The sequence below is a fragment of the Bacillus silvicola genome, from assembly GCF_050524305.1.
In the GTDB taxonomy this organism is placed as follows: domain Bacteria; phylum Bacillota; class Bacilli; order Bacillales; family Bacillaceae_G; genus Bacillus_A; species Bacillus_A cereus_AT.
This window is the reverse complement of the sequence record NZ_JBNGVC010000013.1, coordinates 417,501-532,843: the sequence shown is the minus strand read 5'-3', so window position 1 is coordinate 532,843 and position 115,343 is coordinate 417,501. Positions and strand designations below refer to the sequence as shown.

Below are 115,343 nucleotides of genomic sequence, written 5' to 3'. Positions count from 1 at the left end.
TGTTTTAAATGAAAAAGCATTTGAAGAAGTGTTATTTTGGCTTGCCGGATCTGTGCAAGGAAGAAAGTTAGAGATTTTACAATCTGTATTCCCGTATTTATTAATAGGCTGGATTGCATCTCTCATGATGGCAGGGAAAGTAAATACATTAATGATGGGGGAAGACGTTGCAAAAGGACTTGGACAACGGACAATTTTAATGAAATCATTCGTACTACTTATTATTGTACTACTGTCTGGTGGTTCAGTTGCGGTCGCTGGTCCAATTGGATTTATTGGTATTGTTACTCCGTATTTTTCCAGATTCCTTGTTGGAGTAGATCACAGGTGGAGAGTACCGTATAGCGGCTTGTTAGGTGCAATACTATTACTCTTAGCTGATATAGCAGCTAGATATGTCATTATGCCACAAGAAGTACCAGTAGGGGTTATGACAGCATTTATCGGGGCCCCATTCTTTATTTATATTGCACGTAAGAGAGGGCTTAGCAAATGAAGAAGTATATTCCGTTTCGTATAGGAAAAGGCGGGCTCTCGTTTTTAATGTATAAACGAGCTTGTCTCGTCTTATTCAGTTTACTAGTTGTTTTAATAGGATTATTTTTTGCGAGTGCAGGTATGGGAGACATGAAAATCGCTCCTTATGATGTATGGCAAGCGATTACTGGAAATGGCGATGCGATGTCAAATATGGTTGTAAATAAGTTTCGTATGCCGCGTATTTTGATTGCTATCCTTGTAGGAATCGCACTTGCTGTAGCAGGATGTATTTTACAAGGTCTCGTTCGAAATCCACTGGCTTCTCCTGATATTATCGGGATTACAGGTGGTGCAAGTGTTGCAGTTGTATTATTTTTAGCTATATTTAGTGATAAAAATAACGCGCTAACTGTAAGCATTCATTATATGCCACTTGCAGCTTTTGCTGGTGCAACGATTGTAGCGTTATTTGTATATTTATTTGCATGGAGAAATGACGGGTTATCACCGATTAGTCTTGTTTTAATTGGTGTTGGATTTTGGGCGTTAACGAAAGCGGCAACAACTTTATTTATGTTGTTAGCACCAATTTATCAAGCGAGTCAAGCAAATGTATGGATTACAGGCACTGTTTACGGGTCTTCGTGGCAAAACGTTATGATACTTGCGCCGTGGGTTCTTATTTTAACGGTAATATCATTTATAGCGGCTAGACATTTAAATGCGCAAGAGCTAGGGGATGATATTGCGGTAGGACTTGGTGTTCCTTTAACGAAGTCACGTGTATTCATGTTATTACTTAGTACAGCTTTAATTGGCGGTGCGGTTGCCTTTGCTGGAGGAATTGGATTTGTCGGTTTAATGGCACCTCATATTTCACGAAGACTAGTTGGTTCTTTATATGGTGCATTACTCCCAGTTGCGGCTATTGTCGGTGCAATTTTAGTACTTGCTGCAGATTTAATTGGGCGTACAGTTTTCGCGCCACTCGAAATTCCAGCAGGGGTATTTACATCAGCAATTGGTGCACCTTATTTTATTTATTTACTTTATAAAAGTCGGAATTCATAAAGGGAGATGAATATGCAAAAAACATTGGAGACGAAACGTTTGACGTTGTCTTACGGTGAAACAATTATTATTGATGAGTTGAATTTAGAAATTCCAAAAGGCGAAATTACAATCTTTATCGGTTCTAACGGTTGCGGGAAATCAACTTTATTACGTTCACTAGCTAGATTATTAAAACCAACAACTGGTGACATTTTGTTAGATAATCAAGCCATTCAAAGTATGCAAACGAAGCAAATTGCTCGTCAAATGGCAATTTTACCGCAAGGACCGCAAGCACCAGAAGGGCTTACAGTATTGCAACTTGTAAAACAAGGACGTTATCCATATCAAACATGGCTGAAACAATGGTCAGAAAAAGATGAGGAAATGGTACAAAAAGCCCTTGCAGCAACAGGTATGACAGAATTTGCTGAGCGTGATGTGCATGCGCTTTCAGGTGGACAACGTCAACGTGCTTGGATTGCAATGACGCTTGCACAAGATACAGATATTATTTTACTGGATGAGCCTACTACATATTTAGATATGACTCACCAAATTGAAGTGCTAGATTTATTATTCGAATTAAATGAAACAGAACAAAGAACGATTGTTATGGTATTGCACGATTTAAATTTAGCATGTCGTTATGCAGACAACATCGTAGCTATTCAAGATAAACAAATATATGCGCAAGGTAAACCAGAAGAAGTTATTGACCAGAAGTTAGTTCGGGATGTATTCCGTATGGAGTGTCAAATAAGCGCTGATCCGTTATTTGGGACACCGCTCTGTATCCCGCATGGAAGAGGAAGACGTGTACTTAAAGAGGCTGTTCAGGCGATGAAATAACGAAAAAAGACGATGAGGATTCATCGTCTTTTTTATTTTTGGCAAGAAAATAATAGAAAAAGGGGAATACGTAAACGTCGTTCATATTCTTCTTCATCCTGAAAACAGTTTCGATTTGGTGTAGCTTCTTTTAAGTTTGTAATCGTAAATCCGGCTTGTTGTAACAATGTAAAATACTCTTCCGTTGTACGATGGTATTTAATAACTTCTTGCTCAATCCAAGGCTCAACGCGTTTTCCCATTTTAAAATAATCATCGACGAGCCAGCTTGTTCTTTTCCCGCTCGTTTGTAAGCTTTCAAATGAAGAGGTAATAATAGGATGTTGAACGCTAAAAGTAAAGGTTCCATTTGTTTTTAAAGTTTCGTATACATTTTGAAAAATGATAGGAAGATGTTCAATATAATGTAAGGCGAGTCTAGATGTTACTAAATCAAAAGTAGCAGGAGGGTATGTGTAGTCTTTGAGGTTTAAAAAATGGACGGTGCCATTTTTATTTTCTAGTTGTTTTTTAGCTTTTTCATACATAAGTTCGGAGCCTTCAATACCAGTGTAAGAGTGGCCGCCTTTTTCTAATAACTCCTCACCGAATTTAGCGTCGCCGCAGCCTAAATCAAGGATTTGTTTTCCTTGCACATCACCAATGAGTTGAAAGAAGGCTGGTTTTTCAAGTGACTCATTTGGGCTATTTTCTCGGTATCTTCGTTTCATATATTGTTTAAAAAATGCTTCGTTATTATATACATCAGATTCAGTAAATGCCATGATTGAAGCCCCCTTAAATATTTTTTTTATTCTATCAAATATGAAAAGTAAATGATAGATTTCTTTTAATGAATCATATATAATCTAGAATTGTAAGCGGTTACTTTAAACTATTTTTCTATAATAAATTCTGAAAACGTGTTAAGCTAGTAGAGGGATTATTAGAACTATTAAGACAATAATTCGCTTACATGAACGATGGGAGGCTTCACAATGTCTAGTAAAACACTTGCGAAATTTTTAGAAGAAAATTTAGAGGATTTAAAATCAAAGGGGCTTTATAACGTAATTGATCCGCTTGAGAGTTCAAATGGACCGATCATTACAATTGGCGGAAAAGAATATATTAACTTATCTTCAAACAACTATCTTGGATTAGCAACAGATAGCCGTTTGCAAGAAGCAGCAATTGGTGCTATTCATAAGTACGGCGTTGGAGCAGGGGCTGTTCGTACAATTAACGGTACTTTAGATTTGCATATTAAATTAGAAGAAACAATTGCAAAGTTTAAACATACAGAAGCAGCAATTGCTTACCAATCAGGATTTAACTGTAATATGGCAGCGATTTCAGCCGTTATGGATAAAAATGATGCGATTCTTTCAGACGAATTAAACCATGCTTCTATTATTGATGGTAGTCGTCTATCAAGAGCAAAAATCATCGTTTATAAACATTCTGATATGGAAGATTTACGCCAAAAAGCAATCGCGGCGAAAGAATCAGGTCTTTACAATAAATTAATGGTAATTACAGACGGTGTCTTCTCAATGGATGGAGATGTTGCAAAACTACCAGAAATTGTTGAGATTGCAGAAGAATTAGATTTAATGACATACGTAGATGATGCACACGGTTCAGGTGTACTTGGTAAAGGTGCAGGAACTGTAAAGCACTTCGGTCTGTCTGATAAAGTTGATTTCCAAATTGGTACATTATCAAAAGCAATTGGGGTAATTGGTGGATATGTAGCAGGGAAACAAAACTTAATTGACTGGTTAAAAGTTCGTTCACGTCCATTCTTATTCTCTACAGCATTAACACCAGCTGATGCAGCAGCTTGCATGAGATCAATTGAAATCTTAATGGAAAGCACAGAGTTGCACGATCGTTTATGGGAAAATGGTCGCTATTTAAAACAAGGGTTAAAAGAACTTGGCTTTAACATCGGAGAAAGTGAAACGCCAATTACACCTTGTATTATTGGTGACGAAGTATTAACACAAGAATTTAGTAAACGTCTAAATGAAGAAGGCGTATATGCAAAATCTATCGTGTTCCCAACTGTAGCAAAAGGAACAGGACGCGTTCGTAATATGCCTACAGCAGCTCATACGAAAGAAATGTTAGATGAAGCAATTCGTAAGTATGAAAAAGTAGGGAAAGAAATGGGCATCATTTAAGTAACGACATCTTTTGAATAGCTTGCAAATGAGGAGTGGGGAAAATGAAAAAAATTCTAGTAACCGGTTCTTTAGGGCAAATTGGTTCTGAACTAGTAATGAAACTTCGTGATGTATACGGTGCATCAAATGTTATTGCAACAGATATTCGTGAAACAGATAGTGAAGTAGTAACATCTGGTCCATTTGAAACGTTAGATGTAACAGATGGACAAAAACTACATGATATTGCAAAGCGTAATGAAGTAGATACAATTATTCATTTAGCAGCTTTACTTTCAGCAACGGCAGAAAAAAATCCGTTATTTGCTTGGAATTTAAATATGGGCGGACTTGTAAATGCATTAGAAGCAGCTCGTGAATTAAACTGTAAGTTCTTCACGCCAAGTTCTATCGGTGCATTCGGTCCATCAACGCCAAAAGATAATACGCCACAAGATACAATTCAGCGTCCTACTACGATGTATGGGGTAAACAAAGTAGCAGGAGAATTACTATGTGATTATTATCATCAAAAGTTTGGCGTTGATACGCGTGGTGTACGTTTCCCAGGCTTAATTTCTTACGTAGCTCCTCCAGGAGGCGGAACAACTGACTATGCAGTTGAAATTTATTATGAGGCGATTAAAAAAGGTACATACACCTCATACATTGCAGAAGGAACGTATATGGATATGATGTATATGCCTGATGCTCTACAAGCGATCATTTCATTAATGGAAGCTGATCCAAGTAAGCTAGTGCATAGAAATGCATTTAACATTACAGCAATGAGCTTTGAACCAGAGCAAATTGCAGCATCAATTCGTAAGCACATTCCGAACTTTACAATGGATTACGCAGTAGATCCAGCTCGTCAAACAATCGCTGATAGCTGGCCAAACTCTATTGATGCGACAGCAGCAATGAAAGAGTGGGGCTTTAAAGCAGAATATGATTTAGACAAAATGACAACGGACATGTTGGCTAAGTTAAAAAAAAAGCTTGCATCTGAGTTAGTAATGAATTAATAGGAAGAGCCGATTCTTAGGAATTGGCTCTTTTATTTGTATTTTTAAGAATATACAAATAATTAAAAGCGTGATAGAATGAGTTAATTTGTGCATGAAGGGGAGAGATACAATGGAGAAATGGGAATTAGCAAAGGAAATTTATAATACATCGCGTTTAACGGGAACATTTAAGCTTCGATCAGGACAAGTATCAAATCAATACTTTGATAAGTACTTATTTGAATCTAATCCAGTACTATTATTAGAAATTGCTAAACAATTGAAAGAGCTCATTCCTCCTGAAACGGAAGTACTCGCAGGTTTAGAGATGGGAGGACTTCCAGTAGCAACGGCATTATCTTTACAAACAGGTATACCAGTTGTATTTGTAAGAAAAGAAGCGAAGAAGTACGGTACATGTAAGTTAGCAGAAGGCGTTGATATTACTGGGAAAAATGTTTGTGTTGTTGAAGATGTTATTACGACAGGCGGTCAAATATTATTAAGCACGAAAGACTTAAGAGAACTGGGTGCGAAAGTCCATCATGTTCTAGGCGTCATTGAACGAACGAAAGCGGGAAGAGAAAACTTATTAGAAGATGGCTTACAGCTACATTCTTTATTTACTATGGATGAGTTAATTGAAGGAGAAAAGCAACATGCAAAGAGTTGACGTCGTATATGCACTAATACATGATGAAGAAACGGATAAAGTATTAATGGTACATAATGCAGAACAAAACGTTTGGTCATTGCCAGGCGGAGCTGTTGAAAAGGGTGAAACGTTAGAGGAAGCTCTAGTAAGGGAAGTAAAAGAAGAGACAGGTTTAACTGCCGTGGCAGGTGGACTTGTTGCGATTAATGAAAAATTCTTTGAAGAATCAGGGAATCATGCGATACTTTTTACATTCCGAGCAAATGTAGTAAAAGGTGAACTGATTGCGGAAGATGAAGGAGAAATTTTTGCAATAGAGTGGGTGGATCGAACGATCGCAAATGAACGATTCCCATTCTACGATGGAGGATTCGAGGCATTATTAGAAGTAGCCATTCCATACAAGTTTCAACCAGAAACAAAGTAATTGAACGAAAAAAAGGAGCCAAAAGGCTCCTTTTTTCTATTCAATCGTCTTCAGTAATAGTTTCTTCAATAATGGTTTAATCTTCAAACGTAAATCTTCAGCGTGATTTGCAACTAAGAAGTGGTGGTTATAAATGTTTTTCATTAATTGATAAGTTGCTTCTTTCGCTTCGCCTTCTTCGATGAAGATTCCGATTACTTCCATACCACTTTTACGAGCAAGTTTGACAGCTTCATGCGTATCTAAAATACCGTCTTGTTGATAGTCTAGCGCAGAAGGTTCACCGTCTGTAAAGACAAGTAAGAATTTATGCTTTTCTGGTCTTTTCGCAAGCTTTTCAGAAACGATACGAATAATATATCCGTCGCGGTTATCTTCTTCTTCGCGAAGCTGCATAATTTCGGGACCAACGTTTGGCAACGTTGAGTTTTTATACGTTACAACTTCATGGATAACGTTCGGTTTATCTTCAGGTTTAGCACTAGAAGCATCTTCCCAAAAGCCGCTAATAGCGTGCGGGATTTTTAAAGATTTCAATGCTTCATGGAATAGGACAACACTTTTCTTCGTTTCTTCCATTTTGTTATACATAGAACCAGAGCAGTCCACTAGTAATTGGAATGCAACGTCGAGCTCTTGTGATTCTTGCCCTTTTTTATAAAACATGCGTGGCTGCTTTTCAGTATAAATACGAAGGAATTTCTTGCGAAGTCTTCCGTAATATTTATCACTATTTGCATTCGTTTTATTTTCAATCGTTTTCTCGATAATTTTCTTTAATTCTTTTACATCTTTATTAACGACTGATTTGATAGCTTGGTAATCTTTTTTCTCATCAGCATTTGCTTTGCGAGCTTCTTTAAATGTATGAGAAGCACCTACATTATACTTACCGTATGCACCCTCGTTTTGGCTAGAAGCGTGTGAAGCTCTTGCTTCTTCTGTATCAGCGCCATCAAAGTTGGATTGTGTACTCTTTTGAGAAGTACCTTGTACAGAACCAAGTGCTTGGTCGCCATCTTCTGATTCACGAGCAGTATCGCCCATCATGTTTGTTTTTGTTCCGCTTTCTAATTCAAAGCGTAAAAAGTTCTCGTTTTCGTTATTTTTATTTTCACGATGCCATGTGGAGAAGCTTTCATCCATTTTGTTTTTATTGTCATCGTCATCTATGAGCTGCGTATCGTCATTTGCTAAATCTTCAACGCGGCAGTTCTTTTCGTCTGCAATGACAGATAAATAAAGCGGAGCATGTCCGAAATAATTATTAAGCATATCACTTTCAAGAAGTCCTTCTAAGCGATAGCGAATTTTCTCAACGATATACATAATATCTTCTGTATTACGTGCTTGGAATGTTTCATGCAAAATTGATTCAATTTGTTCGAAATATTCATTATTAAACATTTCATATTTATCGCTCGTTAATGAAAGATAGCAGAGACAAAATAGACGATCACCGTGATAGTTACGAACACGATTGATTTCATTTTGTGAGCCGAAGTAATTGCGATACATTTCTTTTCGGCGTCTGAAAACATGCTTTGTGCCAGGGCGTAAGTTTTTTACGATTTCCTCAACACGTAAATCTTCTAATAGAACAAATAATTGTGTTAAAAACTTTTTTAGAGGCGATTCTTGTAATTCAATCGCATAAGAACGAATTAAAGTCATGTCCGAGTAATGTTTATTACCAAGTGCTTTCAAAAACACTTCGCTTTTTAATCCGATTACTGTATCCTCTTCTTTTCGATCATCCCAAAAGTGACTAATGACAACCTTTTTTTCAATTTCGTCGTAGTATGCTTTATAGCCATACTCAAGATAGGCATCGTCTTCTTTTAGAAGAGCATACATTAAGTTTTCCATTTGTAGAAACAGCGACGCATCAATTTTTTTGTCACTAAAAATTTGTCTCATGAATTATCCCTCAAAGAAATAACTTTCTGCTAATTCACGGACAGTCATTTGTTCTGTTTCATCGTTTAATTTTGCGATAATACTACGTTCAATTGCACGCATAACAGGAATATATACACCTAAATCACATGCATCGATAATGCCACGAATACTAGCCGCTTCTTCACTTACGCGCCCGTCACGAGCTAAAGGCATAAGATCGCTTGCGAATGCAACGAACTTTTCAATTGTTGCAATATCATTTAATTTTGATTCAGATAGTAATAGTTCTTTTAATGTATCACCCTGAATGTAAGGAACTTCAATAATAACGAAACGGTTTTTTAATGCTTCGTTTAGTTCACTTGTCCCAACATAACCTTCGTTAATCGCAGCAATTACGCGATATTCGTCATCACCGTATACAACTTCTTGTGTAAATGGGTTTGTAATCATTTTACGGTAATCTAGTGCACCGTGAAGAAGTGGTAACGTTTCAGGTTTTGCCATATTGATTTCATCAATATATAGGAAATGACCGTTCTTCATTGCTTTCATAAGAGGACCGTTAACGAACGTAACTTCAGATGCTCCGTCTTTCGTTTGTAATGTGTTGTATCCTAAAATACCTTCCACATCTAAATCGACAGAACAGTTAATGCTATGCATTGGTTTTTGGAATAAAGAAGAAAGAGTTTCCGCCAGTACCGTTTTACCACTACCAGTTGGTCCTTTTAGTAGAATGTTTTTACCAAGTAAAAGTGCTGTAATGGCATCTTCAATAATGCTGTTATCAGATGCTTTATATATTTTCTTTCCAATTAAATGTGCATTTTCGCCAGCTTCTTGTTTATTTTTTTCGTGAATTGTAGAAAGTTGCTGTTTTAAATCAGCATGTATATGAAATTGTTCTAACATGTATTTCCCACCTAACATTATTTTCATAAAGTAATACATCTTATGATAACTTGTTTTAATATGGTATGCAAAGAAAAGGAAAGAGAGAAAATGTAAAAGAAAAAGCAATCAATATTATATTGATTGCTTATAGTAAAGGAGAAATGAGTCGCATGAAAGACTCTAATATTCGTTTTTTGATACTTCTTTTTTGGAACGAGTTCCATTTAATTTCAGTGGAATGCTTAAAGTCTTCTTCAAAATCATGTTTAATATCATGAACGGTTTCGGATTCATAAAGTACACTAATAATTTCATAATTTAATTCAAAGCTACGTACATCCATATTTGCTGTTCCAATTGTCGCTATTTTATCATCAACGAGTACAATTTTCGCATGCATAAAACCATCTTTATAACTGTAAATGGAAGCACCAGCTTTTAAAAGTGGAGTGAAATAGGATTGAGATGCTTGATCACTAATAATACTATCACTTTTACCTGGATATAAAATGCGTACATCTATGCCGGAAATTGCACTTAAGCGTAATAATGTTAAAGTTTCTTGATCTGGAATAAAGTATGGTGTAGCGATCCAAATAGATTTTTTAGCAGATCCCATAACAGCTAGTAATGTATTACGAATACTTTTATCATCTGAGCTTGGTCCACTTGCTACAATTTGCACCGCACCTGCTGCATCCAGAATTTCTTTTCCTGGGAAGTATTGTCTATTCATAAATTGATCCCAAGAATAAGTATTCAATCCACTAGACGCATAGAGCCAATCTTCTAGAAAGATTGCTTGTAATTTATATAATGCTTTTCCTTCTATTTTTAAATGACTGTCTCGCCAAACGGGGAATTTTTTTGAGCGGCCAAGATACTCATCACCGACGTTGAGTCCCCCGGTAAAACCAATTTCTCCATCTACAATAACGATTTTTCGATGGTTACGATAATTGACCGTTTCAAGTAACCAAGCTGAAAAAATAGGGTCAAATTCTATAATTTCAATTCCAGCTTCTTTCATAGGCTGTAAAAAGCGTCTTCTTAACGTGTTACTTCCGAGTCCATCATAAAGGAAGCGTACAATAACACCGTCTTTTGCCTTCTTTATTAAAGCATCCCGAACTTTTGTACCAATTTCATCAGATTTATAAATATAGTATTGAATATGTATATGGTGTTTTGCATGCTCAATAGCTTGCAGAATTTCTGAAAATGTTTGATCTCCGTTTGTTAAAAGCTTTGTGGTCGTTCTATCTGCGGCAGGACCGCCTCCAAACTTTTGTACGACTTCTGTTAAATGTACGGAACGTTCATGTAAAGGAACTGTGAGTGACAATTCTAGTCGTCTTCCTTCTAATATTTCACGGAATAATTTTCTTTGTTCTTCTGAGCGGTGGAGATGTTTTTTTCTTCTCCAACGGCTACGCCCAAAAATAGAGTATAAAAGCACACCGACAACAGGAAGAAGTGCTAATACTAAAAACCACGCTAGGGTGCTTTGCGGGGATCTATTTTCGATAAAAATAACGAATGAAATTCCTACGATTGTAATAGACCATAGGACACCCACAAATGTATATAGCGAAGTAACCGATGTATTTAAAAGGAAAAGAACGATAGATACAATTGTAAATATTAATAATAATTGAATGATAGGCTTCTTCATTTCTATAAAATTCCTCTAATCTTTCTTAAATATAGACTTCTTATATAAAAGGTGTAATCCGACATTCTTATTATAAAGCGTTTTGTTTTTTTTACAAAATATAGACATTTTCCCCATGCTTTCCGCATTTGTCCTACATACAGTATATTGTTACGTTTTTATCCCGCTATTTGCTGGTTAATGATCAGTGTAGGAGGGACAAAAATCTTGTCCCTTATATAGGAAAGGGAATGAGGTTTCTTTCCTGGATTTGTAGCAGGTGCATTATGAAGCCCAGGATATGGTTATCCATATTACGCGGATTCTTATTAAGGTGAGAAAATGGAAAGGAGAGGGGAATAATGAATTATATAGAAAATAACGGATTGTATTATCGTCATAATCATGGAGGACACCATCATAATGGCGGGCATAATCACCATGGTGGACACAATCATTATGATTATCATCATCATCATCACGGTGGTGGATGGGGTGGCGGCTCGTGGGGCGGAGGATTTTTCCCAGGAAGTTTTGCTGGAGGCATGTTAGGTGGGCTTACAGCTGGCGCATTAACGGGTGCAGCAGGTGGAGGCTACTATCCAGCACCGTACCCAGTAACATATCCAGCACCATATCCAATGCCATACCCGGGTTATCAGCAAATACCATATCAGTATTAAATTAAAAAAGAGGATATCCTCTTTTTTAGTTTAATACTATATTTATAAAATTCTTCCAAAATTAAGGTGAAAATATGTTAATATTTTGTTATTGTAATTCAGTATATTAAATGCAAATTTTGATTTTATCCCGCTATTTGTGGGCAATAAAACTCCCACCTCAAAATTCAGCTGGAACAAAGAAGTTAGGTGGAAGCCCAGCTTCCCGTAAACGCCTGATTGGTGAAGACTAATAATCAGTGGATGATGAACCCCCCACTGATTAAAGTTTCACTTTATATTATTATTCGTGAATAGTTGCATTTTATATTTTAATCTCTATTTCATTATGTATCGGCAGTTAGATTTACATCTTAACATCTCATAAAATAAAAGAGATTAGGTGTGAGGCCACATTAATAGGGAGTAGAGGCTAATATTGATGAAATTGTCACTTTAAAAATTAAAAGAATGTAAGAGAATACGGTATAATAAGTTTAGATAAACAGAGAGATGAGAAGCTTCTACTATCATTAAAATGGCACCATATTGCTTTTTTTATAAATAATATTATGTTATTTTAATCGGCCTATTTAGAAAGAATTTGTGATTTATGTAAAGGCATATTGTTAGAAAATGAAATATCTCTATTTCTATGAAGAGAAACGAGTTGTGTTTTAGTCAGATAGGAAGCAAGGAGAGATGCGCATGCTAGAACAAAGAGGTCATGCATTATATGACTCTTCATTGCGAGATTTAAAATTAGCATTAGATGAGTCTTCAATTGTTGCTATTACAGACCGAAATGGTCGTATTACATATGTGAATGATAAATTTTGTAAAATCTCAAAATATAAAAGAGAAGAGTTAATAGGAAAAGATCACCGTATTTTAAATTCTGGATATCATCCGAAAGCATTTTTTCAAATTTTATGGAAGCGTATTTTGAGTGGGAAAGTTTGGACGGGGGAAATTCGAAATCAAGCAAAAGATGGTACGTATTATTGGGTTAAAACAACAATTGTTCCATTTCTAAATGAAAAGGGTGAACCCTATCAATTTATTGCAATTCGAAATGATATAAGTAGTAGGAAAGAAGCAGAACAAAGATTACGATTAAGCGAAAGTCGTTATAGGGAACTTGCTTATCACGATGCGTTAACAAGTTTACCAAACCGTTTACAGTTAATTACGACTGTAAATAAGATGATTGCAGAGAAAATAGAGTTTGGCATGATTTACTTTGATTTAGATCGTTTTAAATTAGTGAATGATACGTTAGGTCATATGATAGGAGATTTACTTTTAAGCGAAGTTGCTTCACGGTTGCATTATGTGCTAGGAGAGAAAGATGTTCTGGCTAGGCTGGGTGGCGACGAATTTGTGTTGTTAACAAAAACTCATACACATGATGAGATGGGGCAGTTAGCGACATCGGTATTGTCATGCTTTCAAGCGCCATTTATGCTTGAAGGTCATGAAGTATATATTTCAGCTAGTCTAGGACTTTGTTCCTATCCGCAAGATGGAAAAGACGTTGAAACGTTATTGAAAAATTCGGATTTAGCCATGTACAGTGCAAAAGAGCAAGGAAGAAATGCGGTGTGCTTCTTTACAGATGAATTACGTGCGAAAATAAACCGTAGAATGAAAATAGAATTTGCTTTGCAAAAAGCAATTCGTGACGAAGAATTAAAAGTGGCATTACAGCCTATTATTGATTTGAAAACAAAGAAATGTACTGGTATTGAAGCTTTAGTACGTTGTAATACAGCAGAAGGACCTATTTCACCAAGTGAATTTATACCTGTAGCTGAAGAGTGTGGACTTATTATAAAACTAGGAGACTGGGTACTAGAAAAGTCATGTCGACTGTTTAAAACTTTACCAGAGTATCAAGAGGGACTGAAGTTATCTGTTAATTTATCAATGCAACAATTGATGCAAAAGCGATTTATTTTATCTGTTCGTAGTATATTGAAGCGCACAGGATTTTCACCAAATCGTTTAATATTAGAAATAACAGAAAGTATAGCTGTACGTCATTTTGATTATATTATTGCTACATTACAAGAATTAAGAAGTATGGGGATTTTAATCGCTTTAGACGATTTCGGAACAGGGTATTCCTCATTATATTATTTAAAAAAACTCCCACTTGATATTGTGAAAATTGATCGTAATTTTATTCGTGAGTTTCATTATGATCACGCACAACCTGAGCGAACGATTGTAAAATCGGTTATTGAGATTGCCCATAGTTTAAATTTATTAGTGGTTGCTGAAGGGGTAGAAACGGTAGAACAAGAAGGTTTATTACAATCAATGGGTTGTGATTTTGTGCAAGGTTTTTATTATGCAAAACCGCTAGATGTAGGTGAACTAAAAGAAAAGTTATTAACTGATTTTTAATAAAAAAAGAGAAGCGGAATGCTTCTCTTTTTTATTATTTTTTTTGTGAATCTTTCATTAAAATTGGATAAAGAATAAGGCCTAATACAAACAACCCAATTCCTAAGAAGAAAGTTTTTAAATCAGCAGTTCCTGTTTTAATAACCCAAATGGAATATAAAAATGCTAGTGCAGTAATGATACCATCTTTTATGCGAGATCCAGGCATTATGTCATACGTTTCGCCCGTAATAACTAATTTTAATTGATACAAGGTAGAAACAAGGTAGGGGATTAAATATGCTAATGTCGCTACAACAATAGCGAAATTATATGCTTCTGAAACCGTACCAGAAATCGTTGAAAATAAGAAAATTTGTGTCATTACATTTGTAATAAATAATGATTTTGAAGGACTGCCTTTTTTATTTGTTTTTCCGAAGAACTTAGGGAAAAGCCCATTTTTTGCTGCTTGGTAAGGTACTTCTGAGCTAACAACGATCCAGCCTACAGTAGAGCCGAATAAAGATACGAGTGCAAGTAAGGCCATTATATAAGCACCTTTACTACCAATTGCTAAATTTAATGCATCTACTAATGGCTTTTGAGACTCTTTTAAAACATCTTGCGGAAGAGCGCCCATTGTTAGTAGAGTAATTGCCATGTAAATAAGAAGAGCAATAATTAATCCGAAAATCGTTGCTTTTTTAACATCACGCTGAGATTTTGCACGATTAGAAAGCATAACTGCTGACTCAATACCGATAAACGCCCAAAGTGTTGCAATAGCCGCTGAATTTATTTGTCCACCTAATGAAATGGCTTGTCCAGATTCATTCATAAATGTTTGACCGTCTCCGAAATTAGAGGCATTGAAAATGAATAATGTGATTACAATAAACATTGTAAATCCGATGATTTTTGCAATGGTAGCAAGAAGATTCATATTACCAGCGCGATCAATATTTTGAGATAGAATATATTGAATACCCCATAACATAAGGCTACATACGAGGAAAGTTAACCCTTTTCCAAGTTCTAGTGAAAATCCATTTATTGAAAAGAGAATTTGCTTACTTTGTAAAATAGGAAAGAAGGTTGATAAATATCCTGCAAAGGAAATAATTACAGATGCTGTAGCAGCCCAGTTAGCAGCCCAATATCCCCAAGCCATACTATAACCTGCAACTTTACCTGCCTTTTTGGATGTAAACATTGCTTGGGCATAACTTTGTGGTCCGGCTTTTAATTCTGGTTTTCGAATTGCTAAATTTCCAAATACGAGTGCAATCATAAATACGCCAAGTCCTGTAATACTCCATGCAAGTGTAGAACCCATTGGACCTGATACGTGTGCTAAATTTGCTGGGAGCATAAATACGCCACCGCCAACCATATTCCCGATAACAAAAGCTGTTAAAACCCATAATCCCCATTTTTTCGTTTCCATTTTTGTTAACTCCTTTGTAGTAAGATTTGCTTAAACATCATTTTTTACTAGCTTTTTGGCAATAAAAAAAGAGCCATGTAGATAAAAAATACCTACATGGCTCTTTGCCAAAGCGTAGGTACAACGGGAATAACCCTTGTACCTACGCGTAATTTTTCCGCTAGGTTTCAAGGGTTAAGTATGATGATGATGTTTTTGTGCAAATGTAACTACAATTGTTGTATAAGTAAGCATAGTTCTTTGCTCCCTTTCTCCTCTGATTTTGAAGTTAGTATACTACATGTTTTTTTGAATGAAAAGAAAAATATAAATTTTTTTATAAAAATACGTATCCTTGGTTAAATATTTATCTATATTTTTCTTGAACTGGAAAATAAGTGAGAGATTGGCAGAAGAGTGTAGCGTGGTATAATACATATAGAATTAGAAGGTGACAAGGGGCTATTGTAGATGATGAGTAAGTATGAACAAATTTATACAGAAATCAGTAAGTCTATTGATAATAAACAATTAAAAGAGGGATGCAAAATCCCATCAGAAACTGAATTAATGAGGCAGTATGAAGCAAGCCGAGGAACTGTAAGAAAAGCGGTAGATTTATTGCAAGAGCGTGGATATGTACAAAAAATTCATGGAAAAGGTGTTTTTGTATTAAAGCGAAAAAATATTGAGTTTAACTTCGGTGGCATTGTAAGTTTTCAAGAAGAAAATGAGCGTCTAGGACGTCATTGTATTACAGAAGTCGTGGAAATGGAGAAAGAAGAAGCGACAAAAGAGGTTGCCAAATTATTAAACGTGAAAGAAAAAACAGAAATAGATCATATTAAACGTGTGCGAAATATTGATGGAGAAAAAGTAATTTTAGATATAAATCATTTTGTATCTGAGTTTATTCCAGGGTTAACGAGAGAAATTGCAACGGCATCAATTTATAAATACATTGAGAAAGAATTAGGGCTACATATTAGTTATTCGCAGAGGGTAATTGAAGTGCAGCCGTGTACAGATGATGACCGAAAGTATTTAGATTTAAATGGCACAGATTATGTTGTCGTTGTGAAAAACTTTACTCATTTATACGATGGGAGTCAATTCGAATATACGGAATCACGTCACCGCTTAGATATTTTTCACTTTTCGGATGTGGCGCGAAGAAAGTAAAGAGGTGAAACGAAATAACGTTTCATCTTTTTTTTATAAAAAAATCATCAACTCGTATATACGAGTGTTGACTAACTTATATATACGAGTTAATATGTAAGTGTAAACGGTATCAAAAACAGAAAAGAGGGACGGGAATATGGGGAAAGACTATCGTAAAACAGCAGAGGAAGTGTTGCAGTATATTGGTGGGAAAGACAATATTGAACAAGCTGCGCACTGTGTAACGAGGCTCCGTATCGCTTTAAAAGATGAAAGTAAAATAGATAATGATAAATTGCAGTCTGTTTCATTAGTAAAGGGAGCGTTTCATAATGCTGGGGTATTTCAAGTTGTAATTGGTCCAGGTGATGTCGATCGAGTATACGCTGAATTGATAACGCTTGCAGGTATGGAGGAATCGACAGTAGCTGACGTGAAAGATTCTGGAAATCAAAAGTTGAATCCGGCTCAAAAGTTTGTAAAAGTATTTTCAGATGTATTTATGCCGATATTACCAGCGATCGTAACAGCTGGTTTACTAATGGGGATTAACAATTTATTAGGGGCAAAGGACTTATTTTTTGATGGTAAAAATTTATTAGATGTTTATCCGAATTTAGGCGGGCTTTGGGATTTAATTAATATGATGGCCAATACAGCATTCGTATTCTTACCAGCACTTGTCGGTTGGTCAGCAACGAAGCGTTTTGGTGGTAGTCCAATACTAGGTATTGTTATGGGCTTAATGCTTGTGCATCCGGCCTTATTAAACGCCTGGGATTATGGAAAAGCAGCGACTGGTTTAGAAGGTCAAAAGATTGAGTACTTCAATATTTTAGGATTGTTCCAAATTGAAAAGGTAGGATATCAAGGTCAAATCCTGCCGGTGTTAGTAGCAGCGTTTGTATTGAGTAAAGTAGAGATTTTCCTAAAGAAACATGTACCAAATGCAATTCAATTATTAGTTGTACCAATTACAACAATCGTTGTAACAGGTGTGTTAGCATTAGGAATTATTGGTCCAGTTACACGTCATATTGGAGATTTATTAACAGCTGGATTAGTGGGCGTATATGAAACAGTACCAGTAGTTGGAGCAGTATTATTTGGAGCATTATATGCACCGCTTGTAATTACAGGTATGCACCATATGTTTATTGCTATTGATTTACAATTAATTGCACAACATGGCGGTACATTTATTTGGCCGATGATTGCTCTTTCTAACATTGCGCAAGGTAGTGCGGCACTTGCAATGTTCTGGATTTCTAAAAATCAAAATGATAAAAGTATGGCATCGACATCAGCAATTTCCGCGTACTTCGGTATTACAGAGCCAGCGATGTTTGGTGTGAATTTACGAAATAAGTTCCCGTTTTATGCAGCAATTATAGGATCTGCTGTGGCATCGATATTCATTACATTAAATGGTGTATTAGCACCTGCTATCGGAATTGGCGGATTGCCAGCATTTATTTCTATCATTCCGAAATCGATTCCAATGTTTATTGTAGGAATGATTATCGCAGTTGTAATCCCGTTTACGTTAACATGGTTATTTGCGAAAAGAGTTAAATAGAAGTAGGAGGAAGTTAAACATGAAGGATTGGCATAAAAGTGTAGTCTATCAAATTTATCCGAAGAGCTTTAATAGTTATTACAATAAAGAAACCGGTGATATAAAAGGGGTTACAGAGAAACTAGATTATTTAAAAGAACTCGGAGTGGATTATATTTGGTTAACACCGATATACCAATCACCACAAAATGATAATGGGTACGATGTAAGTGATTATTATAGCATTGATCCATCTTACGGAACGATGGAAGAGTTTGAAGAGCTTCTAGAAAAAGCGAAAGAACGTGACATTGAAATTATGCTTGATATCGTTGTAAACCATAGTTCGACGGAGCATAAGTGGTTTAAAGAAGCGAAAGAAGATAAAAATAGTCCATATCGCAATTATTACATTTGGCGTGATGAAAAAAATAATTGGCAGTCTAAGTTTGGTGGATCTGCTTGGAAATATGATGAGAAGACAGAGCAATATTTTTTGCATCTATTTGATGAGACACAAGCAGATTTAAATTGGGAAAATGAAAAGCTTCGTGAAGAAGTGTATGATATGATGCGCTTTTGGCTTGATAAAGGGGTAACTGGATTCCGCCTTGATGTTATTAACTTAATTTCAAAAGACCAACGTTTCTTAAGCGATGACGGAAGTACTGCGACAAGTGATGGACGTAAATATTATACGGATGGTCCGCGTGTTCATGAATATTTACAAGAGATGAATCGAAATGTATTTGAAGGGAAAGAGGTAATTACAGTTGGAGAAATGTCATCGACGACAATTGATAATTGTATTAAATACTCAAACCCTGAGCGCAATGAACTCAGTATGACGTTTAGTTTCCATCATTTGAAAGTAGATTATCCGAATGGTGATAAGTGGACGAAAGCTGATTTTGATTTTATGAAATTAAAAGAAATTATGTCTAACTGGCAAATTGAAATGCAAAAGGGCAGGGGATGGAATGCATTATTCTGGTGTAACCATGACCAGCCTCGCATCGTGTCACGCTTCGGTGATGATGGGAAGTACCGAAATGAATCTGCGAAAATGTTAGCGACAGCTATGCATATGCTGCAAGGAACGCCTTACATTTATCAAGGGGAAGAAATCGGTATGGCGAATCCTAAATTTGAGTCCATCGAGCAATATCGTGATGTGGAATCGTTAAATATATATGATATAAAGCTAGAAGAAGGATTATCAAAAGAAGAGATTATAGGGATTTTAAAACAAAAATCTCGTGACAATTCCCGTACTCCGATGCAGTGGAATGGAGAGGTGAACAGCGGTTTTACAACGAGTACACCTTGGATTTCCGTTGCTGATAGTTATACAGAGATTAATGTAGAAAAAGCGTTAGAAGATAAAGAATCTGTATTTTATCATTATAAAAAGTTAATTGAACTTAGAAAAACTTATGATGTAATTACAGAAGGGGAATATGCTATTTTAGATGAAAATCATTCTAAGACTTGGGCATATACTCGTACTGTAAAGAATGAAGTACTACTTGTTATAAATAACTTCTATGGAGAAGAAATAACATATTCTGTACCAGGTAATGTTCAATTAGATGGAATGAAACAAGAAGTATTATTGTCAAATTATAAAGATTCAAGCAAGGATATTACAAATCTTAATTTAAGACCATATGAATCAATTGTATATCGATATACGAAATAAAAGGTTGTATGCCCGCGCGGCATACAACCTTTTTATTTTAAGACACCACTATACAAAATATCCACTTTTACTTCAGGTTTAAACTTCACTTTTGCATAATCTTTATTCCAATTTTTTTTCTTCCATAAATCAGGATGATAAGCGATAAGATGTCTTCCGATACCGAAAGCATCACAATTTGCTTTTTGTAGCTTTTTCGTTATTTGTTTAGCTTCTTTCGTAAGTTGTTTCGATAATTCTCTATTTAGCTTTTCTCTTTCACCCATTTTATAAAGATTATCCCTTGGAGCTTCAAGCGCTATAATTTTTAGTTGAAGCTTAATGTGAGCATAAACATTTCCTTTTTTATCTGTTGTTATTTTTAAGTCTCGTTTTAATTTCTGATTGCTCACTTCCATTGTTAAATAATCAGATGTCTTCTCTGATTCATCACTAGTAAGTTTTTGGGTTATACGGGCACTTGTTCCCATTTTTCCGGTTAATAACACGAATAAAACAGCTTGTTTCAGGGGTAAATGTCCAGTTAATTTGTCTTTATTAAATAAAGCTAACCCGTCTGTAATAACTTCTTTTCCTTTTATTTTTATTGAAGGGAGAGTGAAATCTTTACCCGGATCTAACATTTTTGTAGCAGCTGTTTCTAAAGTTTCTTTTGGAAACACACTCATATCTTCTAAGCTTTTCACTTTTTTCTTTAGAAAATCTCCAATCAGTAAATTCCCTACTTTCTTCTTTTCGAGTATCTCGGATGTGTCACCATCTACTGAAATAAGCTTCACTAAAGCAGTTGGGTTTGTTGGGTCTCGAAAGCTGACATCTAAATAGGGTAGTATACCTTTTTGTTGGATTTTTGTTCCTAATAATTGAACACCGTATTTAAAGTAACGGATATTCCCAGTTACATTTTTTTTCAGTGCATCGCTTGTATCTCTTATGTTATGTCCGGTTGCTGAATGTACTTCATTCTCGAATGAAGACTGTTCGCCACTTGAACTTTTTACGAGCTCAATCGTTTGCTGAAGTTTATTTTCTTCTGTAATATCATATCCAATACTATAAGCTAATCTTGCCTCTCTTAATGGTTCTTGATCCCAACAGGCAGAAAGGAATGAACTAGCACATAATACAAAAAGTAATTTAATTCTTTTTTTGAACATACTGCTCTCCTTTCTTATTTCTTATTACTGAATAAAGTAGAAATAAAAGAGGGAGGACAACTATGAAAATATAGGTGAACTTATCAGTGAAAGTTGCAATTACTTTTAATTCTTCAGGTGTAACTATAAATAAGGCTACACTAAAAGCAATAATACCAACGATTGGAACAGCTTTTTTATGATTAGCAAGATTGAATATATGTCCAATTCCGATTGAAGCAGCACAATAATAACTAGCAATAGAAGCCACAACTGTTATCATCCATATTGGTATGAATAGTAAATCAGTCCGGTCTATAATCCCGATATGCAAGGAGCGTAGTAAGTAAGCAACTGGCTCTGGAATAAGCTCAACTTGTTTTGGACTAAATACGATAAAGCAAATCCAAACTGTAAAGGCATAAAAAAGAGTTACAAATCCATTAGCTATAGAAATTGCCTTCAGTTTTGCCACAGAACTCCCGTTTACTTTTGGGAAAGCGATAAGAATAATTTCAAAACCATACATGGCTGTAATTGTTTCTTTGGATGCTTGAATAATATTCCACCATCCAGCCTCTGTAATGGGGAAAATATAAGAAAAATCAGCTCGCGAGAGCCCAAGGGCAATTAAAAAAGCCATTGGTAAAATGAGGATAGAAGCCATGACGTAAAACCGTACGATAACTTTAAACGTATTATAAGCTACATAACAACAAGCAATTGTAAATAGTATGAGAATGGCATACCAAGGAGTTGCTTGTAATATCCATACTTTAATGACATTACAAGCATTTAACATAACCGTCATACCGATAAGGGTAAAATAAAAAACATAAGCAAAACCTAATAGTTTTCCAAGTTTATTACCAAATAGCATACAAACACTTTCATACATATCTGCATCAGGAAATCGTTTTAAGAGAAGCCACATAAGTAAAATAATAAGTTGAATTGCAAAACCAGCGATGAGAACAGCAATCCATCCACCACCTTTCGCTATTGGGTGAAGACGGTTTGGTAGAGAAAGTATACCAACACCGATTTGGCATTGAATAACGAAAAAGGTAAATTGAACTAGTGAAATTTTACTTTGCGTGTTTGTCACCGTTCTCATCCTCTCTCGTTACATGTTGTCGTTGCATTGTTTTAGGTTTTGGATCATGTGGTCGTTCCCAAAACGACCAAATTGGTAGTCTTACAAAAGAATCTTTCATATCTTTTATCCGCATTGGTGCAAGAGGAGAAAGATATGGTGTATGAAATGAATGTAGCTGGCATAAATGAACGAAAGTTATAATTAGACCGAATGATATTCCTACGTACCCGAATATAGCAGCAAGGATCATTAACGGAAAACGAAGGATCCGAACTGCTGAGCTCATATCGTTTGATGGAACAAGAAAAGATGCAATTGCAGTTAAAGCTACAACGATAATCATTGTGTAAGAAACGAGTCCAGCTTTTACAATTGCATCCCCAATTACTAAACCGCCTACAATACCGATTGTTTGTCCAACGCGGCTCGGCAGACGAATACCAGCTTCGCGCAATAATTCGAAGATCAATTCCATTAAGAGAGCTTCAAAAATAGGAGGAAGTGGCACTTTTTCTAATGAAGCTTTAATTGTATAAACGAGTTCGAGTGGCAACACATCAGGATGAAAAGCGACAGTTGCGATATATATAGCTGGTAAGAGAAAGGCAATTAAAAAACTTACTAAGCGAATCATTCGCACGAAAGAACCGACAATCCAGCGATTATTATAGTCATCAGGTGATTGATAAAAAGCGAATAATGTAACAGGAACGATAAGAGCTGTTGGATCTCCGTCAGATAAAATAGCAACTCGCCCCTCCATTAAATTGGCAGCCACTCTATCTGGGCGCTCTGTATTTAATTGCTGCGGGAATGGTGAGAAAGATGTATCTTCTATAAATTCCTGTATGTAGCCTGGTGGCATGAGTGCGTCTGTCTTAATCATTTCTAATCTTCTTTTTACTTCTGCAACGAGATCGTCATTAGCTATATTTTGAATATAAGTAATTGCCACTTTCGTGTGCATTTCTTCACCAAGTGTGAAATATTTAACGACGACATTTGGACTTTTTATGAGTTTACGAATAGAAGCTAAATTGGTTGCTAAATCTTCTACAAAACCGGTATGTGGTCCACGTACAATGCCTTCATTATCCGGCTCTGTTATATCTCTTTTTAAAGATAGAGCTGTTTCGAAAATACAAAAGCTATCGACGTGTTCATGAAAATATAATGATTTTCCTTGTAATAAAAGCTGCACCCCATAATTTAAATTCGTTTCTTTTTTCATATTTAATGTAGAAAAAGCTTTATCTAAAGCCAAATCCGTCCGCGTTAATAAAGGCTCAAGAGCCAATTGGTGAATTAAATTTGGGTCTGCTAAAGATTCAATATATAAGATTGTTCCTTTTCCGTTTTGAAAAGGGATATCTAATTTTTTTATATCATCCGAGTGGCAAAGTTTATTTTCAATATAATTAACGTTTTCCGGAAGTGATGGAAACATATGCTTTTGGTTCTTGCTTTCTTGCTGTTCTTCGTGTTGTGTCATAAATTCCACCTCTTTTAGAATAAAATTCCTTCTGTTAATTTTTGTTTTTTATAAGAAATTTATGCTTGGATTATTTGAAAAATTAGCTTGAAAGTTACGTTACATCATCTTTTATACTAAAGAAAATAGGATGTAGAGGATGGTGTAGATGACTTTAAAATATATGTGGGGATGGAAAGAAATTTTATATTTATTTGTTTTTGTATTTCTGATTGTACCAATAATGGTTGAATCTCTTTTTTATGATTATGCTTTAAAAATAATAGGGAACTCATTATATGCTGGAGTATTAATGGGACTTATGATGGCAGTGATATTTACCTTTGTAGTATATCTTTTTTGCATAAAAAGATATAAATTGTCGTGGAAAGATATTGGAATTCGGAAGCTTTCATGGAAAGATTTATTGTGGACAGTTGTAGTGGTTATTTTCTTAATTATAGTTAGTGCTGCTGTATTAATGATAATGGAGAAAATGGGTATTTTCTTTGAAAATAGTAAAACAGAGACGGTCCAAAATAATAAATCAATCTACGCATTTTGTATCGCGGTAATTGGAGCGGCGGTTATATCTCCAATCTACGAAGAGATTTTATATCGAGGTGCTTTTTATACGTTTTTTCGTGAGAGATATGGCATATGGGGCGGCGTACTTATAAGTTCCATAATATTTACCGTTGTTCATATTCCAACATATAACACATTACCGGTGAATTTTTTAAGCGGAGTAGCATTTGCGTGGTTATATGAGAAAACAAATTCTATTTTATCGGCTATGATTGCCCATGCACTATTTAACTTCATAGCAGTACTTCTCACATTTATGTCGAATTAAGAAGAGATATAGGAGGGATACATATGGAAATAGCTGTAGAACGAGTTTTTACAAAAGAGATTTTAGCAAGAGCAGCAAAGGCATATCATGTAACGGTGGAAGAAAAGCCACTTGGTGATTTTGAGAATTATATTTTTAAGGCGAAGGATACAAATAATGAAGATTGCGTATTACGCTTAACTCATTCTTCTCATCGGTCTAAAAAAGAGGTAGAGGCGGAACTAGATTTTTTACGGTATGTTGCGGAGCATGGGGCGAAAGTGGCGGGACCTCGTAATTCAATATCTCAAAATCTTGTAGAAGAAATCGGAGCGGAAGATGGCACTTTCTTTTTTGCTTCCTTATTTACATATGCAAAAGGTGAGCAAGTAAAAGGAGAAGAATCGCCTTATTGGGGAGATGCTTACTTTGAAGCGTGGGGAAAAGCGATTGGACAACTGCATCGTCTTACAATGAATTACCCTAAAACAGACTACCGTGATACGTGGGAAGAGGACGAAAGTAGCATTGTTAATGAATTAGAAGATGAGAAGGTGAAAGGGATTGCCACTGTATTAATGGAGGAAATAAAGGCTCTTCCGGTTAAAAGAGAAACATTCGGCCTTATGCATGGCGATATTCATCCAGGGAATTTTCATTATGATGGCAAAGAGCTAACAATCTTTGATTTTGATGATGCAGCTTATAATTACTTTATACATGATTTAGCAATGGTTCTCTATTACTCTGTTCTATTTACACCGTGGACTGCAGAAGAGAAGACAAAATTTGCTCGTAAACAGTTGCAGGTGCTAAGAAAGGGTTATGAATATGAGCACAGGTTAGCGGATAGGTGGTATGAAGCGTTACCGTTGTTTTTACGTCTACGTGATATTGGTTTATACGGTACGCTTCAAAAGAAGTTTAAAGGGAAAGATATGCCAGATCATTTCCGACAATTAGCAGAACAACTCTATGAAAGAATTATAAAGAGGGAAGCAATTGTGAATATATAATACATTCACATCGAAACAAAGTATACAAAATAAATGTATACTTTGTTTTTTTATACAAAAATATGTTTACTTTATTAAAATAATATTGTTATAGATTCGGTATACACTTATAATTTTATATATATTCTGAATATTCTTTACAAAGAAGGAGGGGGAAAGTTGGAAGCTATCGTAAGTTGGATAAATAATATTGTTTGGAGTCCAGCACTTGTCTATTTATGTTTAGGAGTAGGTTTATATTTTTCCATTCGAACGAGGTTTTTACAAGTAAGACACGTAGGAGAAATGGTGAAGCTGACATTTCAAGGAGAAAAATCAGATGCTGGTGTTTCTTCATTCCAGGCGTTAGCACTTTCTTTATCAGGACGCGTTGGAACAGGGAATATAGCTGGGGTAGCCACAGCGGTTGCATTCGGTGGACCAGGAGCTGTATTTTGGATGTGGGCAGTAGCCTTTTTAGGAGCAGGATCGGCTTATGTAGAATCTACATTAGCACAAATATATAAGACGAAACATCAAGGGCAGTTTCGCGGTGGACCTGCTTATTACATTGAAAAAGGACTAGGCGTTAAATGGTATGCTTTAGTATTCGTTGCAGCAACAATTCTTGCAACAGGAATGCTGCTTCCAGGTGTTCAAGCGAATAGTATTGCTGTAAGTCTAGAAACAGCTTTTGGTATTAATACTTCTGTATCCGGAGCGGTATTAGTAGCGGCATTAGCACTTATTATTTTTGGTGGAGTTAAGCGAATTGTTAACGTAGCGCAAGTTGTAGTACCGTTTATGGCGCTTGGTTATATTTTAGTAGCTTGTATAATTGTTGCTATGAATATCGAAAAATTACCGGAAGCATTTATGTTAATTATAAAAAGTGCATTTGCATTAGAAGCAGCTTTTGGTGGGATTATCGGTTTAGCAATTTCTTGGGGTGTAAAACGTGGTATTTATTCAAATGAAGCAGGGCAAGGAACTGGACCGCATGCAGCAGCAGCAGCTGAAGTATCGCATCCAGCTAAACAAGGGTTAGTACAAGCATTTTCCGTTTACATTGATACATTATTTGTTTGTTCAGCAACAGCATTTATGATGATTATTACAGGCATGTATAACGTATTTGATGCAAGCGGAAAAAACTTTATCGTCAATAAATTAAACGGTGCACAGCCGGGTCCTGGTTATACACAGGCAGCAGTAGAATCTGTTTTCCCTGGATTTGGAAACGGTTTCGTAGCAATCTCTTTACTATTCTTTGCGTTTACAACAATTATGGCTTATTACTACATTGCAGAAACGAATATCGCTTACTTAAATCGTGATAAAGACCGCCCTTGGATGTCTATCGTACTAAAGTTTGTATTCTTAGGAGTTGTATTCTACGGTTGCGTAAAAACAGCAGCAACAGCGTGGGCTTTAGGAGATATTGGTGTAGGAATTATGGCATGGGTTAACATTATTGCGATTCTATTATTACAAAAGCCGGCATTGATTGCATTAAAGGATTATGAAAAGCAGAAAAAAGAAGGAAAAGATCCAGTATTCGATCCGCAAAAATTAGGAATTAAAAATGCTGATTTCTGGGAGCATGAATACGGGAAAGACAAGAAAGAAGAAGTATCTTAAGAGAATAGAAATGAAGGAGCAAAGGGAAATCCCTTTGCTCTTTTTTATGGACAAAATGAAGCTGAAAGTTATTTTTTTGCCTATTTTTGAATATAAAAAGAATGTACATGCTTTGTTTAGGGGAAGGGGGGAGTATGTTGATAGAGTTTCGTAATGTAAATAAATATTATGGTAACTTCCAAGTTTTGAAAAATATTAATGTGCAAGTGAAAAAAGGTGAAGTGGTAGTAGTTGTTGGTCCTTCAGGATCAGGAAAAAGTACATTGCTTCGTTGTATAAATCAGTTAGAGGCGATTACCGATGGAGAATTAATTGTACAAAATACAGACGTACACAATAAAAAAACAGATATGAATGAATTACGCCGAAATATTGGTATGGTCTTCCAGCATTTTTACTTATACCCACATAAAACAGTTCTGCAGAATATTACACTAGCACCAATTAAAGTAAATAAAATTTCAAAAGAAGAAGCAGAGAAAACAGCGATGTTTTATTTAGGGAAAGTGGGAATCCCGGAGAAGGCGGGTGTATATCCCCATCAATTATCCGGAGGTCAACAGCAAAGGGTAGCTATTGCTAGAGGGCTCGCGATGCAACCGGAAATTATGCTATTTGATGAGCCTACGTCCGCTCTTGATCCAGAGATGATCGGAGAAGTGCTTGATGTTATGAAAGCGCTGGCTAAAGAAGGAATGACGATGGTCGTCGTCACACATGAGATGGGATTTGCACGTGAGGTAGCAGATAGAATTTTATTTATGGATGACGGTCAAATTATCGAAGATACAACACCAGCACAATTTTTTGCAAATCCTGAACAAGAAAGAGCACGTCTATTTTTAAGCCGGGTATTAAATCATTAAAGGAGGAATTTTATGCTTAAGATGAAAAAGTTGTTTACCCTAATCGTATTCTCATGTTTATTCGTGCTTATTGTTGCTGGATGCGGAGGTAAAAAAGACGAGGCGAAAGAAACGAATACGAAGCAAGGCGGAGCTGTTGAACAAATTAAGAAGCGCGGAAAGTTAGTAGTTGGGGTGAAGAATGATACGAATTTATTTGGATTGAAAAACCCTTCAACAGGGCAGGTAGAAGGATTTGATATTGATATCGCGAAGGCGCTTGCGAAAAAAATTCTTGGTGATGAAAAGAAATTAGAGCTGAAAGAAGTAACATCTAAAACACGTATTCCAATGCTGAAAAATGGTGATATTGATGCCATTATTGCGACAATGACAATTACGGAAGAGCGTAAAAAAGAAGTGGATTTTTCAGATGTATATTTTAAAGCGGGGCAATCGTTACTTGTGAAAAAAGGAAGCAATATTAAAAGTATTGATGATGTAAAACAAGGCATTAAAGTATTGGCTGTAAAAGGCTCAACGTCTACAAATAACATTCGTCAAAAATCACCAGAAGCAACAGTATTAGAATTTGAAAATTACAGTGAAGCATTTACAGCGTTAAAAGCAGGTAAAGGCGATGTTTTAACGACAGATAATGCGATTCTTTACGGAATGGCAAAACAAGATTCTAATTATGAAGTTGTAGGCAAAATTTTCACGGATGAACCGTATGGAATTGCAGTACAAAAAGGCGCAGACGATTTAACGAAAGAGATTAATAACTTACTAAAAGATATGAAGGCGAGTGGAGAGTACGACAAATTATATGAAAAATGGATCGGTCAAAAACAAGAGAAGTAAAGTGAAACTTTATTTCTCGTGATAAATAGTAAGAGTGAGAGGATGAGAGTACTCATCCTCTTCTTGTAAAGAAAGAGGGGAGAATATGTGCCTGATTTTTCTATTTTGACGAATAATATTGATATGTATTTAGAAGGATTTAAATATACGGTGATGTCTAGTGTAGTTGCGCTAATAGGAAGTTTTGTTTTAGGAATTGTTATGGCAGTGATGCGAATTTCACCTATTCGTATTTTGAATTGGATTGGCTCTGCCTATGTAGAGTTTGTTAGAAATATTCCACTCGTATTAATTGCATTCATTTTCTATTTTGCTTTGCCTGTAATAGGAATTACTTTCAACGGTTTTGTAGCAGGGACAGTTGCGCTTACAGTTTATACAGCGGCTTTTATTGCGGAAGTAATTCGTGCTGGTATTTTATCAGTCGCGAAAGGTCAAATGGAAGCAGCACGTTCTTCAGGATTAACTTATACGCAAGCGATGTATTATGTCGTCTTACCTCAAGCGATGAAAATCGTCATTCCTCCTCTAGGAAATCAATTTCTCAATTTAGTAAAAAACTCTTCAATACTCGGAATTATTGCTGGAACGGATTTAATGTATCAAGGAGACTTAATTTCAACGAAGACATTCGTTACGTTTGATGTATATATATTTGTCGGGATGTTTTATTTAATATTAACAATTCCGCTAAGTATGCTAGTGCGTTATTTAGAAAGACGCTTGGCAAAGGAGGGGGTGTAGATGGATTTTCAAGGTGCTATTACAGGAGATCATATACTCTTTTTATTAAAAGGATTGCTTATCACGCTAGAAGTCGCTCTTGTAGCGATTGTACTTAGTTTTATTATCGGTAGTGTAATAGGAACGTTGCGCTATGCAAAAATACCCGTCATCTCACAAATACTAGGCTTTATCGTTGAAGTTATTCGGAATTTACCACTTCTTTTAATTATATTTTTCACGTATTTTGCACTTCCAGAGGCAGGTTTGAAGTTAGAAATTATAACAGCCGCAATTGTTGCTTTAACGATATTTGAAGCAGCGATGATATCTGAAATTGTTAGAAGTGGCTTATTATCTATCGAAAGAGGACAAATTGAAGCGGCGCGCTCTTCAGGATTAACATATGTCCAGACGCTTTGGCACATTATTTTACCGCAAGCACTTAGAAGAATGGTTCCTCCGCTTGTTAGTCAATTTATTTCATTGTTAAAGGATACGTCATTAGCGGTTGTTATATCATTGCCAGAGCTTATGCATAATGCTCAAATTATTAGCGGACAGAACGTAAATTATATGATTCCAACATTTATACTAGCAGCTTGTATGTATTTCGTTGTAAATTACGGTTTATCAATTTTATCTAGAAGATTAGAAATACGTTAACTCTTACAATAATACGTAAGGGTTTTTCCTTATTAATCCTTAATTACCTTAAAATAGAATCTGAATCTCTTAATAATTAAATTTTTATAATGTTTTATCAGAAAAGTTTTAATTTTATATAGAAATTGTAACCGCTTTCGTGTATATTTTTATTATCAGAAAATTTTAAAAAGAGATAGAGGGTTTATAGGGGAGGATTACAATGCAGCAAACAACGAATGATAAACTACATCGTACGATGAAGAGTAGACATTTATTTATGATCGCACTAGGTGGTGTAATCGGGACAGGTTTTTTCCTAGGTTCAGGATACACTATTAATCAAGCTGGACCAGGGGGAGCCATCCTTTCATATTTAGTGGGCGGATTTATTATGTATTTAACAATGCTTTGTCTTGGAGAGCTAACGGTAGCGATGCCAGTTTCAGGATCTTTCCAAAAGTATGCGACGAAGTTTATTGGACCAGGAACTGGGTTTATGATCGGCTGGCTATACTGGATTGGATGGGCGGTAACAGTAGGATTAGAATTAACATCGATCGGTTTAATGATGAAAAGATGGTTTCCGAATGTTGATGTTTGGGTATGGTGTCTCGTATTCGGGGTTATTTTATATGCTTCAAACGCTATTTCAGCGAAAAGTTATGCTGAATTAGAGTTTTGGTTCTCTAGTATTAAAGTAGTTACAATTATTGCATTCATTCTACTTGGTGGTAGCGCATTACTAGGATTTTTACCATACGACGGAAAAGAAGCAGCACCTCTTTTCTCTAACTTTGTAAGTGATGGTGGGCTATTCCCAAATGGACTAGCCGCAGTGCTTCTTACGATGATTACAGTTAACTTTTCATTCCAAGGAACAGAGTTAATCGGGATTGCAGCAGGAGAGAGTCAGAATCCTGAAAAAACAATTCCACGTGCAATTCGTAATACAGTATGGCGTATTATGATATTCTTCATCTTAACAATGACAATTTTAGTAGGATTAATTTCTTGGAAAGAAGCAGGAGTAATTGAAAGTCCATTCGTAGTTGTATTTGATAAAATCGGTATTCCATATGCAGCTGATATTATGAACTTCGTTATTATCACTGCTTTATTATCTGTAGCGAACTCAGGATTATATGCAGCAACGCGTATACTATGGTCACTTGCAAATGAAGGAATGGCACCAACTTCTTTCAAGAAAGTAAATAAACGTGGTATTCCAATTACAGCGTTAGTCGTAACGATTGCTGTTGCGGCGTTATCTTTATTAACAAGCTTCCTTGCAGAAGATACAGTATATATGTACTTATTATCTATAGCTGGCTTATCGGCTGTTTCAAGTTGGATCATTATTGCTTTATCGCAACTTCGCTTTAGAAGTCAGTATATAAAAGGCGGAGGAAAATTAGAGGACTTAAAGTATAGAACACCACTATACCCGATTGTTCCGATTTTAGCTTTAATTACAAATAGTATCGTTGTTATTAGTTTAGCGTTTATTCCAGAACAACGAATGGCTTTATATTGTGGTATTCCATTTATCATTTTCTGCTATATATATTATTATATGAGTAAGAAACGGAAGAAACCGATGAAAGTGGAGATGGAAACGAAGTATGAAAATAAAAATTAAGCATGATGATATAGAGGCAGATTTATCGTATGGTCCATTAGCGATTGGAAAAGAAAACGGGTATTCACCGTTACAATTACTCATTTCTTCTATCGCAGGATGTAGTGCAATTGTCTTCCGAACAATTTTAGAAAAGAAACGTATTACATACGATACGTTTACAATTGAAACTGAAATTGGGAGAAGTGAAGCTTTATCAAAACCAGTTGAAAGTGTTCATTTGCACTATAAAATTAAAGCGCAAAATATTACAGAAGAGCAGTTGGACAAGGCGCTGCAGCTTGCAGTGAAGAATTGCACGATTGTTCAATCTGTAAAAGATAGTATAAAAGTTACGGAAACAATTGAATTAGTAAAGTGAAACATAAAAACGTGAGAATACGGCTCTCACGTTTTTATGTTTTTAATAAAGGGGGAAATATGATGGAATGTTTAGGGTGTAGATTAGCAAGCGGAGAGGAAAAAATATATAAAGTATATGAAGATGAGCATGTAACATGCTTTTTAGATCATGAACCTTTCTATCCAGGACATACTTTAATTGTGCCAAAGCAGCATGTTGTAGAAGTGGACGAATTAGATGATGTTATAGCGAAATCTATTATGGATGCTTCTAAGCTGATTGCAAAAGCGATTAAATCATTATATAAACCAGATGGAATTACAGTTTGTCAAAATGGTGGAATCTTTAATGAGTTAACGCATTACCATATGCATGTCGTACCGAGATATAAAGAGCGCTCGTTTGCCGAGTTTTATACGGTACAACTAGGAGAAAAGAAGAATCATAACTTGGAAGAGACACAGAATTTGTTACAAGAAGCGATAGAGCAAATACTGCTTACTAAAAAGGCGTAAGAGGGATGTTCTTAAGGAAACAGTCAGGAAAATTCTAATAAACAAAAGCTCAATTTCTCAGTTACAATAGAGAAATTGAGCTTTTGTCTATTCTATTATTAAATTTTATATATAAAAAGGTTTTGCGGTGTCACAAAGTATAGTGCTCATTCGTTATATAGAGTGAGAGGAGGAATTATATGAAAGTTACAAACAACGATTATGAAAAGATGGAAGAGCTATATGAGTTGTATGAACAAAAGATTTATTATGTAGCGTATTCTATTTTAAATAATATTCAACAGGCTGAAGATGCGGTTCAAGAGACGTTTATTACTCTTTATAAGAACTTGGAAAAGCTCCATAGCTTGAGCACTGAAGAGCTTAAACGCTACATTTTGAGGGTCGCGAAAAACAAGGCGATTGATAGTTACCGGAAAAATAAACGACATGAAACATTTTTAGAAGAATATGAAAGAGAATCAACAGAAGCAGTAGATGAAAATATTGAAGAGTGGGAAAAACGTACAATGTCTGAGGTTCAAATTGATACATTGCTAAAAGAGTTAAATGAATCTAATAGACAGGTATTTAAGTACAAAGTCTTCTATAACTTAACGTATCAAGAAATTTCAAGTGTCATGGGGATAACGGAGGCTAATGTCCGTAAGCAGTTTGAGCGTGCTCGAAAACGAGTTCAAAATATGATAGGAGGTATACAACATGACGAATTCAAAGAACTCCAAAGAAATGTATGACCTTGCTGAAAAAATTGCTTTAGATGATTTTGATAAACTCGAAGAACAACATGAATTTTCACATACATATACGCGCAAAAAGAAATTGTTTATGGAAGAAATGAAGCTGAAGGGCGAGCGACCACAGAAAAAGCGTAAAAGACATCGTATGTTAATCGCTGCTGCCTGTTTATTAATTGGTATGCCGACAACTGTTTTTGGTGCAGTGAAAGTCTATAATATGATTGTTCAAAAACAAAATTACGAAGTAAATGTTTCAGTAACAAATAAGGAATCGAAAAAGACTGATAAGTGGTATAAGTTGAAGGTTGGTAAATTACCAGAAAATATGGAAGCAATTGATGACTCTGCTATGAAATATTCATTTAAAGATAACTACGCAATGGGGGGATTTTCATTTGCTCTTTGGAGGATAGGAGAAAACTCGGATTTTCAAACTCTGTATTCGAAAAGTTACGAAGAAAAGGATATAAATGGTAAAAAAGCAGTGGTTGTTCATAAAGACAATGGAAATAAAGATTTAATGTTTGATAGAGTGATTTTTCTCTATTTTGAGGAAGAGGGAATTATGTTACAAAGTTATATTGGAAACGATATAAATGAAGAACAAATGATGGATGTGTTAGGGAACATTTCACTTGAGCCTACGTCAAAAGAAAAGGCATCACATATAACAGATTATGATAAAAAGTATTTTAGCGAAGAAAGTAAGCCTAAAAAAACTAAGGTGATTCCTTTGAAAAAAGATAGTAAACGACTATTTCATATAGGACAAAAGGTTCCAGTAACGATTATCATGGATAACAGCAAAATTGAATATGTGATAGAAAAAGTTGAAGTTTTTGATTCAATCAAAGATTTTAAGCAAGAAAACTTTAATGAAACGGGATTAGGGAGACTAAGCGAGAATCAAGCTTTGGATCAAGCAGGACAATTGATACCATATAGACGGGATAAATATAAAATTGGAAATGGTAAAGATTCAATTGATCAATTAGTAGAGACAAATTTAGTTCAGCCTAAATTTGTCTACTTGACAACAACAGTGAAAAACATTGGTAAACAGGCGACAGAAGAAATCTATATGCATCCATCCATAAAACAGCTTAAATTTGAAGGGAATGCATGGGAGTACGCTGGAAAAAATGGAGTTGCAGAAAGAAATATTATGACGGGCGAAGTTGATTATTTAGAACCCCACGGAGATGGAAAAAGCTTTTACAATATTGGCAGTATCACACCAGGACAAACGGTAAAGGTTAACCTAGGTTATTTTGTAGATGAGGATAAACTAGATTCAATCTTTTTGGATGCTTTCAATTACAGAGGGACTGGCGACACTGAAAATATGAATGCGAAACATCGTTGGTGGTTTGATATTCGTCAATAGTAAAAACAATAGGAACAATTGAACCAAAAAGCTGCTTATATTTAGCAGCTTTTTTCGTCTTCATACATATGTAAAATTTCTTTCGCGCGTATACGCAAACCATCTATCAATTCTCTCGGTCCTAAAATTCGTGCATCTTTTCCAAGTCTATAAAATAAAGGAGTAATAAAGTTAATTTCACCTTTATCAATTGTTGAATTTATATACCCTGTCCCATCTTCGTTTACTACAACGAATTCCTCAAGGTAAGGAACGCTTTTACATTGGCGCAAGCCTTCTGTCGTTAATAAAACATGTAACTGAGTAGGAATGTTTATTACGTTAGAGTTAGAGGCAAACCATTCTTCTAAATTCATGAATGTATCTTCATTTTCTTCCGTTGATAATATAGAAAGAATACGATCGACGCGATACAGTAATACTTTGTTTCGACTGTAGTCATAGGATGGCAAATACCATAAACCGTCGTGAGCATATACACCGATAGGATGAACATGTCTTGTTTTTATTCCCGATTTAGATTCGTATTGAAAGTGTAAATTTTTATTTTCAATAGCCGCTGTTAACACTTCGTTTAAAAAAGGTGTCTCAATAGCTCTCTTCGGATTCCAAAAAGCGATATAAGAACGTATTTTATCTACTTTAGCTTTCGCATCATTTTGTAGAGAGCTATACAGTTTATGAGTAACGGAATTAATTTCTGTATTAAAAGGCAAGTCTCGGTAGTAGCTTAAAGATTGAAATGCAAAAAAGATGGAGACTGCTTCTTCTTCAGTAAATAAAATAGGTGGAATTACTTTATTCGTTAATACTTTATATCCTCCGTTACGACCTTGTTCAGCATAAATGGGTAACCCCATATCACTTAAATCTAAAATGTATCTATGAACTGTACGAACGGAAATATTAAATTCATCAGCTATTTCTTGCGCTGTAAATGTTTTTTTCGCAGAAGCAAATATAAGAATGTCTAATAAACGTTTTGCTTTTGACAAATATATCACCTATTTCTTTTTAACATGACATTCATTGTCATGTTTTACTGCTAGTATATTGCTTACATCATAATTTTATCAAGATGAGATGCAAGGAGGAAAAGGTATGTCACGTGAAATTGTTTTATTTATTGCGGCTAGTTTAGATGGATATATAGCGAAAGAAGATGATGATTTACAGTGGTTAATGGAAACGGAAGGTGAGGGGGACAACGGTTATACAGAAATGTATGAAACGATTGATACAATAATTATGGGAAAGAGAACGTATGATTATGTGGTAGAGCATACGGAAACATTCCCGTACTTAGATAAAGCATGTTATGTTTTTTCTCGTTCAGAAAAAGGTTCAAACGGAAACGTGGAGTTTGTAAATGAAGATATAGTGGAATTTACAAAAAGGTTAAAAGCACAAGAAGGATCTAAAATATGGATGGTCGGTGGAGGGAGTCTACTGAGAGAGTTCTTTAAGAATAATCTAATTGATGAATATGTTGTTACGATTACACCTCATATATTAGGTTCTGGTATTCCGTTATTTAAAGAAAAGAACCCGGAAATTCATTTAACTTTAACGGATACGAAACGTTTTGGCCAATTCGTAAATCTATATTATAAAGTAAAGTCCTAAAGGATAAGAAAACACGACTATTGATGTATAGTCGTGTTTTTATGTAGCTGGTAATGAAATCGTAAAGCAAGATCCATGACCAACTTCACTTGTTGCAGTAATATTTCCGCCGTGTAGTTCTACAATTTCCTTTACGATGGAGAGTCCTAAACCAGTTCCACCTGTAGCTCTGGAGCGCGCTTTATCAACCCGGTAAAAGCGGTCGAAAATGTGAGGAAGGTCTTCTGGGGGAATACCTTCTCCCTCATCCTCAATTTTGATGGAAATATGTTTATCTTCTTCTGTAACAGAAATATTGATATGAGAATGTTCTTTTGAATGCCTGTAAGCGTTATTTAAAATGTTCACTACAACTTGTTCGAATCGCTGTTCATCCAAGTTTACTAACAGTGAAGGAGGACAAGTGAAAGAAACTGTAATGTGTCTTTCCTTATACATCGCGTTTACTTTTTCGGTTATGCGAGTAAGGAAGGTGTGTAAATGCACTTCCTTTACTTGAATAAAAAAGTTATGTTTTTCCATTTGGGCGAGTGAAAATAAATCTTGAACTAAGTTTGTAATATAATCAGATTCGTCTTTTATAATGGATAAGTATCGTAAACGTTGCTCAGGAGGTGTACTTTCTTTTAATGCAATGTCAGCATAACCTCTTACGTACGTTAAAGGTGTTCTTAATTCATGAGCAACACTTGCTAGAAATTCACTTCTTTCAGTTTTCATATAATGTAAATCATTTGCGAGAGTTTGGATGGATTCTGCTAGTTCACCAATTTCGTCATTTCGAGTAGTCGTTAATGAAACCGATAAATCCCCCTTACTCATTTTTTCAGTCGCTTGTTTCATGTGTAACAATGGTTTTGTTAATAAACGTGACAATAGAAAAATGGTGATAGCTGTTAATAGGAAAGTAATGACTCCGGCGATAATGAATTGTCTTGTTAGCCCGTTAACCATTTTTTCGATTGATTCCGTCCCGAGAAACATATATACATAGCCTTCCGTTTTTCCTGCCACTATAATTGGGCTAACTGTACATATGTAATTAGATGTTTTCCAATGATTCTCTATAATTGCTCCATCATGATCTGTTCGTGTTTGCATGCCTTCAATATGCTTTTTTATAGTAGTATTTATTTCATTGGATTTTGCTAGCACTTCCTTATTTGCATTTGTAATAATAACAGTTGTTTCAGCTTCGGATTCCATTAAAGCAACATGGGAGATTGTTTGCCTATCAAAATATTTTTCAAGGACATCTCGGTGACTATTTCCACGCTTTAATAAAGCTGTCATTTCTTCATTTACTCTATTGTTTACAAGGCTATAATAGAGCAAGACAAATAGAACACTTTCGATTAAAAGTGTAACAATTAGAAAATAAAATCCGAGTTGAAGAGAAATTCGCTTCATCATTTTGCTCCTTATTTTTCAATATCAATCCATCGATATCCTACTCCGTAAACAGTTTTTAAATGGTGATCAATGGGGAAATCTACTTTTCGTAATTTATCACGTAAATTACGAATATGTGAATCGACTGTTCTATCTTCTGTATTTGTATTTAAACCCCAAATTCGTTCAATGAGCTGATCACGGTTTAATACGTAGTTCACATGACGTAAAAATAATCCGAGTAAAGAGAACTCGATTGGTGTGAGAAGAATTTCTTCATTATAGACAGAAACGAAATGCTTTGCCTCATCCCATAAAATGCCGTGATATTGGATTTGCGTACGTTGATTCGTTCGCCTTAAAACAGCTTCAATTCTTGCGAAAAGCTCTTCTTCGTGGAATGGTTTCGTCACGTAATCATCTGCTCCGAGTTTTAACCCTTGGACAACATCTACTGTTTGATCACGAGCGGTAACCATAATAATAGGCACGTTACTAAATGATCGAATTCTTTTGCACGTTTCCCATCCGTCCATCTTTGGCATCATAATATCGAGTAAAACAAATTTAAAGTTTCGATTTTCTATATGTAAAATAGCTTCTTCTCCTGAAGTCGCACATATGCAGTTATATCCAATTGGAGTAAGATAAAGTGTTAATAATTCAAGCATTCTCGGTTCATCGTCTACGAGTAGTATATCGATCATAGAGTACCTCCGCATTTGTAGTTATTACGTTAAATTGTAAGTCAAAATCATGAAGAAATGGTGCAGATTATAATGCATCTGCATAATTTCTTCAGAATTGCTTGTTATTGTAAAGTTGAAATTCCATTTTAGGTAATAAGATTGGTTCGAAAACAATTACGGGGGCGATATAGTGAAAAAGATGACCCGAATTTTTGGGATAACAATAATTGCAGCAGTCGGTCTTGCGGCATGCGGACAAACGAATACAGATCATAAAAATCATGAATCTACAGAAGAGAAGAAAACAGAGAAAAAGGAAATGAAAATGAATCAGAAAGTAACTGCGCCGAAAGAAATGAATCAAGGTGCATCGAATGATTTATTAACGACAAGTTTAAAAAATGTAACGAGATTAAATACAAATGATCCTTTGCAAATGGCAGTATTAACTTCGCAAACAATATGGCCGGCAACTCATAAAGAGAATCAGCCAGGTGCTGTTATTTTAGTGCCAGTGAACGAGTGGCAATTAGGTATTGCAAGTGCGGATCTTATTCATCATCCGAATAACGGACCGATTTTATTTATAGAAAAAGAAAAAGTACCTGAAATGACGTTAAAAGAAATAAAACGATTAAATCCGCTCGGAACGAAAGATGGAACACAAATTATGGTTATGGGGGATGTAGGCGTTAGCACGCTTGAACAATTAAAAGATTATAAAGTAAAACAAATAAAAGAAACAGATCCAGCTACATTTGCAAAAGATGTTGATAAAGAATACGCCGATATAACAGGAAGCTATCCAAATAGCGTTATCGTCGGTTCGTCTGAAGAGGAAGGGCGTTTATATACAACACCAGCTGTAAACTGGATTTCTCATATGCCAGAACCACTACTCTATACAGAAAAGAATAAAGTGCCAGAATCGACGATAGAGGCATTAAAGATGAGAAAAGATAAAGCAAATATGTATTTACTAGGACCAGAAAAAATCGTTTCCAAAGAAGTAGAAAAAGAGTTAAGCAAATACGGGAAAGTAACGCGTATTAGTGGGGAGACTCCAGTAGAAAATTCTATTGCATTTGCGAAATTTAAAGATGAAAAAACGAAATTTGGGTGGGGGTTCACAAAAACAGGTCACGGTTTATCATTTGTTTCAAGTAAAACACCAGACTTAGCAATTGCGGGAGCGCCGTTTTCACATATGGGTAAACATGCCCCTGTTGTTTTGCTTGAGGAAGGAAAAGCTTCACAACCAGTTTATGACTTCCTTGCTAGTATTCAACCGAAGTTTAAAGATGACCCAACACTTGGACCGTATAACCACGGCTTCTTATTAGGAAGTACTAGTGATATTTCATTTGAAACACAAGGTATATTGGATGAGAGATTAGAGATTGTGCAAGAAAGTGGTCAAGGTCACGGTGGACATTAATAAAGTGAAACTTTAATCAGTGGGGGGGGTTCCTCCCCCATTGATTAAAAGCCCTCACCAATCGGGCTTTTACGGGCAGTTGATCTCCACCTAACATCTTTGCTTTCGCTGAATTTTGAGGTGGGGTCTTACTGCCAGTTAATGCGGGGTAAAATGAGCAAAGGCGCTGCTAAGGTAGCGTCTTTTTTTAGGAAACTTTTACATAGCAAAAAATCCTCTACTCGTTATATAATAGCCTTCGTGCAGTCGGCCCTGATTTTCTTACGGAGAAAATCAAATGATAAAAGAGTAGAGGAGTGGTATTTTGTTTCAAACGATAAAAAATGATTGGTTCTCCAATGTGAGAGGGGACGTACTATCAGGAATTGTTGTTGCTTTAGCGTTAATCCCTGAAGCGATAGCCTTCTCTGTTATTGCAGGTGTAGATCCGACGGTTGGATTGTACGCTGCCTTTTGTATTGCGGTTACAATTTCGTTTGTTGGTGGAAGACCTGGGATGATCTCGGCGGCAACTGGTGCGATGGCTTTATTAATGGTCACTCTTGTGAAGGATCACGGTTTACAATATTTATTTGCTACGACAATATTAACAGGTATTGTCCAAATTATTTTTGGGGTGTTCAAACTGAGCTCATTTATGAAGTTTGTTCCTAAATCCGTTATGAGTGGTTTTTTAAATTCGCTTGGAATTTTAGTTTTTACAGCACAATTGCCGCATTTTAAAAATGCAACTTGGCAAATGTATGCACTTGTCGCATTAGGACTTGCAATTATATATTTATTTCCACGTATTACGACGGCGGTACCGTCTACACTTATTTCAATTATCATTGTGACAAGTATTGTACTTATGAGCGGATTACAGTTGAAAACAGTAGGGGATATGGGAAGCTTACCGAAAGAATTACCGTTCTTTAGTATTCCTGATGTGCCGTTTACACTTGAGACATTACGTATTATTTTACCGTACTCAGTTATGCTTGCAATTATCGGTTTACTAGAGTCGTTATTAACAGCTTCGGTTTTAGACGATATGACACATACGGAAAGTAATAAACATAAGGAAGCACGTGGACAAGGTATTGCAAACATTGTCGCTGGTTTCTTCGGAGGAATGGCAGGATGTGCAATGATTGGACAATCTGTTATTAACATTAAATCGGGTGGTCGCGGGAGATTATCGACGTTTGTAGCCGGTGGTTTTTTAATCGTATTGCTATTTGTTTTAGGTGATTACGTTGTTCATATTCCAATGGCTGCTTTAGTTGCTGTTATGATTATGGTTTCGATTGGGACTTTTGATTGGAACTCTGTAAAAACGCTTCATAAAGTACCAAAAGGAAACGCATTTGTTATGATCGTAACAGTTGTAATTGTCTTAATCACACATAATTTAGGATTAGGTGTAATTATTGGAACAGTAATTAGCGCGGTTTTATTTGCGTTCAATATGGCAAAGATTCACGTGAAACATTTGTATATTGAAAATAAGAAAATATATGAAATTCACGGCCAACTATTCTTCGCATCTACGGCAGATTTTATAAATGCTTTTTCATATAATGAAGATGCAAAAGAAATTGAGCTGAACTTTACTCATGCACATGTATGGGATGATTCAGCAGTAGCAGCAATTGATAAAGTTATAATGAAGTATGAACAAAGCGGTGTGAAAGTAAGGATCACAGGGTTAAATGAACGAAGCTCGAAGATTGTTTCAAATTTAGCTACCTATAATAAGAGAATTGCTAGTTAGAAGCCTCCTTTTTAGGGGGCTTTATTATATAATACGGATAGGATAACGAAAAGGGGATTCAGCATATGTACAAACAAATTATATTAGCATGTGACGGTTCTGAACATGCACTTCGAGCAGCGGAGCATGCAACATATATTGCGAAATTTAACGAAGAAACACATGTTGAAGTTGTGTACGTAGTAGATAATAGAACGGCAAAATCAGATATTATACAAGGACAAACGGATTTAGAAACAATATCAGCTAGTCGAAAAGATAAATTAAAAGAGATTGAGGGTTTATTAAAGAAAGAGAACATTTCCTACAAAATTACAATTCTACATGGTGATCCAGGAGATACGATTGTTCAATATGTAAATACAGGAGATATAGACCTTGTTATTGCTGGAAGTAGAGGGTTAAATACACTGCAAGAAATGGTGCTTGGTAGCGTAAGTCATAAAATAGCAAAACGAGTGAAATGCCCGGTGATGATTATAAAGTGAAACTTTAATCAGTGGGGGGTTTGTTCATCCCCCACTGATTATCAGCCTTCACCAATCGGGATTTTACGGGCAGCCCGACCCCCATCTAACTTCTTTGCTTTCACTGAATTTTGAGGTGGGGGTCTTACTGCCCACAAATAGCGGGATAAAATAAGTTGAGTGAGATATTATGTAGTGTAAGCAGGACCTTGATATATTTCGAGGTCTTTTTTGATGTATAAAGGTGGAGAGTGTGGACATACTAGATATATAAGTTTAAAGGGAATTTGTTAACTTACAAATTTGTAAGTTAGTTGTCAGCGAAATCGATGTTATGAAAAAATTCCCATTGATAAAATAAGAATATCAAAGAGGATATGGGGAGGATGGAAGATATGAAATCACTTCAAAATTTGTCTTATAGCCAAGGGGTAAGTTTAATTTGTTTAGGGGGATTTGCTGGATCTGTTACGTTAGCTGTTTTAATAAAGATGTTTCAGCAAATGTTTTAATCGTATTGTATAAGAAGAAGGGAAATGGTCATTATAAACTACAAAATGTATACTTTAGAGATAAATAAAAAATAGCTCCTAGCGAAAGAAAGTATAGGCTAGGAGCTATTTTTATTTTATTTCTCTGTTTCTGCTTTATCGCTTGTTACTGCAACGTCTTTCCATGTTAATTTTGCACCAGGAGCAACATCGTAATTTTTCACACGATTATTTACGCCTGTTAATTCAAATTGATAATGAAGTGGAATCATAGGTGCTTCATCATGGATTAATTTTTGCCATTTATCATATACTTCTTTACGATATTTCTCGTCACCAGCTTTTTCTGATAAACCTTCAGTTAATAATTTAGTATTTTCATCGTTTACCCAGCGAGCGTAGTTGAAGCTTGCATCTTTTGACCAAAGGCCAGATAAGTCAGGGTCAGAACCAGTATTCCAAGCACCGCCGAAGATATCAACCTTTGGATCATCTTTCTTAATCATATCGTAGAATGAGTTGAATTCGTGTAGACGACCATCAACAAGTTCTACTTTTAAGCCGATGTCTTTCCAAGATTGAATAAAGAATTTTGCAAGTGGTTCACTTGTATCGCTACCACTACTAGCTAAGTAATTAATTTTGAATTCTCCGCCTTTTGGATCTTCACGGAATCCATCACCATTTTTATCCTTATAGCCAGCTTCATCTAATAATTTCTTCGCTTTTTCTACATCGAAGTCATATGCACCAGATTTGTTATTATGGAACTTCGGCATAGATGGTGGAATTGGTGAGTTAGCTGGGAAGCGAAGGCCATGATAAACCTTCTGCCCAAGTTCTTCACGATTCACTGCATATGCCATCGCTTGACGTAAACGAACATCTTTAAATTTATCTTTATCCATTACAGCTTCGTTTTTCTCTTTGTCCATATGTCCGAACTTAAATCCGATGTAACTATAGTAAAGACCCGTTCTACCAATTAGCTGTGTATTTTTTAATTTACTTACATTTGGATATTGATCTGCAGTAACTTTTGCGATATCAATATCACCTTTTTTCAGTGAAGCATTTACGATTGCTGGGTTTACTACTTTTAAAGTTACATTTTTCAAATTAGGTTTACCGCCCCAGTAGTCATCGAAGCGTTCAAATTCAACTGATTCACCAGGAACAATTTTCTTCACTTTAAATGGTCCGAATCCAATTGGATTTTTACGAACTTTATCTGATTCAGCTAATTTTTCAATTGGTACATCGCCTAAATATTTTTTAGAAGTAGGATATGTCCAAATACCAGTTTTTAAAGATGGATTAACAGTTTTATAAGTAATAGAGATCGTTTTTGGATCAACAACTTTAATACCTGAAATTTTATCAGCTTTTCCAGCGTGATATTCTTCCATTCCCTCGATCATTTGCATTTGTGTATCATAACGAACTCCAGCATATTTACTGTTACCAATAATTAAGTAAGAAAATTCTAAATCTTCAGCTGTTACAGGATTACCATCGTGCCAGTTTACATTATCTTTAATTTTTATTGTAATTGTTTTCTTATCTTCAGAAATTGTATAAGTTGCAGGTCCTTCGTTGTTAATTTCCCAGTTTTTATCTGTATATAATAAGCCTTCATCAAAGAAATCGATAACTTCAGCATCAGGAGCACCGTCATATACAACTCTACTTAACACACCTGCGAATGGTGTATTTGAAACAAGAGCATATGTTAACGATCCGTCTTGAATTTCTTTTTTATCATTTTTTACAAGAGCATTAAATTTTTTCGTATCTGTTTGGTTAGTACTAGTACTAGTTTTTTTACTTCCGCTATCAGCACCCCCACATGCAGATAGTAATAATGTTGAAGCAGCAAGTGTACTTAATACTTTGTACAATTTTGGTTTGTTCATAACTTCTCCACCCCTTATCCTTTTCTTTGTCTTGCATCAGCCGAACGTTTTAACGCTTGACCAATAAAATTTATACACAGCATCAACACTAAAATCATGATTGATGCAGGTAACCAAATCCACCATTTCTCTTGTAAAACATCTGGGTTTGTTGCATAACTTACAAGTGTACCAAGGCTAGGTGTACTTTCTGGTAAACCAAATCCTAAGTAAGTTAAACCAGATTCAATACCGATGTTCCCTGCAAGGTTTAATGTAACACTTACGATAATAATAGAACTTAAGTTAGGTAATACTTGGAAAAGGATGATCTTCCAGTTAGGTGTACCTAGAGTTTTAGATGCAGCAACATAATCGAGTTCTTTTTCAGTTAATACTTTTGAGCGAATTAATCTTGCTTTTCCTGTCCATAAGAAAGCAGTCATAATTAGAATAAACGTTGTGATATTAAAAGTAGGTACAAGTGTGATAAATACGATAATAAGCATTAACGTTGGTAGTACTATTACGAAATCAATGAATCGCATAATAACATTATCAACTTTTCCTCCGAAATAGCCTGCAATTAATCCGATAGAAAGACCAATTAAGCAAGAAAGGATTGTTATTGCTAGTCCGATAGTAAATGAGTTTCGTGTACCGATGATAAGTTGTCCAAAAATGTCACGGCCTCCATAATCAGTGCCTAACCAATGTTCAGCAGAGGGAGGTGCGTAGATAGAAAACAAATCTACACGTACAATATCTTCTTGTTTCATAATAAAAGATGTTACATAGACTGCTAATAGTAATATTGCTAGAAAGACTAGTGAAAACATTGCTAATTTATCTTTACGAAATTCGCGCCACATAATGGAGAAACCAGAGGGGCTTTTCTCGTAATGAATGACTTCGGTTTGTTTTTCAGGATTTGCTAACATGATTTTTTCCTCCTCCCCATTAATCGATTCGAATACGTGGATCAACGATGCTTAAAATGATATCGGAAAGAAGTGTTCCGAGTAACGTTGCGAATCCAGTAAATAAAACAATGGCAGTTACTACACTAAAGTCACGTTGTCCCATAGATTGGATAAATAATTGTCCAATTCCTGGATAACTAAAGATATTTTCTAAGAAGAGTGCCCCAGTAACTAAACCTGTAATTTCATAACCTAAAAAGGCCGCAATTGGTAAAAAAGAATTTCGTAAAATATGTCGTGAATAAACTTTAGATTCAGGAACACCTTTTGCTCGAACAGTTCGTACAAAGTCTTTATGTTTCGTATCAATAATTTCACTACGTAAATATTGTACAGTACCGACAGTGGCAATTAATGCCCCTGATAGAGCCGGTAATAAAATGTGATTAAATTTACTTACATAATAAGCAAATGTACCAGTATCAATTTGTGGATCTACGCTACCCCCGGTCGGGAAAATTGGAAACTGGAATCCGAAAAGGAAGAGCATAATTAATCCGAAAATAAAGAGCGGTGTAGCAAATCCTAAATAGTTATAGAGTGTAATGAGTCGATCGCCCCAAGTATCGTTCCAACGGCCACTTATTACTCCAAGTGGAATGGCAATAATATAAGTAAGAATAAGAATAACAATTGCTAATGAAATTGTATTTCCGAGACGTTCACCAATCAAATCTGTTACTTGCATTTTATGAGCATAGGAAACACCGAAGTCACCTTGTACAGCGTTTTTAACCCACCGTACATATTGCGTTGTTACAGGATCATTTAATCCTAGCTTTTCACGTTGTTCTTCAAGGATTTTTGGATCTGCTTTCGGATTTGCCATCTCTGCTCCAGTTAATGCATCACCTGGCATTGCTTTAGCTAGTAGAAATACGAGCACGCTTAATATGAATAATTGCGGAATCATGATTAAGATTCGGCGTAATATAAACTTCCACATGATTTATCACTCCCTTATGGTAATGCCACCCGATGCGTTGGCGAGATTGGTTTTAAATCGTAAGCACGACCATTTTCGTTGAAATAGTTTTCGTATGATTTTTCGTATTCAGCGCTTACTTCACGACGTAATTTACGTTGTTGTTCGCGGTTTTCAGGACGAATATCAGGAATAGCTGATATTAAGCGCTTCGTATAAATATGTTGTGGATTATTATAAATCTCTGCACTAGTTGCTTCTTCCACAATGCGCCCGCGGTACATAACACCGATGCGGTCACACATATGACGAATTACACCCAAATCGTGACTAATAAATAAATATGTTAATCCTAGTTCAGCTTGTAAATCTTGCAAGAAGTTTAAAACCTGCGCTTGTACAGAAACGTCAAGTGCAGATACTGGCTCATCGGCGATAATAAGCTTTGGTTTTAATGTAAGAGCACGTGCAATACCAATTCGCTGTCTTTGTCCACCGGAAAACTCATGTGGATATTTATAAATAGACTCTGGATTTAATCCAACTATACTAAGATACTCTTGAACGGTTCTACGTTCTTCCTCAGGCGAAAGCTTCTCAAAATTCCGAAGAGGCTCGGCAATAATATCGAGAACGCGTTTCTTCGGATTTAGCGATGAATATGGATCTTGGAAAATCATTTGAATATCTTTTCGTTGTTCACGTAACTCAGAGCGACTTAATTTTGTTAAATCTTTATTATTAAAATGAATGTTACCGCCCGTCGCTTTTGTTAAATGCATAATTGCTTTACCGGTTGTTGATTTACCACTACCTGATTCACCAACGATTCCGTACGTTTCACCAGGTTGTAATTCAAAACTTACACCATCGACAGCACGCACGTAATCTAATGTGCGCCCGAAGAAACCACCTTTAATTGGAAAGTGTACTTTTAAATCTTCTACTTTAAGCAGTGCCATGAGTTACGTCATCTCCTTTCTTATGCTGGAAGTTGAAATGTTTATAACAAGTACAACGTACCCAATGGTCTGGTTTTACTTCATGTAAAACTGGGTTTTCTTCATGCTGGTCTGGTCTAACCCATGGAATTCGAGCTTGGAAGCGGCAACCTGTGCGAGGTAGCTTTGCTAACGAAGGAACCACCCCTTGAATTACATGCAATTTTTCTTTTTCAGCATACGCAGATGGAATTGAGTTTAATAGAGAACGAGTATATGGGTGAAGAGGGTTATTAAAAATCTCTTCTACTGTTCCTGTTTCTACAACTTGTCCTGCATACATAACGACAATACGATCAGCCGTTTCGGCAACAACACTTAAATCATGTGTAATTAAAATGATACCCATCTTTGTTTGTTCTTGAATGGATTTTAGTAAGTCTAGTATTTGAGCTTGAATTGTTACATCTAGAGCGGTTGTCGGTTCATCAGCAATAATGAGTCCTGGGTTACAAGCAATTGCGATTGCGATAACAATTCTTTGTCTCATTCCGCCAGATAATTCATGTGGGTATTGTTTATATGTAAGTTCTGGTTTTGGAATACCAACTTGATGGAGTAGTTCTAAGGTGCGTTCTTTCTTTTCTGTTTTCGAAAGGCTTGTGTGGTAGTCTAAATTTTCTTCGATTTGTTTTCCAACTGTCATAAGAGGATCGAGTGCTGTAAGAGGTTCCTGGAAAATCATACCGATGTTTGATCCGCGTACTTTATTCATTTCTGCGGTCGACATAGTTAGTAAATCCTTATCTCTATAGTAAAGTTGCCCTTGTAATTTTGTATTTGCTTCATTATGCAGTCGCATAATGGAAAGGGCAAGTGCACTTTTTCCGCAACCTGATTCACCAACTATCGCGACAATTTCATTTTCATGGACAGTTAACGAAACGTTATCAACTGCTGCATGGTATTGATCTTGTATGCGAAAGGACGTCTGTAAATTTTCAATGCGAAGAAGTGGATTCTTCATGGCTATCCCTCCATCTTTCTGAAAAAACTAAATATTTTGTATGTTGTTGTTATTTTAATATAAATTGACAATGTTTGACAAGCATAAGTTGAAAAAATATTCAAAAATCTTTTTATATAAAAATTGAATGCAGTTGTACTAGTAGTTGAAGAGTTTTGAAAACGCTAACATATATGTAAGAGGAAAATAAATCTTTTGTAAGAAAAAAGATTTATATGTAGAAAAAAGAGAGGCATTCTGGGAAGAACGGTCTCTCTTTTTTTTTGTAAGTATAATATTAGTAATTAAGCTTGTTTTGATTTTGCCGACCCTGTATTTAAAGTAAGGGCAAGGAAGAACATTGCAAGTACACAGGATGCAAGTAATAAGATGAATCCGCCATCCCATCCGAATGCATCTACGATAAAGCCCATAGCAGCACTAGCAAAAGTAGCTCCGCCTAGGTAACCGAAGAACCCAGTTAAACCAGCGGCAGTTCCAGCAGCTTTCTTTGGTGCTAAATCAAGAGCGTGTAGACCAATTAACATAACAGGTCCGTAAATTAAAAATCCAATGGAAACAAGTGCGATACTATCAATGATTGGGTGACCAGCAGGATTTAGCCAGTAAACGAGAACGGCAATGAATACACCGACCATAAATAAAATACCTGCAGGTGCGCGGCGCCCTTTAAATAGTTTATCACTCATCCATCCGCAAAGAAGTGTACCTGGAATACCAGCCCATTCATATAGAGCGTAAGCGGTACGTGAGCTACTATGAGTAAAGCTTTTTTCTTCTACTAAATAAGTAGGAGCCCAGTCTACAACGCCGTAACGTACGAAGTATACAAAAACGTTCGCGATAGCGATGTACCATAAAAATTTATTGTTTAGTACGTATGTAAATAAAATTTCCTTTACCGAAAGTTCGCGTTCGCGATCTTGTACTTTTTCATCTGATGGATACTCTCCAGTGTGTTCTTCAATAGAAGGTAATCCGCAAGATTGAGGTGTATCTCTCATTGTAATTAATACATAAATACCAACTAAAATTGAAAGAATACCGGGGAAGTAAAAAATGCTCTTCCAGTCATTTGCGAAGAAGTATAAGCCTAATGTTACAAGGGAAGGCATAAGCGCTCCGCCGACATTATGAGCGACGTTCCAAATAGACATTTTTGTACCACGTTCACTAATAGAGAACCAGTGAACCATCGTACGGCCACATGGAGGCCACCCCATACCTTGCACCCATCCATTTAAAAACTGAAGTACAAACATAAGTATGATGCTCGTTGTAATGAAAGAAAATGAACCGAAAATAATATTAATGATACCTGATAAAAATAGCCCAGCTGCTAAAAAGTAGCGAGGATTACAACGGTCAGATACGATCCCCATCAGGAATTTACTTAATCCATAAGCGATAGATACTGCTGAAAGGATAACCCCAAGTTCTCCTTTACTAAAGCCTTGTTCGATTAAGTATGGCATTGCTAGTGAAAAGTTTTTTCGAACAAAGTAGTAACCTGCATAACCGATGAAGATACCTAAGAATACTTGTAAACGTAATTTACGGTATTCGCTATCAACGCGATCAGCTGGTAAGCGTTCCGCGTGGGGCGCAGGTTTAAATAATTGTGTGAAAAACATAAAATGAAAATCCTCCCCTAATTAATTCGAAGCGTTTTAAGACAGAGAATACAAAAAGGCCATGAAATATAAAAAAGTTCCCCTTTTTTATGATTCATAGCCGTATACTCCGATTCTCCGTGACTGTCAATATTAACTTCGACGAAAATTATACAACTTTGTGACAAAAATGTAAACGTTTTTATAAATAAAGTTGTTGACGTAATTTGTTTGTGGGATTAATATTTAAATACGTTAAATATTTTATTGTTTAAATAAGAGGTGGATAACATGCCAAATGATATGACTCATATTGATAAGATTCAAGCTCTTACATTTGCTATAGGAAAGAAAATGCAAACGGAGCTACTGGAACAAATGCAAGCATCAGGACTTACACCACCACAGTTTTATATTTTGAAGATTTTAGATCATCACGGAGCCTCAAGAGCAACAAAATTAGCGGAGAAAATGTACGTGAAACCGAGCGCGATTACAGTAATGATTGATCGTTTAATTGATCATGGGCTAGTAGAGCGTTATCACGACGATAATGATCGCCGTGTTGTTGTCATTGAGCTAACGAAAAAGGGGAAAGATACAGTAGAAGAGGCGATGGCAGCTCGTAATGAGCATATCGGCAAATACTTTTCACAATTAGAATTACAAGAGCGAGAAGATTTGTTACGTCTCTTTGAAAAGTTAGAAACAATTATTTGCGGGACACAAGAGAAAAAAGAGAATAAATAAGAGGAATTGAGGAGATTACATGGAGCAACAAGAAAATCAGAATAGAAAGTTGTTGTTAGTCGGTTTGGTAATCGCGATGCTATTTGCTGCGTTAGACGGAACAATCGTTGGTACAGCAATGCCGCGTATCGTAGGTGAACTTGGCGGATTAAGCTTAATGACATGGTTAACAACTGCTTACATGTTAACATCAACGACAGTCGTACCAATTGCAGGTAAATTAGCGGATTTACTTGGGCGTCGTAATGTATATATAACAGGATTAGTTATTTTTATGATTGGTTCAGCGTTATGTGGTATGGCAAATGGTATGACAGAATTAATTATTTTCCGTGGTATTCAAGGTCTTGGTGGCGGTATTATGATGCCAATGGCTATGATTATTATCGGAGATATGTTCACAGGAAAAGAACGTGCGAAATGGCAAGGTATTTTTGGAGCTCTATACGGTCTTGCTTCTGTAATTGGACCACAAGTTGGTGGTTGGATTGTAGATGCAGTGAACTGGAGATGGGTATTCTACATTAACTTACCAGTTGGTATTTTAGCGACGATCTTTATTGCAATGGGATTAAAATCACATAAACAAACAGGTCCAATTAAAATTGACATCGCTGGAATCTTTACGATGATTCTCGGTGTTGTAAGTTTATTACTTGCGTTAACGTTTGGCGGGAAAGATTACGCATGGGATTCTTGGCAAATTATCGGGTTATTCGCATTAGCTTTAATTGGTATTGTTAGCTTTATTATTGTTGAAACGAAAGCTGAAGAACCAATTTTACCAATGCATTTCTTTAAAAATCGCACCTTTACAATACTGAATGCGATTGGATTCTTTATGAGTATCGGAATGTTTGGAGCTATTATGTTCGTACCGTTCTTCATGCAAGGAATTGTAGGAGTAAGTGCTGCTGAATCAGGAACGATCATGACACCAATGATGATTACAATGATTGTTATGAGTATTATCGGCGGTCAACTTGTATTAAAAGTCGGTGTGAAACCACAAATTATCACAGGTATGCTTGTTATGGCTGGTGGATTCTGGTTATTAACAACGATGGATATGCACACAACTAAGCTTACTGCTACTTCTTATATGATGGTTATCGGTTTAGGAATGGGTCTTGTTATGCCAACATTAACATTGGCGTTACAAGAAAGCTTCCCGAAAAAAGATCTTGGTGTAGTAACATCATCAAGTCAGTTCTTCCGTCAAATCGGTGGAACATTCGGTATTACAATTTTAGGATCAATTATGAATAACACTTCAGGTACAACATTAACAAATAAATTAGTACCTGTATTAGATACGTTCCCGAAAGAAGCGGGACAAATGGTAACAAAATTTAAAGATATGATTCATACAGACCCACAAGGTTTATATTCGATGCTCTTTAATCCAGAAGCATTAAAGCAAATGCCAGAAGCATTCTCTAATAGCATCGTACCAATTTTGAAAAGTTCTTTAGTAGACTCACTTCATACTGTATTCTTAACAGGATTAGTATTTATCATAGTAGGTGCAATCTTTACGATTTTCTTACAGAAGATTAAGCTGTCTGATCGTAAAAAAAGTGCTGAAGAGCCTGCTGTAGAAGAGAACGAACGAACTGCATCATCTTCGTAATGAAAAAGCATCGCCTTATGGCGGTGCTTTTTTTGAGTATAACCTTAAAAGCTTTTTTATGAGAAATGATTGACGTATTTTTAGAAATACGTTATATTATTTTCTGTAAACGGTTACATGAAATGGAGAGAAAAGAGAATGAGTACGATTAAAGACGTTGCGAAATTAGCGGGAGTATCTGTTGCGACCGTTTCCAGAGTGTTAAATAAAAATGGATATGTTCATGAGGATACATTAAAGAAAGTAGAGCGAGCAATTGAAATGCTAGATTATAAGCCTAGTACAGTAGCGCGTTCTTTATACAATAAAAAATCTCGTTTAATTGGCTTAGTTGTTCCAAATATCGTGAATCCATTCTTTCCGGAAGTTGCACGTGCCGTAGAAGATGTAGCACATAAGCAAGGTTACACAGTTGTCCTTTGTAACTCTGATGAAAGTTTAGAAAAAGAGAAACAATACATTGACGTACTTAGACAAAATAATGTGGATGGGTTTATTGTGGCAACGAATCCACAAAATAGTGTTAATTACATGAATTTGTCTATTCCAGTTGTTGCGATTGACCGTATGTTTAATGAGCGCATTCCTACTGTATATGCAGATAACTATGCAGGGAGTCAGGCGGCGACAAAGTTATTAATAGATAAAGGATGTAAACATATTGCACATATTCGCGGACCACGTGATGTAAGCACAGCCAACGAACGTTTTGAAGGCTTTGTAGACGTTATTACGCAAAATAATCTTTCTTATATGATTGCAGAGAGTACATTCGATCCAGCTAATAGTGAACAGGTAGCGGTAGAATTATTGGAAGAGTATCCGCATATTGACGGAATTGTTGCTGGGAATGATTTAATTGCAATTGGTATTGTAAAGGCTGCACTTCAAAAGGGGATTTCTATCCCAGATGATTTACAAATTATCGGATTCGATGGAATTTCTTTAACAGAAATGATGTATCCATCTATTACGACTGTTGCACAGCCAATATATGAAATGGGGAAAATTGCAACAGAGCTGTTGTTAGAGCAGATGGAAGGAAATGCATTAGAAGAGAAACACTATCGTTTACCGATTGAAATTATAGAAAGAAATACAACGAAGTAAGGAGATGAGACAGATGCCGAATATTGCAGTAGTAGGTAGTATTTCAATGGACTTAGTGGCTGTTTCAAAAATACGGCCGAAAGCAGGAGAAACAGTAATTGGTGAAGCGTTTCATACGATCCCAGGAGGGAAAGGAGCTAACCAAGCAGTTGCAGCAGCTAGATTAGGAGCAAATGTAGCGATGGTTGGTGCAGTAGGAAATGATGATTATGGAACAGTAGTTAGAAAAAATTTGGAGAACGAACGCGTTTTTATCGACTATGTGGTACCGGTTACAGATAGAACGACAGGAATTGCTCATATCATTTTAGCAGAAGAGGACAACAGTATTGTTGTCGTACAAGGAGCAAATGCTCTTGTAAATGAGTCGATTGTAGATCGTTCAAAAGACCTTCTTGTAAAAGCTGATATGGTTGTTCTTCAACTAGAGATTCCGCTTGAAACAGTAAAATACGTTCTGTCTATTTGTGAGGAGCATAAAATTCCGGTTATGTTGAATCCTGCTCCAGCACAAATCTTATCAGAAGATATTTTAGAAAAGGCGACTTATATTACGCCAAATGAGCATGAGTGTCGCATTGTATTAGATGATTTCACATCACCAATTGAAGATCTACTGGCTAAATACCCAAACAAACTACTGATAACAGAAGGTTCTAGCGGTGTTCGTTTCCATAATGGTACGGAGATTGTACATGTTCCTAGTATTGCTGTTGATGTAGTAGATACGACTGGAGCTGGTGACACATTTAATGGTGCGTTAGCAGTTGCACTTTCTGAAGGAGAAACACTTCAAAAAGCAATTCGTTTTGCCAATATTGCTGGTGGCCTTTCTGTAACAAAACTTGGGGCACAAGGCGGTATGCCAACGAGAGATAGGGTGCGTGAAGTGCAGGTGATTGTCGGATGAAAAAGCACGGTGTATTAAATAGCGAAATCGCGGCAGTCCTTGCTTCACTTGGACATACAGATACAATTGTAATTGCTGATTGCGGATTACCTATTCCTGATGGAGTAAAACGAATTGATTTAGCAGTTGAGATTGGGAAACCTAGTTTTTTAGACGTATTACAAGTAGTTGCCGATGATATGGCGATTGAAAAAGTGACGTTAGCAGAAGAAGTTATTATGAGTAATGCAGAGGTAAATAAAGAGGTTGAGATGCGTTTAATAGAGCCGGCATTTGAATATGTGTCTCATAAGGAGTTTAAAGAGCATACAAAGAGAGCGAAGGCGATTATTCGTACAGGAGAAGCAACGCCTTATGCGAATGTTATTTTACATGCAGGCGTGATTTTTTAATAAAGGGATGTGATGAGAATGCATATTGAAATGAAAAACATTTCAAAAGCGTTCAGTGGTAATCCTGTTCTAAAAAACGCACAGTTTATGATTGAAACAGGAGAAGTCCATGCATTGATGGGGGAAAACGGAGCGGGGAAATCGACGCTCATGAAGATTTTAACAGGTGTATATAAAAAAGACAGTGGAACAGTCACGATTGATGGACAAGAAAGAACTTTTAAAAATGCGAAAGAAGCTGAAGAGTATGGTATTGCATTTATCCATCAAGAGTTGAACATATTACCGAATTTAACGGTAGCTGAAAATATGTTTCTTGGAAAAGAGTTAATGTATGGGAAAACGGGCATTTTACGTACGCGCCAAATGAATGCGATTGCCAAGCAACAATTAGCGGATCTTGGTCTACATGTGAGAGGCGCTATGCTAGCAGGTGAATTATCAGTTGGACAACAGCAAATTATTGAAATTGCGAAAGCATTAATGACAAATGCGAGCGTTATTATTATGGATGAACCTACAGCAGCATTAACAGATCGCGAGATTGAAACGCTGTTTACTGTTATTAATAAATTACGTAAAGAGGGCGTTTCGTTCGTTTATATTTCACACCGGATGGAAGAAATTTTTTCAATATGTGATGCTATTACGATTTTGCGTGATGGAGAATATGTAGGGAAAAGATTAATTCCAGAAACGTCATTTGATGAAGTAGTGAGTATGATGGTGGGCCGCAGTATTGGTGAACGTTATCCAGAGCGTAATAGTCAAATTGGTGAAGTGATTTTTGAAATGCGTAACGGAACGAAAAAAGGAAAATTTGAAAATGTTTCGTTTCAAGTTAGAAAAGGTGAAATCCTTGGTGTTGCTGGTTTGATGGGAGCCGGTCGTACGGATATCATGAAAGCAATATTTGGATATGAACCGCTCGATTCAGGACAAATTTTTATGAATGGACAAGAAGTGAAAATTGATAGTCCAATTGATGTAATTAGACAACGAATTGCTTTTATTACAGAGGATAGAAAATCAGAAGGGCTTGTGTTAGATTTTTCTATCCGTGAAAATTTAGCATTACCAAACTTAGAAAGTCTTTCAAAGGGGAGCGTTGTTAATAAAGGTTTAGAACAGCAATTTACAGAGGATATGATGAAGCTCCTTAATGTGAAAGCAGCAAACGGAGAGCAATCTGTAAAATCTCTTTCTGGTGGAAATCAGCAAAAGATTGTAATTGCAAAATGGCTAGGTATTCATCCGCAGTTACTCATTTTAGATGAGCCAACAAGAGGTGTAGATGTTGGAGCTAAAAAAGAAATTTACTCTATTATGAATAAGCTTACCGAGCAAGGTGATGCCGTTATTATGGTATCGTCTGAGCTTCCAGAAGTTTTAGGAATGAGTGATCGTGTTCTTGTCATTCATGAAGGGAAAATCGGTGGTATTTTAGAGAAAGATCAGGCATCGCAAGAGTCTATTATGGCACTAGCTACAGGGGGAGAGTAAGATATGGCTAAGAAGGGGAATGTATTACAACAACTTGGTTCTTTAATTGGATTAGTATTAATTATCGTGGTAATTACAGCTTTAAATCCAGCATTTATTGAAATTCCAAATTTATTTAATATACTGCGCCAAGTATCGATTAATGCACTCATTGCATTTGGAATGACCTTCGTTATTTTAACAGGGGGTATTGACTTATCGGTAGGTTCTATTTTAGCATTATCAAGTGCACTTGTTGCTGGAATGATGGCAAGTGGCATGGATCCGTTCCTTGCAATGGCAGTTGGATTATTAGCAGGTCTTGTAATGGGTATTGTAAACGGTATCATTATTGCGAAGGGAAAAGTAGCTCCGTTTATTGCGACTTTAGCAACAATGACTATTTTTCGCGGGTTGACGCTTGTTTATATGGACGGACGTCCGATCACTGGTCTTGGTGATCATTTAATGTTCCAAATGTTTGGCCGTGGTTATTTCCTTGGTATTCCTGTGCCAGCCGTTACAATGATGATCGCTTTTGCAGTACTGTACTTTATTTTAAAGAAAACAACGTTTGGTCGCCGTACGTTTGCTATTGGTGGAAATGAAGAAGCGGCAGCTTTATCAGGTATTAATGTTACGAGAATTAAAGTAATGATTTACGGTCTTTCCGGAATTTTGGCAGCGCTTGCAGGTATTGTCTTAACATCAAGGTTAGATTCTGCACAGCCGACTGCTGGTACTTCTTACGAATTAGATGCAATTGCTGCAGTTGTGTTAGGAGGAACGAGCCTTTCTGGCGGAAGAGGATGGATTGTTGGTACATTCATCGGTGTGCTTATTATTGGTGTACTAAATAACGGTTTAAATTTATTAGGTGTATCTTCTTTCTTCCAACAAGTTGTAAAAGGACTTGTAATTTTACTAGCTGTACTAATTGATCGTCGAAAAGAAGCGTAATGGAGGGGCAATTCATGAAAAAATGGTTACTGATACTCGTTGCATGCATCATGGTAGTTACTGCTGGTTGTTCAATGGAACCACCAGAATGGGCAAAGGATTCTAGCGATAAAGGTCGAAATAAAACTATTAAAGTTGGATTTTCTGTTTCAACTTTAAATAACCCATTTTTCGTCACGTTGAAAAAAGGTGCAGAAAAGAAAGCAAAAGATAGCGGCATTGAATTAATTGCTGTTGATGCACAAAATGATGCAGCGAAGCAAACAAACGATGTTGAAGATTTAATTCAAAAAGGTGTCGATGTAGTTGTTATTAATCCAACCGATTCAGATGCTGTTGCTTCAGCGGTAAGTGCAGCTAATGCAGCCAATGTTCCTGTTATTACAGTAGACCGAGTTGCGAATTCAGGTAAAGTTGTTTCTCATATTGCTTCCAACAATGTAGAAGGTGGTCAAATGGCTAGTGATTACATTCGGGAATTAGTTGGTGAAGGAACAAATGTTGCTGAGTTAGAAGGAATCCCTGGATCGTCTGCTGCTCGTGAGCGTGGGAAAGGATTCCATAACGTAGCTGATAAGTCTTTAAAAGTAGTAGCAAAACAAGCAGCTGATTTCGATCGTGCAAAAGGATTATCCGTTATGGAAAATATTTTGCAAGCAAATAGCGATATAAAAGCAGTGTTTGCTCATAACGATGAAATGGCATTAGGCGCACTCGAGGCATTGAAATCTGCTGGTAAAACAGATGTGGTTGTTGTTGGATTTGATGCAACAGACGATGCTGTAAAAGCGGTTAAAGATGGGCGCATGGCAGCAACAGTCGCTCAAAAACCGGAATTAATCGGAGAGAAGGCGATGGAAGCAGCGAAAGAGATAACACAAGGTAAAAAGGTGGACAAATTTATTCCGATTGAATTAGAGCTTATTAAGAAAAAATAAATAAATATAAAATGAAACTTAGGAAGGAAGAATAACAAATGAAATTTTTTATTGATACAGCAAACATTAACGAAATTAAAGAGGCAAATGCATTAGGTGTAGTAGCTGGAGTAACGACAAATCCATCACTTGTAGCAAAAGAAGGCGTAGATTTCCATGAGCGTATTCGTGAAATTTGCAGCTTTATTGAAGGACCTGTAAGCGCAGAAGTAATTAGCTTAGAAGCTGATAAAATGATTGAAGAAGGAAAAGAGTTAGCAAAAATCGCTCCAAACGTTGTTGTAAAAGTTCCAATGACAACAGAAGGTTTAAAAGCAGTAAAAGCATTCTCAGATTTAGGAATTCGTACGAACGTTACATTAGTATTCTCAGCAGTTCAAGCATTACTTGCAGCTCGCGCTGGTGCGACATACGTTTCACCGTTCTTAGGTCGCCTAGATGATATCGGTCATAACGGTATGGACTTAATTCGCCAAATCGCAGAAATCTTTGCAATTCACGGCATTGAAACAGAAATCATTGCAGCATCTGTACGTCACAGTGTTCACGTAACAGACGCAGCATTAAACGGTGCACATATTGCAACAATCCCAGCAAACGTAATTGCTTCATTAGTGAAGCACCCATTAACAGATCAAGGAATTGAGAAATTCTTAGCTGATTGGGAGAAAACACAAGAGAAATAATAGAAAATCAAGAATCCTAGTTTAATTGACTAGGGTTCTTTTTTTTATTTGAAGGAATTTTCATGCAATTTTGCATATTGTCTTTTAAATTTTTAATATAAGCTATTTAATATATACAAATCACTCTTTATTTTTTATATTTCGATATAAAGTAAAACTTTAATCAGTGGTGGGGTGGGTTCATCCCCCACCGGATTATTAGCCCTCGCCAATAGGGCTTTTACGGGCAGTTATCTCCCATCTAACTTCCTCGGGTTCGCCGAATTTTGAGGTGGGAGTCTTACTGCCCAGCAAATAGTGGGATAAAAGGATAGAGAGTCTGACCAGAAAACTGGAGGGCATGATTCTATAACAGAAAGCTTAACGTTTATAGAATTATGCTTTTTTATATAGGGAGGGCAGAAAGCAGGGATTTCAATTAAAATATACTTATTTATCTGAATTTTAAGTTTTATAAAAGGAGAGAAATAGAATGAGAAGAAAAGCACCGTTTAAAGTGTTGTCGTCATTAGCAATTACGGCAATCATTGGATGCACAGCTGTATTGAGTGCTCCGTTAGCATACGCAGAAACGCCAGTGAAAGCAAAAGAAAATATGTCTACAACGCCAATTGATCATAATTTAATTCAAGAAGATCGTTTAGCGGAAGCATTGAAAGAACGAGGAACAATTAATTCAGCATCATCTAAAGAAGAGACGAAAAAAGCTGTAGAGCAATATATTGAAAAGAAAAAAGGGGATCAAGCAAATAAAGAAATTCTTCCAGAGGATACTGCTAAAGAAGCATCTGACTTTGTAAAAAAGGTAAAAGAGAAAAAGATGGAGGAAAAAGAGAAGGTAAAGAAAGCTGAAAAAAATGTGAGCCCTGATCAAAAGCCGGAGCCAAATAAAAAGCAATTAGATGGGAAAGTTCCAACTTCTAAGGCGAAACAAGCTCCATATAATGGACCTGTTCGTACGGATAAAGTGTTAGTGTTACTCGTTGAGTTTAGTGATTATAAACATAATAATATTGAGCAAACACCGGGTTATATGTACTCGAAAGATTTTAGTAGGGAACATTATCAAAAAATGTTATTTGGTAATGAGCCTTACACATTATTTGATGGTTCGAAAGTAAAAACATTTAAGCAATATTATGAAGAACAGTCTGGTGGCAGTTATACGACAGATGGGTATGTAACAGAGTGGTTAACTGTTCCGGGTAAAGCTGCTGATTACGGTGCTGATGGTAGTAGCGGTCACGATAATAAAGGACCAAAAGGTGCGCGTGATTTAGTGAAAGAAGCATTAAAAGCTGCAGCGGATAAAGGATTAGATTTATCACAATTCGATCAGTTCGACCGCTATGATACAAATGGCGATGGCAATCTTAATGAACCGGACGGTGTAATTGATCATTTAATGGTAATTCATGCCGGTGTTGGTCAAGAAGCTGGCGGTGGTAAATTAGGAGATGATGCAATTTGGTCACATCGATCTAAATTAGCAAGGGATCCAGTAGCGATTGAAGGAACAACATCTAAAGTACCTTATTGGGGTGGAAAAGTAGCGGCTCATGATTACACAATTGAACCAGAAGACGGTGCAGTAGGTGTGTTTGCACATGAATTTGGACATGACCTTGGTTTACCAGATGAGTATGATACGAATTATACTGGAAATGGATCACCTGTTGAAGCTTGGTCATTAATGAGTGGAGGTAGCTGGACAGGAAAAATCGCAGGGACAGAGCCAACTAGTTTTTCACCACAAAATAAAGACTTCTTACAAAAGAATATGGGTGGAAACTGGGCGAAAATTTTAGAAGTAGATTACGATAAAATTAAGAGTGGTGTAGGAGTCCCTACATATATTGATCAAAGTGTTACGAAATCAAATCGTCCAGGTGTCGTACGTGTCAACTTACCAGGTAAGAGTATTGAAACAATTAAGCCTGGATTTGGAAAGCGTGCATACTATAGTACAAGAGGCGATGATATTCATACGACATTAGAAACACCATTCTTCGATTTAACAAAAGGAACAAATGCAAAATTTGATTATAAAGCGAATTATGAACTAGAAGCAGAGTGTGATTTCATCGAAGTACATGCTGTAACTGAAGATGGAACGAAAACATTAATTGATAGATTGGGAGAAAACATAGTCCAAGAAGATAGAGATACAACAGATGGAAAATGGGTTGATAAATCATATGATTTAAGTCAATTTAAAGGGAAGAAAGTTAAACTACAATTCGACTATATTACAGATCCAGCTTTAACATATAAAGGTTTCGCAATGGATAATGTAAATGTAACAGTTGATGGACAAGTAGTATTTTCAGATGACGCAGAAGGACAGTCTAAAATGAAGTTAAATGGATTCGTTGTTTCTGATGGGACAGAACAAAAACCCCATTATTATTATCTAGAGTGGAGAAACTATGCCGGATCAGATAATGGATTAAAAGCGGGAAAAGGTCCGGTGTATAATACAGGTCTTGTCGTTTGGTATGCAGATGATAGTTTCAAAGATAACTGGGTTGGGTTACATCCAGGTGAAGGCTTCCTTGGTGTTGTAGATTCTCATCCAGAAGCGATTGTTGGAAATTTAGGCGGGAAACCAGCATACGGTAATACTGGAATTCAAATTGCAGATGCTGCATTTTCATTTGATCAAACACCTTCATGGAGTGTAAATTCATTTACACGAGGACAGTTTAATTATACTGGATTACAAGGTGTTACAACGTTTGATGATTCAAAGGTATACAGTAATAAGCAAATTGCTGACGCGGGACGAAAAGTTCCAAACCTTGGACTTAAATTCCAAGTTGTTGGACAGGCAGAGGATAAGTCGGCAGGCGCTGTTTGGATTAGACGTTAATAAAGTAAAAGCACATTCTTCATATGAAGAGTGTGCTTTTATATTTGTACAGTAAGTTATTATTTCAGCTTATGTAATACAAGCGTCTGTTCATATATAGTGTAGCAAATTATGTGGGGAAAAGAAATATTTCCGAGGAAATTGTCGAAGTATCGTTGGTATTTATAGACTTTCTTTTTTTAAGGAAGAATGTAGTATTGCTTTTATACATAAGTTTATTTACAGTATTACTTGGTTATATGCAAAAGTAATATATATTAGGTGAAAAAAAGACAATGATGGAATTAACCCATCATTGTCTTTTTTACTTTGCTTCTTACAAAAATCATTCCAGCAAATGTTAACAAGAATGCAGTTCCGATAACGAAGCTAGCGCTAGGTGATGCTCCGATTACTCCAACTGTAAAGGATCCAGCAACAACCCCTAACGAGAAGAATGCATAAAACAAACCGAATGCTTTCCCGCGATTATTATCTGTCGTATTTTCAACAAGTAAAGCATTAATTGCTGGGAAGAGGATAGCGAACCCAATTCCATAAATCATCATAACGATAAAGAGCATGCCTTTTGTTGCAAATAATCCGAGTAAAGATAATGCTAGTGCCATTACTGCAATCCCGATTAGCATTAGTTTTGAACGATTAAATCGATCGTAAATGCGATTTGTTGGCAGTAAGAAGAAGAGGATAGCGGTAATTCCGAATACACTTAACATCATGCCTGTTGTAGATGCTTTAAGTGCTAATGCCTCAACTTTTACTGGTAACATATAAGTGACAATCCCTTGTGAAAACATTAGTGTGAAAGCACCAATATATGCTTGTAATAACGGTTCTGATTTCAATAGTTCAATCATATCTTCTTTGTTCATCATTTGAGTTCTTGATGTATCTTTTCTTGATACGTTATTTGGTAAGAAGAATAGAGATACGATTGTACCAAGGACCATTAAAATAGAAATAGTAATGAACACCCACTCTATACCAGCTGTTGCTTTCATAATGCCGCTGAAAGCAGGTCCTACGATTGCAGCTGTTCCAACAGCAGCACCAGATAGAGCCATTGCCTTACCTTGCCTTGCTGAATTCGTTTGCTTTGATAAAAATGTAAAGGCAGCAGGAATTAAAAATCCGTCACTAAAACCGTGCATAAAGCGCACAACTAATAGTTGTTCACCACTTTGAACAACGGTGTATAACAAGACTATGAAACTCGTAATTCCCATGCTTATATAAAGGATTTTTTTTGCACCAAATTTATCGACAGCGGCTCCAGCAATAATATTACCGATCATATTAGCGAATGAGTATATACCGACAACTAGTCCGATAACAAGAGGGGTTCCTCCAAGACTCTGAGCGAAAGTACTCATAATAGGTAATTGTGAAAATGTATCTAAAAACGCTACGATAACAATAAAGTAAATAAAATATTTCAAGCGATATTCACCTCTCCTATGCTATTATGGCATAATGCTAATTTCAACTGCAATGAAATTAGCATTAACAGATGTGGAAAAAAGTACAAAGTGACAAAATATTGAACGTTATTTGTTAAAAATTAGTGGAAATGAGATTGTTTTTTTGAAATATATGGATAGAAGTACTATAATAGATTTGTAAACTTCACCAGGTTAAGTATATACATAGAGAGGGATGTTTAAAATGAAAGCATTACTTTGGCATAATCAACGTGATGTACGAGTAGAAGAAGTACCGGAACCAACTGTACGACCAGGAGCAGTGAAAATTAAAGTTAAATGGTGTGGTATCTGCGGGACAGACTTGCATGAATATTTAGCAGGACCAATTTTTATTCCAACAGAAGAGCACCCATTAACACATGTGAAAGCACCAGTTATTTTAGGGCATGAGTTTAGCGGTGAGGTAGTAGAAATCGGTGAAGGCGTTACATCTCATAAAGTGGGAGACCGCGTTGTTGTAGAACCAATTTATTCTTGTGGTAAATGTGAAGCTTGTAAACATGGACATTACAATGTTTGTGAACAACTTGTTTTCCACGGTCTTGGTGGAGACGGTGGTGGTTTCTCTGAATATACAGTAGTACCAGAAGATATGCTTCATCATATTCCAGACGAAATGACGTATGAACAAGGTGCGCTTGTAGAACCAGCAGCAGTAGCAGTTCATGCAGTACGTCAAAGTAAATTAAAAGAGGGAGAAGCTGTAGCGGTATTTGGTTGTGGTCCGATTGGACTTCTTGTAATCCAAGCAGCAAAAGCAGCAGGAGCAACTCCTGTTATTGCAGTTGAACTTTCTAAAGAACGTCAAGAGTTAGCGAAATTAGCAGGTGCTGATTATGTATTAAACCCAGCAACTCAAGATGTACTAGCAGAAATTCGCAACTTAACCAATGGTTTAGGTGTAAATGTGAGCTTTGAAGTAACAGGTGTTGAAGTTGTACTTCGTCAAGCGATTGAAAGTACAAGCTTTGAAGGTCAGACAGTAATTGTTAGTGTGTGGGAAAAAGATGCGACAATTACTCCGAACAACCTTGTATTAAAAGAAAAAGAAGTTATCGGTATTCTTGGATATCGTCATATATTCCCAGCTGTTATTAAATTAATTAGCTCTGGCCAAATTCAAGCGGAGAAATTAATTACGAAAAAAATTACAGTGGACCAAGTTGTTGAAGAAGGCTTTGAAGCACTTGTAAAAGATAAAACACAAGTGAAAATTCTTGTTTCACCTAAATAATATATAATAGAAGAAAGTAGCTCTTTTCTAGAAATAGAAAAGGGCTACTTTTTTTCTATACTGAAAGGTGATAGACTTTCCTTTAACTAAAGGTATTTTTGTTTGGAAGGGGAAGTCCAATGCTTTCATTTATGTTGACATTGAAACGGATGTTAAGAGCTTGTTTACGGGCATGGAAAGATAAAGAGTTTCAAGTGTTATTCGTATTAACAATTTTGACATTAACATCGGGGACGATTTTTTATAGTACAGTTGAAGGACTACGTCCTCTTGACGCTCTATATTTTAGTGTGGTTACGTTGACGACTGTCGGTGATGGGAATTTTAGTCCGCAAACTGATTTTGGAAAGGTATTTACGATCTTATACATATTTATCGGGATTGGATTAGTGTTTGGATTTATTCATAAATTGGCAGTGAATGTGCAACTGCCAAGTATATTATCGAAAAGAAAAAAAGAGTAAAGCGATTAATCAATCGCTTTACTCTTTTTTTACATTAGTTTAGACAAGTATTTGCAGTAGCTTAACAATACTTTATTACAATGTAAGTGCATTCATTACGTTCACTATGTATAAAGTTATAGTGATATGAACATTTGCATATTTTGATTAAATAATAGAAATTCGGTGGAAGGTGGGATATTCTAGTCATAGGTTAACCGAAAAACATCGTAGGATCCAAACAAAATATTTACAATAACTCAACTATAAAATGGAGGATTTCATATGAAAAAGAAAGTGCTTGCTTTAGCAGCAGCTATTACGTTAGCAGCTCCGTTACAAAATGTAGCTTTTGCACATGAAAATGATGGAGGGAATAGAGTACAGATTATTCAATATTGGTCCGCTGAAGATAAACACTCAGAAGGTGTAAATTCTCATTTATGGATCGTGAATCGTGCAATTGATATTATGTCCCGTAATACGACAATTGTAAAACAAGATCAAGTTGCACTATTAAATGAATGGCGCACAGATTTAGAAAATGGCATTTATTCTGCTGATTATGAAAATCCTTATTATGACAATAGTACATTTGCGTCGCATTTCTATGATCCAGACGATGGAAGTACATACATTCCACTTGCAAAGCAAGCGAAGGAAACTGGAGCTAAGTATTTTAAATTAGCTGGTGAATCTTATAAAAATAAAGATATGAAACAAGCATTCTTCTATTTAGGGTTATCTCTTCATTATTTAGGAGATGTAAATCAACCGATGCATGCAGCAAACTTTACAAATATTTCTTATCCACAAGGATTCCATTCTAAATATGAAAACTTTGTAGATACAATTAAAGATAATTACAAAGTAACAGACGGAAATGGATATTGGAATTGGAAAGGTACAAACCCTGAAGATTGGATTCATGGTGCTGCGGTAGCTGCGAAACAAGGTTTCCCTGGTATCGTAAATAGTAATACGAAAAGTTGGTTCGTGCAAGCTGCTGTATCACAAAGTTATGCGGACAAATGGCGTGCTGAAGTTACACCAATGACTGGTAAGCGATTAACGGAAGCGCAACGTGTAACAGCTGGATATATTCAGCTTTGGTTTGATACGTACGGAAATCGTTAAGTATTGGAGAAAGGTCAAATCTCAGAATAGAGTATTTGGCCTTTTTATCACTATACAATACATGGAGGTATGACTCGTGAAAAGTAAATTGTTAAAAGTTGTACTTAGCTTTGGAATGAGTCTAGCAGCTTTATATAGTGGATCTTCCGTTCAAGCAGAAATGTCCACAAATCAAAATGGTACGTTAAAAGTTATGACGCATAATGTGTACATGCTATCAACAAACCTATATCCCAACTGGGGGCAAAGTCAGCGTGCTGATTTAATTGGAGCGGCAGATTATATAAAGAATCAAGATGTTGTTATATTAAATGAAGTGTTTGATAATAGTGCTTCAAATCGCTTATTAGGAAATTTGAAGAAAGAATATCCAAATCAAACGGCAGTATTAGGTCGTAGTAGTGGAAGCGAGTGGGATAAGACGTTAGGCAACTATTCATCTTCGACTCCTGAAGATGGAGGTGTAGCGATTGTGAGTAAATGGCCAATTGTTGAAAAGATTCAATATGTATTTGAAAAAGGCTGTGGACCAGATAACTTATCAAATAAAGGATTTGTATACACAAAAGTTAAGAAAAATGATCGTTTCGTGCATGTAATTGGGACGCATTTACAAGCTGAAGATAGTATGTGTGGAAACACTTCGCCAGCATCTGTACGCACAAAACAGCTACAAGAAATTCAAGAGTTTATTAAAAATAAAAATATACCAAATAACGAGTATGTGTTAATTGGTGGTGATATGAATGTAAATAAAATAAATGCTGAGAACAATAGTGACTCAGAGTACGCATCCATGTTCAAAACATTGCACGCTTCTATTCCATCTTATACGGGACATACTACAACTTGGGATGCAACGACAAACAGTATTGCGAAATATAACTTCCCCGATAGCCCTGCCGAGTATTTAGATTATATTATTACAAGTAAGGACCATGCGAATCCATCGTATATAGAGAATAAGGTGTTACAGCCGAAATCGCCACAATGGACTGTTACGTCATGGTTCAAAAAATATACATATAATGATTACTCCGATCATTATCCAGTAGAGGCGACTATTTCTATGAAGTAGTCAAAAAAGTTTCTTCGTGAAGAAGAAACTTTTTTTATTTGAAAACAGGAAAATCAATCTTTCTTTCCAATATGTATAAGACATATATAGAAGAGGAGAGAAAAATGTGGATAGAGGAATTTTTAAGGAAGTTCCATTACCGTGTGCATTTTTAGATGAAGTAGCTTTAGAGAGAAATATTCAATCGATTATAGAGTTAAGTGGAGATAAGAAGATTCGTATAGCGAGTAAATCATTACGTTCTGTTCCAATTATGAAAAAGATTTTAGCTGAAAATGATCGTTTTCAAGGTATTATGTGTTTTTCACCTAGAGAAGCTTTATTTTTAATTGAAGAAGGATTTAATGATTTATTGCTAGGATATCCTGCTTATGATGAAAGAGCTTTATATGAAATTAGTTTACTTACAAAGCAAGGGATCATTATTACTTGTATGGTGGATTGTGAAGAACATATTGTTTATTTAGAAAAAATTGCTGTGGAATCTAGTGGGTGTTTTCGAGTTTGTTTAGATATTGATATGAGTAGTCGTATTTTTCAATTTCATTTTGGTGTGAGAAGATCTCCAGTTAAAGATGTCCAGAGCGCTTTAAAAATAGTAGAAAAGGTGAAGGCATCACCATATTTAATATTGGATGGTGTAATGGGATATGAAGCACAAATTGCTGGAGTGGGAGATGATATGCCAAAACAAAGGCTTCAAAATAAACTTATTTCGTATTTAAAGAAGAAATCGGTGCTAGAAATTAACGAAAGAAGAGGGAATATCGTAAAAGAAATACAAAACCTTGGTATTGAACTAAGGTTTGTTAATGGGGGCGGAACGGGGAGTATAAAAACAACTGAGCAAGATCACTCAGTTACGGAAATTACTGTAGGATCCGCTTTTTACTCTCCGAAACTGTTTGATTATTATAAAGAAGTAAAATTTCAACCAGCCGTTGGATTTGCTGTACCAATTGTACGTAAACCAGCTCCACATATTTATACTTGCCTAGGAGGTGGGTATATTGCTTCAGGTGCAGTTGGTAAAGAGAAGGAGCCCGAGGTCTGGAAACCGCATGGTGCAAAGTTATTAGCGTTAGAAGGAGCTGGTGAAGTGCAAACACCGGTTTACTATAACGGTGAGGAACAATTGTATATAGGGGATACTATATTGTTTCGCCATAGTAAAGCTGGAGAATTATGTGAGCGCTTTCCTGTTTTGTATCGTATTAAACAAGGGGAAATTGTTGGAGAGTATTCAACATATCGGGGGGATAGCCAATGCTTTCTGTAAAGGGACAAAAATGGAGAAATTGGACAGGTAATGTAGAGGGAACTCCGCATTATACGATGTACCCAGAAAGTATACAAGATGTAATAGAAGTTGTAGGACTTGCACAAGAAAGGGGAAAGAAAATTCGGGTTGTGGGTTCAGGGCATTCTTTTACACCTCTCGTCCAAACAGAAGAAATTTTAGTTTCGTTAGATGAACTCAAGGGGATTATGAATGTTGATGCAGAGAAGATGACCGTAGAAGTATGGGCGGGAACAAAACTACATGATTTAGGGAAATTACTTGAGGCGAAAGGGTATGCACAAGAGAACTTAGGAGATATTGATTCGCAATCTATTGCAGGAGCAATTAGTACAGGGACTCACGGGACCGGTGTTACATTTGGGAGTTTATCAACACAAGTGCTAGAAATTACAGCAGTTTTGTCTACAGGCGAGAGTATTATTTGCTCTGAAGAAGAGAACTATGAATATTGGAAAGCGTTCCAGCTATCACTTGGAATGCTTGGTATCATTGTAAAGGTGAAGTTGAAAGTTATTCCAGCTTATTCACTTGTTTATGAAAGTGAAAAACAGCCTTTTTCTACTGTAATGGATAAATTAGAAGAATATAAGAAGAATCGCCATTTTGAATTTTTTGTTTTTCCTTATTCAGATGAAGTTCAAGTGAAATTTACAAATGAAACAACGAGTAAAGGAACTGATTTGAAGTGGCATAAACTAAAGGTCGAATTACTTGAAAATAGGATCTTTTCTCTACTATCTAAAGGGTGTAAGTGGTTTCCTTCTATTAGTAAAGGAGTAAGCCAATTATCAGCCAAGGTTGTACCGAATACAAAAATAATTGGGCCAAGCTATGAAGTGTTCGCTACATCTCGCACTGTTCCTTTTTATGAAATGGAGTATAGTGTCCCTGCAAAACATATGAGGGTTGTTGTAGAAGAGATTTCAAATCTAATTGAAAAGAAAAAGTATAAAGTGCATTTCCCAATTGAATGTCGTTATGTGCATGGTGATGATATATGGCTCAGTCCAGCGTACGGAAGAGATTCAGCGTATATTGCCGTTCATATGTATAAAGGTATGAAGTATGCTGCTTATTTTGGTGAGGTGGAGCAAATCTTTCGAAAGTATGAAGGACGCCCGCATTGGGGGAAAATGCATACTTTATCGTATGAGCAATTACAAGATATATATCCAGAGTTTCATTTGTTTTTACAAGTGAGGAAGTCACTAGATGAAACGGGAATGTTTTTAAATCCTTATGCAGAAAAGTTATTCATGAGTATGAAAAAAAGCTGACAAATAATCATTTGTCAGCTTTTTTTAGTGTAATTGCATTTCTTGTATGACTGATATGCTCATAAAATAGTAATTTATCCTGGCTAAATACATGCAATAAAACATGAATAATGAATAGGCCGTTAATTACGAATTGGAACAACAATGTAACCAGCAATACTAAAGGCTCTGTAAGATTTAAAATAGAGCTACTAGAAAGAATATAATTGATTCCACCTAAAATAAAGTAGAATATACCGTAACGGATGAATAATTCCTTCATTGTAATACGATCTGACTTTCCTTTCACGTAAATGCGAAGCAATGCTTTCCCAATTGTTTTTCCATTCGTAAAGTATGGAATGATAATAAAGTAAATAAAGATCGAACACGTAATGAAAATGAGTTCATATATGTTCGTGTAAGATTGAATATTAGAAACAAAGAAAGAATTTCCTTTGTTTTTAATGACAGGTACAACGATAGATAAGAAAATCCAATCAATTTGCATCGCGATAAAGCGACGAACGAATCCGACTGGTTTCGTTTCCAAATCAATATGACTATCTAACTCGTTTGCTTTTGGAAGGAAGTACGTAAATATTGGTGCAATGATAAAGCCAATTACGCCACCTAGTGTGTTTAAAAATAAATCATCGATATCAAATAGGCGATATGCACAATTATAAATACCGTATAGTCCAGTCACTTGGGTTAGTTCGAAAAATAGTGAAAGACATAAAGAAATGCAAATAGTTTGCAAGAAACTACGTCGGAAATAATAACGCAAGTAAATACCAAATGGAACGGTTAGTAGAACGTTAAAAGCTACTTGTAAAAACGCAGATTCTTTTAATAGATGAAAGTACGTAGCTGGTTTCGTTAAAAGTGCTGATGTATGATTACTAATCTCTTGTACGAAATAAAATGGCGAGAGTTGCATGTGTTGTGTATTGGCCGGTTGTAGGCTACAAGTATCATACGTTTGTGGCAATGGTAGAATAACGAGAAAATAGGCATTTAATAAATAGAGTAATAAAGAGTATAAAATAAATGAGCGCCATTTATTTAAATAACCATATTTTCGATAATTAAATATTAAAAAAGGGATTAAGAGAAACATTGCTAAAAAAGGAAATAAAATAAATGCTGTTTTTACTGGAAATAAATATGCAGTCAAAATGAAACTCCTTTCAATGAAAATTCGTTTATCATTATAGCGCTAAAAAGGTTTTAAAACAAAGTTAAAATATTTCGAAATAGAAAGAATTACAAATTTCACATGAATTAAGTTATGTAAAACTCAATATAAGAATACTGTGATTATGCAAGTTGAGAGAGGATACAAGAGATGCGATATGAGCTTTTTTCTGTAAGTGGGGATCATATTACGACTTTTGAAAGTGCATGGCGTTTTCAGGAGGAGGAACAGATTTTTGTTCATGATGATAATACAAAACGAAATTTGATTATTATTCGCTTTTATTGTCAGGAAAAGAAAGTTTATGCAATAAAAAATCTCTTACTGTACGGGGGCAGTAAGAGGTTTTTTATTACATATAGGCAGCATTGGATTTTGAAGAAAGGATATAATTTTGTATTTGGTGTTTCCACGTTTCATCATTCTTTCTTTGAGAAAGCCATTCGTGATAATCTTGTTGAGTTTTCCATAGCATGCGAACCATATATTCAGCTCTATTATTTATAAGATGCATCTGTGAAAATTCTATGTTAATAAAGCCTTGTGTTCCATATGATGGAGAATGCTGTTTAAGTGAATGAAATAGTTCATTTTCATAGCCATATTTAATATGAATAAGTTTAGTAACGATAAACATACGAACACCTCTTTTTCGATAGTAGTAAAAAAATGGGCTAGAAGAGAGAAGTTTTACCCAGTAAAATCTCGATTGGTGAGGGCTAAATAAAGTTTCACTTTATTTTCTTTATAGTAAGAAAAAGTAACGGGAATAATTTATATTATACTATTCAGAAAATTCAAAGTAAATAATAAAGGGTATTCGAAATTGAAATATAAAAAAGTAAGCCATCCTATTTGAATAGGATGGCTTACTTTAAAAAGTGTTAACGGTCATTTTATCCCGCTATTTGTGGGCAGTAAAAGCCTGATTGGTGAGGGCTAATAATCAGTGGGGGATGAACAAAACCCCCACTGATTAAAGTTTCACTTTATAAGAAAATGATAGTTAGTATACCTACGATAATACAGTAGAAAGAGAAATATTTTAAATTTCCTTTTGCCATAATGTTCATAAACCATTTTAATGAAATATATGTCATGATGAATGTTGCGATGAAAGCAACAATATAAGGTACAAATAATGTATCTAAATTTGGATCGTTTGCAATGTCTGTAATACTTAACAATAAACCACCTAAGCTAACAGGAATGTATAGTAAGAATGAGAAGCGAAGTGCTGTTTCTTGCTTCATACCAAGTAACATTGCTGCTACGATTGTAGCACCTGATCGGCTTATACCAGGAATTAGTGCGCAAGCTTGTGCTAGACCGACAATGATTGCATCTTTCATAGAAAGATCGCCATCATTTTTACGTCCACGCAAGTTTCGAATAATCCAAAGACCGATAGCAGTAATAAGAAGGGAAATCCCAACCATTTTAACACCTTTTAAATATTGGTCGATATAATCTTTAAATAAAACTCCAATTACACCTGCTGGAATGGTTGCAATAACAAGGTAAATAATAAAGAAGAAATCTGATTTTGCATCTTCTGCTCTTGTAAATATATAAGATAGACCATTCTTTGTTAGACGAATTAAGTCTTTTCTATAAATAAGTAATACAGCTAATAATGAAGCTGAATTAACAAGTAGCTCAAAGCTAAACCCTTCTATTTTTAGTCCTAGCAAATGCTGTGCTAAAACGAGGTGACCGCTTGAAGAAATCGGAATTGGTTCTGTTAGTCCTTGGAATAGACCAAGAATTAAATATTTTAAAATGTAATAAAATTGTTCCATAACATCCTCCTTGTGTATTAGTCGAAAGAAACAACTTTTTTATTATAACAAAAGAGAGAGCGAATATTGAGAAGAAAATAATATTCGAAATAATATAAAAACCCCCATACTATGTCATAGGGGATTTTTTATATTACTGAGAAACAACTATTTCTTGAATGCTTTTTGATAATTGGACATCAACTTTTTCAGCATCATTAATATGATTCATAATAGTAGTATTTAACTTTTGGAACATTAGTTGTGTATTTTCAAATTCTCGTAATATATCATCATTACAAGATTTTTGGTTCTCGATAGCTTTAATAACATTTGTAGCGCCACTTTGTAATGTTTGAATCATAATTAAAATATTTTCGATTCTAGCGTTAGTATCAGAGCTCATTTCTACACCTTCATCAACTAAATGTAAATTATCTTTTGTATTTTCATATGCTTTTTCAATTTCTTCTTGAATTTTTTTCGTTAAGTTACCGATGTTTTTTGTACTCTCAGCTGTGCTTTCTGCTAGTTTTCTTACTTCATTAGCAACAACAGCGAATCCTTTACCGTGTTCTCCAGCACGTGCAGCTTCAATACTTGCATTTAACGCTAGTAAATTTGTTTGTGCAGCAATGTTTTGAATCACTTCTACAATTTGTTCAATTTCTTTAGAGCGTTCACTTAAATGATTCATACTATTAGAAGTACGTTGAGATTGTTCACCTAACTTATTAATTACAATGAGTAAGCGATGAACGGATTCTTTTCCTTCATTAGAGCAATCGATAATTTCCTCAATAGCTTGAATTAAATTTTGCTCTTTTTGTAGCATTTCGTTATTTAATTCGTTGGAATGTGTAGTACGCATAGAAACATTTTCAAAGCATGCGTTCAATTGTTGAATTAAGTTTTGGAGTGTATGATGTTGGTTATTTACAAGTTCGTGCTCTTGCATAACACTTTTTACACGATTATGGATAGAGGATATAATTTCTTGTTTTTCCACATCTTTTTGTTTTAACTGTGTTTCTAGTTCATGTATATGAGTTTCTAGTTGATCAATTTTATGTTGGAGTGATTTCTTTTGAGTAAACATTTTATTTAATTCAACCGCCTTTAGGATTTTTAATTTTTCTATATTTGGATTTTAGCATCTTTTATAATTTTTAAATATAGGAATTGTTGAATATTTAAGAATCTATTACATTTTATTCATAATTCTCTTTTTTTTGTCATGAAAAATAAACTGTATTTAATGGTTTTGTAAACAAACTGTAAAATAAATCATGTATAACTGTATAAGAAGGGAGTCGGATTATGAACTATTTTAAGCGAATCAGTAGTCTAGTATTAGCAGGAATCATAGGTCTTTCTAGTACAGTCGCTGTAAAAGCAGAGTCAAACGACGAGAAACTTAACAACATGCAACAGCAATTGCAGCAAAACGATGCAGATATGCAAAAGAAAGAGCAAGAGAAGCAAGCTGTTAGTAAAGAAATTCAAGGTATCGAAAATGAACTACATAATTTAAATAATACAATTGCAAAAAATAAAGAGGATCAAGCTGCTATTCAACGTAAAATCGATGAAACACATAAGCAGATTGAACAAAAAAAAGCAGATATTGTCGTTTTAGAAGATAAAGTCCTTGCTCGTAAGGACATTATGAAAAAACGTATGGTTTCTGTTCAAAATAGCTCAAATACGAGTTTAGTAGTAGAGGTTGTTGTAGAATCAAAAAACTTTGCTGATTTTATACAACGTATGAACGCGGTATCTACAATTTTAGATGCAGATAAAGAAATTTTACGTCTACAAGAACAAGATCTTCGTCAAATTGAAGAAGATAAAAAAGAGATTGACGAAAAAGAAGCATCTTTAGTAGTAGATAAACAAAAATTAACAAAAGCACAAGCTGAGTTGCAAGATAACTTGAAAAAGCGTCAAGATAACTTACAAGCAGTTCAAGCTAAATATAATACGATTGCAAGCCAACTTAATTTAGCAGCAGAAGAAAAAGCTAAAATTGAGTCAAATATGAAAACAGTACAAGAAACAATTGCTCGTGAACAAGAAGCAGCGAGAATTGCAGCAGAAGAGCGTGCAAAAGCGGAAGCAGCTGCAAAGGCTGAGCAAGAAGAGCTAGCGAAAGCGAAGGCAGCAGCAGCTAAGCAAAAAGAGGAACAGGCAGCTAAGCCGGCAGAGCCTGTAGCAAAAAATACAACACCAGAGTCTAAGCCAGACCCTAAACCAGCTCAAGGTGGAAAAGAATTTTATGTAACAGCAACTGCTTATACAGCTGATCCATCTGAAAATGGTTATAAAGCGGGTGAAACTGTAAAATCTAAGATGGGGCATAACTTGACTGCAAATCCCAATATGAAATTAATTGCTGTAGATGAGGCAGTTATTCCATTAGGATCTACTGTATATGTAGAAGGTTATGGAACAGCAATTGCTGGAGATACGGGTAGTGCAATTAAAGGTCATATTATCGATTTATTAATGCCAGATTCTGCAACAGCTAATGCTTGGGGTAGAAGAACTGTTAAAATTACAATTTTAAACTAAATAAAAATCCAACTTCACAACAAGTGAAGTTGGATTTTTTTGTGGAAATAATGTTAAGTTGAGTTTACATTTTGTTAAGAGTAGCATACAATAATGGTAAGAGGTGGTAAATTTGACCATTTTAAACAGGGTGAAGGAATTAAGAGCTCGCTTTAATTTCACGCAAAGTGTATTAGCAGAAAAGGTTGGAGTAACGAGACAAACGATCGCTGCAATTGAAAAAGGGGATTATGTTCCTTCGTTGTTATTAGCACTTACGATTTGTGATGTATTCGAGTTAAAGATGGAAGATGTGTTTGTTTTAAATAAGGAGGGCGAAGAGGATGAATAGAATTGGGGTTTCTTATATCTTAAATGTGCTGAGATTTATGATAGCTTTTTGGGCATTTATTGAGCTCTATTATGCTTGGATAGAGCTAGCAAATATTATTGAAACTGAGAAAGTACCGTTTGAAGTAACAATCAATATGATACCATTCGGATTGTTATTAATTGTGGCTATTACAACAACTGTTTTTTATAAAGTTCAAAAGAAGAAACATAAAGCTCTTTCTTATTGGATGTACCCGTTATTATTTCCACAAGAAGACGAGCGGGAAAATGCAATTACACAAAAGGCATGCCGGACAACATTTGTGTCATTCTGGTATGGAATAGTTATTGCTATTGGATTTTTAACACTTTCTCCTGTAGCTAATTTATATATTCCTGGATACCCATTATATATTTTATTTTTCATGCTTTTTATTCAAATGACAGTCTTTTACGTATCCCTGTACAGAAATAAATTAGTCTAAAAAAGAAACCTTCTTGCTGAAGCAAGAAGGTTTCTTTTCAGCTTACACTTGTACATATAGCAATATTGTCTTATCATTTTATATAGAGTAAGATTTTGTAACGGAAAGGAATTGTATATGAATAAGCAAAGAATTTATAGTATAGTAGCAATCCTTCTATTTGTTGTAGGTGGTGTATTAATCGGAAAGCCATTTTATGATGGATATCAGGCTGAAAAGAAACAGACTGGAAATGTACAAGCTGTTCAAAAGATGGATTATGAAAAGCATGAGACGGAATTTGTAGATGCTTCGAAAATTAATCAACCAGACTTGGCAGAAGTAGCGAATGCATCATTAGATAAGAAACAAGTAATCGGTCGTATTTCGATTCCAAGTATTTCAGTAGAACTTCCTGTTTTAAAAGCGTCGACTGAAAAGAATTTATTATCAGGTGCGGCAACTGTAAAAGAAAATCAAGTGATGGGACAAGGGAATTATGCGCTTGCAGGGCATAATATGTCAAAAAAAGGTGTTTTATTTAGTGATGTATCAACTTTAAAAAAGAACGATAAAATTTATTTGTATGACAATGCAAATGAGTATGAGTATACTGTTACCGGTGTATCTGAAGTGACTCCTGATAAATGGGAAGTTGTAGAGGATCATGGGAAAAATGAGATAACGCTTATTACATGTGTATCTGTTAAAGATAATTCTAAGCGTTTTGTTATTACGGGTGATCTAGTAGGAACGAAGGCGAAGAAATAAAGAAAAAAGAAGGTTCACTCTTTAAAGAGTGAACCTTCTTTTTTATCAAATGTTGGGAAATAAAAGAATATTTTAGTTGGTATTTAAGTATTTTTCTATTTTTGTATAATAAAGTAATGATTCTAGATTTTGGGGGGAACAAAAGTGAAACAGCAAGTAAAAAAACTTCTTTTAACAACAAGTGTAGCGTTATTGGTAGCGCCAATTTCTACTTATGCACATCCAGGACGTACAGATGCTAATGGTGGACATACGTGTCGTACAAATTGTGAAAAATGGGGATTGCAGTACGGGGAATATCATTATCACAATAAACCAGCTTCTAGTAGTGGTACAACGAGCCCAGCTCCTAGCCAAAATAAAAATGGTGCTGTAGAAGCTGAAAGAAAAGCAGAAGCGCAGCACAATGCGGAGGCAGAAAAACAACGTGCTGCAGAAGCACAGCGTAAAGCAGAGGAAGAGAGACAGCATGCTGTAGAAGAACAGCGCAAAGTAGAGGAAGAGAGCCAGCGTGCTGCAGAAGAACAACGCAAAGCAGAAGAAGCACGTAAGGCAGAGGAAGCGCAGCGTAAAGCTGAGGCTGAAAAGGGACAAGCTGAAGGGCAAAAAAGCGGAGAGACAGATTTTAAAGCAGGAAAAAACAATGCAGAAGGACATGTAGCTGGAAAGTCAGATGCATATAAACAAGCATTTACAACTGCTTATGCTGTAACGTGGTCTTTAGAAGAACAGAAAAAAGCGCATTTTGAAAAAGGTAAAGAGCAAGGGTTAGCACAAGAGACAATGGACGATAGTCAAATTACTCCTGAGTTTAAGGTGAACTTTGCAGAAGGTTTCCAAGTAGGTAATAAAGAGAGAACCGAAAAGATTGAAAAAGAACAAGCGGAACTTGGTGAAAAGGCTGGTAAAGAATTAGCTGAAAAGAAACCTGGGAATACTGAAAAGGATGTATATGTGAAAGCATATGAAACCGCGTATGAAAAGGGATATAAGTCTGCTAAAAAGGCAGCGGAAAAAGCTGGATATACATATGCATTTGAAAACTACGACTTAAAAGTTCCTGCTAAGTATGAAAAGAATGAAACATTAAAGAAATGGTTTACTGAAGGATTTAAATCAAATAAAAAGGCAGCGGAAATTCGAGAAGAAGGATATAAAAAAGGAGACAGCTGGCTTTCATTCTTCTATAAGAGTTTCGTGCCAAGTGAATATAAAGAACATAAAGGCTTGTATGAACAAGCAATAGAAAAGGGAAAGAAAGCGTAAAAAAAGATGAGGAAAATTCCTCATCTTTTTTTAATCCATCCATTTCACTAATTTCTTAGAAATTAATAATAAAACAAAACCTAAAATAATCGCTGCAGCTCCGATTACTGTAAATACTTCAGCATATCCAAGTGAAGTTGTGAAGCTTGCAAGTTGTCCGCCTATAATGTTGGCGATTCCCGAGCTTGCTAGCCATACTCCCATTAATAAAGAAGCAAGTTTTACTGGAGCAAGTGCGCTAACCATTGATAGTCCAACAGGTGATAAGAATAGTTCACCTAACGTATGGAAAAGATACGTAAAGACGATAAATAGTAAGTTTGCTTTTTCTGTAATGTTATGTTCATCACTACCTGTTTTTAATGTAGCGATAACAAGAATGATATAACCGATACCAAGTAGGATCATACCAAGTCCCATTTTTGTTGGGATTTTCATGTCACCATTTTTTCTAGTTGCAAGTTTTGCCCATAATGCTGAAATGACTGGAGCAAGTAAAATAATAAATAACGGATTGACCGATTGGAACCAAGATGTTGGAACTTCCCATCCGAACACAGAGCGGTCTACAAATTTGTTTGTATACAATGTTAACGAACTACCAGCTTGTTCAAAGCCAGCCCAGAAGAAGACAACAAAGCATGTTAAAATGACGATAACTGCGGTACGTTGTTTTTCTTTTTTTGTTAACGGTGTATCTCCTACTGTCTGTTGTCCAGCAGCCGTTTGCAAATCGCGAGATGGTTTTTTACCGATATCACCAAGGAAGCGATTAGATAGTGTTGTAAATAAAATTTGTCCAATAATCATTCCGATTGAAGCAGCTAAGAAGCCGTAACGGAATCCGAAATGTACAACGCCATCAACTGTTGTTTTGAATAAATTTTCTGATAAAAATCCACAAACGAGTGGAGCTAAAAATGAACCGACGTTAATACCCATATAGAAAATTGTAAATGCACTATCACGTTTTGGATCGTTCTCTTCGTATAATTCTCCAACAAGTGTAGAGATATTTGGTTTGAAGAATCCATTACCGATAATAATAAGCGCTAATCCGAGGTATAGGCCCAATTGGTTTTGCAAGGCAAATAGTGTAAGGTTACCGAGTGCCATTGTTATACCACCAATTGTGATTGCTTTTCGTCTACCTAGAAAACGGTCTGTTAAGTATCCACCAATCATTGGTGTAAAATAACAGGCTCCAGTATAAAACCCGTAAATAGAGAGTGCCCATGCGGGACTAAACCCAAGACCACCACTTACTAAAGCTGTCGTTAAATATAATGTTAATAATCCTCGTAATCCATAGTAACTAAATCTTTCCCACATTTCTGTAAAGAAGAGTAAGTATAAACCTGGAGGATGTTTCTTTTTTCTTTGTTGTTCTTTTTCTAGTTGTATCGCTGATTCCATGTTATTTTCCTCCTGACACAAACAAAAACAAAGTTAATAATTTTGTACATTTAATATTTTACCTTATTAACTATTATAAGTCAATAAAGGTTGATTTTTCAGAAGAAATTGGAAAAGGGAAGTAGTTATAGAATGGGTGTTTCTTTTATGGTAGACTATGGACTATGTTTTCTTTGTAAGGAAGCGGATTATCGCGCTTTTCCTACGTGTGGAATGGATTTCATACATGATGAAATTGAAGAAGGAGAAAGAAATGAACTTGTTACAGAAAAAAGAAATTTTACTTATTAGTCTTATGTTATTCTCTATGTTCTTTGGAGCAGGGAATCTTATATTCCCACCTTTCCTCGGATACGAAGCGGGAGAGCATGTGTGGATTTCATTGTTAGGTTTTATTATGTCAGCAACAGGGCTTCCGATATTAGGGGTTATTGCTATTGCGAAGGCAGGAAGCTTTCAAACGTTAGCGGGTAGAGTTCATTCTTCATTTGCCATTATTTTTCCGTGTATTGTATATGTATTTATTGGACCTGGTCTTGGTATACCGCGTGCAGGAAGTTTAGCTTTTGAAATGGGTCCAGGGCAGTTACTCCCAGAAGCGGGAAGCGTTGTATTATTGTTTTACACAGTTATTTTCTTTAGTATTGTATATTGGTTAAGTTTATCACCATCTAAATTAATGGGCTTGTTTGGAAAGGTTTTAACACCTTTATTATTATGTATGATTGCCATTATATTTATAAAAAGTATGTTTACATCAGTAGGCAGTTTGAAAGAGCCTGCAGGAAATTATGGACAAGCTCCTATGTTCCAAGGGTTTTTAGACGGATATTTAACGATGGATGCGTTAGCGGCTTTAATATTTGGGATTGTTATTGCAAATGCTTTGCGTGCAAAAGGTATTGAAGATGATAAAGGTTTAGCTAAATATATGAGTATTGCTGGAATCGGGGCAGGACTATTACTATCTGTTATTTATGTCGTCCTCGGATATGTTGGTTCAATTAGTGGCTCGTTGGGGACATTTGATAACGGTGCGCAAGTGTTAGCGCAAGTTATGACGGCATTATTTGGACAAGGTGGAGTAGTTTTATTAGGTCTTATTTTTACTATCGCGTGTTTATGTGTTTCGATTGGACTCGTTACGTCTTGTAGTCAATTTTTCGCTAGTGTATTTCCGAAAGTATCTTATAAAGTTTGGGCGTTTATATTAAGTCTTGTTAGTACGATCTTAGCTAATTTAGGATTAACACAAATTTTAAAAGTATCAGTACCAATTCTCGGATTTATTTATCCCGTTGCACTAACCCTTATTATTTTAGGGTTATTCCATAAGTATATTGGAAAGTATGTATATGTATATTCGGTCACGATTGGAATCGTAGCGTTATTTAGTGCGATTGATATTTTAAATAAAAATGTGATGATGAATAAGTGGACACCAGTATTGAAATACATTCCGTTTTATACAGAAGGTGTTGGATGGATTGTTCCAGCTATTTTCGGTGTTTGTATTGGTGTTATTGTTAGTATTGCTATAAATAAGAAGAAATAAGTAAGAGGTGTTTTCCTATTTCGGAAAACACCTTTCTTTTTTGGAAAAATGGTATCGAGCATGAATAGACTAATAGTATGATAAGGGTAATTGGTAATATATAGGTTGATTGAAAAATCGATGATGAGGGGGGAGTATATGAAGGAGGATTTAAACAAGAAAATAGAAGCGCTCGAAACGGCAATTGAAACGATGCAAGAGACACTTTATGAATTGAAAGCGAAGCAAAGAAAAATAGAAGTAGATAAAGTTCAACAAAATGTTAATAAGGAAAAGAAAGAATATATTGAGGCGGTAAGTAATGAAAAGTTACAAGAAGACGTAGTAAAGACGAGGGAATCCATACAAGAGCCAAAGGTGAAACAAGTAGATATATCTGCATTTAAGCCCGCACCATTTAATATTATAAAGTTTTGTCAAACATGGTTACCACGCATATTTGTCGGTATTATGCTACTTGGCGTTATTTGGTTATTTAAAGCAGGAGTAGATGCTGGATTATTAACACCAGCGATACGGGTTGTGTTTGGTATAGTACTATCTGCCGGTTTGTATTACGTAGGAGATATACAAATTAAAAGAGAGCGGCAAGCGTTAGGGTTAGTATTAGCTGGAGGAAGTATTACGGGAATTGTTTTAACAACGTTTGCGGCACATTATTTATATGAGTTTATTCCTGCAAGTATTGCGTTTATCTGTAATATTGTATGGGTTATTTTAGGGATTTATTTAGCGAAAAGATATAGCTCGGAATACCTCGCTATTTTCGTGGCGGTTGGAGCATTTTTTGTTCCTTTCTTGTTAAATAGTACGACTCCTAATACGTATATTTTCTTTAGTTATGAGACTATATTAACAATTAGCCTATTATGGTATGCATTGAGAAACCGTTATAATTACTTGTATATGATTTCTTATGTTGTTGCGGCAATTGTCCTATTTGTCTTCTTTGTTGTTATGTCAATATTGGTAGAGAATGTGCAAGTACAGTTAACGGTTGTATACGGTGCAATTCATTTGCTGTTATTTTGGCATATGTTTTCGGAGAGGAATTTTATACAAGAAGCAAGATTGGCGATATTTAGTGCAAATGCAGTTTTCTTTATTTTAGCGATCTCCCAAATTCCTGAATTTACAACGTGGGGATTAGTTATAAGTGCATTTGTGCATGCTGTTATGTTTGTACTTGAATATAGGAAGAATAAACATTCTGTATTTACAAATCTAATATTTGGCTTTGCAATGGGGTCATTTAGTTTAGCGATTTTATACGAGTATAGTTTGGTAAATGCAGCGATTGTATTATTGTTACAAGGTTTCCTCGGTATGGTTACTGCTATTAAAGTAAAGCAAAATATTAAGTTGTATGTAGGTGCAACGATTTATGCGATTGGAATGGTACAGACGATTTTTAGCCCGTTTGATGAGTTCATTTCAGCAGGGTTTGTTGCTCATATTATTTTAATAGGAACGTTCTATTATTGCATGATACAAGCAAAAGAAGTGTTAGCGAGTTTAGGTAAATATGTTTATTCTATAGCGCTCTACTCGTTAATGGTTATTGTATTTATTACAATTACGAGGATCGGTGAAGTTCTTTCTACAGATGGAAGTATAATTAGCGTATCTGTATCATTATTATGGATGGTATATGCTTTATTTGCAGTTTGGTTTGGCCGTAATAGACATATGAACGAAATACTATATGCGGGTTTAGTCGTATTAATAGTGACAGTAGGGAAGTTATTCCTTCTTGACTTACCAGAGGTGTCTATGATGATCAGGGCTGTGTTATTCTTAATCGTTGGTAGTATAGGTATCGTTATTTCAAGAATGTTTTTCTCAAAAGAAGAGAAGTGAGAAGAAGGCAATCCATATCCGGATTGCCTTTTTCATTATTTTTTATTAATCGTTACAGTTTCATTATATTTCGCTGTTGTGTTTTGACGTAGACGAAGTGTTGCCTGTCCAGTTGTATTTGGATCAAGTTGTACGTTCACAATTTTTTCAGCAGATCCTTGGTTATTTGTTATGAAAGAGAATGTACTGCTATATCCGAAAGAAGACGGCCAAGTGCCATTTGTATTTTGAACTTTTGCTACCTGTGTTCCGCCAGTTGTGAAAATACCTAAAGAATAATTATTGTATGTTGTATTTGGTAATAAGTTATTTACTTGAATCTTCATTTGGAATACTTCATTGTTTGGTAGAATGCTAGGGTGCGTAATTACGTAATCACTCGTTGTCACTGCACCGTTATAGCCGTATGAACCTGGTTTGAAAGTATTTGTATTGAACCACTGGTAACCTTGACTTGGTGCGCTCCAAGGTTCTGGTTGTGGTTCTGTTGATAAACTTGGTTGTTCAAATGTTTGTAGAGCTGTAGGTGCATCAAGCTGTAAACCACTTACTTGATCTAAGCTTGTAAATGTTTCTTGCTTCGCTAACCAATTCACTATGTTTTCTAATAGAACAGCATCGTTTTCTTCTTTATAACCATCATAAGTTTTCTTTGTTTGACCTGAGTCTTCGCGAACATATTTTGGCGATGCATCTTCAACAGGAGAAGAATCACCAATAAAGGCTGCTTTTCCAAGACCAACTTTTGCAATAGCAGCATAAGGCCCTTCTGCAACACCACCGCCGTTATAAACGCCGCTATCAACAGCGTTATTCCATTTTGATGGATTTTCTGGAAGATATACAAGACCTTTCGCTAGTTTTGGATTTGTAATCGCAAGAGTAGAACCGGCATGCATTGCTACAGATGAAACGCCAGTTGTAATTCCGAATGATTGCGCAGGTGAGACGATATTTTTAGCTGAAACATCACCAAGTGCATTGTAACGGAAGCGAATACCGAAATTATCGGATAGCCAATCAGAGCTTTCTACTCCTTGCATAGCTTGTGATGTTGTTTCTTCATTAGACATACCCTTTGCTGGATTATCCCATGCCCCGCGTCTATATCCATTAAACACTTCTGAGGAGTCCCAGCGGTTTTTATTACGATCTGCATTATAATGATCGGCAATGAAGAAAATACTGCCACCGTTTTTCACGTATTGTAACATTGCATCTTGCTCAGATTTTTTATAAGGAATATTTGCTTCGGGAACGATAAACACATTGTAATTTTTTAAATCGTCGTATGTAATAGATGTTGATTTACGAAGTTCCTTTACATGATATCCGTTTTGGGCAATGCCGTTTCCGAAATCAGAAAAACCGCCATCAATAACCCAGTCAGCTGTCCCAGCCGTTTGACCGTGCGTATTATCAAATAATACTTTCTTCCCATTGTTTTGGTTTACAACTTTTGCAGCAATTTCAGGAGCGGGGTCTACGGAGCTTTCGGCATAAGTAGACGGAATATAGGCACTGCCTATACTAAGTGTGATTGCTGTTGCTAAAGAAAATTGAATCCATTTTTTATTCTTCATAGAAGAATCCCCCTAATAATAAATATATGTGCTTTAATAATGTAATCTATTTTTTTTAGGAAAGAAAGATAGAAAATATTAAATAGTGTAAAGATAACGTTAATTTAATTGAGAAATATTTATGTGAATAATGAAAAAATCTCTTCCTAGTAAATGAGGAAGAGATCATAGGTTTAACTAATTTTTGAATTAGGTGTTTCATCAATCTTATGAAAACCTTTCATATAATACACGATAGCCAAGCCGATAAGCCAAATTGGACCGACGATTAATGCGATTCGTGTATCTTCTGAATAGGCCATGATACCTAGTACAAGTACAAGGAAGCCGAGTGAGAAATATGAACTTAATGGGTGTAAAGGCATTTTATATGCTAGCTTATCCTTTTTATTAGTCTGTAATCCTTTACGGAATTTAATTTGCGCGACTAATATAATTCCCCAAGTCCAAATTGCACCGAAAGTTGAAATACTAGTTAGCCATGTAAACACTTTTGCAGGAACAAGATAGTTTAATATAACGCCAACGAGTAAAACGATTGCTGTTGCTATAATTCCTTGACTAGGAATACCGTTTTTATTTAAACGGCCGAATCGTTCAGGAGCTTTCTTTTGTTGTGCTAATGTAAATAGCATACGGCCTGTACTAAACAAACCACCGTTACAAGAAGAAAGAGCAGCTGTTAAAACGACAAAGTTAATAATACCTGCTGCCTTTGCAATACCGATTTGCTGGAACGTTAGTACGAATGGACTGCCTTTCTCACCAAATTCGTTCCAAGGATAAATTGCCATCATAACGAATAGAGCTCCAACGTAGAATAATAAGATTCTCCAAAATACGTTATCAATTGCTTTTGCAAGTGTTTTTTTTGGATTTTGAGCTTCACCAGCTGTAACCCCGATAAGTTCGACTCCTAAATAAGCGAATAATACCATCTGTAAGGAAAGTAGTAATCCAGAGAATCCATTTGGGAACCAGCCTCCGTGCTCCCAAAGATTTGAAATGCCAGTTGCGACGCCTCCGTTTCCAAATCCGAATAAAATAATCCCAGCACCGACTACTATCATACAGATAATTGTGACAATTTTAATGAGAGCAAACCAAAACTCAAGTTCTCCAAATACTTTTACAGATAAGAAGTTGAAAGCACTCATTAATAAAAGAGCTAGTAACGCCCAGATCCAACGCGGGATATCTGGGAACCAGTACTGCATGTAAATTCCAGCCGCTGTAATTTCCGCCATACAAGTAACAACCCATAAAAACCAGTAATTCCAGCCTGTAATATATCCAGCTAGTGGGCTGATGTAATCATTTGCATATTTACTAAAAGAGCCAGCAACTGGTTGTTCAATTGCCATTTCTCCGAGTGCGCGCATAATGAAAAAAATAACGAGTCCGGCAATCATATAACCTAGTAAAATGGATGGGCCAGCTAGTTTAATAGCGGAAGCTGATCCTAAAAATAATCCAACGCCAATAGCTGAACCGAGAGACATTAAGGTAATATGTCGTTCTTTTAAACCACGGTTTAAAGTTTCAGATTTGTTTGTTTGCTGCATAAGAAGAATACCCCCTGTAGAGTGAACGATATTTGAATGCGTTTACTAAATATTTAACTATTTCAAATTATAAAACATTTCTATCTGTTATGCTACAAAAATAATCATAATACACTGTACTACATCTGATCTTGTCAGACTTAAACTTAAAATTCTAACTATTAGAGAATATATTGACTCTTCTTTTTATTGATTGTTAAGATTAAGTATTACATTTTCTCACATACTAATAAGAAAAGAATGTGTGATAATAATTCAGGTGTAGGAAGGGTACATAAGTATGTTTCAATTACAAAAGTATAACACTTCTGTGAAGCAAGAAATTTTGGCTGGCATCACAACTTTTTTTACATTTGCGTATATTCTTGTCATCAATCCGAAAATATTATCTGATGCAGGTGTACCATTTGATCAAGCATTTACGGCAACTATTATTGCGACAGTTGTTGGAACGCTATGTATGGCGTTTTTAGCTAACTATCCAATTGTTATTGCTCCAGCTATGGGAATGAATGCGTATTTTGCTTATTCTGTTGTTCAGCAGGCAGAGGGGATTACATATGTCATTGCGTTTTCGGCAGTATTTGTAACAGGTATCATTTTTCTTTTATTATCGTTCACTTCATTTAGGCAAAAGCTAATTGTCGCAATTCCTGACAGTTTAAAACATGCGATTGCAGGTGGAATTGGGTTATTTATTGCTTTTATTGGATTACGTCTATCTGGAATTATCGTTGATCATCCATCTAACTTAGTTACGATTGGTGACTTCCATTCTCCAGCCGTTATTTTAACTCTAATTGGTTTAATATTAGCGGCGGTATTAATGGTATTACGTGTTAGTGGAGCATTGTTTATTAGTATGATTGTGACAGGGATTATTGCTTTCTTTACAGGGCAATTAAAGTTTGAAAATAACATTGTCGCAATGCCACATTTGCCAGAAGGCATCATTGTTTCAAACCCTATCAATGCATTTTCGGATGTAATTCAATACGGGTTATATGGAGTTATTTTTTCATTCTTACTTGTACTTTTATTTGATACAACAGGTGCTTTACTCGGTTTAATTAAACAAGCAGGTTTAAATACAGATAACACTGAAAAGCGCTTTGGTAAGGCGTTCATTGCGGATGCAATTGGTGGGACGACAGGTTCTATCTTTGGGACAAGCCCGACAGCAGCGACAATTGAATCGTCAGCAGGAATTGCTGCAGGTGGTAAAACTGGATTGACAGGTATTGTAGTCGTTTGTTTAACGATTATAACGGCATTCTTTAGCCCTGTTATTGCCTCTTTATCAAGTGTAGCAGCTATTACAGCTCCTTCTTTAATTATAGTAGGTAGTTTAATGGCACAAAGCATTCGTGATATTAATTGGAATGAATTCGAAGATGCATTACCGGCATTTTTAATTTTCGTTGGTATTCCGTTAACATCTAGTATTGCGAATGGAATTGCAATCGGATTTTTAGTGTATCCAATTTTAAAAATTGCGAAGGGAAAAGGGATGGAAGTACATCCATTACTATACTTATTTACAATTTTATTTGGATGTCATTTATTCTTATAATATAGATATAGAAAGGGGGCTTCTTATGAGAGGCCCTTTTTTGTGTATAATAAAGTAAAACTATAAACGGTGGGGCTTTTGTTCATTCCCACTGCTTATCAGCCCTCACCAATCGGGCGTTTTACTATCCGTTAATGTAGGGTAAGGTGAAAATTAAATCAATTACGTAAAATATAAATTACTTAATGGAATATATATGTTACAATAAAAGTAGAGGAGGAACATGAATGGCTGTAAGTAAAATAAAAGTCGCGCGTGTTCAGTTAGATTTAACACAGCAACAATTAGCAGAAAAAGTAGGCGTTACAAGGCAAACGATTAGTTTAATTGAGAAGGGGAAATACAATCCGTCTTTAGATTTATGTTTGAAAATTTGTTATGCAGTAGATAAAACATTGAATGATTTGTTTTGGGAGGAAAAGGAGTGATAGGGTGAGAATCGTGAAAGATGAACGTTTAATGATTGAGGGGTTAAAACATATTAGACTAGTTTTCATCTTACAAAATATCGTCATACTAGGCATTGTTTTTTATCGCTACGTTTTGCAAGGTGCAGGATATGAAAGTGTTTCAGATTTATTAATGGTATTTATGGGCGGGATCGTAGTTATTAACTTTTTAAACTTAAAAAATTCGGTGGAAGTGTATGAGCATACAGGGGGAGTATCGAGTAGTTATTTTATGAAGCTATTATTAATTCCAGTAGGTATTGTTATTGGAATTTTAGCTATTTGTATCGTGGCAACACCTGATATTTCGATAAAGGAAATTAGTTTGACAGCACTTATTATGTTTGCTTGTTTTTTAGTTCCTAGTTTGTTTATATACATATATATGAAAAAGATAAAAAGTGAAGATTGAAATATAAGAAAGGCTTTCCCATATTGCGGAAAGCTTTTCTTATATCCTTTTATACAGTACTTTATGAAGGCCAATTGGTTCAATTTCAAAGATTTCACCATGTTCCTGGAAGTCTAAGCGCTTGTAATAGTCAGCCACAGTAATTCGGCCATTACACCATAATATATTTGCTTGGCGTTCTTGTAAGATTTGTTCCGCCTTCTGAATTAAGGAGCTTCCAGCACGTTTGTTTCGAAATGCAGGTAATGTTGCCATTCCTCGTAGACGATAATGAATACCTGCTGGTAAGTCAGGGTATATTTCTTTTGAGAAAGAAGCGATACTAATAAGTTCATCGTTTATAAATGCGCCTAAGTGGAAGGTGTCTGTTTCATAGTCGGAAGAGTATTTACAATCTGTTAATGTTTGACTTGGGCGCAAAATTTTTTGACGTAATACGTAAGTTTCAGATCCATCAATATTTTTCACGGTAATCATATTAACATCCTTTCTTATAAGCCTTTTTCTGTTAGTTGTATAAAGAAATAGGCAGGTGCGGCGAAAAGTCCGAGTATGCTAGCAGTGCCGAGAAGGAGTGCAAGTAAGAGGCAAGAGTATTTTATTCCATTCGATTTTTTCCACCCGTAACTACAAATTTCAATGCTAACACCGATGAGAATAATGGCAACTAGTATTTCCGCTAATAATAAGAGAGCTAAAGTTACAATAGACATAATGTGATCCATCCTCATAATATATGATAGTAACATTTTACCATATAAAATGGAAAAAAATGCCCCTCAATTATGTGAGGGGCATTTTTCTATTCTAATATGCTTTTCAGTGTATCGATATGTTCTTTTGAACCTGTGACAAGCAATGTATCACCGTGTTGTAGTCTCGTATCACCATGCGGTATTAATGCTTTATTACCACGGTAAATTTGGATGACGAGTACGTCGCCTAAAAACGGAAGGCGGCGTAGTGCAACACCATTATATTTATTGCTGCGTAGTTCGACTTCACGAACTGTTTCATTTGCTGTTGTAATTAAGCGAACAAGACTTGGTTTATCAATAAGTGCACGTAATAGAATTCGTGTAGAGTTAATTGTTGAGAATACGGCGATATGTTCTTGTGTTGCTTTCTCTTGTAGAAGCGGATCTTCTACACTTGCAATAACATGTTCAACACCTAGTTCTTTTGCGTGTTCTGCTAATAATAAGTTTTGTTTATCATCACTTGTTGCAACAACAACACGGTCTGCATTAAATGCTGTTTGTTTAGCTAATGATGCGATTGTGATGTCATCTAATTTCACGATAGGGAAGTCATGTGATTTTGCTTCCTCATCATTTATTTTATTTTGGCGCATCATATATAGTGTTACGTCATAATCTTCTCGTTTTAAATCAAGTGATAACGGAAGGGTAATTCTGCTCGCACCAATAATAGAAACTTTTGGTTTTGGTGTTTCTACTTTTGGGAACATTTTTTTAAATAATATAGGTGCAAAAATACAAGTAATAACTGCGCTTAAAATAAGGGATGCTGATAAACTTGGGCTAATGATGCCTAGCTTTTCACCGATTTGTGCAGCCGCAATAACTAAAGAAAGTGTTGATGTTAACAAAATAGCACTTCCGAGTACGATATTGCGTGGGTACCATTTTCGTAAGACGAGTGACGGTAACAGTTTTGAAATAAAGAGTCCCACGATTAGAATTGGGATCATTAGCATGCTAGAAGGCTCTTTAAAAATAGACCATACTTCTAGATTTACACCAACCATTACGAAGAAAATAGGGATGAAGAAACCATATCCGATGGAATCAAGTTTTTCAACCATATCTTCATTTGGTGATAATAAAGATACGAGTACACCTGCTAAAAAGGCTCCCAAAATGTTTTCTGCCCCAACAGATTCAGACAATCCAACTAATATTAAGATGAGTGCGAAAACAGCTCGTGTATCAATTTGTACACTACCGGCTTTTAAGCTTTCTAGGTATGGAATATTTTTAAAGCGTCTTGCGACAAAGTAAATTACAATACCAGCGCCGAATAGAAGAAGTAGAAGCCACATGCTTTGGCCACTTTCGGAATTTAATCCGACGAATACAGCGAGTAAAATCATTGTAACTAAGTCTGCGATAACAGCGACTAATAAAATGATTTGCCCGATTGCAGTCTTTCCTAAGTTATTCTCTTTTAATGTTGGTACGACAACACCTAAAGAAATAGTTGAAATAATTAAAGTCATGAACATTGCATTGTCTACAAATCCTAGCCATACGAATATTAATGATAGGGCATAAGATAAGATGAAAATAAATAAGAAGATAATGCTTGCTGCTTGGAATGTGTTTGGTTCGTTTGTCGTATTCTTTTTCCCTTTTTGTTTAAAGATAGAAAAGTCAATTTCTAAACCACTTAAAAACATTAGGAAGATAAAACCTAGTGTTGATAAGACTTGAAGCCACATATCTGGCTCAATGATGTTAAATCCACTTTTACCTACAAAGATTCCTGCGATAATTTCTGCAACAACGACAGGAAGTGCTTTTAATTTAAAGCGTTGTAACAAAAGGGGAACGAAAAACGCGATTGCGACGACAACCATAAGTGATAGAACAGAAGAATGATGTTCCACTGCGTTCTCTCCCTTCAAATAAATATAGTACCTATTTAGCCATATAATAGGTAGAAAATCAACGCATATGGGTTCGATTTCATAAAGAAAGAGTTTTCTTAACATTTGTCATAATAAGTATATTTTTCATGATTATGTTGTTAATTCCGAAATGTGGATGTAATAGGGGAGGGGATAAAGTGAAACTTTAATCAGTGGGGGTTTTGTTCATCCCAACTGATTATTAGCCTTCACCAATCGGGTTTTTACGGGCAGTTGATCCCCCACCTAACTTCGTTGCTTCCGCTGAATTTTGAGGTGGGGGTCTTACTGCTCGTTAATGCGGGATAAAAAAAGACTGCTGAGATTTCTCAGCAGTCTTTTTCATGCAAATTACATTGAGAAGAAAATCCATACAGTAAGACCAACTGTTGCTGCTGCAACGAAGAAACTGTATATCATTGTAAGAACTTGAATTCTTCCTTCTCCTTCTTTTAAGTGCATGAACATAATTAATTGTAATAATGCTTGCGCAACTGCCATTATGATGATAGTTGTTAATATCGTTGAAAGAGGCAGGCTTGTGTAAAGTGCCACGTATAACGCTAGAAACGTTAGTGCAAGCGATAAAATAAATCCGAAAACGTGTGACCATGGGAATCCGCTATGGGCATGCCCGTTTGCTTGATTGTTATTTTGAGCCATTTACGCCACCATCCCGTTCAAGTAAACTAGTGTGTAAATAAAGACCCAAACAAGATCAAGGAAATGCCAGTATAAGCTGATAATGAATACTTTACGAGCTGTAACTGGTGTCAAACCTCGTTTTAAAATTTGGATAATAACACAAGTTGCCCAAATGATACCACCTGTTACGTGGGCTCCGTGCGTTCCAAGAAGAACGAAGAATCCAGATAAGAAAGCACTTGTTTGAATTGTTGCGCCTTCACCAACGTACATAATGAACTCTTCGATCTCGAAGAATAGGAAACCTGCACCTAAAAGTAATGTAAAGATGAACCATCCAAGCATTGCTTTTTGGTTGTGTTTACGCATTTCATGAATTGCGATACCACATGTGAAACTACTTGTTAAAAGTAATAGCGTTTGAATTAAAAGTGTTTTAACTTCAAACAGTTGCGCTGGTGTTGGGCCATCTGCCGTACGACCAGCAAGGACTAGATAAGAGGCGAAAAGTGTTGCGAACAGCATAATTTCAGCCCCAAGAAAAATCCAGAATCCTAGGATATTCAATCTGCTTTGCTCGGATTGATATTCCAAAGGTAAGCTTTTATCTAAAGCCGCCATGTCATTTCACCTCTCATGCTATATGTTCTGTTTCTTTAATTTCATCAACACTTACATAGTAACCATCGTCATAATCGAATGAACGATAGATTAAGCAAGCTAAAATACCAACTCCACCGATTGCTGCAAGCCAGAACCAGCTAAATACTAATGCAAAACCTGCAAGACCGAAGAATCCAGACGCAATAATAGGCACACCAGAATTACTTGGCATGTGAATTGGTTTGATGTCTTCTGCAGCTGGTATAACTGTTTCTCCGCGTTGTTTCATGTACCAGAAAGCATCAGCTTCTTTAATTTCAGGAAGTTTCGCGAAGTTGTAATGTTGTACAGGAGATTGAGTTGCCCATTCAAGTGTACGGCCGTCCCATGGATCTCCAGTAACGTCACGTTCACCATGACGTGCACTCCAAATTACGTTGTAACAAAGAAGTACGAATCCGATACCCATCATTACTGCGCCGACAGATGCGATTTGGTTCAACCAACCCCATCCAAGGCTTTCAGAGTAAGTATACATACGACGAGTCATACCGTCTAATCCTAAGAAGTACATTGGGAAGAAACAGATGTTAAATCCGCTCATAAAGATCCAGAATGTCCATTTACCTAGACGTTCATTTAGCATATGACCTGTCATTTTTGGATACCAGAATGTGAATCCAGCAAGCATAGCGAATACTGTACCTGCAATTAATACGTAGTGGAAGTGAGCGACTAGGAAGTAGCTGTTATGGTATTGATAATCAGCTGCTGCCATTCCAAGCATAACCCCTGTAACTCCACCAACTACGAAGTTTGGAATAAATGCCAATGACCAAAGCATTGGAACTGTAAAACGAATACGTCCTTTATACAGTGTAAACAACCAGTTAAAGATCTTAACCCCGGTTGGAATCGAAATCGCCATTGTCGAGATCGAGAAGAATGAGTTAACCGCTGGACCTGCACCCATCGTGAAGAAGTGGTGAAGCCATACGACGAAACTTAGTAAAGAAATTGCAACCATTGAGTATACCATCGCACTGTAACCGAATAGACGTTTACGTGAGAATGTACTAATGATTTCAGAGAAAATACCGAATGCCGGTAAAATAACGATATATACTTCAGGGTGACCCCATACCCAGAATAGGTTGGCCCACAACATTGGCATACCGCCGCTCGCCATCGTAAAGAAGTGAGCATCGAATAGACGGTCAAATGTCATTAATGCAAGAGCAACTGTTAATACTGGGAAAGCGAAAATAATGATAATTGTTGTAATTAAGATTGACCAAGTAAACATTGGCATTTTCATTAATTTCATACCAGGTGTACGCATTTTTAAGATCGTAACTAGGAAGTTAATACCTGTCATTAACGTACCAAGACCTGAAATCTGTAAGGCGATTGCATAGAAGTTATTTCCTACACCAGGAGAAAACTCTGTACCCGCCATTGGGAAGTAAGAAGTCCACCCAGCGTCTGGAGAACCACCGATTACGAAAGCGATGTTGAATAACATTGCTCCGATAAAGAATAACCAGAAACTTAAAGCGTTTAAGAACGGATATGCAACGTCACGAGCACCAATTTGTAATGGTACTACAAGGTTCATTAATCCCATAACGAATGGCATTGCCATGAAAAGAATCATTACTGTACCATGTGTTGTAAAGATTCCGTTATAGTGTTCAGCGTTTAAATATGTTGTATCTGGGAATGTTAACTGGGCACGGATCATTAAACCATCCATACCACCACGGAATAACATTATAACGGCAGAAATAATATACATGGCCCCTATTTTTTTATGGTCAACAGTTGTTAACCATTCATCCCAAAGCCATCTCCATTTTTTGTACTTTGTTAGTACGAAAAGAATCGCTAATGTCACAAGAACGATAGATGCGTCAGCTCCGTAAATAATCGGGTCACCTGTGACAAAAAATTCATCAAGCTTCACTGTGTTCACTCCAATCTGTTGGAATAATAGCTATTATTTTTTGTTTTTGTAGTAGTTGTAATCACAATATTCAAGTGATTTTGGATCTACATAACTTAAGTGGTGGCTAGAGAATGTCATACGACCAACTACACCAGGTTTAACAATTTCGTTGTACTTATCTTCTGTTAGTTTAGGAGCAGTTTGTTGTACTTCTTTTACCCACTTGTCATACTTTTCTTTTGTTTTTGCTTCAACTTCGAATTCCATGTGAGTAAATCCTTCACCTGAGAAGTTCGAGCTACGACCTAGGTAAGAACCTGGTTTGTCAGCTTGTAAAAATAAGTCCATGATCATGCCATCCATTGTATACTTCATACCACCAAGTTCTGGTACCCAGAAAGCATTCATTGGACCTACAGAAGTAAGCTTAAATTGAATTGGTACACCAGCTGGGATGTTTAAATAGTTAACGGTTTCAATTTTTTCCTCCGGGTAACTAAATAACCATTTCCAGTTTGCAGATGTAACATAAATTTCAACTGGTTTAATATGTTTGGACTCTTGCGGAACCTCTTCCGAAGCATAAGTTGCTTTAACTGTTGGAATCGATAATGCGATAACGATAATAACAGGAATAATCGTCCAAATGATTTCTAATAATGTGTTACCGTGTTGATCAGGTGGCTCATAGTCCATATTCTCTGGTTTTTCACGATAACGAATCAAGATGACTGTAAACAAAATGAATACAATTGCGATAATTAATGACATAAGCAAGAATGACCAAACAATTAAATCATACTGTGCTTTTGCAACAGGTCCTTGCGGGTTTAATACTGCGAGTTTTTTATCACAGCCACCGAGGAACAGAAGTAATGATAACGGAAGAAGTGAAGCCAACTTCCAAAACGTTTTCTTTAGTTGCACGATTGAAAATCTCCTTTCTCCTTGGATTGAAACTATGCCAATAAAACAATATAAACCTATTAATTTATAGAAGGCAATAGTTTTTGTCATATTGTTAAAAAATAGACACAAATGCACACTTTTTAAGGTGAATATCATTTGTAACTTGATAACATTGTAAACTATTTTCCAGAGAAAAACATGATTGTGGAAATTTTAAGATAAATAAAGTTATACCAAGATATCCAAGAAATAGAAAAAAGCTATCTTATTATAAGAAAGATAGCTGAATATTTTGTATATTTAGTTTATTCCCTGAGTTATATTTTTTTTCTGTTCAAATGTGACAGCTTTTTTATATTTTACTTGGTATAAAATGTAACAAATAATCATAAATGGAATCCCACAATAAAGAGCGATTCTCTGATCTGGAATGAAAGCTAAACTAACAAATGTAATGAAATTGAGTGAGAAAGCTACGATTGGAACTATTGGATAAAGTGGTGTACGGTATTTTAAATCATTTATGTCGCCGCCGTTTTTCACGAAATTTCTACGGAAGAAAAACTGTGAAGCTGCAATCGACATCCAAACAACAACAGCAGCCATTGCTGCAATAGAAGTTAAAATTAAAAAGACAGTATCTGCTGCAAATATACTTGTTAATAAAGAAAGGCTCGCGAAAATCAGACTGAAAATTAACGCATTTAGTGGTACACCTCTTTTAGTTAACTTCGTAAAAGCTGGACTAGCCATGCCTTGTTTTGCCATCGCCCAAAGCATACGAGAATTTGCGTATAGACCAGAGTTAGCTACGGATAATACAGCTGTAATAATAACAAAGTTCATAATGTCCGCTGCATAAGGGATACCAGCCACATCAAATACAAGTACAAATGGACTTTCAACTAGATTAGCCTCTTGCCATGGGAGTAAGCCGACAACAACTGAAATTGCTAAGACGAAAAAGAATAGAGTACGCCAAATTGTATTTTTGATTGCTTTTGGAATTGTTTTTTCAGGATTTTCACTTTCTCCTGAAGCAATTCCGATAAGCTCTGTTCCTTGGAATGAGTAATTAACTGTAATCATCGTAAGAAGAACAGCTAATGCACCGTTTGGAAATAGCCCGCCATTTTCAGTGAAATTGTGAAGCATTGGAGCTGGCTTTCCATTAAAATCGAGGAGACCAAACATAACCGCTCCTCCAAGAACGATAAAGATAACGATCGTTGCCACTTTTACGCTAGCGAACCAAAATTCAGCTTCTGCATATGCCTTTGCTGATAAAGCGTTCACAAGAAAGAGTACTACTGCAAAAGTAACACACCAAATCCAAGAAGAAACGTCTGGAAACCACCGTTTCATTAAAATGCTAACAGTCGTTAACTCTACTCCAACTGTAACAGCCCAATTTAACCAATACATCCAACCGACAACAAATCCAAAACCAGGTGAAATAAATTTGCTTGCGTAACTTTGGAAGGAACCCGCTTCTGGCATAGCTACTGATAATTCGCCAAGACATAACATCGTTAAATACATAACGAAACCACCGACTAAAAATGCGAGAATAGCTCCGCCTGGTCCTGCATTATGGACGATTTGTCCAGAACCCATAAATAATCCCGTTCCAATGACTCCACCAAGTGCGATCATGAATAGGTGTCTACTTTTCATTGTTCGTTTTAAATCTGTTTGTTCTATTTGTTGGTTCATATGCCCCTCACCCCATATTTTCTTGTATGTGTTAACTTGATTTCATTCTGGGCTTTTAATCATTAGTGGGGGATGAAAAACATACTCGGCTTATTTTGTTGTGAACTGAGTATGTAAAAGATAACTATGACTAAATACCTTAGAATGTTTATTAACCTAGTGAAAGAAATTTAATTCCTTCACCAGGTTAATAATTTTCATTTTAGCAAAAAATTCTAAAAAAGTATATTGTTTTTTCTTTTTATTAAAAATAATTAGAATTTTATAACGGTAGAAGTGTGAAGAATAATTCACAGGATCTTTCTAGCAAACTAGTAAGAAGAAATGTACAATGATAAGAGGTATGTCTGTAAAATAATAATTAATGGAGTTTTGTTTAAAATGAAAAAGTTAAAATATCTTTTTGTTTTTGGAATTATATTTGCTGCCGCGTTTTTTATAGGGAAAGATAAAATTATGCAAAAGGCGCAAGTGTTCCGTTTAGAATTTTTATCTGAAATGAAAGAAGCGGCTATGATTGAAGAAGTTCCGTTTATTAAACAATTACCAGAATTACCCCGTGGATGTGAAGTGACAAGTTTAGCTATGTTGCTACAATACAAAGGTATACAAGTAGATAAGATGCAACTTGCTAGTGAAATTCATCGCGTCCCATTTAAACAAAATGGTTTGCGTGGAAATCCTTATGAGGGATTCGTTGGAAATATTTATACGAAAGCTGAGCCGGGATACGGTGTATATAATCAACCGATTTTTAATTTAGCAGAAAAGTATGTTCCTGAAAAAGTAATTAATTTAACAGGTAGAGATATGCAAGATATATATAAAGTAATTAGTTCTGGTTCTCCAGTATGGGTCATTATTAATACAACGTTTAAACCACTAGCTGAAAGTAGTTTTGAAACATGGAATACGAACTCAGGTGAAGTGAAAATTACATATTATGAACATAGTGCAGTAGTAATTGGATATGATCAAAACTTTGTATATGTAAATGACCCTCTTAAAAACAATCCACGTTTGGCTGTTCCGCGAGCAGAATTTGAGAAAGCTTGGGAGCAAATGGGAAAACAAGCAATTACTATTTTGTAATAATGAAAAAGTCATCTTTTGGATGGCTTTTTATTTTTAAGTTTATAATATAGAAAATTCTGAAGATTCTTTTAAAAGTTAACGATTCACGCTATAATAACATTTAACTTGGTGAAGAAGGGGAGAAGAGAAATGGATGTCGCAAAGGAACTTGTTTTATCAAAGAATCAGTTGATTGAGTGGAGAAGGCATTTTCATAAGTATCCAGAGTTATCTTTTCAAGAGGAAAAAACATCTCAATTTGTATTCGACATACTTCGGAAAATCCCGTATTTAGAAGTTTCGCGACCTACTAAATATAGTGTAATGGCAAGGTTAATTGGTAAGCAGCCTGGTAAAACCATCGCGGTTCGTGCTGATATGGATGCTCTTCCTATTCATGAAGAAAATAAATTTGATTTTATTTCTACATATCCAGGTGTGATGCATGCGTGTGGTCACGATGGTCACATGGCAATATTGCTTGGTGTAGTACATAAGTTGGTAGAGGAAAGAGAGAAAGTTAAAGGAGAGATTCGCTTTTTATTTCAACATGCAGAAGAAAACTTTCCGGGTGGTGCAGAAGAAATGGTCGCAGCGGGAGTGATGGAAGGTGTGGATTACATTATTGGTGCTCATCTGTGGGCGTCATTAGAGGTTGGGAAAATAGGTGTAATTTATGGTCCTGCGATGGCGGCACCGGACGTTTTTAAAATTACGATAGAGGGAAAAGGTGGGCATGCTGGAATTCCGCACGAAACAGTTGATAGTATCGCCATTGGTGCACAAGTTGTTTCGCAAATCCAGCAAATTGTATCTCGCCTCACGAACCCGTTAGATTCTCTCGTAGTATCTGTTACGCAATTTCATTCTGGGACAACCCATAATGTTATCCCGGAACAAGCGGAGATTGAGGGGACAGTGAGAAGTTTAAGGCATGAATTAAGAGAGGAAACAAAGGAGAAGCTTGAACGGATTGTCAAACATATTACAGAATCTTATGGTGCTAAGTATACATTTTCTTATGAGTATGGATATCGCCCAGTTGTGAACGATTATGAAGTTACAGAGCTTATTGAACATACGGCATTACAGCTGTATGGAAGAGAAGGAGTTGTTCGTTTACAACCAACGATGGCAGGAGAAGATTTTTCGGCATTTTTACAAAAGGCACCAGGGACGTTCTTTTTTATAGGGGCAGGCAATGAAGAGAAGGGAATTATATATCCGCATCACCATCCTCGCTTTACAATTGACGAAGATGCATTACCAATTGGAATGGAAGTCTTTGTATCATCCATTATGAATTTTATAAGTAAAGGAGAATGAGATGAAGAAAATACACGTGCTAGCACTTATTCCAGTTCTTTGTTTAGTGATTGGACCAGTATTTGCAAATTCGGTCACTCCTTACGTACTTGGGATGCCATTTCTATTATTTTGGGTATTATTATCAGTGCTCATTACGTCTCTTTGTATGGGGCTTGTGTACGTATTCGATCCTGCTAATAAGGGGGATGTGAAATGATAGCATTACTTATCATTATTTTATTCTTATTTTTAGCACTATTTTTAGGGATTCGAGCACAACGTGGAAAAGATATGAATTTAGAGCAATGGTCAGTTGGAGGAAGAGGGTTTGGAACTATTTTCGTTTTTCTCCTTATGGCAGGCGAAATTTATACGACATTCACATTTTTAGGAGGAAGTGGCTGGGCGTATAGTAAAGGAGCTCCTACTTTTTATATTTTAGGGTATGGTGCATTAGCTTATATTTTATCGTATTTCTTATTGCCTCCCATTTGGAAATATGCAAAAGAACATAACCTCGTTTCGCAGTCCGATTTTTTTGCGAAAAAATATAGCAGTAAGACGCTAGGAATAATTGTTTCAATTATTGGTGTAATTTCTATCATCCCCTATCTCGTTTTACAGCTAAAGGGATTAGGGATCATCGTTTCGGAAGCATCTTATGGAAGAGTATCACCAGTTATTGCAGTATGGATTGGTGCTATTGTTATAACTATATATGTAATGGTTTCAGGCATACATGGATCGGCTTGGACAGCTGCTTTGAAGGATATTATGATACTATTTATCGTTATGTTTTTAGGTATATATTTACCGTACCATTATTATGGAGGATTTCAGCCGATGTTCGAAGCTGTAGAAGCAGCGAAACCAGGTTTTTTATCTTTACCTGAAGAAGGAATGAGTATTTCTTGGTTTGTTTCTACTATTATATTAACGGCTCTTGGTTTCTATATGTGGCCCCATACATTCGCTTCGGCTTTCTCTGCAAAAAATGAAAAAGTATTTAGGAAAAACGCGGCGATTATGCCTCTTTATTCTTTAGTGTTGCTTTTCGTATTCTTTGCAGGGTTTGCTGCTATATTGCAAGTTCCAGGGTTAAAGGGAGCGGATGTAGATCTTTCGTTATTCCGTCTGGCTCTTCAAACGTTTGATCCATGGTTTATTGGTATTATTGGTAGTGCAGGAGTGTTAACGGCATTAGTTCCAGGTTCCATGCTTGTTATGGCGGCATCTACGTTGTTAGCAAAAAATATTTACCGAACAATGGTGCCATCTGCTTCAGATAGACAAGTTGCAAAAGTAGCTAAGTTATTTGTACCTGTTGTAACGCTTGTTGCAGTATTGTTTACATTTAAAGGGGGAGAAACGATAGGAGCTCTTCTTTTAATGGGATACAGTATATATAAGTTGAATTAAAAGATTACAATCGAATGCATAATCGATCGATCACTTTTTCAGGTGTGCGATTTAATTCCTGAATAAAAGCCTGTACATTTTTTTGAATTTCATAAATCGATGAATAAAAAACATTATGAATGATGTCTGATTTGAGCCATTTCCATACCCCTTCAATTAAATTTAAATCGGGACTGTAGGGAGGTAAAAACACTAATTCTAAGCGATGACAGTGTTTCCTTAAAAGTGGTTGGATGAGCTTCGCATGATGAATACGCGCATTATCTAGAATAAGAGCTATTTTCCCGTTGGGATACAGTTCAAGTACATGCTGAAGAAAACGAAGAAATGCTTCGGCATCATACCGCTCCTCTTCTACACAAACTAACTCACCTGTTTCATAATTAAGTGTACCAATAAGTTTAACACCTTGGTGTTTCCCATAAGTAGGAATACTGCGTTGTTTTCCTTTTAAAAACCATGTATGCTGCAGTGCTTGGTAATCGCGGATCATGGACTCATCTTGAAACAGAAGATGGTCAATCTCCTCGTTTAAAAGTTTTTTTTTTATAGGCGGGGAAGGTAACTTCCCTAAACTCTTGTTGTTTCACCGGGTCTGCTTTCGCTAATGTATACGTCGGTTTTGTGTAACTAAGCCCTAAATCATGTAAAAGTCGAGACACCCCGCGAAGTGTGTAACTTACGTTCCATTCTCTTTTAATGAAAGAAGCGATAATGGATAAAGTCCAATTATGTTTAGCTGGAAATCCAACATCAACGGGTAGATGAGATGCAATCACTTGAACTAACTCCTGTTCTTGTTCAGGGGCTAATTTACGTGGTGCTCCTGTTGATTGTCCCATGAGTAAGCCATGCAATCCTTTTTCTTTGTAAGCATTCACATAATTATAGATTGTTTTTTCAGAACGACCAATCATGTTCATTATTTCTTTTATAGAAAAGCCTTGTACATAGAAATAGATCGTTTGATAACGTTCATACATTCGTTTCGTTTTAGTCGTTTTCATTGCTACAAGTAGGCTTTCTTTTTCGTTTTGGTGTACATGTGTCATTTTGCTCCGCTCCATTTGTCAATATATGTTACTTATTATATTTCGACAAACAGTAGCTGTAACCTTTTAATTCAACTTATATAGTTACGCAACTTTTCCCTGCGCTTGTATGTAGTTTGTTTCCTCGTCAAATTATTACGAAACAAGGTGCGATTGCGGGGATGGGAATTGGGTTGTTAATTGTCGCATATATCACCTTATCTGGTTCTACTATAGCTACGATGTTCCCGGGTGTTCCGCAGTATATGAAAGATTTGAATGTAGGTATAGTCGCGTTGTTAGTTAACATTATTGTGATGTTTGTAGTTAGTGGATTCACAAGAAATGTATCTGTAAAGACCGGCAATATAATAGTAGAAAAGTAATTCGTGTGTTAGAGCTATCTTCGAAAAGAGATAGCTCTTTTTTGTATATATTTTCTTCTATTAGCGGAATCTAACTAAAAACTTGTTGAAAAGGAAGTTAGGTGGGGAAATTGTTAGAGCTAAAAGGTAACTTGTTTGAAGTTATGAAGGAAATTAGAAATGAGTTAGGTTCACCTAATGATTTAACAATTAGAGAAGTTGCTCTTGCTGGTAGTTTTACACGTTGTGCAGTTGTTTTTTTATGTGGATTGACAGATAAGGATAATGTTTATAAATATGTAGTTCGTACACTTCAATATGAAGAAATACCAAATGAAGCAGCTGTGGTTCAGACATTATTGGATCGTTTTATTTCTATTGCAGAAGTCGGTATGAAGACGACTTTTCCAGATATTATAAATGCGGTTTTAGCAGGGGATACAGTCATATTAATTGATAATATTCAAACCGCTATTGTTGTTAACAGTAGGGCTTGGGAGAAAAGAAGTCTAGAACCGCCAGTGACAGAAGATTTAATTCGTGGACCGAGGGTTGGGCTAAATGAAGATATTAATGTGAATAAAATGTTAATTCGCCGTGGTTTACGTGATCCGAAGTTACGGTTTCAATCTTATATTATGGGGAAGCGATCGCAGAAAGAAGTAACCCTAGTATATATAGAGGATATTATTAACCCTTACATCGTAAACGAGCTAGATCGGCGTCTTCAATCAATAGTGACAGATGTCATTTTTGAGACAGGAACGATTGAGCAATTAATTCAGGATAATAATTTATCGCCGTTTCCGCAGTTTTTAAATACAGAAAGACCAGATAATATAGTGGCTGCATTGGCGAAAGGGAAAGCGGCCATTTTAGTAGATGGGTCACCATTTGCTCTTATAGCTCCACTAGTGTTTGTTGATATTTTTCAATCTGTAGAAGATCATTATGAGCGTTGGATAATTGGAACGTTATTAAGAATGTTACGTATGGGATCAGGTATCGCTGCTGTTTTATTACCTGCCATGTACGTAGCGCTTGTATCGTATCATCAAGGGCTTATTCCATCTAAACTAGCTTATTCCATTGCGGGAGCGAGAGAAGGGGTACCGTTTCCTGCTTATATAGAAACGTTAATGATGGCATTAACGATGGAATTAATACGAGAAGCTGGGATTAGGCTTCCGAAACCGATGGGACAAACAATTGGCATCGTAGGCGGTCTTGTAATTGGAGAAGCGGCAGTAAATGCGGGGATTGTAAATCCGTTTTTAGTAATTATTATTGCGGTTACCGCAATTGCTACATTTTCACTTCCTGTATATAGCATTACGATTACGTTTCGGATTTTACTTTTCGTTTTTGTATTAGCCGCGACTGCTTTTGGATTGTACGGGATTATTTTAGCTCTTATTGCACTTGCGATCCATATTACAAATTTAAAGAGTGTTGGGGTACCGTATACAACACCTATTGCTCCTGCTTTTTATAAAGATTGGGAGGAAGAATTGGTTCGCCTACCAAAATCAATGTTAAAAGAGAGACCAGAATATTTACAAACGAAAGACTCTACACTACGTCCAAAGGAGCGAGAGTAATTGAAGCCATTTGAATATGGGGATGAAGAAATTGGATCTCGGGAACTTGGTTTTGCGGTATCGTCAACAATTATCGGTATAGGTGCATTATCTATGCCTCGAGATATTGCTGATCAAACTTTATTTTCAGACGGTTGGATTATTTTGCTTTTGGGTGGATTGATATGTGCGGTTTTAGGTTGGTTTGTAACGAGGGTAGCTATTTTATTCCCAAAACAAAACTTTGTTCAATATACAAGTGCACATTTGACGAAGCCTGTTGCATACACAATTAGTAGCATTTTAGTATTAACGTTTGCTGCTTTGACCGCATATGAATCGCGAATGATTGCAATTATTTCACAAACATATTTATTTAGTGATACACCAATACAGCTACTCTCTTTCTTCTTCTTATTAGTTGTTATTTATGGAATAGCAGGATCGAGAGCGGCTTTAGTAAGGTTAAATGTTCTATTCTTACCTATCGTGTTCATTGCGATAGTGTTGCTTTCTTTATTGAATGTAAATTTAATGGAAATAAACAATTTACTACCGGCTTTTCAAACGAATGTAAGTCAATATGCTGTAGGAGTTAAAAATTCTATTTTCACATTTATCGGATTTGAGGTAGCTCTGTTTTATGCTGTGATGTTGAACGATAAGACAGCAAAAAAAGCCCCAATGGCAGTTGCAAAAGCAGTGATGGTAAATGTGCTTTCGTACATTTTAATATATGTAACTTGTATTAGCGTTTTTACATATATGACAACCCGTGGATTGACGTATCCAACAATTGAATTAGGGAAAGAAATTGAAATTGGTGGAGGGTTTTTAGAAAGATTTGATGCCATTTTTTTTACTACTTGGATTATTACTATTTATAACACTACAGCAATGTATTATGACGTCGCATCTTTATTATTTTGTGCTATGTTCCCGAAAGTGAAGAAACATATTTTCATTTTTGTAAGTGCCCCGATTATTTTTATGTTGAATATGATCCCTAGTAATTTGAAAACTTTGTCAAGTTATGGGACTTATTTAGCTTGGATAGATATGGGGTTTGTCGTGCTAGCGCCTTTGTTAGTTTTTATTGTATATAAAATAAAAAGAAGGAATGGTAGAAATGAAACACCTTCTTAATATTATTATGGTTATGGTTTTAGTTGGATCTATAAGTGGGTGCTCTGAGCTAGAAGAAATAGAAGAAAGAGGATTTGTAGTAGGCGCAGCTTACGATATTGTGAAGGCAAAGAAATCAAATCCAATTATGAAAGGGACGTATCAGATGGTACTTCCCAGTAAGTTAGCGCAACAAGGTGGCCAAGGCGGTGGAGGTAGTGAAAATTATATTAATGTTAGTGCGAAAGCAGATAGTGTCTTTGAGCAAATACGAATTATTGCCAAAAAAATTAGTCGCTCATTATTCTTTCCGCATATACAAGTGATAATTTTTTCTAAAGATTTACTAGCGAATCCATATGTTTTACAAAATACGTTAGATGTATATATTCGCGATCATGAGATGAGAAGAAATATTCGTTTGTTCGTTTCTAAGAAAAATGCAGAAGCTATTTTAAAGCAGAGTGCCAAGCCTGAGAACTTACCGGCACAGTATATTGATATGCTAGCTGAGCATCCTCCGAAAAATGCCCAAATGATTGAGGCTGCAAGAATTGGTGAGGTACAGCAAAAAATGATTGCTAACCGAAGTTTCGTATTACCTATTCTCGAACTAACAAAACAAGGGGTACAAATGAACGGGGCAGCGTTGTTTCGCGGGAAGGATAATAAGTGTGTAGGTATTTTGGGTGGGGAAGAAACATTAGGAATGAATTATATAATAGGTAAAAAAATTGGAGGTTTTTTTACTATACGTAAAAAGAGTCAGCTTATTACATATGAAATTCATAAGATGCACCGAAAGATTAAAGTAGCTACGAAAAATGCTACAAAACCGAAGTTTGATATTCATTTATATTTGGACGGGACTTTAGCTGAGTTGCATTTTAGTGATCATAAACAAATTATGAACGAAAATCGATTAAAGAAAAACATCGCGGAGGAAATGGAGAAGCGCATCCAAAAATCGATTAAACTTGTTCAAAAAAAATATAAGGTAGATGTATTGGAGTTAGGGGAAGTATATAAGCGGCATAATTATAAAGAATGGAAGAAGATAGATAAGAATTGGGATCAAGGTGAAAATTACTTTAGTAATGCGGAGGTTACTGTTCATGTTCATCCGACAATTGAGCATTCAGGTTCAGCCTTACCGAAAAGAGTGAAATAAGGTGATGGAAGTTGTTTACTGGCTTAGGAATTAGTTGCACGATATTAATGGCGGTTCTTCCGGGGACTATATATTTTATTCATAAAAAAATTACAACGTATGGAGCGCAGCCGTGGAAAGAAAAAAAGAAACCTGAATGATTTTCAGGTTTCTTTCGTGCAAAGCATATGTGAAGGGGGATACCTTCTATGTATGCTTTGTTTTTTATAAAAGTCCTAACCAATGTACCAATTGTGTAGAGAGGAATGTAACAACAATTGCGATAACGGTAGGGATTGCAAACGATAAGAATGTCCATTTTGCACTTTTTGTTTCTTTATATATGTTAACCAGTGTTGTTCCGCACGGGAAATGAAGGAGTGAGAACAACATTGTATTTAACGCTGTTAACCAAGTCCAACCATTTTCTAAGAATAAATTTTTAATTTGGTTAAAATCATCTATTTCAGTTAAAGCTCCGGTTGATAAGTAAGACATTAATAAAATCGGGATAACAATTTCATTCGCTGGTAGTCCAAGAATGAATGCAGCTAAAATAAATCCATCAAGTCCTAACATTTTAGCGAACGGATCTAGGAAGTTTACAAAATACATAAGTAAGCTTGTGTCACCGATGAAAATATTAGCAAGTAACCAAGTTAATGCAGCCGCAGGGGCAGCTACAACGATAGCTCGTTTTAAAACATAAATTGATTTATCGAGTGTTGCACGTACAATTGTATTCCAAACTTTTGGCTTACGGTACGGCGGTAACTCAAGAGTGTAGTGGGTTGGAACGCCTTTTAAAGCTGTTTTTGATAGTACCCAAGAAACAGTTAATGTCATCATAACACCAATTACAACCATTCCAACTACAACGCCAGCAGTAACAAATGTTTGCATACTACCTGTGTAACCGGCAGCCATAAATAGTGAAGCCATTAAAATTAACATAGGCCAGCGACCGTTACAAGGAACGAAGTTGTTCGTTAAGATTGCAAGCATACGTTCACGTGGTGATTCAATAATACGTGTTGACATAATGGCAGCTGCATTACAACCAAATCCCATTGCCATTGTTAAAGACTGTTTACCGTGTGCGCCAGATCTTTTAAATAATCGGTCCATATTAAATGCGACACGTGGTAAGTATCCGTAGTTTTCTAATAGCGCGAACATAGGGAAAAAGATTGCCATAGGTGGTAACATAACGCTAATAACAGCACCGATACCGCGGAATAAACCAAGTATTAAAATGCCATGTAACCATTCAGGTGCATGCATTGCTTGGAACCAAGATGTTAAATATCCTTCTGCCCATCCGAAGAACTCAGCGATCATATCAGATGGTACGTTAGCGCCTGCGATTGTAAGATAAAAAATGATTGATAAAATACCGAGCATAATTGGGAATCCCCAGATGGGAGATGTGAAAATTTTATCTAGTTTTTCAGAACGATACAATTTATCAGTATTTGTATATTGAACAGACTCTTTACATATGCTTGCAGATGTTCGATAAATATCTCCGACAATATCATCTCGTATATCTTCTTTTGAGAGTGCTTGTGCATGTTGAATGATATAGTCTAAAGGAAGATCCTTACTGGCTGAGTGAGATTCCATTAATTACGACCTCCCTTACAAGTGGTTCATTATGGTGTTTTTGAAGTGTAGTTAAGAAATTTTTATCTCCATCTAATATACGTAACGCAATCCAACGTGCTGGATACGTATCACCGAACACTTTATAAATTTGCGGTTCTAATTCCTGAATCATATTTTCGATTTTTTCACTGTAAGAAATTTTAATTGGTGTTGGAATTAATTTTTTATTTGCTACTTTAGCGATGATATTTAGCAAATGCCCAATACCTACTCGGTTACGAGCAGAAATCTTAACTACAGGTACACCGAGCGATTTTGCTAATTTCTTTTCATCAATAACGATGCCTTTTTTCTCAGCTTCATCAATTAAGTTAATGCAAACGACTACGTTGTTCGTCATTTCCATCACTTGGAGTGCTAAATTTAAATTCCTCTCCATAGCAGTTGCATCTATAACAACTACAGTTACTTCTGGTTTTTCAAATATAATATAATCTCTTGCTACTTCTTCATCCGCAGAATTTGAATATAGTGAGTAAGTTCCAGGTAAATCTATTAATGTATATTTACTTCCGTTATGTTCATATTCCCCTTCAGCTTTTAAAACAGTTTTTCCCGTCCAGTTTCCAGTATGTTGTTTTAAGCCTGTTAAAGTATTAAATAATGTACTTTTCCCGGTATTCGGGTTGCCAGCTAAAGCAATGCGATGTTTGCTCATCTGAAATCATCTCCTATTAATACCCCGAAAATAAGGGAACTTTCTTCCTTGCGTAGTGCAATAGTTGTGTTGCTTACTTGATAAGCGACCGGATCTCCAAGTGGACTGCGTTGTAATACTTTAATCGTTGCCCCAGGGACAAATCCTAAGTCTAATAAACGTCGTTTCATAGTTCCTTCTAATTGTATCTTCTCAATTTGTACAAACTCTCCTGTTTTAAATTCAGAAAGTGGTTTTGTATTAGCCGATACCATAAAAGTTACCTCATCTCTATATTGTTAGTTTAAGTTTAAAAAGTTTCCTAAGGTAAACTTTTTGTTAGTAATATAGTAGACCACATTGGATGATGCTGTCAATTAGTACTTTAAAAATATTCAATTATTTTTAGAATTGTTCCAATTTATTTAGTTGTACTGAAAAAAATTACTGAAATTCTTCTCAATGTAAATAAAGTAAGGGTGTAAAAACTTAAAAATATAGGGTGATTGTAAATGTAGTTTTAATCTAAAGGGGAAAATGCAGAAAATTATTTACATTAGCTTTACATTGTTAAGATTAAATTTACAATAATGCATGTTTAGTGTGGATTTTGTTGGGTTTTTCAACTATAAATGTTGGAGTGTCTAGCTTTTGCGGGATGTTACCCCTATTTACTTAAACTTAAAAATTGCTTAACACTCACATAATATTGTTGTCCTACAATGAATTTGTGTTCGAAAGAAGATGAATTCGAAAAGTGATAATCCAAATGGGGGTACAAGACATGGTTATGAAAAAGGGTATTAAATTTTCTTTAGCGGCTTTAGTTGTTGCAGGTGCATTAGTTGGATGTGGAAAAACAGAAAGTACGGATAATAAGGAAGCTGCTAAAGGTAGCGATGCAAAACAAGAATTATCAGGTACGATTGCAGCGGCTGGTTCTACGGCTCTTCTACCTCTTGCGGAGGAAGCTGGAAAGAAATTCATGGAGAAAAATTCAAAGGTTTCTATTCAAGTTCAAGGTGGCGGTAGTGGAACTGGGATTAACCAAGTAGCATCGGGTGCAGTACAAATTGGTAATTCAGATGTTCCGTCTGGAGATAAAATAAAAGATGCTGAAAAAGCGAAAGAATTAGTAGATAACAAGGTTGCGGGTATTGCATTCGCGCTTGTCGTAAATAAAGATGTAAAAGTTGATAACTTAACAGTACAACAAGTACAAGATATCTTCACTGGAAAAGTAACAAACTGGAAAGAGGTAGGCGGGAAAGATGAAAAAATCAACGTAATTAACCGTCCAGCTTCATCTGGTACACGTGCTACATTTGAAAAGACAGTTATGAAAGACGCGAAAATTAATGATGGAACTGGTACAACACAAGATTCTAACGGTGCAGTAGAGCAAGCAATCAATTCTACGCCAGGCTCAGTAAGTTATTTAGCAATGTCTTACATGGTTGGCGATAAAAAAGGTGCACTACAAACAGTGAAAATTGATGGTGCTGAACCGAAAGTTGAAAACATTTCGTCTGGTAAATATCCATTCTGGTCTTACGAGTACATGGTAACAAAAGGTGAGGCAAAAGAAGCAACGAAAGCTTACATTGACTATGTAAAAGGTAAGGATTTTGAAAAGCAAGTAGAAGATATGGGTTACATCCCAATGTCTAAATTAAATAAGTAATAAAATTTTATGGGGCTGGCTGCAAGGCCAGTCCTGTTCATTTCAATCTATGAAGTGGGGTCTGACCTGTGATGAAGGGGAAAAAACAAATTAATTACGTAAAAAGTGAATATATAGGAAGATCGCTTGTTACGTTTTGTGGTATTTTTATTGTTTTAATTACATTAGCTATTATTGCGTTTATTTGCGGTAAAGGTATTCAATCTTTTACACAAAGTGGTATCTCGTTTACTGAGATGTTAACATCGACAAAATGGAATCCCAATGCTGACGAAGGAACCTTTGGGGCTTTGATTTTTATTGTAGGTTCAACAGTGGTTTCGTTAGGTGCGGTTATTATTAGTGCGCCAATTGCTATAGCTCTTGCTATATTCATGAATTTAATTTCGCCGAAGTTTGGAAATAAAGTATTGAAGCCTGTTTTAGAATTATTAGTTGGTATTCCTTCGGTTGTATACGGATTATTAGGGGTTACGATTTTAGTGCCGCTATTACGTGATTCGTTTGGGGGAGTAGGTTTTAGTTTAATTGCAGGTATTATTGTGCTAAGTATTATGATTTTACCTACTATTGCTAGTATCGCTTCTGATGCAATTCGCTCTGTTCCATTTGATTACTTGGAAGCTTCTTACGGTTTAGGATCAACGAAATGGCAAGCGATTAGCCGAGTGATTGTTCCAGCTGCAAAACAAGGGATTTTAACAGGTATAGTTTTAGGTTTAGCGCGTGCTTTTGGTGAAGCATTAGCGGTTCAAATGGTAATCGGGAACACGATTAAATTACCAGAAGGAATATATAGTCCGACAGCAACGTTAACGGGTATTTTGACAATGGATATGACGAATACATTGAACGGAACAGCTTGGAACAATGCGTTATGGACTTTAGCGATGATTTTACTTGTTATTTCATTCCTGTTTATTTTAGTAATTCGAGCGATTGGGCAAAGAGGTGAGCGATAATAATGAATGCAAGAACGGTAAATAAAGTTTGGACAGGTATCTTTTATGCAGTTGCGGCTTTAGTTGTAGCTTTGCTAGTGTTCTTAGTGTTTGAAATTCTGCAAAAGGGATGGGGATTTTGGGATCCTAGTTTCTTATTCGGAGAACCAAGTAATACAAGAGCTGGTGGTGGAATTGGTCCGCAGTTATTCAACTCCTTCTACATGCTTGTTATAACACTTGTTATATCAATTCCTCTTGGATTAGGTGCTGGAATATATTTAGCAGAGTATGCAAAACAAGGACGTTTTTTAAACTTTGTTCGTTTATGTATCGAGACAATGGCGTCTTTACCTTCTATTGTTGTTGGTTTGTTCGGTTTGTTAGTGTTCGTTACAATGACGGGCTGGGGATACACAGTAATGGGTGGTGCCCTTGCTTTAACGATTTTAAACTTACCGGGTTTAACACGTGTTTGTGAAAATGCGATTTCAGAAGTTCCTCATAATGTAAAAGAGGCAAGTCTTGGATTAGGTGCAACGAAGTGGCAAACGATCGCTCGTATTATTATCCCGTCATCATTACCGCAAATTATTACAGGTATTATTTTAGCGGCGGGTCGTATATTCGGGGAAGCGGCAGCATTGATTTACACGGCGGGTTTAACATCTCCGATTTTAAATTCAGCAGCAGACTTCTCAAGTCCTTCGCATCCTTTAAATCCATTTAGACCAGCTGAAACATTAGCGGTTCACATTTGGAAGTTAAATTCTGAAGGAGTAATTCCGGATGCGAAGTTGATTGCGACAAAATCTGCAGCTGTATTAATTATTATGGTATTACTATTCAATGTTATTTCACGCTTGGTAGCGTCTATATTACACAAACGTTTTACAGGAACGAAAAGAAAAAGTAAAACGACGAAGAAGGTAAAAGCGGCATAGGTTGAAGATGAAAACTCTCTGTTTATAAAACAGGGAGTTTTTTATGGTCATTTTGTTGTTGGCAGGAAAAGAAGAAGAGTGACCGAATAGGTAACTTGATATATAGAAATTCGGATGAAAATAGGGAGGGATTTGAAAGTGTTTTTTCTGCAAATGTCGGGGTTTCCTGGATCTGGGAAATCGACACTTTCTAAATATATCGCTAAATTAACAGGTGCTGTTATTGTAGATCATGACGTCGTGAAATCAGCTTTATTAAAATCATTAAAGGAAAAAGGTGTAGAATCAACAGTGGTTGGGAAGATCTCCTATGATATTGAGTGGGAACTGATCGATTTTTTGTTGGAGCAAAAGCATAGTGTGATATTAGATAGTCCATGTCTCTACGAAGGGATGGTTAAAAAAGGAATAGATTTATGTCAGAAACATGGTGCTACATATAAATATATTGAATGTTATCTTAATAATATAGAAGAAATTAATCGTAGGTTACAAACGCGCGAACGTAAGATAAGTCAAATTACAAAAGTAGAATCAGAAGTAGCATTTAAAAAATGTCTGTCTGGCAGTAAAAGGCCTTTACATGGTGAATATCTTATTGTGGATTCTGGAGAACCACTAGAGAAGTATGGTAAAAAAGTGATGGATTATATTTATCCCGCTATTTGTGGGAGGTAAAACTCCCACCTCAAAATTCAGCTGGAGCAAAGAGGTTAGACGAGAGCTAAACTGGCAGTAAACGCCCGATTGGTGCGGGCTAATAATCAGTGGGGGGTGGACAAAACCCCACTGATTAAAGTTTCACTTTATGGATAGGTAGAGGAATACAAAAGGCGTTATCTTCAATTATGAAGATAACGCCTTTTGGTTTAAATATCAGGTGTTTCTGTTGAAGTACTTATTTTTCTGCGGGAGCGCCTTTTTCTCCCGATTTTATCTAATAGTTCATACATAACAGGAACAACTACTAATGTAAGAACGGTTGAAACGGCTAAGCCGCCAATTACAACGACAGCTAGACTTTTTGATACCATGCTGCCCGCCTGAGATTGGCCGAATAGAAGTGGTAGCATAGCGACGATTGTTGTTATGGCTGTCATAATAATTGGGCGTAATCGAGTGGAGCCGGCTTCTAATAGTGCTTCTCTTGTTTCCATACCGTTTTCTCGATTTTGTTGGACTCTTTCTATTAATACAATAGCATTTGTAACGACAATTCCGATTAACATTAATGCGCCAATCAAGGAATTTACATCAACTGGTGTTCTGGAAATAATTAATCCTAAAATGCCTCCGACAGCAGCTAATGGCAAGGAGAATAAAATTGCAAAAGGAGCGCGTGCTTGCCCGAATGTAATAACCATAATTAAATATACAATCCCGATTGCAATCCCCATAATTTTAAATAAATCAGTGAAGTTCTCTTGCATAGATTCAGTAGCACCTGCGATATTTACTTTTGCCCCGTTAGGTAAATCTAAGTCAGCTATCGCTTTGTTTACTTCTGTGCTTACTTTACTTAAATCTTCACTTGAAGCTGCTGCAGTAATTTGAATCGTTTCTTTCCCGTCTTTATGGAAGATTTCCGTTTGAAGATGTTTTTCTGAAATAGTTGCAATGTCTTTTAAAGGAATTGGTCCGTTAATAGGTGATAGTATGTTTGTGTTTAAAATATCTTCTTGTTTGTTAATGGATGCCTTTTTGTGTTCTATCATAATAGTTGTTTTTTCATTATTGATTGAGATTTCCCCAATAGGAGATTTCTTCATAAGGAATGATACTTGTTGTGCTGCTAATTCTGGTGTTAAACCTAGTTGCTCAGCCTTTGTTTGATCGATATGAATTTGCCATTCTTTTTTAGATTCTTCTATATTTGTTTTTACTTTGGAAAGAGAATCCATGCTTTTTAGTTTTGTTTCGACGATGTTAGCGGCCTTTTGTAAATTTGTTTCGTTAGTAGCTGTTACGTTAAATTGTAAGTTGTTTCCGCCGCCGGAGTCAGAGTAACTCGTTTTTATATAATCAAGTTCAGCTGGTTCGAAAGCTGTATGTTCCTTTTTTAATTCTTTAATATATTGGTCGATGTCAGATCCTTTTTTAAAGACTACAAATATAGTTGCAAGATTGTTTTGAGTTGTCTGTCCCCATTGTGCATCTTCTGCGCTAGATCCCATTCGCAAAATAACATCTGTTACATCAGAATTAGAGAGGAGTTTCTTTTCGAAATCAAAGGCTTTTTGTTTTTTAGCTTCAGAATCATAATCAGCTGGAAATGTCATATTAACGGAAAGCATTGTATCGTCCTCGGACTTTATGTTCGCTTTCGGAAGTAGTATGTAGGCTGCAATTGATCCTGCAAATAATAAAAAAGAAGTGAGTAGAATGATAAACTTATGAGAAAGAGCCCACTTTAATGTAGCGACATATCGCGGTGAAGAATGTGAATTGCGACGTTTTGTTTTTTTGAGCAGTAAAAAGGCCATAAGTGGAACGACTGTTAATGCCACAATTAAGGAAGAAAGTATAGAATACACAACTGCTAACACCATAGGTAACATTAGTTTTCCGATTACTCCCGATACGAGACCAATAGGTAAAAAAACGGCGACTGTTGTTAAAGTAGAAGAGGTAATTGCGACGGCGACCTCTTTTGTTGCATCGAGAATAATATCTTTAGAGAAAGATTCTTTTTGTAAACGACGGAAAATATTCTCGATGACAACGATACTATCATCGACGAGACGTCCAACTGCAACTGCTAAGCCACCTAGAGTTAAAATGTTAAGTGTGATGTTAGATTGGTGGAGTAAAAATAGTGTTAATAGGATAGATAATGGGATACTGACGACAGCGATGATTGTTGTTCGAAAGCTACGTAAAAAGATTAAGATAATGAGAGTTGCGGCAATGGCCCCAAGGATTACTTCTTTTCCCATACTAGTAACAGCATTTTCAACTTGCTCATGAGTTGAAGCTAAAAGTTTAATAGAATATTGATCTTTATATTCCTTGCTTATATCTTTAATCTTTTTATCAATCTCTTTTCCAATTGCAACCGCGTTTTTACTCGGCTCTTTCATGATGACTAATCCTGTTCCTTCTTCTCCGTTTATGTGTGAGATTGTATCGTAATGTTGTTTTAGTTCAATTTGAGCGACATCTTGTAATTTTACTTGAGGTGTAACGGTGATGTTTTTTATGTCATTTACATTTTTTATGTCCCCGATGACACGAAGATTGTATTCTTCCTTATTAACGGTAATTGCTCCGGCTGGAGTGGAAGTTTCTTTTCCTTGTAAAACTGTTAATACTTGTTGTGATGTTACGTTTTTATCTTTTAGTTGGTTAGGATCAAGTGCGATGGATAATTCGGAAGTTGATTT

At 35.9% G+C, this 115,343-nt stretch carries 101 protein-coding genes and 5 pseudogenes (2 of these 106 cut by a window edge); 68 read left to right on the top strand and 38 right to left on the bottom strand.

Going from position 1 to position 115,343, the window contains the following annotated elements; translation table 11 throughout:
• The 3 genes in view from ACP6L7_RS24915 to ACP6L7_RS24905 are tightly spaced (at most 12 nt apart) and all read left to right on the top strand, a layout consistent with a single transcriptional unit that may run on beyond the window.
• Positions 1–496: the final stretch of a FecCD family ABC transporter permease gene (locus tag ACP6L7_RS24915; RefSeq protein ID WP_430529463.1), read on the top strand. It extends 497 nt beyond the left edge of the window; 496 of the gene's 993 nt are visible here — the last part of the coding sequence; its start codon lies beyond the left edge, outside the window; its stop codon occupies positions 494–496.
• A complete protein-coding gene (locus ACP6L7_RS24910) occupies positions 493–1,551 on the top strand; it encodes a FecCD family ABC transporter permease (RefSeq protein ID WP_097832835.1) in 1,059 nt (352 codons plus the stop codon). The genes ACP6L7_RS24915 and ACP6L7_RS24910 overlap by 4 nt, the downstream gene beginning before the upstream one ends.
• A gap of 12 nt (positions 1,552–1,563) precedes the next feature.
• Positions 1,564–2,385 carry an ABC transporter ATP-binding protein gene (locus tag ACP6L7_RS24905; protein ID WP_430529462.1) on the top strand — a complete coding sequence of 274 codons (822 nt, stop codon included), beginning with the start codon at positions 1,564–1,566 and terminating at the stop codon, positions 2,383–2,385.
• Positions 2,386–2,417: 32 nt separating this feature from the next.
• Here ACP6L7_RS24905 and ACP6L7_RS24900 read toward each other — a convergent pair whose 3' ends face one another.
• Positions 2,418–3,149 (bottom strand): class I SAM-dependent DNA methyltransferase, encoded by a 732-nt coding sequence (locus tag ACP6L7_RS24900; RefSeq protein ID WP_097832837.1) that lies wholly within the window; start codon positions 3,147–3,149, stop codon positions 2,418–2,420.
• A gap of 213 nt (positions 3,150–3,362) precedes the next feature.
• On the opposite strand from ACP6L7_RS24900, the gene ACP6L7_RS24895 reads away from it, so the two are divergent.
• From ACP6L7_RS24895 to ACP6L7_RS24880, 4 genes are all read left to right on the top strand, one after another.
• Positions 3,363–4,553, top strand: a complete 1,191-nt coding sequence (locus ACP6L7_RS24895; protein WP_000095914.1) for a glycine C-acetyltransferase — start codon at positions 3,363–3,365, stop codon at positions 4,551–4,553.
• 44 nt (positions 4,554–4,597) lie between these two features.
• Positions 4,598–5,563, top strand: coding sequence for an L-threonine 3-dehydrogenase (locus ACP6L7_RS24890; RefSeq protein ID WP_071772176.1), 966 nt, complete (start codon positions 4,598–4,600; stop codon positions 5,561–5,563).
• A 112-nt stretch (positions 5,564–5,675) separates the two neighbouring features.
• The gene (pyrE, locus tag ACP6L7_RS24885; protein ID WP_141533279.1) at positions 5,676–6,218 is read left to right on the top strand and encodes an orotate phosphoribosyltransferase; all 543 of its coding nucleotides are present in this window, start codon (positions 5,676–5,678) and stop codon (positions 6,216–6,218) included.
• Entirely contained in the window at positions 6,205–6,627 is a 423-nt protein-coding gene (locus tag ACP6L7_RS24880; RefSeq protein WP_097832839.1) for an NUDIX hydrolase, read from the top strand. Before pyrE ends, ACP6L7_RS24880 begins: the two co-directional genes overlap by 14 nt.
• A 36-nt stretch (positions 6,628–6,663) precedes the next feature.
• On the opposite strand, the gene ACP6L7_RS24875 is transcribed toward ACP6L7_RS24880, so the two are convergent.
• The 3 genes from ACP6L7_RS24875 to ACP6L7_RS24865 all read right to left on the bottom strand — a co-directional run bounded on the left by ACP6L7_RS24875 (position 6,664) and on the right by ACP6L7_RS24865 (position 11,101).
• On the bottom strand, positions 6,664–8,547 hold the full coding sequence (locus ACP6L7_RS24875; protein WP_097832840.1) for a vWA domain-containing protein: 1,884 nt from the start codon (positions 8,545–8,547) through the stop codon (positions 6,664–6,666).
• A gap of 3 nt (positions 8,548–8,550) precedes the next feature.
• The gene (locus ACP6L7_RS24870; protein WP_071743789.1) at positions 8,551–9,444 is read right to left on the bottom strand and encodes an ATP-binding protein; all 894 of its coding nucleotides are present in this window, start codon (positions 9,442–9,444) and stop codon (positions 8,551–8,553) included.
• Between the two features lie 127 nt (positions 9,445–9,571).
• A complete protein-coding gene (locus tag ACP6L7_RS24865; protein WP_430529461.1) occupies positions 9,572–11,101 on the bottom strand; it encodes a cardiolipin synthase in 1,530 nt (509 codons plus the stop codon).
• A gap of 341 nt (positions 11,102–11,442) precedes the next feature.
• Between ACP6L7_RS24865 and ACP6L7_RS24860 the strand changes: the two genes are divergently transcribed.
• A complete protein-coding gene (locus ACP6L7_RS24860) occupies positions 11,443–11,763 on the top strand; it encodes a cobalt transporter (RefSeq protein WP_097832842.1) in 321 nt (106 codons plus the stop codon).
• A gap of 687 nt (positions 11,764–12,450) precedes the next feature.
• Entirely contained in the window at positions 12,451–14,154 is a 1,704-nt protein-coding gene (locus ACP6L7_RS24855) for a putative bifunctional diguanylate cyclase/phosphodiesterase (RefSeq protein WP_430529460.1), read from the top strand.
• Between the two features lie 34 nt (positions 14,155–14,188).
• On the opposite strand, the gene ACP6L7_RS24850 is transcribed toward ACP6L7_RS24855, so the two are convergent.
• Positions 14,189–15,583, bottom strand: a complete 1,395-nt coding sequence (locus tag ACP6L7_RS24850) for an amino acid permease (protein WP_097832844.1) — start codon at positions 15,581–15,583, stop codon at positions 14,189–14,191.
• Between the two features lie 450 nt (positions 15,584–16,033).
• On the opposite strand from ACP6L7_RS24850, the gene treR reads away from it, so the two are divergent.
• From treR to treC, 3 genes are all read left to right on the top strand, one after another.
• Positions 16,034–16,744 (top strand): trehalose operon repressor, encoded by a 711-nt coding sequence (gene treR / locus ACP6L7_RS24845; RefSeq protein ID WP_097832845.1) that lies wholly within the window; start codon positions 16,034–16,036, stop codon positions 16,742–16,744.
• Positions 16,745–16,883: 139 nt separating this feature from the next.
• A complete protein-coding gene (gene treP, locus ACP6L7_RS24840; RefSeq protein WP_097832846.1) occupies positions 16,884–18,305 on the top strand; it encodes a PTS system trehalose-specific EIIBC component in 1,422 nt (473 codons plus the stop codon).
• 19 nt (positions 18,306–18,324) lie between these two features.
• Positions 18,325–19,986, top strand: coding sequence for an alpha,alpha-phosphotrehalase (gene treC / locus ACP6L7_RS24835; protein WP_097832847.1), 1,662 nt, complete (start codon positions 18,325–18,327; stop codon positions 19,984–19,986).
• Positions 19,987–20,018: 32 nt separating this feature from the next.
• Here treC and ACP6L7_RS24830 read toward each other — a convergent pair whose 3' ends face one another.
• Genes ACP6L7_RS24830 through gerKA form a run of 3 tightly spaced genes read right to left on the bottom strand, consistent with a single transcriptional unit; the run spans position 20,019 to position 23,713 of the window.
• The gene (locus tag ACP6L7_RS24830) at positions 20,019–21,143 is read right to left on the bottom strand and encodes a Ger(x)C family spore germination protein (RefSeq protein ID WP_097832848.1); all 1,125 of its coding nucleotides are present in this window, start codon (positions 21,141–21,143) and stop codon (positions 20,019–20,021) included.
• Positions 21,124–22,230, bottom strand: a complete 1,107-nt coding sequence (locus ACP6L7_RS24825; protein WP_097832849.1) for a GerAB/ArcD/ProY family transporter — start codon at positions 22,228–22,230, stop codon at positions 21,124–21,126. Before ACP6L7_RS24825 ends, ACP6L7_RS24830 begins: the two co-directional genes overlap by 20 nt.
• Positions 22,211–23,713: a spore germination protein GerKA gene (gerKA, locus tag ACP6L7_RS24820; RefSeq protein WP_097832850.1), complete on the bottom strand. Its 1,503-nt coding sequence runs from the start codon at positions 23,711–23,713 to the stop codon at positions 22,211–22,213. The genes ACP6L7_RS24825 and gerKA overlap by 20 nt, the downstream gene beginning before the upstream one ends.
• Positions 23,714–23,861: 148 nt before the next feature.
• Here gerKA and ACP6L7_RS24815 point away from each other — a divergent pair, with 148 nt between their 5' ends.
• From ACP6L7_RS24815 to ACP6L7_RS24760, 12 genes and pseudogenes are all read left to right on the top strand, one after another.
• Positions 23,862–24,548 (top strand): CPBP family intramembrane glutamic endopeptidase, encoded by a 687-nt coding sequence (locus ACP6L7_RS24815; RefSeq protein WP_097832851.1) that lies wholly within the window; start codon positions 23,862–23,864, stop codon positions 24,546–24,548.
• A 23-nt stretch (positions 24,549–24,571) separates the two neighbouring features.
• Complete coding sequence (locus ACP6L7_RS24810; protein WP_097832852.1) at positions 24,572–25,543, top strand: phosphotransferase enzyme family protein; 972 nt, start codon at positions 24,572–24,574, stop codon at positions 25,541–25,543.
• Positions 25,544–25,702: 159 nt separating this feature from the next.
• Positions 25,703–27,163 carry an alanine/glycine:cation symporter family protein gene (locus tag ACP6L7_RS24805; protein ID WP_097832853.1) on the top strand — a complete coding sequence of 487 codons (1,461 nt, stop codon included), beginning with the start codon at positions 25,703–25,705 and terminating at the stop codon, positions 27,161–27,163.
• Positions 27,108–28,029: pseudogene (locus ACP6L7_RS24800) on the top strand (amino acid ABC transporter ATP-binding protein). The gene ACP6L7_RS24805 and the pseudogene ACP6L7_RS24800 overlap by 56 nt, the downstream one beginning before the upstream one ends.
• Positions 28,030–28,041: 12 nt before the next feature.
• Positions 28,042–28,872, top strand: coding sequence for a glutamine ABC transporter substrate-binding protein GlnH (gene glnH, locus ACP6L7_RS24795; protein ID WP_097832855.1), 831 nt, complete (start codon positions 28,042–28,044; stop codon positions 28,870–28,872).
• Between the two features lie 87 nt (positions 28,873–28,959).
• A complete protein-coding gene (locus tag ACP6L7_RS24790) occupies positions 28,960–29,616 on the top strand; it encodes an amino acid ABC transporter permease (protein WP_097832856.1) in 657 nt (218 codons plus the stop codon).
• Positions 29,617–30,261, top strand: coding sequence for an amino acid ABC transporter permease (locus ACP6L7_RS24785; protein ID WP_078180786.1), 645 nt, complete (start codon positions 29,617–29,619; stop codon positions 30,259–30,261).
• Between the two features lie 202 nt (positions 30,262–30,463).
• Positions 30,464–31,882, top strand: coding sequence for an amino acid permease (locus ACP6L7_RS24780; RefSeq protein ID WP_097832857.1), 1,419 nt, complete (start codon positions 30,464–30,466; stop codon positions 31,880–31,882).
• On the top strand, positions 31,866–32,243 hold the full coding sequence (locus ACP6L7_RS24775) for an OsmC family protein (RefSeq protein WP_097832858.1): 378 nt from the start codon (positions 31,866–31,868) through the stop codon (positions 32,241–32,243). Before ACP6L7_RS24780 ends, ACP6L7_RS24775 begins: the two co-directional genes overlap by 17 nt.
• A gap of 62 nt (positions 32,244–32,305) precedes the next feature.
• Positions 32,306–32,740 (top strand): HIT family protein, encoded by a 435-nt coding sequence (locus ACP6L7_RS24770; protein WP_097832859.1) that lies wholly within the window; start codon positions 32,306–32,308, stop codon positions 32,738–32,740.
• Positions 32,741–32,919: 179 nt separating this feature from the next.
• Positions 32,920–33,477 carry an RNA polymerase sigma factor gene (locus ACP6L7_RS24765; RefSeq protein ID WP_097832860.1) on the top strand — a complete coding sequence of 186 codons (558 nt, stop codon included), beginning with the start codon at positions 32,920–32,922 and terminating at the stop codon, positions 33,475–33,477.
• Positions 33,443–34,867 (top strand): anti-sigma factor, encoded by a 1,425-nt coding sequence (locus ACP6L7_RS24760; protein ID WP_097832861.1) that lies wholly within the window; start codon positions 33,443–33,445, stop codon positions 34,865–34,867. Before ACP6L7_RS24765 ends, ACP6L7_RS24760 begins: the two co-directional genes overlap by 35 nt.
• 41 nt (positions 34,868–34,908) lie before the next feature.
• Here ACP6L7_RS24760 and ACP6L7_RS24755 read toward each other — a convergent pair whose 3' ends face one another.
• Entirely contained in the window at positions 34,909–35,862 is a 954-nt protein-coding gene (locus tag ACP6L7_RS24755; RefSeq protein WP_097832862.1) for a helix-turn-helix transcriptional regulator, read from the bottom strand.
• Positions 35,863–35,968: 106 nt separating this feature from the next.
• Here ACP6L7_RS24755 and ACP6L7_RS24750 point away from each other — a divergent pair, with 106 nt between their 5' ends.
• Positions 35,969–36,493, top strand: a complete 525-nt coding sequence (locus tag ACP6L7_RS24750) for a dihydrofolate reductase family protein (protein WP_097832863.1) — start codon at positions 35,969–35,971, stop codon at positions 36,491–36,493.
• Between the two features lie 39 nt (positions 36,494–36,532).
• Here the strand turns inward: ACP6L7_RS24750 and ACP6L7_RS24745 are convergent, their stop codons facing one another.
• Positions 36,533–37,903 carry a sensor histidine kinase gene (locus ACP6L7_RS24745; RefSeq protein ID WP_097832864.1) on the bottom strand — a complete coding sequence of 457 codons (1,371 nt, stop codon included), beginning with the start codon at positions 37,901–37,903 and terminating at the stop codon, positions 36,533–36,535.
• A gap of 11 nt (positions 37,904–37,914) precedes the next feature.
• The gene (locus tag ACP6L7_RS24740; RefSeq protein ID WP_097832865.1) at positions 37,915–38,592 is read right to left on the bottom strand and encodes a response regulator transcription factor; all 678 of its coding nucleotides are present in this window, start codon (positions 38,590–38,592) and stop codon (positions 37,915–37,917) included.
• Positions 38,593–38,764: 172 nt separating this feature from the next.
• Here ACP6L7_RS24740 and ACP6L7_RS24735 point away from each other — a divergent pair, with 172 nt between their 5' ends.
• The 4 genes from ACP6L7_RS24735 (at position 38,765) to ACP6L7_RS24720 (ending at position 42,747) form a co-directional block, all read left to right on the top strand.
• Positions 38,765–40,012, top strand: coding sequence for a cell wall-binding repeat-containing protein (locus ACP6L7_RS24735; protein WP_097832866.1), 1,248 nt, complete (start codon positions 38,765–38,767; stop codon positions 40,010–40,012).
• A gap of 304 nt (positions 40,013–40,316) precedes the next feature.
• A complete protein-coding gene (locus ACP6L7_RS24730; RefSeq protein ID WP_097832868.1) occupies positions 40,317–41,768 on the top strand; it encodes a SulP family inorganic anion transporter in 1,452 nt (483 codons plus the stop codon).
• Between the two features lie 65 nt (positions 41,769–41,833).
• Positions 41,834–42,256: a universal stress protein gene (locus ACP6L7_RS24725; protein ID WP_000278004.1), complete on the top strand. Its 423-nt coding sequence runs from the start codon at positions 41,834–41,836 to the stop codon at positions 42,254–42,256.
• Between the two features lie 374 nt (positions 42,257–42,630).
• Entirely contained in the window at positions 42,631–42,747 is a 117-nt protein-coding gene (locus ACP6L7_RS24720; RefSeq protein WP_097832917.1) for a DUF4027 family protein, read from the top strand.
• Between the two features lie 116 nt (positions 42,748–42,863).
• On the opposite strand, the gene opp4A is transcribed toward ACP6L7_RS24720, so the two are convergent.
• The 6 genes from opp4A to glpT all read right to left on the bottom strand — a co-directional run bounded on the left by opp4A (position 42,864) and on the right by glpT (position 50,131).
• Positions 42,864–44,642, bottom strand: a complete 1,779-nt coding sequence (gene opp4A / locus ACP6L7_RS24715; protein ID WP_097832869.1) for an oligopeptide ABC transporter substrate-binding protein — start codon at positions 44,640–44,642, stop codon at positions 42,864–42,866.
• A gap of 14 nt (positions 44,643–44,656) precedes the next feature.
• Entirely contained in the window at positions 44,657–45,562 is a 906-nt protein-coding gene (locus tag ACP6L7_RS24710; protein ID WP_053565240.1) for an ABC transporter permease, read from the bottom strand.
• Between the two features lie 19 nt (positions 45,563–45,581).
• Positions 45,582–46,550: an oligopeptide ABC transporter permease gene (gene opp4B, locus ACP6L7_RS24705; RefSeq protein WP_097832870.1), complete on the bottom strand. Its 969-nt coding sequence runs from the start codon at positions 46,548–46,550 to the stop codon at positions 45,582–45,584.
• Between the two features lie 14 nt (positions 46,551–46,564).
• Complete coding sequence (locus ACP6L7_RS24700) at positions 46,565–47,491, bottom strand: ABC transporter ATP-binding protein (RefSeq protein ID WP_097832871.1); 927 nt, start codon at positions 47,489–47,491, stop codon at positions 46,565–46,567.
• Positions 47,478–48,497 (bottom strand): ABC transporter ATP-binding protein, encoded by a 1,020-nt coding sequence (locus ACP6L7_RS24695; protein ID WP_097832872.1) that lies wholly within the window; start codon positions 48,495–48,497, stop codon positions 47,478–47,480. The genes ACP6L7_RS24700 and ACP6L7_RS24695 overlap by 14 nt, the downstream gene beginning before the upstream one ends.
• A gap of 284 nt (positions 48,498–48,781) precedes the next feature.
• Entirely contained in the window at positions 48,782–50,131 is a 1,350-nt protein-coding gene (gene glpT / locus ACP6L7_RS24690) for a glycerol-3-phosphate transporter (RefSeq protein WP_097832873.1), read from the bottom strand.
• 270 nt (positions 50,132–50,401) lie between these two features.
• Here glpT and ACP6L7_RS24685 point away from each other — a divergent pair, with 270 nt between their 5' ends.
• The 10 genes from ACP6L7_RS24685 to inhA2 all read left to right on the top strand — a co-directional run bounded on the left by ACP6L7_RS24685 (position 50,402) and on the right by inhA2 (position 61,843).
• Positions 50,402–50,860: a MarR family winged helix-turn-helix transcriptional regulator gene (locus ACP6L7_RS24685; protein WP_097832874.1), complete on the top strand. Its 459-nt coding sequence runs from the start codon at positions 50,402–50,404 to the stop codon at positions 50,858–50,860.
• 19 nt (positions 50,861–50,879) lie between these two features.
• Positions 50,880–52,493 carry an MDR family MFS transporter gene (locus ACP6L7_RS24680; RefSeq protein WP_071772203.1) on the top strand — a complete coding sequence of 538 codons (1,614 nt, stop codon included), beginning with the start codon at positions 50,880–50,882 and terminating at the stop codon, positions 52,491–52,493.
• Positions 52,494–52,610: 117 nt separating this feature from the next.
• On the top strand, positions 52,611–53,603 hold the full coding sequence (rbsR, locus tag ACP6L7_RS24675; protein ID WP_071772204.1) for a ribose operon transcriptional repressor RbsR: 993 nt from the start codon (positions 52,611–52,613) through the stop codon (positions 53,601–53,603).
• 13 nt (positions 53,604–53,616) lie between these two features.
• Positions 53,617–54,513, top strand: coding sequence for a ribokinase (gene rbsK / locus ACP6L7_RS24670; RefSeq protein WP_097832875.1), 897 nt, complete (start codon positions 53,617–53,619; stop codon positions 54,511–54,513).
• Positions 54,510–54,905: a D-ribose pyranase gene (gene rbsD, locus ACP6L7_RS24665; RefSeq protein WP_071772206.1), complete on the top strand. Its 396-nt coding sequence runs from the start codon at positions 54,510–54,512 to the stop codon at positions 54,903–54,905. The genes rbsK and rbsD overlap by 4 nt, the downstream gene beginning before the upstream one ends.
• Positions 54,906–54,923: 18 nt before the next feature.
• Positions 54,924–56,408 (top strand): ribose ABC transporter ATP-binding protein RbsA, encoded by a 1,485-nt coding sequence (gene rbsA / locus ACP6L7_RS24660; RefSeq protein ID WP_430529459.1) that lies wholly within the window; start codon positions 54,924–54,926, stop codon positions 56,406–56,408.
• Between the two features lie 3 nt (positions 56,409–56,411).
• The gene (locus tag ACP6L7_RS24655) at positions 56,412–57,347 is read left to right on the top strand and encodes an ABC transporter permease subunit (protein WP_001074641.1); all 936 of its coding nucleotides are present in this window, start codon (positions 56,412–56,414) and stop codon (positions 57,345–57,347) included.
• Between the two features lie 14 nt (positions 57,348–57,361).
• A complete protein-coding gene (rbsB, locus tag ACP6L7_RS24650; RefSeq protein ID WP_097832878.1) occupies positions 57,362–58,285 on the top strand; it encodes a ribose ABC transporter substrate-binding protein RbsB in 924 nt (307 codons plus the stop codon).
• Positions 58,286–58,323: 38 nt separating this feature from the next.
• Positions 58,324–58,971: a fructose-6-phosphate aldolase gene (fsa, locus tag ACP6L7_RS24645; protein ID WP_000667666.1), complete on the top strand. Its 648-nt coding sequence runs from the start codon at positions 58,324–58,326 to the stop codon at positions 58,969–58,971.
• Between the two features lie 472 nt (positions 58,972–59,443).
• Entirely contained in the window at positions 59,444–61,843 is a 2,400-nt protein-coding gene (inhA2, locus tag ACP6L7_RS24640) for a M6 family metalloprotease immune inhibitor InhA2 (RefSeq protein ID WP_097832879.1), read from the top strand.
• A 284-nt stretch (positions 61,844–62,127) separates the two neighbouring features.
• On the opposite strand, the gene ACP6L7_RS24635 is transcribed toward inhA2, so the two are convergent.
• A complete protein-coding gene (locus ACP6L7_RS24635; RefSeq protein WP_430529458.1) occupies positions 62,128–63,282 on the bottom strand; it encodes an MFS transporter in 1,155 nt (384 codons plus the stop codon).
• A 226-nt stretch (positions 63,283–63,508) separates the two neighbouring features.
• On the opposite strand from ACP6L7_RS24635, the gene bdhA reads away from it, so the two are divergent.
• The 6 genes from bdhA to ACP6L7_RS24605 all read left to right on the top strand — a co-directional run bounded on the left by bdhA (position 63,509) and on the right by ACP6L7_RS24605 (position 69,799).
• Positions 63,509–64,561 (top strand): (R,R)-butanediol dehydrogenase, encoded by a 1,053-nt coding sequence (gene bdhA, locus ACP6L7_RS24630; protein ID WP_097832881.1) that lies wholly within the window; start codon positions 63,509–63,511, stop codon positions 64,559–64,561.
• A gap of 119 nt (positions 64,562–64,680) precedes the next feature.
• Complete coding sequence (locus ACP6L7_RS24625; RefSeq protein ID WP_002114144.1) at positions 64,681–65,025, top strand: potassium channel family protein; 345 nt, start codon at positions 64,681–64,683, stop codon at positions 65,023–65,025.
• A 264-nt stretch (positions 65,026–65,289) separates the two neighbouring features.
• A complete protein-coding gene (gene cerA / locus ACP6L7_RS24620) occupies positions 65,290–66,141 on the top strand; it encodes a phospholipase CerA (RefSeq protein ID WP_430529457.1) in 852 nt (283 codons plus the stop codon).
• Between the two features lie 76 nt (positions 66,142–66,217).
• Positions 66,218–67,219, top strand: coding sequence for a sphingomyelinase C (gene sph / locus ACP6L7_RS24615; RefSeq protein ID WP_097832883.1), 1,002 nt, complete (start codon positions 66,218–66,220; stop codon positions 67,217–67,219).
• Positions 67,220–67,325: 106 nt separating this feature from the next.
• A complete protein-coding gene (locus tag ACP6L7_RS24610; RefSeq protein ID WP_097832884.1) occupies positions 67,326–68,498 on the top strand; it encodes an amino acid deaminase/aldolase in 1,173 nt (390 codons plus the stop codon).
• The gene (locus ACP6L7_RS24605) at positions 68,486–69,799 is read left to right on the top strand and encodes a D-arabinono-1,4-lactone oxidase (protein WP_097832885.1); all 1,314 of its coding nucleotides are present in this window, start codon (positions 68,486–68,488) and stop codon (positions 69,797–69,799) included. Before ACP6L7_RS24610 ends, ACP6L7_RS24605 begins: the two co-directional genes overlap by 13 nt.
• A 7-nt stretch (positions 69,800–69,806) precedes the next feature.
• On the opposite strand, the gene ACP6L7_RS24600 is transcribed toward ACP6L7_RS24605, so the two are convergent.
• The 4 genes and pseudogenes from ACP6L7_RS24600 to ACP6L7_RS24585 form a co-directional block, all read right to left on the bottom strand.
• The gene (locus tag ACP6L7_RS24600; protein ID WP_097832886.1) at positions 69,807–70,958 is read right to left on the bottom strand and encodes a VanZ family protein; all 1,152 of its coding nucleotides are present in this window, start codon (positions 70,956–70,958) and stop codon (positions 69,807–69,809) included.
• A 373-nt stretch (positions 70,959–71,331) separates the two neighbouring features.
• Complete coding sequence (locus tag ACP6L7_RS24595; protein WP_097832887.1) at positions 71,332–71,616, bottom strand: antibiotic biosynthesis monooxygenase family protein; 285 nt, start codon at positions 71,614–71,616, stop codon at positions 71,332–71,334.
• Positions 71,617–71,968: 352 nt separating this feature from the next.
• Positions 71,969–72,781: an undecaprenyl-diphosphate phosphatase gene (locus tag ACP6L7_RS24590; RefSeq protein WP_000434777.1), complete on the bottom strand. Its 813-nt coding sequence runs from the start codon at positions 72,779–72,781 to the stop codon at positions 71,969–71,971.
• 133 nt (positions 72,782–72,914) lie between these two features.
• A pseudogene (locus ACP6L7_RS24585) lies at positions 72,915–73,433 on the bottom strand (methyl-accepting chemotaxis protein); the annotation flags it as partial.
• A 647-nt stretch (positions 73,434–74,080) separates the two neighbouring features.
• Here ACP6L7_RS24585 and ACP6L7_RS24580 point away from each other — a divergent pair.
• From ACP6L7_RS24580 to ACP6L7_RS24560, 5 genes are all read left to right on the top strand, one after another.
• A complete protein-coding gene (locus tag ACP6L7_RS24580) occupies positions 74,081–75,334 on the top strand; it encodes a 3D domain-containing protein (protein ID WP_097832889.1) in 1,254 nt (417 codons plus the stop codon).
• A gap of 112 nt (positions 75,335–75,446) precedes the next feature.
• A complete protein-coding gene (locus ACP6L7_RS24575; protein WP_002167109.1) occupies positions 75,447–75,665 on the top strand; it encodes a helix-turn-helix transcriptional regulator in 219 nt (72 codons plus the stop codon).
• Entirely contained in the window at positions 75,658–76,131 is a 474-nt protein-coding gene (locus tag ACP6L7_RS24570) for a DUF2178 domain-containing protein (protein ID WP_097832890.1), read from the top strand. The genes ACP6L7_RS24575 and ACP6L7_RS24570 overlap by 8 nt, the downstream gene beginning before the upstream one ends.
• A 117-nt stretch (positions 76,132–76,248) precedes the next feature.
• Positions 76,249–76,881 (top strand): class A sortase, encoded by a 633-nt coding sequence (locus tag ACP6L7_RS24565; protein WP_097832891.1) that lies wholly within the window; start codon positions 76,249–76,251, stop codon positions 76,879–76,881.
• 144 nt (positions 76,882–77,025) lie between these two features.
• On the top strand, positions 77,026–78,147 hold the full coding sequence (locus tag ACP6L7_RS24560) for a YHYH domain-containing protein (protein WP_097832892.1): 1,122 nt from the start codon (positions 77,026–77,028) through the stop codon (positions 78,145–78,147).
• A 30-nt stretch (positions 78,148–78,177) separates the two neighbouring features.
• Here ACP6L7_RS24560 and ACP6L7_RS24555 read toward each other — a convergent pair whose 3' ends face one another.
• Positions 78,178–79,563, bottom strand: a complete 1,386-nt coding sequence (locus tag ACP6L7_RS24555) for a peptide MFS transporter (protein ID WP_097832893.1) — start codon at positions 79,561–79,563, stop codon at positions 78,178–78,180.
• A gap of 253 nt (positions 79,564–79,816) precedes the next feature.
• Between ACP6L7_RS24555 and brnQ1 the strand changes: the two genes are divergently transcribed.
• Together brnQ1 and ACP6L7_RS24545 are read left to right on the top strand one after the other, a co-directional pair.
• Positions 79,817–81,118, top strand: coding sequence for a branched-chain amino acid transport system II carrier protein BrnQ1 (brnQ1, locus tag ACP6L7_RS24550; protein WP_097832894.1), 1,302 nt, complete (start codon positions 79,817–79,819; stop codon positions 81,116–81,118).
• A 138-nt stretch (positions 81,119–81,256) separates the two neighbouring features.
• Positions 81,257–82,978: a DUF2339 domain-containing protein gene (locus ACP6L7_RS24545; protein ID WP_097832895.1), complete on the top strand. Its 1,722-nt coding sequence runs from the start codon at positions 81,257–81,259 to the stop codon at positions 82,976–82,978.
• Between the two features lie 35 nt (positions 82,979–83,013).
• Here the strand turns inward: ACP6L7_RS24545 and ACP6L7_RS24540 are convergent, their stop codons facing one another.
• Both ACP6L7_RS24540 and ACP6L7_RS24535 read right to left on the bottom strand, forming a co-directional pair.
• A complete protein-coding gene (locus tag ACP6L7_RS24540; protein ID WP_097832896.1) occupies positions 83,014–84,561 on the bottom strand; it encodes a DNA-binding protein in 1,548 nt (515 codons plus the stop codon).
• Between the two features lie 173 nt (positions 84,562–84,734).
• Complete coding sequence (locus ACP6L7_RS24535; protein ID WP_097832897.1) at positions 84,735–86,126, bottom strand: amino acid permease; 1,392 nt, start codon at positions 86,124–86,126, stop codon at positions 84,735–84,737.
• Between the two features lie 280 nt (positions 86,127–86,406).
• Between ACP6L7_RS24535 and ACP6L7_RS24530 the strand changes: the two genes are divergently transcribed.
• From ACP6L7_RS24530 to ACP6L7_RS24520, 3 genes are all read left to right on the top strand, one after another.
• A complete protein-coding gene (locus ACP6L7_RS24530) occupies positions 86,407–87,699 on the top strand; it encodes an NCS2 family permease (RefSeq protein ID WP_071743728.1) in 1,293 nt (430 codons plus the stop codon).
• A gap of 227 nt (positions 87,700–87,926) precedes the next feature.
• Positions 87,927–88,127, top strand: coding sequence for a helix-turn-helix transcriptional regulator (locus tag ACP6L7_RS24525; protein WP_000301182.1), 201 nt, complete (start codon positions 87,927–87,929; stop codon positions 88,125–88,127).
• A 4-nt stretch (positions 88,128–88,131) separates the two neighbouring features.
• Entirely contained in the window at positions 88,132–88,560 is a 429-nt protein-coding gene (locus ACP6L7_RS24520; protein ID WP_097832898.1) for a hypothetical protein, read from the top strand.
• Between the two features lie 39 nt (positions 88,561–88,599).
• On the opposite strand, the gene ACP6L7_RS24515 is transcribed toward ACP6L7_RS24520, so the two are convergent.
• From ACP6L7_RS24515 to ACP6L7_RS24480, 8 genes are all read right to left on the bottom strand, one after another.
• Complete coding sequence (locus tag ACP6L7_RS24515; RefSeq protein ID WP_097832899.1) at positions 88,600–89,037, bottom strand: GNAT family N-acetyltransferase; 438 nt, start codon at positions 89,035–89,037, stop codon at positions 88,600–88,602.
• A 14-nt stretch (positions 89,038–89,051) separates the two neighbouring features.
• The gene (locus ACP6L7_RS24510; protein ID WP_141533281.1) at positions 89,052–89,309 is read right to left on the bottom strand and encodes a DUF4022 family protein; all 258 of its coding nucleotides are present in this window, start codon (positions 89,307–89,309) and stop codon (positions 89,052–89,054) included.
• Between the two features lie 53 nt (positions 89,310–89,362).
• Positions 89,363–91,192 (bottom strand): monovalent cation:proton antiporter family protein, encoded by a 1,830-nt coding sequence (locus ACP6L7_RS24505; protein ID WP_097832900.1) that lies wholly within the window; start codon positions 91,190–91,192, stop codon positions 89,363–89,365.
• Between the two features lie 372 nt (positions 91,193–91,564).
• Positions 91,565–91,876, bottom strand: coding sequence for a cytochrome aa3 quinol oxidase subunit IV (qoxD, locus tag ACP6L7_RS24500; protein WP_071743723.1), 312 nt, complete (start codon positions 91,874–91,876; stop codon positions 91,565–91,567).
• On the bottom strand, positions 91,877–92,479 hold the full coding sequence (qoxC, locus tag ACP6L7_RS24495) for a cytochrome aa3 quinol oxidase subunit III (RefSeq protein ID WP_002174913.1): 603 nt from the start codon (positions 92,477–92,479) through the stop codon (positions 91,877–91,879).
• A gap of 13 nt (positions 92,480–92,492) precedes the next feature.
• Entirely contained in the window at positions 92,493–94,427 is a 1,935-nt protein-coding gene (qoxB, locus tag ACP6L7_RS24490; protein ID WP_141533282.1) for a cytochrome aa3 quinol oxidase subunit I, read from the bottom strand.
• 33 nt (positions 94,428–94,460) lie between these two features.
• Entirely contained in the window at positions 94,461–95,336 is an 876-nt protein-coding gene (locus ACP6L7_RS24485) for a cytochrome aa3 quinol oxidase subunit II (protein ID WP_071772228.1), read from the bottom strand.
• Between the two features lie 282 nt (positions 95,337–95,618).
• A complete protein-coding gene (locus ACP6L7_RS24480; RefSeq protein ID WP_098361648.1) occupies positions 95,619–97,034 on the bottom strand; it encodes an amino acid permease in 1,416 nt (471 codons plus the stop codon).
• Positions 97,035–97,415: 381 nt separating this feature from the next.
• Between ACP6L7_RS24480 and ACP6L7_RS24475 the strand changes: the two genes are divergently transcribed.
• From ACP6L7_RS24475 to ACP6L7_RS24460, 4 genes and pseudogenes are all read left to right on the top strand, one after another.
• Positions 97,416–98,126: a C39 family peptidase gene (locus tag ACP6L7_RS24475; RefSeq protein ID WP_097832903.1), complete on the top strand. Its 711-nt coding sequence runs from the start codon at positions 97,416–97,418 to the stop codon at positions 98,124–98,126.
• A gap of 132 nt (positions 98,127–98,258) precedes the next feature.
• The gene (locus ACP6L7_RS24470; protein WP_097811276.1) at positions 98,259–99,434 is read left to right on the top strand and encodes an amidohydrolase; all 1,176 of its coding nucleotides are present in this window, start codon (positions 98,259–98,261) and stop codon (positions 99,432–99,434) included.
• 1 nt (position 99,435) lies between these two features.
• Positions 99,436–99,633, top strand: a complete 198-nt coding sequence (locus ACP6L7_RS24465; RefSeq protein ID WP_000719864.1) for a DUF3311 domain-containing protein — start codon at positions 99,436–99,438, stop codon at positions 99,631–99,633.
• Positions 99,630–100,820 (top strand): annotated as a pseudogene (locus tag ACP6L7_RS24460) (sodium:solute symporter family protein); the annotation flags it as partial. The gene ACP6L7_RS24465 and the pseudogene ACP6L7_RS24460, both read left to right, overlap by 4 nt.
• A gap of 19 nt (positions 100,821–100,839) precedes the next feature.
• Here ACP6L7_RS24460 and ACP6L7_RS24455 read toward each other — a convergent pair.
• Positions 100,840–101,887: pseudogene (locus ACP6L7_RS24455) on the bottom strand (IS630 family transposase).
• An 80-nt stretch (positions 101,888–101,967) separates the two neighbouring features.
• On the opposite strand from ACP6L7_RS24455, the pseudogene ACP6L7_RS24450 reads away from it, so the two are divergent.
• The 5 genes and pseudogenes from ACP6L7_RS24450 to ACP6L7_RS24430 form a co-directional block, all read left to right on the top strand.
• Positions 101,968–102,252: pseudogene (locus ACP6L7_RS24450) on the top strand (sodium:solute symporter family protein); the annotation flags it as partial.
• A gap of 101 nt (positions 102,253–102,353) precedes the next feature.
• Entirely contained in the window at positions 102,354–103,832 is a 1,479-nt protein-coding gene (gerLA, locus tag ACP6L7_RS24445; RefSeq protein WP_141533283.1) for a spore germination protein GerLA, read from the top strand.
• The gene (gerLB, locus tag ACP6L7_RS24440) at positions 103,833–104,957 is read left to right on the top strand and encodes a spore germination protein GerLB (RefSeq protein ID WP_097832905.1); all 1,125 of its coding nucleotides are present in this window, start codon (positions 103,833–103,835) and stop codon (positions 104,955–104,957) included.
• Complete coding sequence (locus ACP6L7_RS24435) at positions 104,941–106,107, top strand: Ger(x)C family spore germination protein (protein WP_141533284.1); 1,167 nt, start codon at positions 104,941–104,943, stop codon at positions 106,105–106,107. The genes gerLB and ACP6L7_RS24435 overlap by 17 nt, the downstream gene beginning before the upstream one ends.
• Before the next feature lie 11 nt (positions 106,108–106,118).
• Positions 106,119–106,247, top strand: coding sequence for a hypothetical protein (locus tag ACP6L7_RS24430; protein WP_097832907.1), 129 nt, complete (start codon positions 106,119–106,121; stop codon positions 106,245–106,247).
• Positions 106,248–106,311: 64 nt separating this feature from the next.
• On the opposite strand, the gene ACP6L7_RS24425 is transcribed toward ACP6L7_RS24430, so the two are convergent.
• The 3 genes from ACP6L7_RS24425 to ACP6L7_RS24415 are packed head-to-tail and all read right to left on the bottom strand — an operon-like array spanning position 106,312 to position 108,666.
• The gene (locus ACP6L7_RS24425; protein WP_097832908.1) at positions 106,312–107,712 is read right to left on the bottom strand and encodes a nucleoside recognition domain-containing protein; all 1,401 of its coding nucleotides are present in this window, start codon (positions 107,710–107,712) and stop codon (positions 106,312–106,314) included.
• Positions 107,690–108,412, bottom strand: a complete 723-nt coding sequence (locus ACP6L7_RS24420) for a FeoB small GTPase domain-containing protein (protein ID WP_097832909.1) — start codon at positions 108,410–108,412, stop codon at positions 107,690–107,692. The genes ACP6L7_RS24425 and ACP6L7_RS24420 overlap by 23 nt, the downstream gene beginning before the upstream one ends.
• Positions 108,409–108,666: a FeoA family protein gene (locus ACP6L7_RS24415; RefSeq protein ID WP_097832910.1), complete on the bottom strand. Its 258-nt coding sequence runs from the start codon at positions 108,664–108,666 to the stop codon at positions 108,409–108,411. Before ACP6L7_RS24415 ends, ACP6L7_RS24420 begins: the two co-directional genes overlap by 4 nt.
• A gap of 509 nt (positions 108,667–109,175) precedes the next feature.
• Here ACP6L7_RS24415 and ACP6L7_RS24410 point away from each other — a divergent pair.
• From ACP6L7_RS24410 to ACP6L7_RS24395, 4 genes are all read left to right on the top strand, one after another.
• Positions 109,176–110,075: a phosphate ABC transporter substrate-binding protein PstS family protein gene (locus ACP6L7_RS24410; protein WP_141533285.1), complete on the top strand. Its 900-nt coding sequence runs from the start codon at positions 109,176–109,178 to the stop codon at positions 110,073–110,075.
• Positions 110,076–110,146: 71 nt separating this feature from the next.
• Positions 110,147–111,037, top strand: a complete 891-nt coding sequence (pstC, locus tag ACP6L7_RS24405; RefSeq protein ID WP_141533286.1) for a phosphate ABC transporter permease subunit PstC — start codon at positions 110,147–110,149, stop codon at positions 111,035–111,037.
• Between the two features lie 2 nt (positions 111,038–111,039).
• On the top strand, positions 111,040–111,960 hold the full coding sequence (gene pstA, locus ACP6L7_RS24400) for a phosphate ABC transporter permease PstA (protein ID WP_097832913.1): 921 nt from the start codon (positions 111,040–111,042) through the stop codon (positions 111,958–111,960).
• A gap of 138 nt (positions 111,961–112,098) precedes the next feature.
• Positions 112,099–112,638, top strand: coding sequence for a P-loop nucleotide/nucleoside kinase family protein (locus tag ACP6L7_RS24395; protein ID WP_097832914.1), 540 nt, complete (start codon positions 112,099–112,101; stop codon positions 112,636–112,638).
• Positions 112,639–112,829: 191 nt separating this feature from the next.
• Here the strand turns inward: ACP6L7_RS24395 and ACP6L7_RS24390 are convergent, their stop codons facing one another.
• Positions 112,830–115,343: the 3' portion of an efflux RND transporter permease subunit gene (locus ACP6L7_RS24390; protein WP_097832915.1), read on the bottom strand. 531 nt of this gene lie beyond the right edge of the window; only the last 2,514 of its 3,045 coding nucleotides appear in the window; its start codon lies beyond the right edge, outside the window; the stop codon is at positions 112,830–112,832.

Coding starts and splice junctions, on each gene's coding strand:
- ACP6L7_RS24910 (WP_097832835.1), top strand. CDS start 493: ATGAAGAAGTATATTCCGTTTCGTATAGGAAAAGGCGGGCTCTCGTTT.
- ACP6L7_RS24905 (WP_430529462.1), top strand. CDS start 1,564: ATGCAAAAAACATTGGAGACGAAACGTTTGACGTTGTCTTACGGTGAA.
- ACP6L7_RS24900 (WP_097832837.1), bottom strand. CDS start 3,149: ATGGCATTTACTGAATCTGATGTATATAATAACGAAGCATTTTTTAAA.
- ACP6L7_RS24895 (WP_000095914.1), top strand. CDS start 3,363: ATGTCTAGTAAAACACTTGCGAAATTTTTAGAAGAAAATTTAGAGGAT.
- ACP6L7_RS24890 (WP_071772176.1), top strand. CDS start 4,598: ATGAAAAAAATTCTAGTAACCGGTTCTTTAGGGCAAATTGGTTCTGAA.
- pyrE (WP_141533279.1), top strand. CDS start 5,676: ATGGAGAAATGGGAATTAGCAAAGGAAATTTATAATACATCGCGTTTA.
- ACP6L7_RS24880 (WP_097832839.1), top strand. CDS start 6,205: ATGCAAAGAGTTGACGTCGTATATGCACTAATACATGATGAAGAAACG.
- ACP6L7_RS24875 (WP_097832840.1), bottom strand. CDS start 8,547: ATGAGACAAATTTTTAGTGACAAAAAAATTGATGCGTCGCTGTTTCTA.
- ACP6L7_RS24870 (WP_071743789.1), bottom strand. CDS start 9,444: ATGTTAGAACAATTTCATATACATGCTGATTTAAAACAGCAACTTTCT.
- ACP6L7_RS24865 (WP_430529461.1), bottom strand. CDS start 11,101: ATGAAGAAGCCTATCATTCAATTATTATTAATATTTACAATTGTATCT.
- ACP6L7_RS24860 (WP_097832842.1), top strand. CDS start 11,443: ATGAATTATATAGAAAATAACGGATTGTATTATCGTCATAATCATGGA.
- ACP6L7_RS24855 (WP_430529460.1), top strand. CDS start 12,451: ATGCTAGAACAAAGAGGTCATGCATTATATGACTCTTCATTGCGAGAT.
- ACP6L7_RS24850 (WP_097832844.1), bottom strand. CDS start 15,583: ATGGAAACGAAAAAATGGGGATTATGGGTTTTAACAGCTTTTGTTATC.
- treR (WP_097832845.1), top strand. CDS start 16,034: ATGATGAGTAAGTATGAACAAATTTATACAGAAATCAGTAAGTCTATT.
- treP (WP_097832846.1), top strand. CDS start 16,884: ATGGGGAAAGACTATCGTAAAACAGCAGAGGAAGTGTTGCAGTATATT.
- treC (WP_097832847.1), top strand. CDS start 18,325: ATGAAGGATTGGCATAAAAGTGTAGTCTATCAAATTTATCCGAAGAGC.
- ACP6L7_RS24830 (WP_097832848.1), bottom strand. CDS start 21,143: ATGTTCAAAAAAAGAATTAAATTACTTTTTGTATTATGTGCTAGTTCA.
- gerKA (WP_097832850.1), bottom strand. CDS start 23,713: ATGACACAACACGAAGAACAGCAAGAAAGCAAGAACCAAAAGCATATG.
- ACP6L7_RS24815 (WP_097832851.1), top strand. CDS start 23,862: ATGACTTTAAAATATATGTGGGGATGGAAAGAAATTTTATATTTATTT.
- ACP6L7_RS24810 (WP_097832852.1), top strand. CDS start 24,572: ATGGAAATAGCTGTAGAACGAGTTTTTACAAAAGAGATTTTAGCAAGA.
- glnH (WP_097832855.1), top strand. CDS start 28,042: ATGCTTAAGATGAAAAAGTTGTTTACCCTAATCGTATTCTCATGTTTA.
- ACP6L7_RS24785 (WP_078180786.1), top strand. CDS start 29,617: ATGGATTTTCAAGGTGCTATTACAGGAGATCATATACTCTTTTTATTA.
- ACP6L7_RS24780 (WP_097832857.1), top strand. CDS start 30,464: ATGCAGCAAACAACGAATGATAAACTACATCGTACGATGAAGAGTAGA.
- ACP6L7_RS24775 (WP_097832858.1), top strand. CDS start 31,866: ATGAAAATAAAAATTAAGCATGATGATATAGAGGCAGATTTATCGTAT.
- ACP6L7_RS24770 (WP_097832859.1), top strand. CDS start 32,306: ATGGAATGTTTAGGGTGTAGATTAGCAAGCGGAGAGGAAAAAATATAT.
- ACP6L7_RS24765 (WP_097832860.1), top strand. CDS start 32,920: ATGAAAGTTACAAACAACGATTATGAAAAGATGGAAGAGCTATATGAG.
- ACP6L7_RS24760 (WP_097832861.1), top strand. CDS start 33,443: ATGACGAATTCAAAGAACTCCAAAGAAATGTATGACCTTGCTGAAAAA.
- ACP6L7_RS24750 (WP_097832863.1), top strand. CDS start 35,969: ATGTCACGTGAAATTGTTTTATTTATTGCGGCTAGTTTAGATGGATAT.
- ACP6L7_RS24745 (WP_097832864.1), bottom strand. CDS start 37,903: ATGAAGCGAATTTCTCTTCAACTCGGATTTTATTTTCTAATTGTTACA.
- ACP6L7_RS24740 (WP_097832865.1), bottom strand. CDS start 38,592: ATGATCGATATACTACTCGTAGACGATGAACCGAGAATGCTTGAATTA.
- ACP6L7_RS24725 (WP_000278004.1), top strand. CDS start 41,834: ATGTACAAACAAATTATATTAGCATGTGACGGTTCTGAACATGCACTT.
- ACP6L7_RS24720 (WP_097832917.1), top strand. CDS start 42,631: ATGAAATCACTTCAAAATTTGTCTTATAGCCAAGGGGTAAGTTTAATT.
- opp4A (WP_097832869.1), bottom strand. CDS start 44,642: ATGAACAAACCAAAATTGTACAAAGTATTAAGTACACTTGCTGCTTCA.
- ACP6L7_RS24710 (WP_053565240.1), bottom strand. CDS start 45,562: ATGTTAGCAAATCCTGAAAAACAAACCGAAGTCATTCATTACGAGAAA.
- opp4B (WP_097832870.1), bottom strand. CDS start 46,550: ATGTGGAAGTTTATATTACGCCGAATCTTAATCATGATTCCGCAATTA.
- ACP6L7_RS24700 (WP_097832871.1), bottom strand. CDS start 47,491: ATGGCACTGCTTAAAGTAGAAGATTTAAAAGTACACTTTCCAATTAAA.
- ACP6L7_RS24695 (WP_097832872.1), bottom strand. CDS start 48,497: ATGAAGAATCCACTTCTTCGCATTGAAAATTTACAGACGTCCTTTCGC.
- glpT (WP_097832873.1), bottom strand. CDS start 50,131: ATGTTTTTCACACAATTATTTAAACCTGCGCCCCACGCGGAACGCTTA.
- ACP6L7_RS24685 (WP_097832874.1), top strand. CDS start 50,402: ATGCCAAATGATATGACTCATATTGATAAGATTCAAGCTCTTACATTT.
- ACP6L7_RS24680 (WP_071772203.1), top strand. CDS start 50,880: ATGGAGCAACAAGAAAATCAGAATAGAAAGTTGTTGTTAGTCGGTTTG.
- rbsR (WP_071772204.1), top strand. CDS start 52,611: ATGAAATGGAGAGAAAAGAGAATGAGTACGATTAAAGACGTTGCGAAA.
- rbsK (WP_097832875.1), top strand. CDS start 53,617: ATGCCGAATATTGCAGTAGTAGGTAGTATTTCAATGGACTTAGTGGCT.
- rbsD (WP_071772206.1), top strand. CDS start 54,510: ATGAAAAAGCACGGTGTATTAAATAGCGAAATCGCGGCAGTCCTTGCT.
- rbsA (WP_430529459.1), top strand. CDS start 54,924: ATGCATATTGAAATGAAAAACATTTCAAAAGCGTTCAGTGGTAATCCT.
- ACP6L7_RS24655 (WP_001074641.1), top strand. CDS start 56,412: ATGGCTAAGAAGGGGAATGTATTACAACAACTTGGTTCTTTAATTGGA.
- rbsB (WP_097832878.1), top strand. CDS start 57,362: ATGAAAAAATGGTTACTGATACTCGTTGCATGCATCATGGTAGTTACT.
- fsa (WP_000667666.1), top strand. CDS start 58,324: ATGAAATTTTTTATTGATACAGCAAACATTAACGAAATTAAAGAGGCA.
- inhA2 (WP_097832879.1), top strand. CDS start 59,444: ATGAGAAGAAAAGCACCGTTTAAAGTGTTGTCGTCATTAGCAATTACG.
- bdhA (WP_097832881.1), top strand. CDS start 63,509: ATGAAAGCATTACTTTGGCATAATCAACGTGATGTACGAGTAGAAGAA.
- ACP6L7_RS24625 (WP_002114144.1), top strand. CDS start 64,681: ATGCTTTCATTTATGTTGACATTGAAACGGATGTTAAGAGCTTGTTTA.
- cerA (WP_430529457.1), top strand. CDS start 65,290: ATGAAAAAGAAAGTGCTTGCTTTAGCAGCAGCTATTACGTTAGCAGCT.
- ACP6L7_RS24605 (WP_097832885.1), top strand. CDS start 68,486: ATGCTTTCTGTAAAGGGACAAAAATGGAGAAATTGGACAGGTAATGTA.
- ACP6L7_RS24595 (WP_097832887.1), bottom strand. CDS start 71,616: ATGTTTATCGTTACTAAACTTATTCATATTAAATATGGCTATGAAAAT.
- ACP6L7_RS24590 (WP_000434777.1), bottom strand. CDS start 72,781: ATGGAACAATTTTATTACATTTTAAAATATTTAATTCTTGGTCTATTC.
- ACP6L7_RS24580 (WP_097832889.1), top strand. CDS start 74,081: ATGAACTATTTTAAGCGAATCAGTAGTCTAGTATTAGCAGGAATCATA.
- ACP6L7_RS24570 (WP_097832890.1), top strand. CDS start 75,658: ATGAATAGAATTGGGGTTTCTTATATCTTAAATGTGCTGAGATTTATG.
- ACP6L7_RS24565 (WP_097832891.1), top strand. CDS start 76,249: ATGAATAAGCAAAGAATTTATAGTATAGTAGCAATCCTTCTATTTGTT.
- ACP6L7_RS24555 (WP_097832893.1), bottom strand. CDS start 79,563: ATGGAATCAGCGATACAACTAGAAAAAGAACAACAAAGAAAAAAGAAA.
- brnQ1 (WP_097832894.1), top strand. CDS start 79,817: ATGAACTTGTTACAGAAAAAAGAAATTTTACTTATTAGTCTTATGTTA.
- ACP6L7_RS24545 (WP_097832895.1), top strand. CDS start 81,257: ATGAAGGAGGATTTAAACAAGAAAATAGAAGCGCTCGAAACGGCAATT.
- ACP6L7_RS24540 (WP_097832896.1), bottom strand. CDS start 84,561: ATGAAGAATAAAAAATGGATTCAATTTTCTTTAGCAACAGCAATCACA.
- ACP6L7_RS24535 (WP_097832897.1), bottom strand. CDS start 86,126: ATGCAGCAAACAAACAAATCTGAAACTTTAAACCGTGGTTTAAAAGAA.
- ACP6L7_RS24530 (WP_071743728.1), top strand. CDS start 86,407: ATGTTTCAATTACAAAAGTATAACACTTCTGTGAAGCAAGAAATTTTG.
- ACP6L7_RS24525 (WP_000301182.1), top strand. CDS start 87,927: ATGGCTGTAAGTAAAATAAAAGTCGCGCGTGTTCAGTTAGATTTAACA.
- ACP6L7_RS24515 (WP_097832899.1), bottom strand. CDS start 89,037: ATGATTACCGTGAAAAATATTGATGGATCTGAAACTTACGTATTACGT.
- ACP6L7_RS24510 (WP_141533281.1), bottom strand. CDS start 89,309: ATGTTACTATCATATATTATGAGGATGGATCACATTATGTCTATTGTA.
- qoxD (WP_071743723.1), bottom strand. CDS start 91,876: ATGGCTCAAAATAACAATCAAGCAAACGGGCATGCCCATAGCGGATTC.
- qoxC (WP_002174913.1), bottom strand. CDS start 92,479: ATGGCGGCTTTAGATAAAAGCTTACCTTTGGAATATCAATCCGAGCAA.
- ACP6L7_RS24480 (WP_098361648.1), bottom strand. CDS start 97,034: ATGAACCAACAAATAGAACAAACAGATTTAAAACGAACAATGAAAAGT.
- ACP6L7_RS24475 (WP_097832903.1), top strand. CDS start 97,416: ATGAAAAAGTTAAAATATCTTTTTGTTTTTGGAATTATATTTGCTGCC.
- ACP6L7_RS24470 (WP_097811276.1), top strand. CDS start 98,259: ATGGATGTCGCAAAGGAACTTGTTTTATCAAAGAATCAGTTGATTGAG.
- ACP6L7_RS24465 (WP_000719864.1), top strand. CDS start 99,436: ATGAAGAAAATACACGTGCTAGCACTTATTCCAGTTCTTTGTTTAGTG.
- ACP6L7_RS24435 (WP_141533284.1), top strand. CDS start 104,941: ATGAAACACCTTCTTAATATTATTATGGTTATGGTTTTAGTTGGATCT.
- ACP6L7_RS24425 (WP_097832908.1), bottom strand. CDS start 107,712: ATGGAATCTCACTCAGCCAGTAAGGATCTTCCTTTAGACTATATCATT.
- ACP6L7_RS24420 (WP_097832909.1), bottom strand. CDS start 108,412: ATGAGCAAACATCGCATTGCTTTAGCTGGCAACCCGAATACCGGGAAA.
- ACP6L7_RS24415 (WP_097832910.1), bottom strand. CDS start 108,666: ATGGTATCGGCTAATACAAAACCACTTTCTGAATTTAAAACAGGAGAG.
- ACP6L7_RS24410 (WP_141533285.1), top strand. CDS start 109,176: ATGGTTATGAAAAAGGGTATTAAATTTTCTTTAGCGGCTTTAGTTGTT.
- pstC (WP_141533286.1), top strand. CDS start 110,147: ATGAAGGGGAAAAAACAAATTAATTACGTAAAAAGTGAATATATAGGA.
- pstA (WP_097832913.1), top strand. CDS start 111,040: ATGAATGCAAGAACGGTAAATAAAGTTTGGACAGGTATCTTTTATGCA.